The 113242-nt window shown below is 73.9% G+C and carries 99 protein-coding genes and 1 pseudogene (2 of these 100 only partly in view); 52 read left to right on the top strand and 48 right to left on the bottom strand.

Features of this window, described 5'->3' with window-relative positions:
* A protein-coding gene (locus ACFY0I_RS04710) for an AMP-binding protein (RefSeq protein WP_388890108.1) crosses the window boundary here: on the top strand, nt 1-918 show its final stretch. Its footprint begins 1152 nt before the window's first position; the window shows 918 of its 2070 coding nt (coding positions 1153-2070); its start codon lies beyond the left edge, outside the window; its stop codon occupies nt 916-918.
* On the opposite strand, the gene ACFY0I_RS04705 is transcribed toward ACFY0I_RS04710, so the two are convergent.
* Complete coding sequence (locus ACFY0I_RS04705) at nt 873-2723, bottom strand: GNAT family N-acetyltransferase (protein WP_388890106.1); 1851 nt, start codon at nt 2721-2723, stop codon at nt 873-875. The two genes, ACFY0I_RS04710 and ACFY0I_RS04705, sit on opposite strands and share 46 nt — an antisense overlap.
* Before the next feature lie 108 nt (nt 2724-2831).
* Here ACFY0I_RS04705 and ACFY0I_RS04700 point away from each other — a divergent pair, with 108 nt between their 5' ends.
* Complete coding sequence (locus ACFY0I_RS04700) at nt 2832-3254, top strand: DUF350 domain-containing protein (protein WP_281205358.1); 423 nt, start codon at nt 2832-2834, stop codon at nt 3252-3254.
* Between the two features lie 73 nt (nt 3255-3327).
* On the opposite strand, the gene ACFY0I_RS04695 is transcribed toward ACFY0I_RS04700, so the two are convergent.
* The 4 genes from ACFY0I_RS04695 to ACFY0I_RS04680 form a co-directional block, all read right to left on the bottom strand.
* Nucleotides 3328-4548: an acyltransferase gene (locus ACFY0I_RS04695; RefSeq protein WP_388890103.1), complete on the bottom strand. Its 1221-nt coding sequence runs from the start codon at nt 4546-4548 to the stop codon at nt 3328-3330.
* Complete coding sequence (locus ACFY0I_RS04690) at nt 4545-5588, bottom strand: alpha/beta hydrolase (RefSeq protein ID WP_388890101.1); 1044 nt, start codon at nt 5586-5588, stop codon at nt 4545-4547. The genes ACFY0I_RS04695 and ACFY0I_RS04690 overlap by 4 nt, the downstream gene beginning before the upstream one ends.
* A gap of 173 nt (nt 5589-5761) precedes the next feature.
* Nucleotides 5762-6442 carry a response regulator gene (locus ACFY0I_RS04685; protein WP_388890098.1) on the bottom strand — a complete coding sequence of 227 codons (681 nt, stop codon included), beginning with the start codon at nt 6440-6442 and terminating at the stop codon, nt 5762-5764.
* Nucleotides 6439-7830, bottom strand: coding sequence for a sensor histidine kinase (locus ACFY0I_RS04680; protein ID WP_388890095.1), 1392 nt, complete (start codon nt 7828-7830; stop codon nt 6439-6441). Before ACFY0I_RS04680 ends, ACFY0I_RS04685 begins: the two co-directional genes overlap by 4 nt.
* Before the next feature lie 212 nt (nt 7831-8042).
* On the opposite strand from ACFY0I_RS04680, the gene ACFY0I_RS04675 reads away from it, so the two are divergent.
* The gene (locus ACFY0I_RS04675; RefSeq protein WP_388890093.1) at nt 8043-8438 is read left to right on the top strand and encodes a hypothetical protein; all 396 of its coding nucleotides are present in this window, start codon (nt 8043-8045) and stop codon (nt 8436-8438) included.
* Here ACFY0I_RS04675 and ACFY0I_RS04670 read toward each other — a convergent pair.
* The 4 genes from ACFY0I_RS04670 to ACFY0I_RS04655 all read right to left on the bottom strand — a co-directional run bounded on the left by ACFY0I_RS04670 (nt 8392) and on the right by ACFY0I_RS04655 (nt 14014).
* Nucleotides 8392-9540: a trypsin-like peptidase domain-containing protein gene (locus ACFY0I_RS04670; RefSeq protein WP_388890091.1), complete on the bottom strand. Its 1149-nt coding sequence runs from the start codon at nt 9538-9540 to the stop codon at nt 8392-8394. The two genes, ACFY0I_RS04675 and ACFY0I_RS04670, sit on opposite strands and share 47 nt — an antisense overlap.
* Before the next feature lie 568 nt (nt 9541-10108).
* A complete protein-coding gene (locus ACFY0I_RS04665) occupies nt 10109-11617 on the bottom strand; it encodes an FAD-binding oxidoreductase (protein ID WP_388890089.1) in 1509 nt (502 codons plus the stop codon).
* 125 nt (nt 11618-11742) lie between these two features.
* Nucleotides 11743-12402, bottom strand: a complete 660-nt coding sequence (locus ACFY0I_RS04660) for a class I SAM-dependent methyltransferase (RefSeq protein ID WP_388890086.1) — start codon at nt 12400-12402, stop codon at nt 11743-11745.
* Nucleotides 12403-12433: 31 nt separating this feature from the next.
* Nucleotides 12434-14014: an IucA/IucC family protein gene (locus tag ACFY0I_RS04655; RefSeq protein WP_388890674.1), complete on the bottom strand. Its 1581-nt coding sequence runs from the start codon at nt 14012-14014 to the stop codon at nt 12434-12436.
* 149 nt (nt 14015-14163) lie between these two features.
* Here ACFY0I_RS04655 and ACFY0I_RS04650 point away from each other — a divergent pair, with 149 nt between their 5' ends.
* Both ACFY0I_RS04650 and ACFY0I_RS04645 read left to right on the top strand, forming a co-directional pair.
* A complete protein-coding gene (locus ACFY0I_RS04650; protein WP_388890083.1) occupies nt 14164-15708 on the top strand; it encodes an IucA/IucC family protein in 1545 nt (514 codons plus the stop codon).
* Nucleotides 15709-15843: 135 nt separating this feature from the next.
* A complete protein-coding gene (locus ACFY0I_RS04645; protein ID WP_388890081.1) occupies nt 15844-16635 on the top strand; it encodes a GntR family transcriptional regulator in 792 nt (263 codons plus the stop codon).
* Between the two features lie 283 nt (nt 16636-16918).
* On the opposite strand, the pseudogene ACFY0I_RS04640 reads toward ACFY0I_RS04645, so the two are convergent.
* Nucleotides 16919-17200: pseudogene (locus ACFY0I_RS04640) on the bottom strand (MarR family transcriptional regulator); the annotation flags it as partial.
* Nucleotides 17201-17345: 145 nt separating this feature from the next.
* Here ACFY0I_RS04640 and ACFY0I_RS04635 point away from each other — a divergent pair.
* The 3 genes from ACFY0I_RS04635 (at nt 17346) to ACFY0I_RS04625 (ending at nt 21575) form a co-directional block, all read left to right on the top strand.
* Nucleotides 17346-18305: a SigB/SigF/SigG family RNA polymerase sigma factor gene (locus ACFY0I_RS04635; protein WP_388890079.1), complete on the top strand. Its 960-nt coding sequence runs from the start codon at nt 17346-17348 to the stop codon at nt 18303-18305.
* A gap of 415 nt (nt 18306-18720) precedes the next feature.
* Entirely contained in the window at nt 18721-19782 is a 1062-nt protein-coding gene (locus ACFY0I_RS04630; protein ID WP_388890671.1) for a glycine betaine/L-proline ABC transporter ATP-binding protein, read from the top strand.
* Entirely contained in the window at nt 19782-21575 is a 1794-nt protein-coding gene (locus ACFY0I_RS04625) for an ABC transporter permease/substrate binding protein (protein WP_388890076.1), read from the top strand. The genes ACFY0I_RS04630 and ACFY0I_RS04625 overlap by 1 nt, the downstream gene beginning before the upstream one ends.
* A 106-nt stretch (nt 21576-21681) precedes the next feature.
* On the opposite strand, the gene ACFY0I_RS04620 is transcribed toward ACFY0I_RS04625, so the two are convergent.
* Complete coding sequence (locus tag ACFY0I_RS04620) at nt 21682-23853, bottom strand: MMPL family transporter (protein ID WP_388890073.1); 2172 nt, start codon at nt 23851-23853, stop codon at nt 21682-21684.
* A 322-nt stretch (nt 23854-24175) separates the two neighbouring features.
* Here ACFY0I_RS04620 and ACFY0I_RS04615 point away from each other — a divergent pair, with 322 nt between their 5' ends.
* The 3 genes from ACFY0I_RS04615 (at nt 24176) to ACFY0I_RS04605 (ending at nt 26442) form a co-directional block, all read left to right on the top strand.
* The gene (locus tag ACFY0I_RS04615) at nt 24176-25405 is read left to right on the top strand and encodes a sensor histidine kinase (protein ID WP_388890071.1); all 1230 of its coding nucleotides are present in this window, start codon (nt 24176-24178) and stop codon (nt 25403-25405) included.
* Nucleotides 25402-26070, top strand: coding sequence for a response regulator (locus tag ACFY0I_RS04610; protein ID WP_388890069.1), 669 nt, complete (start codon nt 25402-25404; stop codon nt 26068-26070). Before ACFY0I_RS04615 ends, ACFY0I_RS04610 begins: the two co-directional genes overlap by 4 nt.
* Before the next feature lie 141 nt (nt 26071-26211).
* On the top strand, nt 26212-26442 hold the full coding sequence (locus tag ACFY0I_RS04605) for a hypothetical protein (protein ID WP_388890066.1): 231 nt from the start codon (nt 26212-26214) through the stop codon (nt 26440-26442).
* Here the strand turns inward: ACFY0I_RS04605 and ACFY0I_RS04600 are convergent.
* Nucleotides 26414-26731 (bottom strand): hypothetical protein, encoded by a 318-nt coding sequence (locus tag ACFY0I_RS04600; RefSeq protein WP_388890064.1) that lies wholly within the window; start codon nt 26729-26731, stop codon nt 26414-26416. The genes ACFY0I_RS04605 and ACFY0I_RS04600 overlap by 29 nt on opposite strands.
* 132 nt (nt 26732-26863) lie before the next feature.
* Here ACFY0I_RS04600 and ACFY0I_RS04595 point away from each other — a divergent pair, with 132 nt between their 5' ends.
* Nucleotides 26864-27205, top strand: coding sequence for a hypothetical protein (locus ACFY0I_RS04595; protein ID WP_388890062.1), 342 nt, complete (start codon nt 26864-26866; stop codon nt 27203-27205).
* A gap of 71 nt (nt 27206-27276) precedes the next feature.
* On the opposite strand, the gene ACFY0I_RS04590 is transcribed toward ACFY0I_RS04595, so the two are convergent.
* Nucleotides 27277-28014 carry a hypothetical protein gene (locus tag ACFY0I_RS04590; protein WP_388890060.1) on the bottom strand — a complete coding sequence of 246 codons (738 nt, stop codon included), beginning with the start codon at nt 28012-28014 and terminating at the stop codon, nt 27277-27279.
* A gap of 208 nt (nt 28015-28222) precedes the next feature.
* Here ACFY0I_RS04590 and ACFY0I_RS04585 point away from each other — a divergent pair, with 208 nt between their 5' ends.
* A complete protein-coding gene (locus ACFY0I_RS04585) occupies nt 28223-31627 on the top strand; it encodes a CARDB domain-containing protein (RefSeq protein ID WP_388890057.1) in 3405 nt (1134 codons plus the stop codon).
* A 23-nt stretch (nt 31628-31650) separates the two neighbouring features.
* On the opposite strand, the gene ACFY0I_RS04580 is transcribed toward ACFY0I_RS04585, so the two are convergent.
* Nucleotides 31651-32958: an MFS transporter gene (locus ACFY0I_RS04580; RefSeq protein WP_388890055.1), complete on the bottom strand. Its 1308-nt coding sequence runs from the start codon at nt 32956-32958 to the stop codon at nt 31651-31653.
* A 112-nt stretch (nt 32959-33070) separates the two neighbouring features.
* On the opposite strand from ACFY0I_RS04580, the gene ACFY0I_RS04575 reads away from it, so the two are divergent.
* Nucleotides 33071-34141, top strand: a complete 1071-nt coding sequence (locus ACFY0I_RS04575; RefSeq protein WP_388890052.1) for an AI-2E family transporter — start codon at nt 33071-33073, stop codon at nt 34139-34141.
* Between the two features lie 59 nt (nt 34142-34200).
* Complete coding sequence (locus ACFY0I_RS04570) at nt 34201-34443, top strand: DUF6158 family protein (RefSeq protein WP_388890050.1); 243 nt, start codon at nt 34201-34203, stop codon at nt 34441-34443.
* Between the two features lie 133 nt (nt 34444-34576).
* On the opposite strand, the gene ACFY0I_RS04565 is transcribed toward ACFY0I_RS04570, so the two are convergent.
* Nucleotides 34577-35719 (bottom strand): CobW family GTP-binding protein, encoded by a 1143-nt coding sequence (locus ACFY0I_RS04565; protein ID WP_388890048.1) that lies wholly within the window; start codon nt 35717-35719, stop codon nt 34577-34579.
* Nucleotides 35720-35837: 118 nt separating this feature from the next.
* Nucleotides 35838-36002 (bottom strand): 50S ribosomal protein L33, encoded by a 165-nt coding sequence (rpmG, locus tag ACFY0I_RS04560; RefSeq protein WP_388890045.1) that lies wholly within the window; start codon nt 36000-36002, stop codon nt 35838-35840.
* Between the two features lie 119 nt (nt 36003-36121).
* On the opposite strand from rpmG, the gene ACFY0I_RS04555 reads away from it, so the two are divergent.
* Nucleotides 36122-37816, top strand: a complete 1695-nt coding sequence (locus ACFY0I_RS04555; protein WP_388890043.1) for an MFS transporter — start codon at nt 36122-36124, stop codon at nt 37814-37816.
* Nucleotides 37817-37853: 37 nt separating this feature from the next.
* Here the strand turns inward: ACFY0I_RS04555 and ACFY0I_RS04550 are convergent, their stop codons facing one another.
* Complete coding sequence (locus ACFY0I_RS04550) at nt 37854-39272, bottom strand: tetratricopeptide repeat protein (protein WP_388890040.1); 1419 nt, start codon at nt 39270-39272, stop codon at nt 37854-37856.
* 151 nt (nt 39273-39423) lie between these two features.
* Between ACFY0I_RS04550 and ACFY0I_RS04545 the strand changes: the two genes are divergently transcribed.
* The gene (locus tag ACFY0I_RS04545) at nt 39424-40767 is read left to right on the top strand and encodes a M64 family metallopeptidase (RefSeq protein WP_388890038.1); all 1344 of its coding nucleotides are present in this window, start codon (nt 39424-39426) and stop codon (nt 40765-40767) included.
* Between the two features lie 26 nt (nt 40768-40793).
* Here ACFY0I_RS04545 and ACFY0I_RS04540 read toward each other — a convergent pair whose 3' ends face one another.
* Both ACFY0I_RS04540 and ACFY0I_RS04535 read right to left on the bottom strand, forming a co-directional pair.
* The gene (locus tag ACFY0I_RS04540; protein WP_388890035.1) at nt 40794-41948 is read right to left on the bottom strand and encodes a serine hydrolase domain-containing protein; all 1155 of its coding nucleotides are present in this window, start codon (nt 41946-41948) and stop codon (nt 40794-40796) included.
* A 113-nt stretch (nt 41949-42061) separates the two neighbouring features.
* The gene (locus ACFY0I_RS04535) at nt 42062-43759 is read right to left on the bottom strand and encodes a carboxylesterase/lipase family protein (RefSeq protein WP_388890033.1); all 1698 of its coding nucleotides are present in this window, start codon (nt 43757-43759) and stop codon (nt 42062-42064) included.
* A gap of 228 nt (nt 43760-43987) precedes the next feature.
* Between ACFY0I_RS04535 and ACFY0I_RS04530 the strand changes: the two genes are divergently transcribed.
* On the top strand, nt 43988-45301 hold the full coding sequence (locus ACFY0I_RS04530) for a hypothetical protein (RefSeq protein WP_388890031.1): 1314 nt from the start codon (nt 43988-43990) through the stop codon (nt 45299-45301).
* Between the two features lie 78 nt (nt 45302-45379).
* Here the strand turns inward: ACFY0I_RS04530 and ACFY0I_RS04525 are convergent, their stop codons facing one another.
* Genes ACFY0I_RS04525 through ACFY0I_RS04515 form a run of 3 tightly spaced genes read right to left on the bottom strand, consistent with a single transcriptional unit; the run spans nt 45380 to nt 48028 of the window.
* Nucleotides 45380-46408, bottom strand: coding sequence for an NAD(P)/FAD-dependent oxidoreductase (locus ACFY0I_RS04525; RefSeq protein WP_388890028.1), 1029 nt, complete (start codon nt 46406-46408; stop codon nt 45380-45382).
* Nucleotides 46405-46953, bottom strand: coding sequence for an isoprenylcysteine carboxyl methyltransferase family protein (locus tag ACFY0I_RS04520; RefSeq protein WP_388890025.1), 549 nt, complete (start codon nt 46951-46953; stop codon nt 46405-46407). The genes ACFY0I_RS04525 and ACFY0I_RS04520 overlap by 4 nt, the downstream gene beginning before the upstream one ends.
* Nucleotides 46954-46966: 13 nt before the next feature.
* Complete coding sequence (locus ACFY0I_RS04515; RefSeq protein WP_388890022.1) at nt 46967-48028, bottom strand: type III polyketide synthase; 1062 nt, start codon at nt 48026-48028, stop codon at nt 46967-46969.
* A gap of 88 nt (nt 48029-48116) precedes the next feature.
* Here ACFY0I_RS04515 and ACFY0I_RS04510 point away from each other — a divergent pair, with 88 nt between their 5' ends.
* The gene (locus ACFY0I_RS04510) at nt 48117-49049 is read left to right on the top strand and encodes a UbiA family prenyltransferase (RefSeq protein WP_388890019.1); all 933 of its coding nucleotides are present in this window, start codon (nt 48117-48119) and stop codon (nt 49047-49049) included.
* Between the two features lie 34 nt (nt 49050-49083).
* On the opposite strand, the gene ACFY0I_RS04505 is transcribed toward ACFY0I_RS04510, so the two are convergent.
* Complete coding sequence (locus tag ACFY0I_RS04505; RefSeq protein WP_388890017.1) at nt 49084-50121, bottom strand: PHP domain-containing protein; 1038 nt, start codon at nt 50119-50121, stop codon at nt 49084-49086.
* A 119-nt stretch (nt 50122-50240) separates the two neighbouring features.
* Here ACFY0I_RS04505 and ACFY0I_RS04500 point away from each other — a divergent pair, with 119 nt between their 5' ends.
* Nucleotides 50241-51080, top strand: a complete 840-nt coding sequence (locus ACFY0I_RS04500) for a class II glutamine amidotransferase (protein WP_388890014.1) — start codon at nt 50241-50243, stop codon at nt 51078-51080.
* Between the two features lie 40 nt (nt 51081-51120).
* Here the strand turns inward: ACFY0I_RS04500 and ACFY0I_RS04495 are convergent, their stop codons facing one another.
* Together ACFY0I_RS04495 and ACFY0I_RS04490 are read right to left on the bottom strand one after the other, a co-directional pair.
* Complete coding sequence (locus ACFY0I_RS04495) at nt 51121-51909, bottom strand: VOC family protein (protein WP_388890012.1); 789 nt, start codon at nt 51907-51909, stop codon at nt 51121-51123.
* A gap of 95 nt (nt 51910-52004) precedes the next feature.
* Nucleotides 52005-52583, bottom strand: coding sequence for an HPP family protein (locus tag ACFY0I_RS04490; RefSeq protein ID WP_388890009.1), 579 nt, complete (start codon nt 52581-52583; stop codon nt 52005-52007).
* Between the two features lie 289 nt (nt 52584-52872).
* On the opposite strand from ACFY0I_RS04490, the gene ACFY0I_RS04485 reads away from it, so the two are divergent.
* From ACFY0I_RS04485 to ACFY0I_RS04475, 3 genes are all read left to right on the top strand, one after another.
* Nucleotides 52873-53388, top strand: coding sequence for a cupin domain-containing protein (locus ACFY0I_RS04485; RefSeq protein WP_388890006.1), 516 nt, complete (start codon nt 52873-52875; stop codon nt 53386-53388).
* 96 nt (nt 53389-53484) lie between these two features.
* A complete protein-coding gene (locus tag ACFY0I_RS04480) occupies nt 53485-54450 on the top strand; it encodes an isopenicillin N synthase family dioxygenase (protein ID WP_388890003.1) in 966 nt (321 codons plus the stop codon).
* Between the two features lie 121 nt (nt 54451-54571).
* Complete coding sequence (locus ACFY0I_RS04475; protein WP_388890001.1) at nt 54572-55756, top strand: alpha/beta hydrolase family protein; 1185 nt, start codon at nt 54572-54574, stop codon at nt 55754-55756.
* Between the two features lie 17 nt (nt 55757-55773).
* On the opposite strand, the gene ACFY0I_RS04470 is transcribed toward ACFY0I_RS04475, so the two are convergent.
* A complete protein-coding gene (locus tag ACFY0I_RS04470) occupies nt 55774-57060 on the bottom strand; it encodes a sulfite oxidase (protein ID WP_388889999.1) in 1287 nt (428 codons plus the stop codon).
* A gap of 155 nt (nt 57061-57215) precedes the next feature.
* Between ACFY0I_RS04470 and ACFY0I_RS04465 the strand changes: the two genes are divergently transcribed.
* The 10 genes from ACFY0I_RS04465 (at nt 57216) to sigJ (ending at nt 66646) form a co-directional block, all read left to right on the top strand.
* Nucleotides 57216-57749, top strand: a complete 534-nt coding sequence (locus ACFY0I_RS04465) for a GNAT family N-acetyltransferase (protein ID WP_388889996.1) — start codon at nt 57216-57218, stop codon at nt 57747-57749.
* Nucleotides 57750-57910: 161 nt separating this feature from the next.
* On the top strand, nt 57911-58552 hold the full coding sequence (locus ACFY0I_RS04460) for an ankyrin repeat domain-containing protein (RefSeq protein ID WP_388889994.1): 642 nt from the start codon (nt 57911-57913) through the stop codon (nt 58550-58552).
* Complete coding sequence (locus tag ACFY0I_RS04455) at nt 58549-59664, top strand: hypothetical protein (RefSeq protein ID WP_388889992.1); 1116 nt, start codon at nt 58549-58551, stop codon at nt 59662-59664. Before ACFY0I_RS04460 ends, ACFY0I_RS04455 begins: the two co-directional genes overlap by 4 nt.
* A 217-nt stretch (nt 59665-59881) precedes the next feature.
* Nucleotides 59882-61243, top strand: coding sequence for an FAD-dependent oxidoreductase (locus ACFY0I_RS04450; protein ID WP_388889989.1), 1362 nt, complete (start codon nt 59882-59884; stop codon nt 61241-61243).
* Between the two features lie 251 nt (nt 61244-61494).
* On the top strand, nt 61495-62157 hold the full coding sequence (locus ACFY0I_RS04445) for an NADPH-dependent F420 reductase (RefSeq protein ID WP_388889986.1): 663 nt from the start codon (nt 61495-61497) through the stop codon (nt 62155-62157).
* Between the two features lie 244 nt (nt 62158-62401).
* Nucleotides 62402-62605 carry a cold-shock protein gene (locus ACFY0I_RS04440; protein WP_030228921.1) on the top strand — a complete coding sequence of 68 codons (204 nt, stop codon included), beginning with the start codon at nt 62402-62404 and terminating at the stop codon, nt 62603-62605.
* A gap of 163 nt (nt 62606-62768) precedes the next feature.
* A complete protein-coding gene (locus ACFY0I_RS04435) occupies nt 62769-63554 on the top strand; it encodes a hypothetical protein (protein ID WP_388889984.1) in 786 nt (261 codons plus the stop codon).
* Nucleotides 63555-63602: 48 nt separating this feature from the next.
* Complete coding sequence (locus ACFY0I_RS04430; protein WP_388889981.1) at nt 63603-65063, top strand: VWA domain-containing protein; 1461 nt, start codon at nt 63603-63605, stop codon at nt 65061-65063.
* Nucleotides 65064-65095: 32 nt separating this feature from the next.
* Nucleotides 65096-65686, top strand: a complete 591-nt coding sequence (locus ACFY0I_RS04425; protein WP_388889979.1) for a HutD family protein — start codon at nt 65096-65098, stop codon at nt 65684-65686.
* Nucleotides 65687-65827: 141 nt separating this feature from the next.
* Nucleotides 65828-66646: an RNA polymerase sigma factor SigJ gene (gene sigJ / locus ACFY0I_RS04420; RefSeq protein ID WP_388890669.1), complete on the top strand. Its 819-nt coding sequence runs from the start codon at nt 65828-65830 to the stop codon at nt 66644-66646.
* Between the two features lie 18 nt (nt 66647-66664).
* On the opposite strand, the gene ACFY0I_RS04415 is transcribed toward sigJ, so the two are convergent.
* The gene (locus tag ACFY0I_RS04415) at nt 66665-67288 is read right to left on the bottom strand and encodes a YdeI family protein (protein WP_388889977.1); all 624 of its coding nucleotides are present in this window, start codon (nt 67286-67288) and stop codon (nt 66665-66667) included.
* 185 nt (nt 67289-67473) lie between these two features.
* Here ACFY0I_RS04415 and ACFY0I_RS04410 point away from each other — a divergent pair, with 185 nt between their 5' ends.
* Both ACFY0I_RS04410 and ACFY0I_RS04405 read left to right on the top strand, forming a co-directional pair.
* Nucleotides 67474-67713 (top strand): DUF6296 family protein, encoded by a 240-nt coding sequence (locus ACFY0I_RS04410; RefSeq protein WP_388889975.1) that lies wholly within the window; start codon nt 67474-67476, stop codon nt 67711-67713.
* A gap of 65 nt (nt 67714-67778) precedes the next feature.
* Nucleotides 67779-68195 (top strand): MmpS family transport accessory protein, encoded by a 417-nt coding sequence (locus tag ACFY0I_RS04405; protein ID WP_388889973.1) that lies wholly within the window; start codon nt 67779-67781, stop codon nt 68193-68195.
* A 46-nt stretch (nt 68196-68241) separates the two neighbouring features.
* On the opposite strand, the gene cynR is transcribed toward ACFY0I_RS04405, so the two are convergent.
* Nucleotides 68242-69162, bottom strand: a complete 921-nt coding sequence (gene cynR, locus ACFY0I_RS04400; RefSeq protein WP_388889971.1) for a transcriptional regulator CynR — start codon at nt 69160-69162, stop codon at nt 68242-68244.
* 128 nt (nt 69163-69290) lie between these two features.
* Here cynR and ACFY0I_RS04395 point away from each other — a divergent pair, with 128 nt between their 5' ends.
* Entirely contained in the window at nt 69291-69860 is a 570-nt protein-coding gene (locus ACFY0I_RS04395) for a carbonic anhydrase (RefSeq protein WP_388889968.1), read from the top strand.
* A gap of 94 nt (nt 69861-69954) precedes the next feature.
* The gene (gene cynS / locus ACFY0I_RS04390) at nt 69955-70425 is read left to right on the top strand and encodes a cyanase (protein WP_388889966.1); all 471 of its coding nucleotides are present in this window, start codon (nt 69955-69957) and stop codon (nt 70423-70425) included.
* A gap of 33 nt (nt 70426-70458) precedes the next feature.
* On the opposite strand, the gene ACFY0I_RS04385 is transcribed toward cynS, so the two are convergent.
* Nucleotides 70459-71718, bottom strand: a complete 1260-nt coding sequence (locus ACFY0I_RS04385; RefSeq protein WP_388889964.1) for an amidohydrolase — start codon at nt 71716-71718, stop codon at nt 70459-70461.
* A gap of 176 nt (nt 71719-71894) precedes the next feature.
* Between ACFY0I_RS04385 and ACFY0I_RS04380 the strand changes: the two genes are divergently transcribed.
* Nucleotides 71895-72068: a thiazolylpeptide-type bacteriocin gene (locus ACFY0I_RS04380; RefSeq protein ID WP_037917023.1), complete on the top strand. Its 174-nt coding sequence runs from the start codon at nt 71895-71897 to the stop codon at nt 72066-72068.
* 68 nt (nt 72069-72136) lie between these two features.
* Here ACFY0I_RS04380 and ACFY0I_RS04375 read toward each other — a convergent pair whose 3' ends face one another.
* The 11 genes from ACFY0I_RS04375 to ACFY0I_RS04325 form a co-directional block, all read right to left on the bottom strand.
* A complete protein-coding gene (locus ACFY0I_RS04375) occupies nt 72137-74095 on the bottom strand; it encodes a TOMM precursor leader peptide-binding protein (protein WP_388889960.1) in 1959 nt (652 codons plus the stop codon).
* The gene (locus ACFY0I_RS04370) at nt 74092-74847 is read right to left on the bottom strand and encodes an ABC transporter permease (protein ID WP_388889957.1); all 756 of its coding nucleotides are present in this window, start codon (nt 74845-74847) and stop codon (nt 74092-74094) included. The genes ACFY0I_RS04375 and ACFY0I_RS04370 overlap by 4 nt, the downstream gene beginning before the upstream one ends.
* The gene (locus tag ACFY0I_RS04365; protein WP_388889954.1) at nt 74844-75803 is read right to left on the bottom strand and encodes an ABC transporter ATP-binding protein; all 960 of its coding nucleotides are present in this window, start codon (nt 75801-75803) and stop codon (nt 74844-74846) included. The genes ACFY0I_RS04370 and ACFY0I_RS04365 overlap by 4 nt, the downstream gene beginning before the upstream one ends.
* Before the next feature lie 126 nt (nt 75804-75929).
* Nucleotides 75930-77027: a metalloprotease gene (locus ACFY0I_RS04360; protein ID WP_388890667.1), complete on the bottom strand. Its 1098-nt coding sequence runs from the start codon at nt 77025-77027 to the stop codon at nt 75930-75932.
* 26 nt (nt 77028-77053) lie between these two features.
* On the bottom strand, nt 77054-78136 hold the full coding sequence (locus ACFY0I_RS04355; protein WP_388889951.1) for a lantibiotic dehydratase C-terminal domain-containing protein: 1083 nt from the start codon (nt 78134-78136) through the stop codon (nt 77054-77056).
* Entirely contained in the window at nt 78124-80925 is a 2802-nt protein-coding gene (locus ACFY0I_RS04350; protein WP_388889948.1) for a lantibiotic dehydratase, read from the bottom strand. Before ACFY0I_RS04350 ends, ACFY0I_RS04355 begins: the two co-directional genes overlap by 13 nt.
* Nucleotides 80926-80955: 30 nt before the next feature.
* Nucleotides 80956-82515: a SagB family peptide dehydrogenase gene (locus tag ACFY0I_RS04345; RefSeq protein ID WP_388889945.1), complete on the bottom strand. Its 1560-nt coding sequence runs from the start codon at nt 82513-82515 to the stop codon at nt 80956-80958.
* Nucleotides 82516-82555: 40 nt separating this feature from the next.
* Nucleotides 82556-84529 (bottom strand): TOMM precursor leader peptide-binding protein, encoded by a 1974-nt coding sequence (locus ACFY0I_RS04340; RefSeq protein ID WP_388889942.1) that lies wholly within the window; start codon nt 84527-84529, stop codon nt 82556-82558.
* On the bottom strand, nt 84519-86720 hold the full coding sequence (locus tag ACFY0I_RS04335; protein ID WP_388889939.1) for a TOMM precursor leader peptide-binding protein: 2202 nt from the start codon (nt 86718-86720) through the stop codon (nt 84519-84521). Before ACFY0I_RS04335 ends, ACFY0I_RS04340 begins: the two co-directional genes overlap by 11 nt.
* A 106-nt stretch (nt 86721-86826) precedes the next feature.
* Nucleotides 86827-88479 carry a BTAD domain-containing putative transcriptional regulator gene (locus ACFY0I_RS04330; protein ID WP_388889937.1) on the bottom strand — a complete coding sequence of 551 codons (1653 nt, stop codon included), beginning with the start codon at nt 88477-88479 and terminating at the stop codon, nt 86827-86829.
* A 508-nt stretch (nt 88480-88987) separates the two neighbouring features.
* Nucleotides 88988-89608 carry an L-threonylcarbamoyladenylate synthase gene (locus ACFY0I_RS04325; protein ID WP_388889934.1) on the bottom strand — a complete coding sequence of 207 codons (621 nt, stop codon included), beginning with the start codon at nt 89606-89608 and terminating at the stop codon, nt 88988-88990.
* Between the two features lie 293 nt (nt 89609-89901).
* On the opposite strand from ACFY0I_RS04325, the gene ACFY0I_RS04320 reads away from it, so the two are divergent.
* The 7 genes from ACFY0I_RS04320 to ACFY0I_RS04290 all read left to right on the top strand — a co-directional run bounded on the left by ACFY0I_RS04320 (nt 89902) and on the right by ACFY0I_RS04290 (nt 98661).
* Nucleotides 89902-91335 (top strand): Ig-like domain-containing protein, encoded by a 1434-nt coding sequence (locus ACFY0I_RS04320; RefSeq protein WP_388890665.1) that lies wholly within the window; start codon nt 89902-89904, stop codon nt 91333-91335.
* Nucleotides 91336-91452: 117 nt separating this feature from the next.
* Nucleotides 91453-92820, top strand: coding sequence for an MFS transporter (locus ACFY0I_RS04315; RefSeq protein WP_388889932.1), 1368 nt, complete (start codon nt 91453-91455; stop codon nt 92818-92820).
* On the top strand, nt 92817-94052 hold the full coding sequence (locus ACFY0I_RS04310) for an anhydro-N-acetylmuramic acid kinase (protein ID WP_388889931.1): 1236 nt from the start codon (nt 92817-92819) through the stop codon (nt 94050-94052). Before ACFY0I_RS04315 ends, ACFY0I_RS04310 begins: the two co-directional genes overlap by 4 nt.
* Before the next feature lie 115 nt (nt 94053-94167).
* Nucleotides 94168-96252: a SpoIIE family protein phosphatase gene (locus ACFY0I_RS04305; protein WP_388889929.1), complete on the top strand. Its 2085-nt coding sequence runs from the start codon at nt 94168-94170 to the stop codon at nt 96250-96252.
* 85 nt (nt 96253-96337) lie between these two features.
* Nucleotides 96338-96700, top strand: a complete 363-nt coding sequence (locus ACFY0I_RS04300) for a hypothetical protein (protein ID WP_388889926.1) — start codon at nt 96338-96340, stop codon at nt 96698-96700.
* Nucleotides 96701-96849: 149 nt separating this feature from the next.
* Nucleotides 96850-97812 carry an aldo/keto reductase family oxidoreductase gene (locus ACFY0I_RS04295; protein WP_388889924.1) on the top strand — a complete coding sequence of 321 codons (963 nt, stop codon included), beginning with the start codon at nt 96850-96852 and terminating at the stop codon, nt 97810-97812.
* A 57-nt stretch (nt 97813-97869) separates the two neighbouring features.
* Nucleotides 97870-98661 (top strand): class I SAM-dependent methyltransferase, encoded by a 792-nt coding sequence (locus ACFY0I_RS04290; RefSeq protein ID WP_388889921.1) that lies wholly within the window; start codon nt 97870-97872, stop codon nt 98659-98661.
* A gap of 99 nt (nt 98662-98760) precedes the next feature.
* Here ACFY0I_RS04290 and ACFY0I_RS04285 read toward each other — a convergent pair whose 3' ends face one another.
* The 3 genes from ACFY0I_RS04285 to ACFY0I_RS04275 all read right to left on the bottom strand — a co-directional run bounded on the left by ACFY0I_RS04285 (nt 98761) and on the right by ACFY0I_RS04275 (nt 100952).
* Nucleotides 98761-99435 (bottom strand): DUF2278 family protein, encoded by a 675-nt coding sequence (locus tag ACFY0I_RS04285; RefSeq protein WP_388889918.1) that lies wholly within the window; start codon nt 99433-99435, stop codon nt 98761-98763.
* A gap of 89 nt (nt 99436-99524) precedes the next feature.
* Nucleotides 99525-100067, bottom strand: a complete 543-nt coding sequence (locus tag ACFY0I_RS04280; RefSeq protein ID WP_388889916.1) for an FABP family protein — start codon at nt 100065-100067, stop codon at nt 99525-99527.
* 39 nt (nt 100068-100106) lie between these two features.
* A complete protein-coding gene (locus tag ACFY0I_RS04275) occupies nt 100107-100952 on the bottom strand; it encodes a peptidoglycan recognition family protein (protein WP_388889913.1) in 846 nt (281 codons plus the stop codon).
* 317 nt (nt 100953-101269) lie between these two features.
* On the opposite strand from ACFY0I_RS04275, the gene ACFY0I_RS04270 reads away from it, so the two are divergent.
* Nucleotides 101270-102328 (top strand): polyprenyl synthetase family protein, encoded by a 1059-nt coding sequence (locus tag ACFY0I_RS04270; protein WP_388890662.1) that lies wholly within the window; start codon nt 101270-101272, stop codon nt 102326-102328.
* Nucleotides 102329-102400: 72 nt separating this feature from the next.
* Here ACFY0I_RS04270 and ACFY0I_RS04265 read toward each other — a convergent pair whose 3' ends face one another.
* The 3 genes from ACFY0I_RS04265 to ACFY0I_RS04255 form a co-directional block, all read right to left on the bottom strand.
* On the bottom strand, nt 102401-103051 hold the full coding sequence (locus ACFY0I_RS04265; RefSeq protein WP_388889910.1) for an alpha/beta hydrolase family protein: 651 nt from the start codon (nt 103049-103051) through the stop codon (nt 102401-102403).
* A 196-nt stretch (nt 103052-103247) separates the two neighbouring features.
* Nucleotides 103248-104084 (bottom strand): oxaloacetate decarboxylase, encoded by an 837-nt coding sequence (locus ACFY0I_RS04260; protein ID WP_388889908.1) that lies wholly within the window; start codon nt 104082-104084, stop codon nt 103248-103250.
* A 108-nt stretch (nt 104085-104192) separates the two neighbouring features.
* Entirely contained in the window at nt 104193-105056 is an 864-nt protein-coding gene (locus tag ACFY0I_RS04255; protein WP_388889905.1) for a helix-turn-helix domain-containing protein, read from the bottom strand.
* Between the two features lie 53 nt (nt 105057-105109).
* Here ACFY0I_RS04255 and ACFY0I_RS04250 point away from each other — a divergent pair, with 53 nt between their 5' ends.
* A complete protein-coding gene (locus tag ACFY0I_RS04250; RefSeq protein ID WP_388889903.1) occupies nt 105110-106654 on the top strand; it encodes an MFS transporter in 1545 nt (514 codons plus the stop codon).
* 18 nt (nt 106655-106672) lie between these two features.
* On the opposite strand, the gene ACFY0I_RS04245 is transcribed toward ACFY0I_RS04250, so the two are convergent.
* Complete coding sequence (locus tag ACFY0I_RS04245; RefSeq protein WP_388889900.1) at nt 106673-108043, bottom strand: FAD-binding oxidoreductase; 1371 nt, start codon at nt 108041-108043, stop codon at nt 106673-106675.
* Between the two features lie 303 nt (nt 108044-108346).
* Here ACFY0I_RS04245 and ACFY0I_RS04240 point away from each other — a divergent pair, with 303 nt between their 5' ends.
* Both ACFY0I_RS04240 and ACFY0I_RS04235 read left to right on the top strand, forming a co-directional pair.
* A complete protein-coding gene (locus ACFY0I_RS04240) occupies nt 108347-109006 on the top strand; it encodes a DUF4360 domain-containing protein (protein WP_388889897.1) in 660 nt (219 codons plus the stop codon).
* A 354-nt stretch (nt 109007-109360) separates the two neighbouring features.
* On the top strand, nt 109361-109876 hold the full coding sequence (locus ACFY0I_RS04235; RefSeq protein WP_388889894.1) for a DoxX family membrane protein: 516 nt from the start codon (nt 109361-109363) through the stop codon (nt 109874-109876).
* A 65-nt stretch (nt 109877-109941) separates the two neighbouring features.
* On the opposite strand, the gene ACFY0I_RS04230 is transcribed toward ACFY0I_RS04235, so the two are convergent.
* The gene (locus ACFY0I_RS04230) at nt 109942-111513 is read right to left on the bottom strand and encodes an alpha/beta hydrolase (protein WP_388889891.1); all 1572 of its coding nucleotides are present in this window, start codon (nt 111511-111513) and stop codon (nt 109942-109944) included.
* A gap of 380 nt (nt 111514-111893) precedes the next feature.
* Between ACFY0I_RS04230 and ACFY0I_RS04225 the strand changes: the two genes are divergently transcribed.
* The 3 genes from ACFY0I_RS04225 to ACFY0I_RS04215 form a co-directional block, all read left to right on the top strand.
* Complete coding sequence (locus ACFY0I_RS04225) at nt 111894-112427, top strand: hypothetical protein (protein WP_388890659.1); 534 nt, start codon at nt 111894-111896, stop codon at nt 112425-112427.
* A gap of 79 nt (nt 112428-112506) precedes the next feature.
* A complete protein-coding gene (locus ACFY0I_RS04220) occupies nt 112507-113031 on the top strand; it encodes a GNAT family N-acetyltransferase (RefSeq protein WP_388889888.1) in 525 nt (174 codons plus the stop codon).
* A gap of 98 nt (nt 113032-113129) precedes the next feature.
* Nucleotides 113130-113242: the 5' end (the start) of a hypothetical protein gene (locus ACFY0I_RS04215; protein WP_388889886.1), read on the top strand. Its footprint extends 685 nt past the window's final position; 113 of the gene's 798 nt are visible here — the first part of the coding sequence; it begins with the start codon at nt 113130-113132; the stop codon falls past the right edge of the window.

Raw genomic sequence — 113242 nt, 5'->3', positions numbered from 1 at the left:
CCCGGGGGCGGCGACGCCGTCCCCACCGGCGACCTCGGCCGGCTCCGCCCCGACGGCCTGCTGGAGTTCGGGGGCCGGGTCCGCGACCGCTTCGACCTCGACGGCCGGCCCGTCGACCCCCACCCCCTGGAAGCGGCGATCCGCACCCACCCCCGCATCGGCGCGGCCGTCGTGGGCGCCGTCCCCTCCGGCAAGGGGGAGACCCGGCTCGTCGCCTACCTCGCCCCGCCGCACGGCGAAGCCGCCTCGACCCCGGGCACGGCCCTCCCCGAGACGTGGGAACTCCGCGCCCACCTCGCCGAGAAGGTGCCCGCCGGCCTGACCCCGCGCGCCGTGATCCGGCTGCGCACCCTGCCCCGCACCCGCGGCGGCCAGGAGGACCGGGCGCGGGTACCGCAGCCGCCGCTCCTCCTCGCCCCCACGCCGCCCGGGTACGGCGCGCGCCCCGGATCGGCCAAGTACGGCGCCGCGAACACGGGCGAGGGCTCGCCGTCGTGCGCCGTCGGCTGCGGGGCACTCGCCGTCGGGCTCGTCGCGCGCCTCGTCACGAACCTGCTGTGGCCCGGATCGACCGACCTCACCGGCATCCCCTTCCCCTGGGCGGTCCTCTTCGGCCTCCTGCACGCGCTCGAATGCGTGGCCTTCGGCCTGGGCGTGATGTTCCTGTTCAACGGCCGCCGCCGGATGCTCGCCCAACGGCGCGGCCGGCGCATCACCACGGCCGCGCACCTCGCGATCGTGTACCTGCTGGTCTCCTGGTGGCCGCAGGACAACCTCTACCGGCTGGCGGCCAAACAGGACTGGCCCCGCCAGGCCGCCCTCGTCTACGTCTTCAACGTCCCCTTGATGATCGCCGCCGGCGTCCTCGCCTTCTACGTCACCCGCAGACCGACGAGCCCGTTCGACTTCGACGACTGAACCCCGGCCGGTGCGAAGCCCTCTCCGACGGCGAGGGCCCGCGCCCGCACCAGTTCCCCGGCCGCGTCCATCACCCCGGCCTCGCGCGCGGCGACCAGCATCCCGAACCACGGCGTCGGATCGAAGGCCGCCGTGGGGACGGTCGGCACGAACACCGCGCCCAGCTCCGCGCAGGCCCGCGCCAGGCCCGCGCACAGCTCGTCCCACTGCGCCTGCGGCAGCCGGGCCCCGAGCTCCACCCGGTCGACGATCCGTACGAGGTGCCCGGCGCCCCGCAGCACGTCGAGCCGCGCCGCCACCATGAACGCGACCGACGGCCCGGTCAGCCGCAGGTTGGTCTCCGTCGGCGCGAGCCGCCCCCGCTCGTCGGCGACGAAGTCCACGTCGAACCAGCCCCGGTAGCCGCAGCCCGCCAGCTCCCGGCCCACCGCCCGACCGAACGCCAGCAACGGACCCTCCAGCGCGCCCGGCACCACCCCGGGGCCCACCGTCGCACCCCGGTAGGCGCCGTCGGCCACGTCCATCACCGCCCCGCCCACCTCGTGCGGCCGGCCCTCGTCGTCCACGAAACCGTCGTAGGTCAGGTCCCGGGGGCCGGCGTCCGCCGCCGCCGGGCCGGCAACGTACTCCTCCACCAGCAGGGGCCCGCGCGGCAGGCCCCGCAGCACCGCCCGGGCCCCGCCCGCCTCCCGGACCCCGGCTGGCGTCACCACCGTGGTGCCCGAACCGCCGACGCCGTGCTCCGATTTGAGAACGGTGCTCTCGCCCGCCCGGGCCCGCGCCGCCAGCAGCCGCGCCGCGGTCCAGCGGTTCCCCGCCCGCCACTGCCCGGGCAACACGATCCGCGGATGCCCGCCGCCCGCCAGGATCCGGCCGAACAGTTCGTGCGCCGCCGACTTCGACTCGTGGCGCAGCTCCCGCGGCCGCCACGGCAGGCCCGCCAGCTCGCTGAACGCCGCGGTCCGCCCCCACGGCACGAGGGGCAGGCCCCGCCCCGTGACCCGCGCGGCCAGCGCCGGTCGGGCCCGTACGGCGTCCGACAACCCGGGACCCCGCTGCGCCACACCGTCGTACACCTCCACCTCCGGCCCCCACCCCAACTGCCGGCCCACCAACCGGACCCAGCCCGCCGGCACCGCCCGGGGCAGGACCAGGACGGCGGGGGAGGGGCTGTAGAAGGCTGCGAGACAGGCGTAGTGGTGCGCGGCGTGCTGCCGGACGTCCAAGGAGGGGTCCCGGAACTGGGCGTTGAACTCCGCGACGTTGCCCACGTGCACGGCCGGAACCCCGCCCGTCCAGGCCAGCGCCCAGCCGGCGAGCGGCACCGGGGCCACCTCGAAGCGGAACAGACCGTCCGGGGACCTGCCCGAGGGCGCCGCACCCATCGCCCGGTAGAAGCCCACCGCGTGCGGGTCGGCGTCGACGCGCAGCCGGCCGACGCCGAGCGCGGCGGCCCGGCGCACCGCGTCCCGGTACAGCAACCGGCCGATGCCCCGACCGATGGCGTCGGGCTCCACGAACAGCAGCCCGAGCCGCGCCACGCGCCCGCCCGGGGACCCCTCGGGGCCGGCCGGTTCCGCGCACTCCCACGACCCTTCGAGGGAGGCGAGGCCCAGCACCCGCCCGTCGCCCTCGTCCTGCGCCACCACGATCCGCCGGGCCGCCACCTGCGCGCCCGCGATCCGCAACTGCGGGGCGCACGCGGCGAGGAACTCCGCGTCGTACCCCCAGTACGCCTTGGACCGCATCACCAGCGCGGTCAGCTCCGACGCCTCCGCGGGCCGTGCGGCCCTGACCTTTGCCATTTCCTGACCTCCCCATGGTCCGCCGCCGGGCCGTGCGATAGATTCGGCCAGCCCACGGCAGGTACGCCCACCGCCACCCTTCCTACCCACCCGGAGACAGGCTTCTCAATGAGCGACATCATCAACGGACTTGGCCGCACCAGCGCGTTCGGCGCCCTCGGCCTGGTGCTGCTGATCCTCGGCATCGTCCTGGTGGACGTGCTGACGCCCGGGAAGCTCCCGAAGCAGATCTGGGAGGAGCGCAACCGCAACGCGGCCCTCCTGCTCAGCTCCGCGCTCCTCGGCATCGGCGGCATCGTCTTCACCTCGATCTGGACCACGTACGAGGACTTCGGCAAGGGCCTGCTGTCCACCGCGGCCTTCGGCCTGCTCGGCCTGATCCTGATGGCGGTGGCCTTCCTGGTGCTGGACCTGGTCACCCCGGGCAAGCTCGGCGCCATCGTCGTCGACCCGGAGCCGCACCCGGCCGTCTGGGTCACCGCGTGCTGCAACCTCGCCGTCGCCGCCATCGTGGCGGCCTCCATCGCCTGACCCGGCGCCCGGCACGGCACCGACGAGAGCGCCGCTCCCCACCGGGAGCGGCGCTCTCGTCGTACCCGCGGCCCTACGCCAGACCCAGGGCGAACACCGCGAAACCCGCCGCCAGCAGCCCCGCCACGGCCCCGCGCGCCACCGACGAGCGCCGACCGTCCGCGGGCGGCGCCTCGAAACGGCGCGCGTACCGGGCGATGACCACCAGCAGCAGCGCGAACACGGGCATCCACGCGGCCCGCGCCGCGATCCACCCCGCGGTCACGGGCGCCGTCGTCAGCCCGGCCACCTCACCCACCAGGGACGCGGGGATCGCCGCCGCCAGCATCGCGCTCTGGTGCCAGCACAGGATCGTCATCGCGCACAGGTTGACCACGACCACCGGCGCCCACAGCAGCGGCCGCGCCAACAGCCCCGCCAACCGGTCCCGCAGCAGGATCGCGGCCCCCGATTGCGTCGCTGCCAGAGCCAACACCAGCAGTGACGGCGGATGCGAGTTCGTCCGCGCCTCACCCGGCACCCCGACCATCGACGCCGGGTAGTGGAACACCACCAGCAGTACGGCGAACAGCGCGGCCCCACCCACCAGCAGCAGCCACGCCCCGCGCCGCCCGATCCGTCGCTCACCCCACGAGACGCCCAACTGGTACGCGAACAGCCAGCCCGGCAGCACGTTCAGCACCGGCAGCCAGGACGGCACGGCCTCGGCGAACGGCCCGTAGCGCAGGAAGTCCACCCCGGCGACCGAGGCGAGCAGCGGGGCCGCAGCCCACCCACCGAGCCGCCGCGCTGCCCGCACGCAGTACGGGGTCAGCGCCGTGACCACCACGTACACCCCGACGAACCACAGCGGCTGGACCACCAGCGTGGCACCGGTCCGCAGGGTGACCTCCGGCACCCCCGCCGCGTACAACACCGGTGCGGCCAGCGCCCACACCGCCGTCACCCCGAGCACCGGCCGGCCCAACCGGACGATCCGCGCCTTCAGCCAGGCGCCGGTGGACCCCGGCCGACGCCGGAAGGACAACACGGAGGCGTAGCCGCCGACGAGGAAGAAGATGCCGAGCATCTGGAGCACCCAGCTCGCCGGGGCGAGGCTCCCGAAGGCGCCGAGCGGGCCGGCGTTGTGCAGGCCGCCGTCGGCGTCCAGGGTGAAGCCGCCGAGCAGCCAGTGGCCGGTCGGCACCGCGAGCAGGGCGAGGGCCCGCAGGCCGTCGACGGCCCGATCCCGGTGCGACGGCGTCCGCCGGTCGATCCGGTCGGCCGCGTCGCGCACGAGGGTCGTCACGTTCATCGGTACTCTCCCCGCGCGATCGCGGCGAACGCGGCCAGGGAGCGCGTGCCGGGGGCGAAGTAGCCGGTGTGTCCCTCGACGTCGCCCGCGGGGATCCGGCGCGCACCGAACCCGGCGGAGACCGGGTCGGCGCCGTGCCCGATCCCGCCGACCTCCACGTGCGGAATGTCGGCGATCCAGTCGGAGGGCCCGCGGGCGGCCCAGACCCGGGCGCCGGTCCGCAGCGCCCCGACGTGGTCCGCCCGCATCCCCGGCGAGCCGAACACGACGATGTCGCCGGCATCGGTGTGCCGGGCCGCCAGTCCGCAGACCACCGAGCCGTAGCTGTGGCAGAAGAGCACCGGATCGGGGACGCCGACCGCGTCGAGGCCCGCCGTGAACCGCGCCAGCCGGACCGCGCCGGCCTCGGCGAGCCGGCCGGACGCCGCGTCCATGCCGACCCCGACCGGTGTCGTGTAGCCGGTCCACGCGATGACGGCGCCCCGTCCGCCCGCCGCCTCCCGCAGCGCGCGGGCCGTGCCCGCCGGGCCGGTGGCCGGCTTGCGCGGGGCGTCGTGGGACACGGCGTCGTTGTCCGCCCCCGGCACGATCACCGAGACGTGAGCGGCGTGCTCCAGGTCCCCGAACACCTCGGTGACCTGACCCCGCCCCCGCGGGTCGAAGGCCAGGATCTGCCGCCCCGGAGCGGCGAGGGAGGCGTAGCGCGCCTCACCCGTGGCGGTGATGGCCAGCCGGTTGGCCTCGTACCGCAGGGGGAGAGGAGCCCCCTCCAGGTTGCCCACCACCGACGGGTGGGCGCGCAGCAACTCCCGCTCGCGGACCTCGTCCAGTCCGGCGAAGAACCGGGCGACCTCGGCCGGCGTCGCCGTCCACGGATCGGGCAGCGGTCGCCACGCCGTGCCGGCGGCCCGCCACTCGGCGCTGCCCGGCGGCGGCCCGGTGACCAGGGCCTGGCTGTCCCCGGCGGCCCAGCCCGCGGTTCCCGCGACGACGGCCGCGGCCAACACGGCCGCCCCCATGGTCCTTGCGAAGCGGCGCATGCCCCTTCTCCTCTCCTCGTGACGAGGAGGAAGGTAGGAAGGAGGTACCCCGCGGCACGTCCCACCGGGGAGCCAACCCGAAGGTCATACCCCAGTAGGGGGTGGAGGAGACGACGCCCCCAGGACCCCGCCGGCGGACCCGTACGGGAACGGGGGCGAACCGGGTCCTGCCGTCAGGCCGAGTCGCCGGGACGGACCAGACCGGCCTCGTACGCGAAGATGACCGCCTGCGCCCGGTCGCGCAGGTCCAACTTGCCGAGCACCCGGCCGATGTGGGTCTTCACCGTCTGCTCCGCGAGCACCAGATGGGCGGCGATCTCCTGGTTCGACAGCCCCCGGGCGATGAGTTCCAGTACCTCGGTCTCACGCGGCGTCAGCCCGTTCAGCCGCAGCGCCGGATCCTTGCGCGGCGCCGGCCGCTGCCGGACGAAGTCCGCGATGAGCCGCCGGGTCACGGAAGGCGCCAGCAGCGCCTCGCCCGAGGAGACCACCCGGACCGCGGCGATCAGGTCCGCCGGCGGGGCGTCCTTCAGCAGGAACCCGGACGCGCCCGCGCGCAGCGCCTCGTACACGTAGTCGTCGATGTCGAAGGTCGTCAGCATCAGCACCTTCGGCCGGTGCACCACCCCGGGCGGCGGATCGAGCAGCTCTCGGGCCGCCGAGAGCCCGTCGAGCTCGGGCATCCGTACGTCCATCAACACCACGTCGGGGTGCACGGTCCGCGACACCAGCACCCCCTGGCGCCCGTCGGCGGCCTCGCCCACCACGTCGATGTCGGCCTGGGCCGACAGCAGCGCGGCGAACCCCGCGCGCACCATGGCCTGGTCGTCGACGATGATCACGCGGATGGTCAACTGCTGTCCTCGTTCGTCTCGGTGGACCCGTCCCCACCGTTCAGCGGGAGGCGGGCGGCGACCCGGAAGCCCCCGTCGGGCAGCGGCCCGGTGTCCAGGGTCCCGCCGGTCAACCGTACGCGCTCGCGCATCCCCACCAGACCGTGCCCCGTACCCGAACCCTCCAGTTCCACCACGGCGTCCCGCGCCGGGCCGTTGACCACCAGCACCAGCACCTCCCCGGCGTCCCGGGTCACCGACACCCGGGTCCGCGCGCCCGGCGCGTGCCGCACCACGTTCGCCAGGGCCTCCTGCACGATCCGGTACGCCGACAGGTCCACCGCGGGCGGCACCCCGTCAGCCGCGCCGGCCGCGAGCGACAACTCCACCGGCTGCCCCGCCCGTACGATCGCCTCCACCAGCTGCTGGAGCCGGTCCATCCCCGGCTGCGGGGCCCGCTCGCCGTCGCCGGTCGCCCCGTCACCGCGCAGCACCGTCAGCAACCGCCGCATCTCGCCCAGGGATTCACGCGCACTGGCGGCGATGGCCTCGAACTCGGCACGGACCGGCTCCGCCATGCCGGGCAGCCGGTACGGCGCCGAATCGGCCTGCACGGTGATCACCGACATGTGATGGGCCACCACGTCGTGCAACTCCCGTGCGATCCGAGCCCGTTCCTCCAGCAGCGTCCGCCGCGACCGCTCCGCCTCGCTGATGCTCTCCTGCTCGGCGATGCGCTGCTGCGCGTCGCCCAGCCCGCGCAACACCCCGGTCACCGCCAACAGCGCCCCGGCCAGTACGAACAGCAGGGCGGCGGTGTCGGTCACCTTCTCCGGCCGGAAGAAGAGGCCGAGAACCAACCCGGCCGCGCCCGTGGCCAGCCACACCTGGACCAGCGTCCGGATGGACTCGCGCAGTCCCAGGCAGACCATCAGCACCAGGTAGCCGACGATGACCATCGGGGGCCACGGCCAGGGATGCCCCGCCACCCGGTCGGCGCCGATCAGCAGCAGGGCCCCCACGACGTCCGCGAAGAACACCATGCCCCACGCGGCCATCGGCCGGGTCACCGCGAGCAGCAGCGGCACCGTCTGCGCCACGCCCAGCGCCCCGGCCCAGCCGCCGCCCAACCCGTAGTCGTTGATCAGCACGGCGATCGTCACCGGGATCAGCGTCACGACGAAGACGGCGACGACGGCGTACGGCAACATCCGCTGCCAGCGCGCCGGCGCCGCCGCGAACAACGGCTCGCCCGGTCGCGCGGGGGTCCGCAGCAGGACGGAGAACCGCGCCCGCGCGCCGGGCTTCCCCCGATCGGTACGGGAACTCCCGGGGGCACGCCCGCCCCCGACGGCGCGACCCGCCTCGGGGGCGGCGCCGCGGGCACGGAATCGGTCTCTGAGACTCATGATCGGACCACCCTATGCGCCGGGGGCTCGCACGGGCGTGGAGGAGCCCCCCCCGGGCGGGGCCGAGGTACGGACCGCACGGGGTCGCTCCGGGTGAGCGGCGGGGGCGGGTGGCGGGCTGTTTCCCGCGCGGTTCGGCCAACGGACGCGCACTCCGGCGCACGCGAAGGCCCGGACTCGTTCCCCCGGCGGGTCCCGCTCGTTGAGCGGGCATGGAGCTGCTGCCGACCATCGCGGCGCCCGGCGTCGCAGAACGGGCCGACGCCGCGGCCGATGCCGCCTGTCACCTCTACGACGCCGTCCGGCCCTGGGGCGACGGCGGGCCCGGCGGGTGGAGCCGGACCGCCGCCGAGGACGCCGCCGAGACGATCGAGACGACCGCGCACGCGCTCGCCCTCATCCACCCCGGCGCCGAGGTCATCCTCGCGCCGGTGCACGCGGCCCTCGCGGACCTGCGCCGCCGGCTCGCCCTCGCCCCGGCCGACCCGCTGACCGTCGAGGGCGTCCCGGCCACCCCGCGTTCCGTGGGCAATCCGCGCCGGACCCGCCGGGTACGGGCCCTCAGCCCACCCGCGCCCCGGAGACCGCGGCCTGGTACAGCTTCCTGACCTGCGCGCCGAAGTACGAGCTGTAGGAGACGTCGGGCGTGGTCCCGCCGGTCTTCCAACCGCCGATGACCCCGACCACGTCACCGGTTCCCGTCCGCTGGTCGTAGCGCGTCAGGAACGGGCCGCCGCTGGTGCCTCCCGGGTAGCCGGTGCAGCCGATCCGCAGGAAGGACCCGGGGATCTTCGCCTCCTTGCTGGTGAACTTCGTCGTCCGGTTGAAGCACACGCGGGGGCGCGCCGCCGCCGAGGGGTAGCCGATCAGGGTGACCCGGGCGTGCGTGAACGTGGCCCCGGTGACCAGCCGGTTCCCGCCGACCGCGGTCTCCACCGCCGTCCCGCGGGAGTTCGGGCCGACCCGGGCGAAGGCGACGTCGAGGGTGGCGGCCCGGTCGGGCCCCTCGCGCCGGTAGCGCGGGTCGATCCACATCCTCGGCCGTCCGCCCGCGTCGCGCAGCACCGGGAACATGCCGTACGGCTGAGGCTTCGCCTTGGTGTAGCGCGGTACGAAGGCCACCTGACGGGAGTCCGGTCCCAGCAGGCAGTGCGCCGCGCTGAGCACCAGGTTGCGGCCGGGGGAGGAGACCACGCTGGCGGTGCAGAAGTACGCGCCGCCGCCCTTCATGACGAACATCCGCCCGACGGCCGGGCTCCCGTCGAAGTCCTTGCCCACGCCCGCCCGGGCGGACGCGGGGATCGGCGCGGCGACGGGCTTCGGCGTCGGCTTCGCAGCCGGTTGCGCGGGCCGTGGGGCGGGGGCGGGCCGGGAGGGCGCGGGACCGGTGGCGACGGGCGCGGGTTCCGGGACGGAGCCGGGCGCCGGCACGGCCGGGCCGGTCGGGCCGGCAGGGGTGGCGGGCGCGACCGGGGTGGCGGGGGTGGCGGGGGTCGCCGCGTCCGACGGGGTGGCGGGCGCGCCGGGGAGCGCGGGGGCCGGGGTGGTGCCGGTGGCCCCGGGGGTGGCGGGGACGGCTCCCGGCGCCGGGGTGCCCATCGCCGGTGCGGGCGGGGTCGCTTCGTCAGGTTCACCGGGTCCGGCCGTGTCGGACGGGGCCGGCGGCGCGGCGGCCCCGCCCGCCGGGGGCTCCACCGCCGGGGGTTGCACCGCTGGGGCCGGTCCTGTCGGAGCGTCGGCCGCGGGGGCCCCGCCGGTCCGCCCCGGGGTCGATGACGGCGCCGATGGCGGCGTCGATCCCGATTCCGGAGAGGCCGGCCCGTCAACGGGATCCGTCGCCGGGCCGCCTCCCGTCGCGCCCTGGCCCGTCGGAGCCGCGGGCGGCGGATCCTGCCCCGCCGGGGCCTCTCCCGAAGGGCCTGACGGGTGCTGCCCCGCCGGCACTCCGGCCGCCGGGGCGCCGTCCGGCCTCCCCCCGTCCGCCACCGGGGCGCCCGGCCCCCCGTCCCCCGCACCCGCGGGATCCGCTGCGGGCAGACCTGCCCCCCGGGGATCGGCCGATGCGTCGGGGACCGGGTCGGGCATCGGGAGGGCGGAGGCCATCCGTTCCGGCGTCCAGAACGCGGCCGCCTCGCGCGCCGACCAGAGTCCGGCGGCCGCCTCCGCGCTCGCCGTCCCGGCGGCGGGCAGCGGCCCGCCGGGCAGCAGCAGTGCGGCCGTGGCCGCCACCACCGTCAACGTACGTCGCATGCCTGCTCACTCCTGTTCGTGACGGGGGTCAGACGGCCTGGGGAAAACGGAACAACCGGCCGGGGTCGTAGGAGCGCCGTACCTCCTCCAGCCGGGGGAGGTTCGGCCCGTAGTAGGCCTGCCGCCAGGCCGTCAGCTTCGGGTCGGCGTAGTTCTGGTAGGCGCCGCCGCCCGCCCACGGGCGCAGGTCCTGCCAGAGCCCGTCCAGCCAGGCCTGGTGCGCGGCCACCTCGGTGGTCGACGCCGACCCGGGCCATGAGGCGAGGTACTGGGCGAGGAACGCGCTGTCACGGTGGACGAAGGCGGTCGCGTCGGACCGGGTCCGGTTCACGGCCCCGCCGCACACCCCGTCGAACTGGATCACCCCGCGCCCACCGGCCGGCGCGGCCCGCGCGTAGCGCCGAGCGGCGTCCAGCACCGCGGCCACCGCGCCCCCGGGCAGCCCGGGCGCGCGCCAGAAGTCGGAGCGGGCGGCGTAGGAGTCCCGGCCCAGGCGGCCCCGGGGGTCCCGGCCCGGCAGGGTGCCCGGCAGCCGGCACTGCTCGGCCGTGCGGTCCAGGCATCCGGCCATCGCCCGCAGGGTGTCCCCGTGGCTCCGGACGACGATCCAGCTGTCGCGCGGGCCCCGGCCCACCAGGTCGGCGAGCCGGGTCAACTGGCGCTCCAGCTCGGCGCGCCCGTCGAGGCAGACGATCCGTACCGCCGGGGCGGGCACGGGACCGGACTCCAGGGTGAACTCCACCTGGCTCCAGAACGGATCCGGGAGCGCGCCCAGCCAACGCTGCCACCCGTCGAGCACCGTCGCGGATCCGGCGACCGGCCAGTGCAGTTCGGCGAAGGCGCAGTCGCCGACCGGATGGGTGCGGAAGCGGAACTCGGTGACGACCCCGAAGTTCCCGCCGCCGCCCCCGCGCAGCGCCCAGTACAGAGACGGGTCCGCCTGGGCGTCGGTCTCCCGTACGACGCCGTCCGGCGTCACCACCCGGGCCCCGAGGAGCCGGTCGGAGGTGGTGCCGTGGGCGCGGGAGGACAATCCCAGGCCGCCGCCGAGGGTGAGCCCGGCGATCCCGACGGACGGACACAGTCCGGCGGGGATTCCCAGGCCGCGCGCGGCGAGGGTCGCGTTGACCTCGGCGAGCCGGGCGCCCGCACCGATCCGGACCTCATCCCCCGCGAGGGTGATCCGGGCCATCGCCCCCACGTCGATCACCAGCCCGCCGGCCACCGTGGACCACCCCGGGTAGCTGTGGCCGCCGCCGCGCGGCACCACCGGGACGGCGGAGCGGCGGGCGAAGTCCAGGCAGACGGACACGTCACCGGCGTGCGCGGGGTAGGCCACGGCCGCCGGCGCGACGATGTCGTGGCGGGGCTGGAACAGCTGTCGCGCCTCGGTGTAGTCCACGTCACCCGGCAGGACCAGTCGGCCGTCCATCGCCCGGGCGAGAGCCCCGAAGTCGGGCGCCCGGCCGGCCGCCCCGACGGTGGCCAGGACTGCGGCGGCCGCACCCGCGAGGACCCGGCGGCGTTGGAGGCTCATCCCTCCTTCCTGCCACCGACCGGCCGGATCGCGCCGAAGGCGGGCCCGCGAACCCCCCATTGCCGCCCGAACGGCTTATCGCACCAGCGGCCCCCGGCGCGTCGGGTCCGGCGCCGGTCGGTGGATCAACGGGCGGTCGTGGGTTTGCGGAACAGCAGGAAGGCCTGCACCGCGTCCTCAGCGGCGTCGGGTTCCCGCACCAGGCGGGCGACCTCCGTCAGCCCGGCCTCGGTCAGCAGTCCGGCGATCAGGGCGGGTGGGGTCCGGTAGACATCGAGGTCGACCGGCCCGCCGTGGGCGGGTGCCGGCCGGTGGCGTTCGGCCCCCACCTCGAAGGCGATCAGCGCGTAGCCGCCCGGCGCCAACACGCGCGTGAACTCCCCGAAGGTCGCCGCCAGTTCCCCCGGCGGAGTGTGCGCCGTCGCGTACCAGGCGAGCACCCCGCCCAGTACCCCGTCCGCGACGTCCAGCGCGGCCATCGGCCCCACCTCGAACCGCAGCCCCGGATGGTCGCGGCGGGCCACCGCCACCATCGCGGGCGACAGGTCCACTCCGAAGACCCGCACCCCGAGCCAGTCCAGGTACGCCGTCACCCGGCCCGGACCGCAGCCCAGGTCGACGACCGGGCCGCCCCCGGCGTCGCCGCGCACGCATTCGGCGAACGCGCCCAGCATGGCCCGGTCCAGCGGCTTGCCCGCCAGGGCCGCACCGCGCCGCCGGGCGTAGTCGACGGCGACGGCGTCGTAGGACGCCCGTACGGCATGGAGGTACGAGGTCTCTGTCATGCCCCGAACGTAGCCCGGCCGGCCCCGCGACTCACCCCCGATCGGACCCCGGCCCGAGGCCGGTCGGCGGGTACGGAAGCTCCGCCCACTGGTCCCCGGGCACGCCCGGGGAGAGCCGCATCAAGGTCAGCGCCTTCACCGGCAGCGGCCCGGCCCGCAGCGCCTCGGTGTCGGCGGTGGGAGGGACGGCGTCGAGCGCGGCGGCCAGGTCCTCGCCGAAGGCGGCCGCGGATCCCGCCGTCGAGGCGAGGGCACCGGCGACCAGGGAGCCGAAGAGCTTGCGCCGCAGCACCGACTCGTCGTCCGTGATCAGTCGGCCCGACAAGGGAGGCACCGGCAGCCCGTGCCGGGCCAGCCGCTGCGGGCTGATCCGGATGTCGGCGAGGTCCCGGTAGACCAGCCGCAACGGTTCCCCGGCGGGGGAGAGGACCACCAGGAGGTTCTGGCCGTGCCCCTCCAGGGCCACGCCGAGGTCCAGGACCCGCAGGCACACCGACAGCGCGAGCCGGGCGAACGCGGCCCGCCAGGAGGCGGAACGGACCAGCGCGGTCCCCGCCAGCGCCGCCACCGGAACCACCCGCTCACCCGGTCCCGCGTAAGCCTCCGGGGGTTCGCGGAGCACCGCCGCCAGATCCGGGCTGTGCGCGGTGGCCGCGCCCAGGGTGCGGGTGATGTGCAGTCGCCCGTCGAGGCGGGCGCTCAGGGCGTGGGCGAAGGCGGACACCACGGCGGCCGTCTCGATGGAATAGCCCGAGATGTCCCGTACGGAGGAGGTCAGCCGGGTGCTCAGCGCCGTCTTCACGTGGGCGCCGCCGTCGGCCGGGGCGAGGGTGCGCAGCGCCATCAGCGGATGCGCCGCGATGCCGGGGTGCGCCGTGACACCCGCTCCGTTGCTCGCGCCCGCGCGGCCCTCGCCCTTCAGTACGTGCCGCGCCTGCCACGGGTGCACCGGCACCAGGATCCGCCGGCCGTCCCGCAGCTCCCGCGGCCACTCCCCGGTGACCAAGCACTCCTCGGCCCGTACGGGAAGCAGCCCGAGTTCGACCAGCGGCCGGTGTTCCGGGGCGTACGCCAACTGCTCGGCCACCGAGAAGCCGGGCCTGGAACGGCAGTTGGGGTGGTACGGATGTCCGTCCACGACCCGCTGCTCCCACTCCCAGCCGGTCGCCGGTTCCTCCTGCGGACCCGCCGGCTGCCCGGCCCGGGACAGTGCGAGGGAGGCCGTGCTGTCGTCGAGTTCCGCGGCGAAGGCGGCGCCGTGCGGCACGCCCAGCGCCTCGACGAGCCGCGCGGCCCGCCGGTGGACGCGGCCGTCCAGCCGCACCTCGTCCACGTGGGCGGCGGTCGCGTACGGGTCCGCCGGCGGCCCCTCCAGCCGGCGGCCGTCCGCCAGACGCAGGGTCAGCGAGCCGGGGCCGTGCTCGCGGCCCACCACCCACGGCAGCGGCTCGAAGGCCAGCGCCCGCCACAGCCGGGTGAGCACGGCCGCCCGGGCCCCGTCCAAGGAGGCCTCGTACGCGGATCCGAGCCCGGGCCGTACGACGGCCAGCGCGGCGGCGACGGCCTCCTCGGCGGGTGAGACGGGAGTGCCCGTCGGGGTGAACGAGCCCAAAGGGTCCGGTGAGCCGGGCGAGTCGGTCACGTGCCTGCTGCGGTCCAGGGTCCCGTTCCTTTCGGATCGCTTTGCCGGATGATCATGTCATCATCGCCGATACTGAAGATCACGGCCGGCAGCCCCCGTGCGGGTGTTCGGCACACCGGATGGACCGAATGGAACCAGTGGACCTCAACGCCGCCGCCGACGCATACGCCGCCACTCCGCTGCTCAACTGCCTGTTGCGGGAAGTGGCCGACGCAGAGCACGGGGAGGTCCACCGGCTGCGCGGGAGCGGACGGCTGCTGCGCGTGCGCGGCGGGCGCCGGCCCACCGAACCCGAACTGGCCACGGAGAACGGCTGGCATCCGCTCACCCACACGGAGCTGGTCAAGCTCACCTCGGACGAACTGCTCCGGTACACGGGCGTCGCCAACGACGAGCTCCCGGGCGAGATCACCGAGAGCCGGGACGCCGTCGAGGCGATCCTGGCCGCGCGGGCCGACGCCGAGGCGCCGCAGGATCCGTACCTCCTTTCGGAGCAGGCCCTGGTGATGGGGCATCCGCACCACCCCGCTCCCAAGGCCCGCGGCGGGGCGCCCGCCGCGAGCTGGCTGCCGTACGCGCCCGAGGCCCACGCCCGCTTCCCGCTGGTCGTCCTGGGGATCCGCGAGGACCAGGTCGCCGAGGAGGGCGGTCGGGCGGCGGCCGACGCGCTCGACGGGCTCGTCGGGATGCTCGACGGCCCGCGCCCCCCGGCCGGCTACCGGGCGCTGCCCGCGCATCCCTGGCAGCTGGACCTGATCGCGGGCGGCCCCGCGCTGCGCGAGGCCTTCGCCGACGGCCGGTTGCTGCGGCTCGGCCCGACGAGGCTCCCGGTGTGGCCCACCGCCTCGATCCGCACCGTCCACGCACCGGACCCGGCCGCGGACCTGTTCGCGAAGTTCAGCCTCGACGTGCGGATCACCAACGACGTGCGCCGGTTGTGGCGCCACGACCTGCTCGGTCTCCGGCGGGTCGACGCCGCCGTCGAGGCCGGGTTCACCGAACTGCGCACGCGCACGGGCTCGAACGCGGTCTGGCTCCGTGACCTGGGCTACCGCACCGCCGCCTTCGCCTTCGAGGAACTCGCGGTGCTGGTCCGCGACGGCCTCCGCGGGACGGTGGTCCCGGGCGCGACGCCACTGCTGGCCGCCGCCCTCGCCGAGGACTTCCCCTGTGGCCCGTCCGCGGGAGCCGTCGAGCCGGACGCGTGGTGGCGGGCCTATCTGCGCCACGTGGTGCCTCCCGTGCTGGACCTGTTCGCCCGGCACGGGATCGTGCTCGAGGCCCACCTCCAGAACTGTCTCGTCGCCGTGGACGACCGGGGCATGCCGGTGCAGGCCCTCTTCCGCGACGCCGAAGGGGTGAAACTCCCCCAGGACATGCCGCGCGAGGCCGCCTGGCAGCGGCTGGTGTACTGCCTGGTCGTCAACCACCTGGCGGAGATCGCGGGCGTCCTGGCGGAACGTCATCCGGGGTTCGCGAGCGCCGTGTGGCCGGCGGTGCGCGAGGAGTTCCTGCGCTTCGACGCCGCGTACGGGCTCCCCGAGATCGCGGAGCTGCTGACCGCATCCGGTCTTCCGGCCAAGACGAACCTGTTGCTGAGGTGGACCCGGGCCGACGGGGCCGACGCGCGCTACCTGCCGCTGCCCAACCCCCTGCGCGGCTGAGGGGGACGGCCCCGCGGAGTGTGATTCGGCCAAGGTCCCGCCGGTCGGCGGCGTACCCGTACCGAAAGGTATAGACCAATGCTACGTTGGTCGGGCAGACCGCGAACTTCTTGACCACCCGTCAGAGGAGAAGCCATGCCCTCCCCCTCACGGGGCGGCGGCCCGGCCGCCACGCCCAAGTACCAGCGGATCGCCGCAGCGCTGCGCGACGAACTGGACCGCACCGACCCGGCCACCGGCGGCGCGAGGTTGCCCTCCGAGCGGAGCCTCGCCGCCCGCTACGGGGTCAACCGGCAAACCGTCCGCGCCGCCCTCCAGGAGCTGCGCGCCGACGGGCTGATCGTGACCGGCCGCCGGGGAACCCGGGCGGCGGGCGCCGTGCCCCCGGACCGGCGGCGCGAGCCGGCGGCTCCCGCGGTGCGCTCGACGTACGTCCCCGAGCGGCAGGCCCTGCCGGCGGGCCCGCCCACGCGCACCCGGCTCACCCTGGTCACGGTGCCGCCCTCGCTCGCCACGCTGCTCGGCATGAGCGGCGGGCAGCGCACCCTGGTCCACCACCACCGCACGTACGGCCCCGCGGGGGAGACGCTCCAGCACGCCGTCACGTACCTCTGCCCGCGCACCGTCGCCCGTATCCCGGAGCTGGCCGGCTACCTCGACCGGGAGGGCGCGCCCCGGGATGAGGACCTGCGACCGCTGGAGCATTGGCTGGAGTGCGCCGCGGCGCGCGGCCGCTCGGCGGAAACCATCACCATGACCCGCACCAGTCCGCCCGCCGCCACGGCCGGTTCGTGCGGCCTGTCCATACGTCGGACCCTGCACGACCCCACCGGCCGGCTCGTCGCCGTCACGGACCTGGCCTTCCCCACCTGGGACCGGCTCACCTTCCACCGCGACCCGGCGGCCATCGGATTCCGCGTCACCTGAGCCCACCCATCACGTGCCGGGCGGCCGTCATCGGGCCGGTACGGATGCGCGGACGAACGGGGCGCGCCTATTCGGCGGCGCGGTCCGGGGTCGTGACGTGGGCGGCGGGGCCGGCGTCGGGTTCCGCGTGCTCCAGGCCCAGGAAGTCCGGCGACCCCGGCTCGGAGCCGTCAGGTCCGTCAGGTCCGGCGGAGCCGTCCTGGTCGTCCAAGGGGTCGGAGTCCTCGTTGTCGGCGTCTTCCGCGGACGACTCCGGGTGGTCCGGTGCGGAGGGGGCGCCCGTGAGCAGGGCGAGGAGGCCGGCCACCTGGACGCCCGCCTCCGCGGGGTGCTTGAAGACGGCGCCCGGGGAGATCTCGTAGCGGTTGCGCCGACCGTCGCGCACGCGGCGCAGGTACCCGTCCGTCTCCAGGTCGGCCACGATCGTCTGCACCGTCCGCTCGGTCAGTACGCACGTCACGGCGACATCCCTCAACCGAACGGCCGGGTCCCGGGCGATGGTCACCAGAACGCGGGCGTGATTCGTTAGGAATGTCCAGTTTTGTCGGCGCGTCATACTCCCCATGGAGTCATGATGCGCCATTTGATTCACGTGACGCAAGACGCGAAACCGTTTTCCGGTGTTTCTTGACGTACGAGCTGAAGAAGGCCAACATCTACGGCAGTCAAGGTCCCGCGCCGCAAGCCGACAAGCCCAAGGAGCGAACCCCATGCCGGTACCCGCCCCCACCACCCTTCCCACCGACCACGCCATCGACACCCGCGCCACCGCCGTCCCCGGCCCCCGCCGGAGCGCCGAGGCCGCGGCCCGCAGTGCGGGCCTGCCCCGGATCGACGAGCCGCGCGAAGTGGCCCCGTCGGACGCGAGGGAGCTGTCGAAGGCGTTCTTCAAGCGTCTGCGCGAGCTTTCCGAGGGCACGCCGGAGTACCAGTACGTCCGCAACACCCTCATCGAGATGAACGCCTCACTCGTCCAGTACGCCGTGCGCCGCTTCCGCGGCCGGGGTGACGGAGGCGACATCGAGGACATCGTCCAGGTCGGCACCATCGGGCTCATCAAGGCCATCGACCGGTTCGACCCGGCCCGCGAGAACGAGTTCTCCACCCTCGCCATGCCGTACATCACGGGCGAGATCAAGCGGCACTTCCGTGACACCAGCTGGGCCGTCCGCGTCCCGCGCCGGCTCCAGGAGCTGCGCATAGACATCGCCAAGGCGAAGGAGGAGCTGACGGTCCGGCTGGACCGTTCGCCGACCGTCTCCGATCTCGCCGCCCACCTCGACCTCACGGACGAGGAGGTCGTCGAGGGCCTGGTCGCCGCCAACGGCCACACCAGCGGCTCCCTCGACGCCCCGCACACCGAGCACGGCGACGGCCCCACCGAGGGCCACACCCTTGCCGACGTCATGGGCGAGGAGGAGCCGGCGATGGAACTCGTCGAGGACATCCAGACCCTGGCCCCGCTGCTCGAACAGCTCACCGACCGCGAGCGCCGGATGCTGCAGATGCGTTTCGGCGAGGAGCTCACGCAGGCCCAGATCGGCGACGCCCTGGGCATTTCCCAGATGCAGGTCTCCCGACTGCTGACCCGCCTCCTGGCCCACCTGCGGACGTCCATGCTGGAGGACCCGGACACGGCGGCGCACCCCGCCCTCGCCGGCCGCTCCTGATTCCTCGCCGCCGAGCCCCAACCGGGCGGGCGTGAGCCGGACCACCGGCCGCCCGCCCCGGCGGCATGTCCGGGACCGGATCCTCCCGACGCCCGCCCGTGAAGGCACGTCGCGGGCGTGAATCACGTCACCCGCCGCCGAGCGCGTGACCCGATGCCCGCCGCTCCGGGAGTGACCCGCGCCACCCGCCGCCCAAGGCCCCGGGCGTGAGCCGGCTCACCCACCCGCCGCCCGCGGCGTGAGGTGGATCACCTCCGCGTTTGCCCGGAGTTCGCCGGGGCAAACGCGCGGCTGGAGCGGAACCATGTACTCCGGCCGATGGGTCGCGGACGTGGCGCGCGGGCAGATCCCGCACAGCTCCCCGCGCCGCCGGAGCCACCGGCGGGACGGATCCGGTACGACCCGCGAGGTGCATGTGTCCACGCTCCAGGCCGAACACGTCTACAAGGTGTTCGGAAGACACCCCGACGAGACCGCGGCAGCGGTCCGCGCGCTCGACCGCGGCGCCGACCGCGACGAACTGCGCGCCGAGGGGACGACGGCAGCCGTGATCGACGCCACCTTCCGCGTCGAGCCCGGCCAGATATTCGTCGTCATGGGCCTGTCGGGATCCGGCAAGTCCACGCTGCTGCGCATGCTCAACGGACTGCTGGAGCCCACCGCGGGTCGCATCCTCTTCGACGGGGAGGACCTCACGGCCCTCTCCCCGCGTGAGCTGCGCCACGTACGCTCCACCAAGATCAGCATGGTCTTCCAGCACTTCGCGCTGTTCCCGCACCGCGACGTCCTCGCCAACGCGGCCTACGGTCTGGAGGTCCAGGGCGTCCCCCGGGCCGAGCGCGAACGGCGCGCCGCCGAGGCGCTGGCGCTGTGCGGGCTCGGCGGCTGGGAGTCGTCCTGGCCCGACGAGCTGTCCGGCGGCATGCAGCAGCGCGTGGGCCTGGCCCGCGCCCTGGCCACCGACGCCGACCTGCTCCTGATGGACGAGTCGTTCAGCGCCCTCGACCCGCTGATCCGCCGTGACATGCAGGACCAGCTCCTCGAACTCCAGAAGCGCCTGAAGAAGACCATCGTCTTCATCACCCACGACCTGAACGAGGCCATGCGGCTCGGCGACGGCATCGCCGTCATGCGCGACGGCCGGATCGTCCAGCAGGGCACGGCCGAGGACATCCTCACCCGCCCCGCCGATGACTACGTCGCCTCCTTCATCCAGGACGTCGACCGCTCCCGCGTCCTCACCGCCGACGCCGTCATGGACGAGGCCCCCGCCGACGCGGACGCCTGCGACTGTCCCACCGTCACCGCGGGCACCCCGCTCGCCGACGTCTGCGCCGTCAGCGCCCGGGTCCCGCACCCGGTCGCGGTGACCGGCGCGGACGGCTCCGTCGTCGGCACCGTGCCCCAGGACCGCCTCATCGCCTTCATGGGTGACGAACAACGGCCCCCGCTGGCCTGCTCGGAGGTGGCCGCCTGATGCCCCGCCTCAACCTCGGCGCCTGGGTCGACAGCGGAGTCGACTGGCTCCAGAGCCACCTGTCCTGGCTGTTCGACGCGATCAGCTCGCTCGTCACCGGCCTCTACGACGGCATCGACGCCGTCCTGTCCGCACCGGCCCCGCTGCTGTTCGCGGGCATCCTCGCCGTCGCCGCCTGGTGGCTGCGCGGACTCCTGGCCGGCCTGCTCGCCTTCGTCGGGTTCGCGCTCGTCGACTCGCTGGGCCTGTGGGACGACGCCATGTCCACCCTGTCCCTGGTCCTCGTCGCCACGTTGGTCACGCTGGCCTTCGCGGTTCCGCTCGGCATCTGGGCGTCCCGCTCCGACCGGGTGAGCGCCGTCCTGCGGCCCGTCCTGGACTTCATGCAGACCATGCCGGCGATGGTGTACCTGATCCCGGGCATCATCTTCTTCGGCGTCGGTGTCGTCCCCGGCATCATCGCGACGATCATCTTCTCGCTGCCGCCCGGCGTACGGATGACCGAGCTCGGCATCCGCCAGGTCGACGCGGAACTCGTCGAGGCCGCCGACGCCTTCGGCACCACCCCGCGCGACACCCTCGTACGGGTCCAGCTCCCGCTGGCCCTGCCCACGATCATGGCGGGCGTCAACCAGGTCATCATGCTCGGCCTGTCCATGGTCGTCATCGCCGGCATGGTCGGTGGCGGCGGCCTCGGCGGCGCCGTCTACCGGGCCATCGGCAACGTGGACATCGGCCTCGGCTTCGAGGCCGGCCTCTCCATCGTCATCCTGGCCATGTACCTGGACCGGATGACCGGAGCCCTCGGCCGTCAGGTCTCCCCGCTCGGCCGGCGCGCCCTGGCACGGGCCCGGGCCGCCGCGAGCGGAGCCTCGAAGCTGTGGAACCACCGCCCGCAGCCGGCCTACGCGGTCACCGCCGCCGTGGTCCTCGCCCTCGTGGCCGGCGGACTGAGCACCTTCGGCGGCTCCACCGCCGAGGACGGCCCCGAAGGCGCCGCCGACATCGGCAAGGGCCGCAAGGTCTCCCTCGGTTACATCCCCTGGGACGAGGGCATCGCCTCCACCTTCCTGTGGAAGGAACTGCTGGAGCAGCGCGGCTTCAAGGTCGACGCCCGCCAGCTGGAGGCCGGCGCGCTCTACACCGGCCTCGCCGGAGGCCAGATCGACTTCCAGACCGACTCCTGGCTGCCGGTCACCCACGCCTCGTACATGGAGAAGTACGGCAACAAGCTGGAGGACCTCGGCTCCTGGTACGGCCCCACCTCGCTGGAGCTGTCCGTGCCCTCGTACGTGAAGGACGTCCGCTCCCTCGCGGACCTCAAGGGCAAGTCCGCGCAGTTCAAGGGCCGCATCATCGGCATCGAGCCGAGCGCCGGCGCCATGGGCATCCTCAAGGACAAGGTCCTGAAGGAGTACGGGCTGGAGGGCGAGTACCAGGTCGTCGACGGCTCCACCCCCGGCATGCTCGCCGAACTCAAGCGGGCCTACGACAAGAAGGAACCCGTCGTGACCGTGCTCTGGTCCCCGCACTGGGCCTACTCCTCCTACGAGCTGACCAAGCTGGAGGACCCCCAGGGCGTCTGGGGCAAGGGCGACGGCATCCACACCCTGGCCCGCAAGGGCTTCGCCGCCGATGAGCCCGAGATCGCGCGCTGGCTGCGTTCCTTCAAGCTCACCGAGGAGCAGCTCACCGGCCTCGAGGCGAAGATCCAGGAAACCGGCAAGGGCAAGGAACAGCAGGCGGTCCGCGCCTGGCTGACGGACCACCCGGAGATCGCCGCGCTGAAGTGAGCGCGCGGGGCGCCGGCGCGCACGGGACCGTACGGGTCCCCGCGCGCCGGCGCCTCCCGCATCGGGCCGCTGCCCCGGCCTCCCATTCGGATCCCGCCTGATCCGCTCAGGATCCGAACGAGACGCCCTGACCCACCGGGACCCGCTCCACCGGAGCGGCCCCGGCGGGCGGGGCGGCGGCCCGCGGTGTCACCGGCCACCACGTGGACCGGCCCAGCAGCGCGGTCACGGCGGGGACCAGCACGATCGACAGCACGAACGCGGACAGCAGGATCCCCACCGCCGTGGCGAAGCCGATCTGTTGCGTCCCCGGCTGCGGGCTCACCGCCAGGCTCCCGAAGGACGCGGCCAGCACCAGGCCCGCCGTGGCGACGGCCGGAGCGGTGTGCCGCACGGCGCGGGCCACCGCCGCACGGGCGGAGCCGGGCTTGCCCATCTCCTCCCGGATCCGGTCGCCGATCAGGATGTTGTAGTCGGTGCCGAGCGCCACCACGAACAGGAACAGCACCAGCGGCAGGGTGAAGTCCACTCCCGGCCGTCCCAGTCCGTGCTGGAACACCAGCGTCGAGGCCCCCAGGGTCGCGGCGAAACCGAGCCCGACCGCGATCATCAGCACCACCGGCGCGAGCAGGCTCCGCAGCAGCACGAGCAGGATGATCCCGATCAGGACCGCCGCCACCGGGAAGATCACTTTGAGGTCCTCGTCCACCGCCACCGCGATGTCGGCGAAGATGGCGGCCGTGCCCCCGACGTGCACCTCGGTACCCGCCGGCAGGTTCGCCCGTACCGTCTCGCGGACCGGACCCGAGACCAGGTCACGGGCTTCCTGCGTACCCGACCCGGCCGTCAGCGACAGGTCGATGCGGGCGGCGCCCCGGTCCTCGCTCAGCACCGTCGGCGCGACCCGGCCCACGCCGGGCACCTTCGCCAGCGCCCCGGCGAGAGCGGACAGCCGCTCGGCGCTCAAGGGGACCCCGTCCTCGGCGGAGACGAACACGCCCGTCGGATCCGAGACCCCGGCGGGCAGGGACCGGGCGATCTCCCGCGCCGTCTCCACGGCGCCCGTACGCTCGCCGCCCGCGCCGCCCTGCCCGTAGTCCATGCGCATCCCGGTCAACCCCGCCGCGAGCGCCCCGAGCAGCGCCACCGAGGCGAGCGCCAGGGCCAACGGACGCCGTGCCACCAGAGCGCCGAGCCGTCCGGCCGCGCCGGCGGGGGGCTCGTGCCGCAGCGAACGGGAAGGCCAGAACATCCCGCGCCCGGTGACGGCGAGCAGCGCGGGCATCAGCGTCAGACTGCCCAGCAGCATCACCAGTACGGACACCGCGATGGCGGGACCCAGCACCCGGAACTGGCCGAAGGAGGCGATGCCGAGCGTGGCGAACGCGGCCACGATCGTCAGCGCCGCCGAGGTCACGGCCGTACCCACCCGGCCCGCGACCTCCCGCGCGGCGTCGCGGCCCGACTGCTCCGGGTGGGCGCGCAACCGTTCGCGGAAGCGGAACAGCAGGAAGAGGAAGTAGTCGATCCCGATGCCCACGAGCACCACGCTGATCAGCCCCGGGGTGGAAGGGGCCAGCCGGATGCCCGTCAGCATGGACGCGCCGACGACCACTCCCGTCGCCGCGCCGCCGATGACGGCCACCGCCACCAGCGGGAGCAGCGCTGCCGCCGGGCTGCGGAACACCAGCACGTGCAGCAGCACGATCAGCCCCGTCATCACCGCCCCGACGACCGTCGTACGCGTCTTCTCCGCGTCGGCCGTGTCCACGCCGGTGGCCGGCCCGCCGGTGAATCCGGTGCGCAGGCCCACCTCCCGGAAGGCGTCTCGGGTGTGCTCCCGGAAGGCCCGGTAGGTGTCCTGCACCCCCGGATCCGCCGGATTGCCCTCCAACTCCACGGACAGCAGCCGGAAGGCGCGGTCCGGCGCCGTCAGGCGCCCGCCGAACACGGGCACCTGCGAATGGTCCTGCGCCAGCGGCATCGTGTCCTCGGTGACGGGCATCGCGACGCGCTCGCGCGCCAGTTGGTCCGCCACCTCGTCCACGCGCCGCTCGTCGGCGGCGGAGAGCGCGGCCCCGTCACCCCGCGCCACCAGCACCGTCAGCGGGTCGGAGTCGGGACGCACCCCGAAACTCTCCTCGGCGATCTTCAGCGCGGCCGCCGAATCGTAGTGCGCGGGCAGGAAGTCGCCGTTGCCCGTCTGGGTGGCGCGGAAGACGAACGCCTGGCCCATGACGGTCAGTGCGATGCCCAGCACCGCCCACAGGGCTATCACCTTCCACGGATTCCTCGTCGAGCATTCCGTCAGGGCGCGGATCACTTTTCTCCTCCGGTCCGTACGACTGAGCCGGAGCACCCGGCCGGTCCCCCCAAGACCATCAGCGGACGGGGCCGTGGGCGTCCGGGCGCAGGAGGATCTCCCCACCGGGACCAGGGTCGTGCCGACCGCCGCGACCAGGACCGGGGTCCTGGTCGCGGACCCGACCCCGGGCCGGTGGGCGACGCCGCGGCCGGTGCCAGAATGGATCCACGGATTCCGGCCGCGACGGGCCCGGCACCGGCCGGGCGCCCGCGGCCCGTGGGGGAGGACCCGACAGATGAGCACGAGCACCGGCAAGCCGGCGTGGACGCGCAACGACGCCCTGGTGGCGGTGGGCGCCGCAGCCGGCGACCTGCTGGGCTTCTCCGTCACCAGCCAGTTCGACGGCAACCCCCTCGGAATCCCCGCGGCGTTCGCCCTGGTCCTCTCCGGACTGACCCTGATCCTCCGTCACCGTCACCCGGTCCTCGTCCTCACGGCCGTCCTCGCCCTCGGCGTGGTGGTGAACACGGCCGGGCCGGTCTCACCGCACTTCGGCCTCGGCCTGGTCATCGCCCTGTACACGGTGGCCCGCAGCCGCCGGCCCGCCGTGGTGGCCGTGGCGGGCCTGGTGGCCGTCCCGGTGCCCTCGATGGGCCAGGGCGGGATGTTGCTGCCCGGAGGGTGGGGAGTGCTCGCCAACGCGGTCGCCGCCGCCATCGTCATCGGGGCCGCCTTGGTGATGAACCACCGGCAGCGCGAGGCAGAGGCCCACCGCGCACTGCACGCCGAGCGTGCGCTCGCCGAGGAACGTCGGCGCATCGCCCGGGAACTGCACGACATCGTCGCCCATCACATCACCACCATGCAGTTGATGGCCGGCGGTGCGCGGGCCAACCTCGCGCACGACCCCGAGGTCGCCCGCGAGGCCCTGATCACCCTGGAGGGCTCCGGGCGGATGGCCCTGAGCGAGATGCGCCAACTGCTCGACGTCCTGCGGGCCGGTGAGGAACCGGAAGCGGGCCTGCCCGCCCCGCAGCCGGGGGCCGATGACCTGGCCCGGATCGTCACCGAGGCCCGGCTCGCCGGCATGGACACCGAGCTCACCGTCGACGGAACCGTACGCCCGCTGCCGCCGACCGTCGGCCTGACCGTGTTCCGGGTCGTGCAGGAGGGCCTGACCAACGCCCGCAAGCACGCCGGGAACTCCCGGGCCCGGGTACGGCTGACGTACCGCCCCGACGAGGTCACCGTCGAGGTCCGCGACGACGGCAGGGGGCGGGGCGAGGGAGAGGGGAGCGGCCCGGGTACGAGCCGCGGCCCGGGCACCGCGGTCGGCCGGCGCACCGCGCCCTCGCGGGCGCCGGGACGCGGCGGGTACGGTCTGATCGGAATGCGTGAACGCGTCGCCCTGCAGGGCGGCACCCTGGAGGCCGCCCCGCTGGACGAGGGCGGGTTCCGGGTCGCGGCCCGGCTCCCGGTGGCACCCGGAGCGGGCGCCGCCGAAGGAGAGGAACGCCACCGATGATCCGCGTGCTCATCGCCGACGACCAACCGCTGGTGCGGCGGGGCCTGGCCCTGATCCTGGCCCCCGAGCCGGACGTCGAGGTCGTCGGCGAGGCCGAAAACGGCGCCGAGGCCGTCGATCTCGCCCTGCGCCTGGAGCCCGACGTGGTCGTCATGGACATCCGGATGCCGGTCCTCGACGGCGTATGGGCCACCGAACGGCTGGCCGCCGCCCGGCCCGGCTCCCGCGTCCTGGCCCTCAGCACGTTCGACATGGACGAGTACGTGGTCGCCGCGCTGCGCGCCGGGGCCTACGGCTTCCTGCCCAAGGACGTGTCCCCGGAAGAGTTGATCGCAGCCGTCCGCACCGTCCACGCGGGCGAGGCCGTCGTCGCCCCCCGGCTCCTGACCCGGCTGATCTCCACCTACGTACGGGTCCCCGCGCGCGAGCCCCGGGCCGTCCCGGACGCGCCCACCGGCCTCACCCCCCGCGAGCTGGAGATCTGGCGTCTGCTCGCCCGCGGCCTCGACAACGCCGCGATCGCCACCGAACTGGACATCAGCGTCTCCACCGTCAAGAACCACATCACCGGCATCTTCGGCAAGCTGGGCGTCCGCGACCGCGCCCAGGCGGTGATCGCCGCCTACGAGTCGGGACTGGTCGAGGCCGACCGGAGGACCACTTGATCACCATGTGCCCCGGAGGACCCGAATCCGTCCGGGGCCCAAACCGCTGACCAGCGAAAACACTGGATGATTCGCCCGTGCGGAGGAGGGGCCGCGCATGGCACAGTGCCAGGAGCACAACCGTCGTACCAGGGAGCCGCCATGCGTGACCCGCACTCCATGCCGTCGGTCCTCACGGCCGCGCCCGAGCGGCGGACCCGGCCGAGCCCGCTGCCCGACTGCCCGGTGTGCGTCGAGGTGCCGGAGCGGATCTCCTGGCGCCAACGGCCCGGCGAACCCGTCGTCCTGGTCTTCGAGCCCTGCGGACACCGCCATACCTCACCGGCGCCGCCCGTCCTCGCGGTCACCCCGCCCCCGCCGTTCCCGCACTGAGCTCGGCGGCGACCCGCGGCGCGAACTCCCCCTGCCCGAGGACCTCGATCCCCGCCGCCACCGTCCGACCGGCCGGCGGCCCGGCGACCTCGTCGGGGGAGGTCGGGTCGGCGTGTTGCGGATAGTTGGCCTCGTAGGCCCGGATCAGGGACACGAGCAGGTCGAAGGAGGCGTCGTCGAGCCGGGATTCGCCCGAGCCGTAGTGCGCGGCGGACGCCCGGAGGACCGTGGCGATGGCGTCGGCGTGCTCGTCACGGTCGGCCGGGTCGGGAGCGGTGTCGATCGTCATGCCGTGATGGTGGCGCAGCGGTCCGACAATCGGCCCCCGCCGCCGTGGTGCCCCTGGTCCGCGGGGCGTGCCGGGCCCTCGTATCGTGTACGCGAGCCGCTCACCGGCGCGGCAGGAGACGGAGAACCCCTGATGGACGTGCAGCACTTCGAGCGGATCACCGCGTTCATCGAGGCGCGGCTGACGCCGCTGTTCGACGCGGAGACCGGAAGTGAGGGCGGTTTCGCGATGGACGACACCTCCCGGGCCCTGCGCGCCCTGCGCAACAGCGTCCTGGAGGCCTCCGCGGTGAAGGGCCTCATCGAGAAGCGCGAGACGGCCGAGCCGCGGGTCCGTAACGTCATCGACCAGTCGGTGGAACACCACTGGGACGTGCTGCGCGGCATCGCCCGCCAGTGGGAGGACCACGCCGACTTCCGTCGCGAGTTCAAGCGCCACGCCTGGGAGCTCGACGAGGCCCCCGCCCAGGTCTGAGACCGCGATGACGGGACCCCCGGACGCAAGGCGTCCGGGGGTCCCGTCGCGGGGCCGTCACCACGGGGCCGTCACTTGCTGGGGGCGCCGCCGATCAGGTAGTCGACGCGGCGCCGTAGACCGCTCCAGCGCCGGTCGTGCCGGTACGCGCGCCTCATCGTGCGGGCCCGCGCCTTCGGCCGGCGCCGGTAGAAGCGACGGGCCCACGGGGACACCGGGCGGGCCAGCCGCGTCGCCGCGACCAGGGCGATCAGCGGCACCACCGCCCCGAGCACGGCCATCCGGGGTTTGCCCTTGAAGAGCGCCACCACGGCCAACAGGAGGTTGAGCACCACCGTCGACACCAGCGTCATCCGGCTCTGCTTCTCGTCCGGCGTGAGCCCGTCCACGCCGAGCGGCAGGAACCCGCAGAGCAGCAGCGAGGCGAGGGCCGTGGTCAGGATGACCACCTCGATGCTGATCGTGCCCTCCTTGCTCCAGTAGACGTCGCTCAGGTGCAGGATCAGCGCGAATTCGTCCAGGACGAGTCCCGTTCCCATCCCGAAGAGCACGGCGGCGAGCGCCGACCCCCAGCCCGTGCGGCCGCCCCCGATCGCGGTGAACCCGCCGACCGTCATCAGCACCACGCCGGGTACGGCGTGGTGGACGTGCAGACCACCCGGCGTGACGTTGCGGAAGGGGCCCTTGCCGGCCCGGATCATCCGGGTGATGACACGGGTGATCGTGAACGTCAGCACGAAGGCGGACAGCGCCAGCAACAGGGGCAGCTTGCCCGGTTCGAGGATGTTTCGGTACCACCAGTCACCCATGCCGTCACCCTCCCGGGCAGGGTGCGCGCCCGCATCGCGGAAGCCGCCGTTCGGGCGCGCCGTGTGAGGACCGTTGACAAACCGGTGACCTGATAGAAACCTGTGACCCTGATCCACGCAAAGAATCAACTGGATTCCTCAAAATCTTGCGCAGAGGTCGAGATTAATCGGCAGGTCCTCGCCCCACCCTTCTGGAACAGAGGCCCCCATGAGATGGAAACAACACGGCCGCACGCTCGTAGGCGGCCTGCTGCTCGGCGCCCTGACCGCCCTCGGACCGACCCCCGGGGGCGCCGCCGCCGCACCCTCCGCACCCGCCGCGGGCACGGTCAACCTCGCCCTGGGGCGAGCCGCCACCGCGGGCGGATCCCTCGGCGGCTACCCCGCGACCGCCGTCACCGACGGCAGCCAACAGACGTACTGGGAGGGGCCCGCGGGCGCTTTCCCGCAGTGGCTCCAGATCGACCTCGGAGCCACCACCACCGTGGACGAGGTGGTGCTGAAACTGCCCTCCGCCTGGGAACGCCGCACCCAGACGCTGAGCCTCCAGAGCAGCGCCGACGGCGCGACCTTCACCACGCTCGCCGCCTCCGCCCCCAAGGTCTTCGACCCCGCGCAGGCCAACAAGGTGTCCCTCGGCCTCGGCTCGGCGCCCGCCCGCTACCTCCGGGTCAACGTCGCCGCCAACAGCGGCTGGAACGCCGCCCAGATATCCGAGTTCGAGATCTACGGGGCGAGCGACCCCGGTGACCCGGGCGATCCCGGCGACCCGCCCCCGACCGGCACCAACCTGGCCCGGGGCAAGCCCATCGAGGCCACCTCCACCACCCAGTCCTACGTCGCCCCGAACGCCAACGACGACAGCCTGAGCACGTACTGGGAAGCCGCCGGGCAGAGCTCGTCGCTGACCGTCCACCTCGGGGCCAACGCGGACCTCGCCGGCGTGGTCGTACGGCTCAACCCCGACGCGGCCTGGGCGCCGCGGACCCAGAACTTCGAGGTCCTCGGCCGTGAGCAGGCCGGCTCCGCGTTCACCACCCTGCGCGCCCGCGCCGACCACGCCTTCAGCCCCGGGGCGAACGGCAACACGGTGACCGTGCCGGTCAGCGGCCGCTTCGCGGACGTCCAGCTGCGGTTCCACGGCAACACCGGCGCCCCCGGCGCCCAGGTCGCCGAGCTCCAGGTCGTCGGAACGGGCGCCCCCAACCCCGACCTGACCCTCACCGACCTGACCTGGTCACCGTCGGCGCCCTCCGAAACGGACGCCGTCACGGTGAACACGACCGTCCGCAACGCGGGCAACGCCCCTGCCGCCGCGACCACCGTACGGATCAGCCTGGAGGGCGTCGTCGCGGGCAGCGCCCCCGTCGCCGCGCTGGCTGCGGGAGCCTCCGTCACGGTGCCGGTCGCCGTCGGCAAGCGCCCTGTCGGCCGCTACACGGTGTCCGCCGCCGTCGACCCCGAGGACACCGTCGCCGAGTCGGACGACAGCAACAACAGCCGCAGCGGCGCCGGCCCGCTGGTGGTCGGCCAGAGCCCCGGCCCCGACCTGGAGGTCACCGGGATCACCCCCGACCCGGCCACCCCGGCCGTCGGAGCCAAGGTGACGTTCACCGCGGCCGTACACAACCGCGGCACCGCCCCGGCGCCCGCCAGCGTCACCCGGCTCACGGCCGGCGCCGTCACCCTGAACGGGAACACCCCGGTCGTACCCGCCGGCGCCACCGTCACCGTCGCGCTCGACGGCAGCTGGACCGCGACCGGCGGCGGCGCGACCCTGACCGCCACCGCCGACGCGACGGGCGTCGTCGCCGAGACCAACGAGAACAACAACGTCCACTCCCGCTCGATCGTGGCCGGCCGCGGCGCCGCCGTCCCGTACACCGAGTACGAGGCGGAGGCCGCCCGCCACACGGGGACCCTGCTGCGGAGCGACCCCGAGCGGACCTTCGGCCACACCAACTTCGCCACCGAATCCTCCGGTCGCGCCTCCGTCCGGCTCTCCGCGACCGGCCAGTACGTGGAGTTCACCTCCACCAACCAGGCGAACTCCATCGTCGTGCGCAACTCCGTGCCCGACGCCCCGGCCGGCGGCGGAGCCACGGCCGGCCTCAGCCTCTACGTCGACGGCACCTTCGTCCGGAAGATCGACCTGTCGTCCAAGCACAGCTGGCTGTACGGCGCCACCGACAGCCCGGAAGGCCTCACGAACACCCCCCAGGGCGACGCCCGCCGGTTGTTCGACGAGTCCCACGCCCTGCTGGAGCGCAGCTACCCGCCGGGGACGAAGTTCCGGCTCCAGCGGGACGCCGGCGACAACGCCGCCTACCAGATCGTCGACCTGATCGACCTGGAACAGGTCGCCCCGCCGACCGCCAAGCCCGCCGAATGCACCTCCATCACCGCCTACGGGGCCGTCCCCAACGACGGCATCGACGACACGGACGCCCTCCAGCGCGCCGTCACCGACGACCAGAACGGCCGCATCGACTGCGTGTGGATCCCGGCCGGTCAGTGGCGTCAGGAACAGAAGATCCTCACCGACGACCCGCTGAACCGGGGCCAGTTCAACCAGGTCGGCATCCGTGACGTCACCGTCCGCGGCGCCGGAATGTGGCACTCCCAGCTCTACACGCTCACCCCGCCCCACCAGGCCGGCGGCATCAACCACCCGCACGAGGGCAACTTCGGCTTCGACATCGACGAGAACACCCGGATCTCCGACATCGCCATCTTCGGCTCCGGCACCATCCGCGGCGGCGACGGCAACGCCGAGGGCGGTGTGGCCCTCAACGGCCGCTTCGGCAGGAACACCAAGATCACGAACGTGTGGATCGAGCACGCCAACGTGGGCGCCTGGGTCGGTCGTGACTACGACAACATCCCCGAACTCTGGGGACCGGGCGACGGCGTCGAGTTCAGCGGCGTCCGGATCCGCGACACGTACGCGGACGGGGTGAACTTCGCCAACGGAACGAAGAACTCCACCGTCTTCAACTCCTCGTTCCGCAACACCGGCGACGACGCCCTCGCCGTGTGGTCCAGCCGCTACGTGAAGAACACGGCCGTCGACATCGGCCACGACAACCACTTCCGCAACAACACCATCCAGCTGCCCTGGCGCGCCAACGGCATCGCCGTCTACGGCGGGTACGGCAACACGATCGAGAACAACCTGGTCTCCGACACCATGAACTACCCGGGCATCATGCTCGCCACCGACCACGACCCGCTGCCGTTCTCCGGGCAGACCCTGATCGCGAACAACGGCCTCCACCGCACGGGCGGCGCCTTCTGGGGCGAGGCCCAGGAGTTCGGCGCGATCACCCTCTTCGCCTCGGGCCAGGACATCCCCGGGGTGACCATCCGCGACACCGACATCAGCGACTCCACCTACGACGGGATCCAGTTCAAGTCCGGCGGCGGCAGCGTGCCGAACGCCGTGATCGACAAGGTCCGCATCGACCGGTCGAACAACGGAGCCGGCATCCGGGCCCACGGCGGCGCCCGCGGCAGCGCCACCCTCACCGGTGTGACCATCACCGGATCGGCCGACGGCGACGTCCTGGTCGAGCCGGGATCACAGTTCGTGATCCGCGGCTCGGCCGGGTAGCGGACGCCCGCGGGGGACCCGGGTCAGGCCACCGCGCCGCTCGGGTCCTCCCGCCGGGTCGCCCCTTCCCGGGCGGCCCGGCGGCGCAGCGCGTCCTCGTCGGTCTCGGCGTCGTACGAGATCAGCTTGGGCAGCAGCGCCGCCAGCACGGCCACCGACGCCACGCAGGCCAGCCCGCCGCTCCAGAAGGCCGGCCGGGTCCCGGTCCACCCGGCCATGGTGCCCGCCCGGACCTGGCCGAGCTGCGGACCGACGCTGTACGAGAGCACCTCGATCCCGGCGAGCCGTCCCCGCAGCTCCTCGGGGATCGTCTGGTTCCAGATCGTCGCCCGGCCCAGCCCGCTCAGCATGTCGCCCGCTCCGGCCACCGCCAGGCAGGCCAGCACGATCCAGATGCCGGAGAACCAGCCCGCCGCGGCGATCGCCAGCCCCCAGACGGCGGCCCCGAAGACCACGAGGAGCCCGTGCCGGCGCACCCGCGACACCCAGCCGCTGGTCATGCCCAGGAGCAGGGAGCCCACCGCGCCGGCGGCGTACATGAGACCGAGCGCCCACACCGCGTCGAGCTCGTCCGCGAGGAAGGGGAGGATCGCGTTCGGGAAGGCGAAGAACATCGCCGCCAGGTCCACCGCGTACGTGCCGAGCAGCACCGGCCGGCTCCACGCGTACCGCGCGCCCTCCCCGATGGCCCGCAGGGACGGCCGTACGGCGCCCCCCACCGGCGGCGCCGGCCGCAGCCGCAGGCACAGCAGCACCGACACGAGGAAGCCCGCCACCGTCACCGCGTACGCGGGGGCGTATCCGGCCCAGGCGACGACCACACCGGCCAGAGCCGGCCCGGCGATCGCCCCGAACTGGTAGCGGAGCCCGTTGAGCGCGGCGGCCGCGGACAACTGGTCGTGCGGCACGATCCGCGCCATCAGCGAGTCCAGCGCCGGCCGCTGGAGACCGGTCAGCGCCGACACGCCGGCCGCCACCACGTACAGCGGCCACAGCAACGGATCCGGCAGCAGCGCGTTGACCAGCAGGATCAGAGCAAGCAGCCCCAGCCCGGCCTCGGTCAGCAGGATCAGCCGCCGCCGGTCGACCGCGTCGGCCAGCGCGCCCCCGTACAGCCCGCAGACCACCAGCGGAACGAGTTCGACGGCGCCCATGGCCCCGACCGCGAGCGGCGAGTCCGTCAGGTGCTTGATCTGGAGCGGCAGCGCGATCATCGCCATGAACGACCCGAAGAACGTCACGGTGCCTTGGTAGAAGAGCAACCGGAAGTCGCGGCTCGACCGCCAGGGGGCGAGATCGGGCAGCACGGCGCTCAAACGGGAAGTACTCACGACGCGCCATCGTCCGTCTCCCGAGGCGCGTCGGCAACGCATTTTCTCCCCGGACGGGCGAAATCGGGCCTCGGCACGTGCCAGGTTCCGCGCGACGTGGCACCCATGAACCATGCCGACGGTGTCCCCGCTCCTGCGTACGGTCGCGTCCTACGCCTGGCGCCTGCTGGTGGTCGGCGCGGCCGTGTACGCGGTGTTCGCCCTGCTCGGCCGCTTCCACGAGATCGCGGTGGCGCTGTTCCTCGGGCTGATCCTCACCGCCCTGCTCGGGCCCCCCACCCGCGGCCTCACCCGCATCCTGCCGGGCTCCCTCGCCGTCGCGATCACCCTGGTCGGCACCGCGGTGCTGCTCATGGGGGTGCTCGCGCTGGTCGGCGAGGCGGTGGCGGGGGAGAGCACCACCTTGGTCCGCGAGTTCCGCGAAGGCCTCGACAGCATCGAGGAGTGGCTGGAGCGGCCGCCGTTCCGGGTGAACCCCGAGGCGCTCTCCGACATCCAGTCCAAGATCGGCGCGTTCCTGTCCGGTCACCGCTCGACGCTGCTCAGCACCGCCGTCAGCGGGGCGAGCCACCTGGTGCAGGTGCTGACGGTGCTGGCCCTCGCCGCGTTCTCGTCCGTCTTCTTCCTGCACGGCGGGGACCGGCAGTGGTCGTGGTTCTGCGCGCAGCTGCCCGAGGCGGCGCGCGAGCGCGTGGGCGTCGCGGGGCGCGCCGCCTGGCGCACCTTCACCGGGTACACGCACGGGATCGTGCTGGTCGCCGCGACGAACGCGGTGCTCGTCGGGGTGGCGCTGTACTTCCTCGGGGTGCCGCTGGCGGTGCCGCTCGCGCTGCTGGAGTTCTTCGCCGCGTTCATCCCGCTCGTCGGATCGCCGGTGGCGCTGGGCGTCGCCGCGGTGGTCGCCCTGGCGGCGAAGGGGCCGTTCGTCGCGGCCCTGGTGGTCGCGTTGATCGTCGTCATCGGCCAGATCGAGGGCCACCTGTTGCACCCCCTCGTCATGAGCCGGGCGGTGCGGCTGCATCCGTTGGTGGTGGCCGTCTCCGTGGTGGCCGGAGCCATCGCCGCCGGTGTGGTCGGCGCGGTCGTCGCCGTCCCGCTGGTGTCGGTGCTCTGGTCGGTGCGTACGGCTCTGCGCGCCCACGCCGCGCTCAGCCCGGCGCCGGCGGTCGGCAAGGACGGCTGAGCCGGCCCGCGCGCGCGGGCGCGGAGGACTCCCTACCGTAAGACGTGGAGGTGGTCGTGATGGCCGAGCACGGCGGTGGACCCGCGGCGAGCGAGCTGGAGGACGGCAGGCTGCTGAAGGAGCTGGAGACGATCCACCGCACGCGCCACGAGACGCTGCTGCACGGGTCGGACGACGCGCTCGCCACGCACACGCAGCGGCTCAAGGAACTGGAGGACGAGTACGTGCGCCGTCATCCGCGGCGCGCCCCGACCGCCGGCCGCACCCGCTCGGGCGCCCGGGCCAGGGCCGCGGAGGACTGACCGGAAACCGGTACGCCCCGCGAACGCGCGGGACGGCGTTCGACTCCTGCCCGGCGGCGAGCCGCCCGAACCCGGGCCCGCACCGCAAGGATCCGGAAGGGGCCGGAAGGGGCCGGGGCGGAACCGGCGGCGGCTACCCGGCCGGGGCGAGCAGGGAGTCGAAGACGGCCGGCAGCCGCTTCCACCCCTCGCGCCCGGCGCCGAACTCGGAGTCGGTGAGCAGGCAGGAGTCCAGCAGCTCGCGCAGGCCGTCCCGGTCGAGCCCGGGGGACGTGAACACGAGGTGCTGGCAGCAGTCGCCGTGCTCGGGGTGCCAGCCGAGGGCGGCCGCCGCCCGCCGAACGGGAGGAACCAGCTCCCAGGCGGCGTCCGGGAGGGAGGCCAGCCAGGGCCCGCCGTTCTCCATGCAGAGCGCCCCGCCGGTGGCGTCCCAGGACAGCAGGGTGTCGGGTCGGTCGGCGAGCCAGAACCGGCCGCGGCTGCGGGCCGCCGCGGAGGCGAGGTCCTCCAGGGCCGCGTAGAGCCGCTCGGGGTGGAAGGGCCGGTTGCGGTGCCAGACCAGGGTGGCCACCCCGACCTCGTCCGCGTCCTGCGGCAGCAGCGCGCAGGCCGGGTGCTGCGCGGCCGCGGCGGCCTCGGTGTCGAACCCGGCGAAGGCGAGTCGGGTCAGTTCCGGTGACCCGGCCGCCACCCGGCGGGAGGTCGGGTGGAGCTGGGCCAGCAGGGCGTGGTCGGTGGCGTCGGCCGCCGGGTTGTCGACGAGGGCGAGGACGGCCGCGTACTCCAGCTGCCGGGCCCAGGTGTCACCGACGGTCCGTCGGTCGGTGGCCGCGGCGGCCAGACCGGCCTCCACCAGGTCGTCCCCGTTGGTCAGGCAGGGCAGGACCAGCGCCGGGTCGACGGCGGTGACCACGTTGGACAGCTCCAGGTGGCCCCTGCCGTGCACGGCGATCACCTCGGCCATGGCACGGGGCTCGACCGAGTCCCACAGTTCGACCACGGCCAGCGAGGTCGTCCCGCCGGCCGCGAGTCGCAGCAGCTCGGGAACCAGGTCCTCGCGCAGCGCGCAGCAGGCGCAGCCGTTGACCAAGGGGGTCTGCCCGGAGGTCAGCGGACCCGACGCGTCGCGCACGGTGCGCCGTACGAGGCCCCGCGGGGCCTCGGAGAGGTCGTGGTGCAGGGCGACGCTGCCGGCGACGGCGGCCAGCAACCCGTCGACCACGGCAGTGCGGGCTTCGGCGTGCAGGCCGCCGACGATCAGTACGGGCAGGCTCACGCGGTGCTCCCGTACCGGCGGCACGAGCGGGCGGGGTGGACAGCGGACGGCACGAGGTCTCCTTCGGGGTGGTCGGGCAGGGCAGGGGTGGAAGGGCAGCGGTCGGCGGGCCCCGGGGTCAGCGTTCCTCGCGGAAGTCGACGTGTCGGCGGACCACGGGGTCGTACTTGCGCAGGGTCATCCGGTCCGGGTCGTTGCGGCGGTTCTCGCGGGTGACGTAGGTGAAGCCGGTCCCCGCCGTGGAGCGCAGCTTGACGACCGGGCGTATTTCGTTGCGAGCCATGGGACGAGTATATGGCAATGACAGTCGTTTTCAATAAGGAGCCCCGGATGGCCGAGAAATGAGCGGCCTTTGCGTCGAGTGAGACAAATTTGTATCATCCGAGGCGAAGGAGGCTCATCATGGCCAACGAAGAACGGCTGAGGGAGGACGCTCCGGCGCGCTCCCGCGCGGGCGGCCGCACGTCCGGGCCGGGCCCTGGTCCCTCCTCCAGGACCGCCCGCGGCCACACCTCGGCCCGGCACCACACCTCCATGCGTCACCGACTCGTGCACCACACCGAACGGAATCCCATGCGCACCCCCACGCCGGACCCGCGTCGCTGGATCGTCCTCGCGATCCTCTCCGGCAGTCTCCTGCTCATCTCGATGGACACCACGATCCTCAACGTGGCGTTCCCCTCGCTCGTGGCCGACCTCCAGCCCGGCGCCGTCCAGCAGCTGTGGATCATCGACGTCTACGCGCTGGCCCTGTCCGGACTGCTCGTCACCGCGGGCGCCCTCGGCGACCGTTGGGGCCGCAAGCGACTGCTCATGGCGGGCTTCGGCATCTTCTCCGTCGCCTCGCTCATCGCCGTGTTCTCCACCGAGGCCTGGCACGTCATCGCGGCGCGCGCCCTGCTCGGCATAGGCGGCGCGGCCATCATGCCGTCCACCCTGTCGATCCTGCGCAGCGTCTTCACCGACGCCAAGGAGCGCGCCTTCGCCCTTGCCGTCTGGGCCGCCGTGTTCGGTGGCGGCATGGCCTTCGGGCCCGTCGTCGGCGGATTCCTGGTCCAGGACCACGGCTGGCACTCCGCGTTCCTCCTCAACCTCCCCGTCGCCGCGCTCATCGTCGCCGCCGGACTGCGCTACCTGCCCGAATCGCGCGCCCCGCGGGGCGCCGGCCGCTGGGACTGGTGGGGCGTCGGCCAGTCGATCGTCGGCATGCTCGCCCTCGCCGGCGGCATCAAGCAGCTCGGCAAGAGCGGCGTCGCCGACCCGCTGCCCTGGGCGCTGCTGATCCTCGCCGCCGTCGCGCTCACCGTGTTCGTCCGCCGCCAGCTCCGCCTGGAGGACCCCCTGCTCCAGGTCCGGCTGTTCGCCAAGCCGGCCTTCAGCGTCGCCGCGACAGCGATCTTCCTGCCGATGGTGGGCATGGGCGCCATCCTGTTCCTGGTCACCCAGTGGTTCCAGTACGGCCAGGGCTACACCCCGCTGGAGGCCGGGCTGCGCCTGCTGCCCGCGCCCCTCGCGCTGATCTGCGCCTCGATGGTGGCCCCCACGCTCATGCAGCGCTTCCCGATCCGGCACGTGCTCGGCGCCGGACTGCTCGTCCTGGCGGCCGGCATGGCCCTGCCCTGGAGCGTCCAGCAGTTCACCGGCCTCGGCTACCCCGCCTTCGCGGTGGCCCTGACCGTGATGGGGCTGGGCACGGGCATCGCGACCACCGTCGCCTCCGTCACCCTGGTCTCCGCCGCCCCGGCGGACCAGGTGTCCAGCGCCGCCGCGATCGAGGAGACCTGCTACGAACTGGGTTCCGCGATGGGCGTGGCCATCCTCGGCAGCACGGCCGCCGCCCTCTACCGGGGCAACCTGCCCGCCCTCGCCCTCGACGACCCCACCGCGAACGCCGTACGGGACTCAGTCGGCGAAGCGGCACACGTCGCCGAGCGGCTCGGCGGCTCCGTCGGCGAAGCCCTCCTGGACACGGCCTCCCAGGCCTACACCCTGGCCATCACCCCGGCGTTCCTGATGGCCGGAGCGCTGGCCGTCGCCGCGGCCGCCACGACCTGGGCGATGATCCCGCGCGACCTGCGGCCCACCGACAACCACTGACCGCTCCGGCCACCGCCGCCCGCTCCCGTCGCCGCCCTCACCGCGGCGCCGGGAGCGTCGTCGTCGCCGGCGCGTACGGGGCCGTCGGCGGTGCGTACGGCGTCGACGGCGGCCGGAACGCGGGCGCGGCCGGCGCCGGACCCAGCGTGGTCGTCCCCGGAGCCGCCCGATGCCCGAGGCCCGTGCGGTACGCGTCCAGGGCCGCCTCGGTCCGTCCCGTACGCCGCAGCAGATCACCCAACAGGCGACACAGATCGGCGAGGTCCCCGCCCGCCCCGCTGCGCTCCAGCAGGGCGAGCGCCCGTACGTAGTGCTCCTCCGCCTCCTCCGTCAGCCCCCGCTCCTGCGCGATCAGCCCCAGCAGCCGGTGCGCGCCGCCCGCGTGCACGCCACCCGGCCCCGCCACCGGCCCGTCGCTCGGCTCCAACAGGGCCGACACCAGGTCGGTGGCCTCCGCGTACCGGCCCAGCCGCCGCAGCACGTCGGCGAGCTCGACCTCCACCTGCGCCGTGTACAGGGCGGCCCGCTTGGCCGTGAGCATCTCCCGCGCCGTACGCAACTCCCGCTCGGCGAGATCCAGTTGCCCGTGCTGGGCCTGGACGTAACCACGCATCCAATGGCAGTGCGCCAGATCGGTCCGTAGCCGCAGCTGCCGGTAGACCGCCTGGGCCTTCGCGAGCGAGGCGTCCGCGTCGGCCACCCGCCCCTCCGCGAGGAACGTCCGCGCGACCTGCCGGTGCAGGCCCGCCACCAGCGCCGGGTCACCGACCTGCGGGGCCAGCGCCAACGCCAACTCGGCCGCGTGCGCCGCGCGGGCATGGGCGCCCATGTCGATGTAGGGCCCGATGACCGCCGAGTAGAGCAGCAGCAACGCCTCGGGATCCGCGAGTCCCTCCGAGTTCAGCGCGTCGATGGCCGACTCCAGCAGGTAGCAGGCGTACCGCAGTTCGCCCGCCAGCAGGTGTGCGACGGCCCGGCCCCGGATCGGGCGCGCCCGGCGGGGGAGCGGCTGGTCGGCCAGCAGGGCCTCCGCCTCCTCGAACCGGGCGATGGCCTGCGGCAGCCGGCCCGCCTCCAGCGCGCAGTCCCCGAGCCCCATCAGTGCTTCGGCCCGCTCGTCGGACAGGTCCAGGTCCTCCGCGTCGGCGAGCAGCCGCCGGTAGTGGTCCGCGGCCTCGTCCGCGGACCCGGTGGCCAGGGTCCGCTGGGCGTCGGTGAGCGCCAGCCGCAGCTCGGTCGCCAGCCGGGCCGGACGCCCCGTCGTCAACTCCTCGTACGAGGTGCCCAGGCGCCCGGCGAGGAAGCGCAGGGCGGTCTCCGAGGGTCGGACCTTGCCCGCCTCCAGGGTCGACACGTACGCGGGGGTGTAGGAGGGCTCCGCCAACTGCTTCTGGGTCATTCCGCGTTCCGTGCGCAGTCGATGCACCCGGCGGCCGATCTCGGTCGGTTCGTCCATGAAAACCCCCTGCTGTGCGGCGTGTTGTCGTGCGACCACCAGTATTCAGCCGCGGCGGACCATTGCGCACGCCCCGTACGCCACCTAATTTGAGCAACCACTTCAGCACGCTTATCCCGCTGTTTAACTCCCCTTCCTCGCGGAGGACTTCATGAGACCGACCATCCGAACGACCCTGCGCACGACCCTCGCCGCAGCCTGCGCCGGCGCCGTCCTGCTGACCGCCCCGGCGCCGGCCCAGGCCGCGGACCCGCCCCGACCCGGGCGCGTCGAGGTCGAGATACCCGGGCCCGAACACGGCGAAGAAGCCGGATCCGGCCACGTCCTCGTACCGGCGAGCGGACCGGCCCCGGCGGCGCCCCGCCGGTCCGCGCCGCCGGGGACCGGTGACGGTCGGGTCACCAAGGTGATCGACAACGGCCCCACCGCGGACCGGCTCGACGTGGTCGTCGTCGGTGACGGTTACACCGCCGACCAACTCGACGCGTTCCATGCCGACGCCCGGGCCAAATGGGCCGAGGTCGAGGCCGTCGAGCCCTACGCCACCTACCGGACCCTCTTCAACGTATGGACGGTGGACGCCGTGTCCGCCCAATCGGGGGTGTCCGGCGACCCCGACCCCGGCGCCGTCCGCGACACCGCGCTCGGCAGCCACTTCTGGTGCGAGGACATCGAGCGGTTGCTCTGCGTCGACCAGCCGAAGGTGGACGCGTACGTCGCCCGGGCGCCCGAGGCGGACCTCGTCATCGTCCTGGCCAACAGCGCCAAGTACGGCGGGGCCGGCTACAACGAACCCAGCCCCACCCTCGGCTACGAAGGCATCTCCACCGCCTCCGCCGGCCACCCCAAGTCCGGCCAGGTGGCCATCCACGAGACCGGTCACTCCCTCGGGAAGCTCGCCGACGAGTACTTCTACCCGGGCGTCCCCGAGTACGAGCGGTACACGGGCCCCGAGCCCACCGACCCCAACACCTCCACCCTCGACGCCGCCCGCATGAAGGACCAGGGCGCCAAGTGGCACCGCTGGCTCGGCGAGACCTCGCCCGACGGCGGCACCGTCGGCGCCTACGAGGGCGGCGGGTACTACGCCGCCGGACTCCACCGCCCCACCGACAACTCGCTGATGAGGATCCTCGGCAAACCCTTCAACCTGCCCGGCGTCGAAGCGATGATCGCGGGCTTCCACCGCCACGCCAACGTCGTCACCCCGCTCACCCCGACCGGTCGCACCCTGCGCCTCGGCCATGCGGCACGCGCCGCCGTGCCCGACCTGACCACCGCCGACGGCCGCCGGATCGAGATCCGCTGGTACCTCGACGGCCGCGAACTGCGCCGCTTCGCAGGCCGCACCGAGGTCCGCGTCGCCGAGCTGTGGTTGTTCGACCTGCGCGGACACAAGCTGTCGGTGACCGCCCGGGACCGCACGGACTCCGTGCGCGACCCCGCGATCGCCCGGACCCTGAGTTCCACCGCCACCTGGAACGTACGCCTCTGAGGCGTCGGACCGCACCGGCCCGGGCGTCAGACGCCGGCCGCGTACCGCCAGAAGTCGCGCAGCAGGGCGGGCGGGGTCGGCCCGCCCAGTTCGAGCTGGGTCAGCAGGACCGTCACCGTTGCGGTGGACGGGACGACGTGCGCGGCGGTGCCCGTTCCGCCGACCCAGCCGTAGCGCCCGGGCACGTTCCACGGCTCCCGCGGCTCGACGTCGACGGAGCCGCCGAACCCCCAGCCCTGTCCCTCCAGGAACAGTTCGCCGCCCGCCCGTTGGGCCGGCGTCAGCCGGTCGGTCATCATCCGCCGCACCGAGTCGGGCGTCAGCAGTGCCCGCCCGTCCGCGGCCCTTCCCCCGGCGAGCAGCATCCGCCCGAAGGCGCACCAGTCGTCGACGGTGGAGACCAGACCGCCCCCGCCGGAGGGGAACGCCACGGGACGGCTCCACTGCCCGTCGGGGGCGTCGACCAGCTCCGGCGGGCCCCCGTCCGGCCCGCGGCGGTAATAGCCCGTGAACCGGTCCAGCTCGCCGGCGGGCACCATGAACCCGGTGTCGCCCATGTCCAGCGGCGCGAAGATCCGTTCGTCCAGGAACTCCGGCAGCGACCGCCCCGAAACCCGGGCGATCAGTACGCCGAGGATGTCGGAGCAGGTGTGGTAGAGCCAGGCCTCACCCGGTTGGTACAGCAACGGGATCCGGGCCAGCGCGGCCATCCACTCGTCCGGCGGTGCGACGTGCTGGGGCTCGGGCGGACCCTGCTTCAGCTCGCCGAACAGCAGGCCGACCGCCGGCAGCGAGAAGTCCGACGGGAACCCGTACCCCGCCCGGAAGGTCAGCAGGTCCTCCACGGTGATCGCTCGCGAGGCCGGCACCACGTCGTCGACCGGGGACCCCGGGGTGCGCACGACCATCGGCGACGCGAGCTCGGGAAGCCAACGCCGCACCGGGGCGGCCGGCGCCAGCCGGCCCTCCTCGATCAGCATCATGACCGCGGCGGCGGTCACCGGCTTCGTCAGCGACGCGATCCGAAAGAGCGAGTCCCGCGCCATGGGGGTCCCGCCACCGGCCTCGGCGTCACCGACCGCGACGCATTCGGTCCGGCCCTCCCGGGCCACCAGGGCCACCGCACCCGGTGGCCCCCCGTCGCCCATGTGCTCTTCCAGGACCTCACGGAGTCCGGTCATCGGATCACCTTCCATCGAGGAGTTCGGGGATCGCGTCGGCACGGGGTCCACCGGGTCCACCGGGTCCAACGGGTCCACGGGGGGCGTCGGTTCAACCGGTTCCGTCCGTCGGTTCAACCGGTTCCACCGGTTCCGTCCGGCCCATCGGTTGTGCCGATTTCACCGAACGGCGGCAGGGAGTCCCACAGGGAGCAATGGTGTTCGGTCCGCGCGTCCACCGACCGGATGCCGTCCGGCCCCGCCGCCAGGGACAGTACGGGCGCCGGAGCGGGGGAGGGGGTGGTGGCGAGAGGCGGCCACGAGGGCGCGTCGGGCCCGTTCGGCGAACCGGTACGGGCGAAGCGCGTCCAGTACTCCGTCATCCGCTCGGACAGGGCCTGTTGGGGCGGCGCCAGGTCCACGACCCGGAAGAGGTAGGGCAGTTCGAAGCCGTGCGTCGCGCCGAACGGGAACTCCGGGGACTGCGGCAGCGGCACGAAGACCGGTGCGTCGCGGTCGCTGAACCGGTAGCCGTACGTGGGTACATGACGGGCCAGCGCCCGACTGTCCCGCAGTGCGGGGCAGGTGAACGAGGCGTCCGACAGCAGGCCGGCCCAGGCGAGCGCGGCCGTCGGGTACCGATGCGCCGGGTACGCCTCGCCGACGGCCTCGGCCGCCGCGCCGAAGGACGTCACGAGCCGTTCCCGGTAGACCCGTTCGTCGGGGATCGGATGCGACGGCAGTACCTGGGAGAGGAAGAGCCGCATCTCGTCCCGGGAGGTGCCCTGCACCACCGGCACCCGGTGGAACCGCCCGGACTCCAGCGCCCGGCGCGGGGCCATCGGCAACGACCCGTTCCCGTACGACAGGACGGAGAACCGCTCCATCAACTCCGCTGTCGCCAGCCGGGTCGCGTCCAGGCCGCGCAGGCAGTCGAGCGCCTCGGGCGACGGCCGATCGCCGCAGCCCAGCTCCCGCGCCGCCCGGGTACCGGCGGCCACCGTGCGCCGCTCCGGGACGAACGGCTCGTAGGCGGCGGGCGTCGGCAGCAGTGCGTACGGGGGCATGGTGGTCGAGCAGGACCCGCTCTGCGCGATGGCCCGCCCGAACAGCCCGGCCGAGGCGGGGGACACCAGGTGCGCGCAGACGCTGAGGCCGCCCGCCGACACCCCGAACACCGTGACCCGGTCCGGGTCGCCGCCGAAGACGCCCGCGTTCGCCCGGACCCAACGCAGGGCGGCCTGTTGGTCGGCGAGGGCGAAGTTGGGGGCGCCGCCGAGCTCCGGATGTCCGAAGAGGCCGAAGACGCCGAGCCGGTAGTTGACCGTGACCACCACCACGTCGCCCCGGACGACGAGCGGCTCCGGCCGGTACGCGGCCCCCGATCCGTCGCGGAACCCACCGGGGTGGAACCACACCATCACCGGCCGGTCCCGCCCCGGGCCCGCGGGGGTGGTGACGTTCAGGAACAGGCAGTCCTCCGAGCCCGTAGCCACCGCCGGTCCGAGCGGCGGCAGCTGCACGCACGCCGAGCCGGGCGTCCCGGCGTCGAGCACACCCGCCCTGAGCGGCGCGCGCACCGGCAGCCGCCAGCGCAGCGGGCCGGTCGGCGGGGCGGCGTACGGGATTCCCTCGAAGGTGTCGTACGACCCGTGGGAGCGCCCCCGTACGGGCCCCTCGGAGGTGTCGAGGACCGGCCGCTCCGCATCCCGGCTCAGGGCGGCGGACGGGCCGGCCGCGGCCGACACGAGCAGGAGCGCGGCGGCCAACAGCACGGTGGGCAACCTCGACCGAAGGGTTCCCGTCGGTCGGGCGGTTCCGGGCAGCGGCATGGTGGGTCCCCTCCTGAGCGGGTGCCCCGCCCACTGTGCGGGAGCGCCGTCGCCGGGTCGGGGTTACGGGCGGCGTGTCCGGCGGGCGGGTTCGCCCGACCCCCGTTTGCCCGCCCCGAATGGCGCAGTGCGCGGACGTCCGGCTGAATGTAACAAAGCGTGCGCTTCCCATGACGCACGATGACCGGCGCGATGTGTAGACCCGCGCGTCGGCGAACGGAGCTTTCCATGAATGACCCCAGCACCCTCGCGACCACGGCACACGACGACCGCGACGGGCCTCCCCTGACCCCGGACCCGACGACCGCACCGACCGCAGCCGCGTTCGGGCCGCCCGATCCGGTGCCGCCGGCAGGTACGGCGCCGTTCGAGGCGCTGGCGGCGGCCATGGCGCCGCCGCCGGCGGGGGCGGCCGGCCCGCTGCCGACGGCCCAACCGGTGCCCGCGCCCCAGCCGGTACTGACGCCCCAGCCCGCGGCCCCGGCCCCGGTCACCCCGGTGACCCCGGTGACCCCGGCCGTCCCGGTGGCGCCGGTTGTCCCGGTCACCCCGGTCGCGCCGGCCACTGCGATCACGCCGGCCCCCGACCGGGCGGTCCCGGCCGCCGCGGCCACCCCGGCCGAACCCGTCACCCCGGCCGAACCCGTCACCCCGGCCGACCCCGTCACCCCGAGCGGCGAGCCTGCCGAGCCCGATCACGATCCGCACACCGAAGCCATACGGACACTGCTGGAGACCGCGGCCACCTGTCGTCCCGTCGAAGAGGTCATCGCGCTGGTGAACCTCCTCAAGCAGACCGGCCAACTTCCCAACCCCGGACACGAGGCGCTCCGCGCGGCCGCGGTGTCCCGGCCCGTCCACGAGGTCCGGCACATGCTCGCCCTGCTCGGGGAGCCCAGCCACGACGAGGGCGAAGCCGACATCACGCTGCGCGCGGCGGCCGTCGGCCGGTCCATCGAGGACGTGGCGCTGCTGGTCAGCATCCTCGGACCCGACGCCGACCCCCGGACGGACCGTTCACAGGCGGCGGCGCCGCAGCCCCAGTCGGAGCGAGGCTGGGCGCAGCCGGTGAAGCGCGAACGCAATCCGCGCCCCACCTCCCCCCGCCCCGCGCCGGTGCGTACGCCGCAGCGCCCGCAGGGGCCGATGCGGCACCTGCTGCGCTGGCCGGCCGCCGCAGCCCTGCTGCTGTGCGGCGTCGTCCACCTGCCGGGCGACTTGGCGGCCCGGCCCGCCCCGGCACTCGGTGACCTGCTGCCCCTCGCGGTCTCCCTGCTCTGCCTGGGTGTCGGCGCCCTGCTTGCGGTGCGCGACACGGTCATGGTGTGGCGGGCCGCGGCCGTGACCGCACTCGTCGTGGTCACGCTCCACGTGGTCGGGGGCGTCGTGTTCTACGACCCCCTGGAGAGCGCGCTCGGCGGGCCGCACGCCTGGGCCGGCGTGGCAACGGTGCTCTGCGCCGGTGCCGGAGCGATCATCGCCGGGCTGGCGCTGAGGTACCGGCCGGACCGGGCCCGTTCCGAGTCGGGCGCCGGCGCCTGACCGGGAGCACACCGGGCCCCGGCCGCGTTCCGACGCGGCCGGGGCCTCCCGGGTTCCGCCCGCCGGACACCGTCCGGCTCAGCGCGCGAGCAGGTTCACCGCCCCCGTGAAGACCCGGGGCAGGCGGGCCGCCGCCGGGACGATCCGGCCCGCGAGCGGGGCCCGGCGCCGGGCCCACAGCAGTGACCCCGTCAGGGTGCGGTAGCCGAACGAAAGCCGCCGCCAAGCCCGTTCGTACTCCTCGGGCCGGCCGGCCCGCACGCACCGGACGAGCTCCCGGGCCGCCGTCACCGCCAGCGTGAGCCCCTCCCCGGTCAGCGCGTCGACGTATCCGGCGGCGTCGCCCACGAGCAGGACCCGACCCGCCACCCGCGTCCGCGCCCCCTGGCGCAGCGGCCCCGCCCCGCGCACCGGACCGGCCGCCCCGGCCGCCAACCGGTCGGCCAGCAGCGGGAAACGGGCCAGCTGGAGGTCGTACGGCCCCTGCTCCGAGGTCAGCACGGCCACCCCGATCCGGTCGGGCCCGAGCGGGGTGACGTAGGCCTCCGACCCGTGTGACCAGTGCACCTCCACCAAGTCGCTCCACGGCGCCACGGCGTAGTGCCGGCGCAGCCCGTAGCGCGTCGGCGTGCCCGGGACGGCCGGTGCGCTCAGGCCCATGGACCGGCGGACCGGCGAGTGCAGACCGTCCGCCGCGACGAGGTACCGGGCCGCGAGCCCGGCCGCCCGGACCCCGTCGGCATCCTGGTGGACCTCGCCGACGCGCCCCGCCACGGTACGGACGCCGAGCGCCGCCGCCCGGGCCGCGAGGGCCTCCTGGAGATCCGTACGCCGGGTGCCGCGCCCGGGGCCGGACCGGAACAGCCCCTGCGCCCGCAACCCCGTCACGGCGTCGACGTAGCCGATGCCGCGGAACTCGCGCCCGCCCACCGACACGCCCAGCTCCTGGAAGCGGCGTACGGCGCCCGGCATCAATCCCTCCCCGCAGGCCTTGTCGACCGGGGTGGCGCGCGGCTCGACGACGACGGCCTCCAGCCCGGCCAGCGCGGCGTGGATCGCGGTCGCCAGCCCGGCCGGACCACCGCCCGCGACGAGCAGGTCGATCACGGGGCCGCGCCCACGAGCCGCGCCCTCGTACGGGAGTCCGCCAGCGCCGTGTCCTCGCAGCGGATCCGCACCCCCAGCAGCACGGCGTTCGCCGCGGTGAACCCGGCCGCCGTCCACCACGCCGAGTGCACCAGCGGCAGGGCGAGCCCCTCGACCACCACCGCCACGTAGTTGGGGTGGCGCAGCAGTCGGTACGGGCCCGCGGCCACCAGCGGCAGCTCCGGCACCACGATCACCCGGGTGTTCCAGCGCGGGCCGAGGGTGGTGATGCACCACCAGCGCAGTCCCTGCGCGGCGACGGCCACCGCGAGCGCCGTCCAGCCGAGGACGGGCAGGAAGGGCCGGCCGGCCCACCACGGCTCCAGCACGCAGCCCGCCAACAGCGCCGTGTGCAGAGCCACCATGGTCGGATAGTGGCCGCGCCCGTACTCCCGGCCGCCGCGCTCCAGGCTCCACGCGGCGTTGCGACGGGCGGTGACGAGCTCGGCGATCCGCTCGAGCGCCACGAGTGCGAGGAGGATCAGGTACAGGGTGTACGAGGTCATCGGCATCGGTACCTCACCAGCGCAGCAGGACGAGTTCGGAGGCGAAGCCCGGCCCGAAGGCCAGCATCAGGCCGACCGATCCGGGTGCGGGCGGCCCGGCGGCCTGGACGTCGCCGAGGATGTGCAGCACGGACGCGGAGGACAGGTTGCCCACGGCCGCCAGGGACCGGCGGCTCGCCGCGAAGGCGTGCTCCGGCAGGCCGAGCGCCGTGCTGAGGACGTCGAGGATCTTCGGACCGCCGGGGTGGCAGATCCAGGCGTCGACGTCCGACGGTTTGAGGTCGTGTCCGGCCAGGAACGTCTCGATCTCCTCCGCGACGTGCAGCCGGACCAGCTCCGGCAGCTCGCGGCCGAGCACCATGCGGAACCCCCAGTCGCCGATGTCCCAGCCGAGCAGGTGCTCGGTGCCGGGGTAGAGGCGGCTGCGGGAGGCGATCACCGAAGGCCCCGATCCGAATGCGTGCAGGGGGTGTTCGTCACCCACCGCGAGCAGGGCCCCGGCCCCGTCCCCGAAGAGCGCCCCGGCCACCAGGTTGGCCATCGAGGTGTCCCTCGGCTGGAGGGTGAGCGAACACAACTCGGTCGACAGCAGCAGGGCCGCGTCCCCGGGTCGGCCCGTCAGGTGGTCGTGCAGCCGCCCGAGGCCCGCCGCGCCCGCCGCGCAGCCGAGGCCGAAGAGCGGCACCCGCCGTACGTCGGGCCGCAACCCGACGCGGGAGGCGAGGCGGGCCTCCAGGGAGGGCGTCGCGAGCCCGGTCACGGTCGTCGACATGACCAGATCCAGGTCTCCGGCGCCGAGCGTGCTCCGGGTCAGGGCGCGGGCGACGGCCAGGGCTCCGAGGTCCAGGGCGGTGCGGACGAACTGGGCGTTGGTCTCCCCGAAGGAGGGGTCCGGGCCGTAGCGCTCCAGGGGGAGCGCGAGGTGACGGGAGCCGACCCGGACCGATGCGTGCACCCGGCGCAGCAGCGCCGCGTCGGAGCCGGGCGGGAGGAATCCGGTGAGCGCCTCCGTGATCTGCGACTGCCGGTACAGGTGCGGCGGGAACACGCTGCTCACTGCCAGGACACGTGTCATTGGCCCAACATAGGGAAGAACTGACGCCGCATCACGAATGACGCGGGGTGTGCGGGCCCGACGTGCCGTCACGGCGTAGCGTGAAGCGGTGCCCGCCCGAGCCCGACATGCCCGAGCCAGCTCCGCCCTCCACGGGACGACCCGCGCCGCACCCGACGGGGGTCCGCCTCCCGTCGGCGCCGCGCCCGCCCGCCCGGGTTCGCGGCCCGGCGCCTTGCCGGCCGGGCTGCTGAAGGCCTGCCATCCCGCGCCGGCCGCCGCCGTCACCCTGTTCGCCGCCGCGCTGGCGGTGGCCTCCGGCCGCGGGGTCGCGGGCTCCGCCCTCACGGCCGGCGCGGTGGCCGCCGGTCAGCTCTCCGTGGGCTGGTGCAACGACCGGGCCGATCTGCGCCGTGACCTGGCCACCGGCCGCCGGGACAAACCCCTCGTGACGGGCTCCGTGCGGCCCGCCGCGGTGACCGCAGCCGCGCTCACCGCGCTGCTCGTGTGCGTCGCGCTCTCGGCCGCCTGCGGGCCCGCCGCCGCGACGGCGCACCTGCTCGGCGTGGCGGCAGCCTGGGCGTACAACCTGCGCCTCAAGGCCACGGCCGCGTCCTGGTTCCCGTACGCCCTCGCCTTCGGCCTGCTCCCCGCCTTCGTGACGCTCGGCCTGCCCGGCGCGCCCTGGCCGCCGGTGTGGCTGACCTGCGCGGCCGCCCTGCTGGGCGCCGGGGCGCACTTCGCCAACGTCCTGCCCGACATCGCCGACGACCTCGCCACCGGCATCCGCGGGCTGCCGCAGCGGATCGGCGCCCGGTGGTCGGCCGCGGCGGCCGCCTTGCTGGTCGGCGCGTCGACGGTGTGCCTGGTCGCGGGGCCGGCGGGGCGGATCACCGGCTACGGTTTCGGCCTGCTCGCCCTGACCGCCGCGATGCTGCTCGGCACGGTCCGCGCACCCGGCCGGACCCCGTTCCTGGGCACGATGGCGGTCGCGGGCGCCGACGTACTGCTGCTCCTGCTGCACGGCGCGGGGCCGCCGTGAACCCGTCGCCCGCCGGTTTCACCGGCGCGGTCGGCTACGCGGGCGGGCGCCGGGTCCGGGTCCAGGCGAGGACGTCATCCGCCGCCCAGGTGTTGATGACGCGCTCGGTCGAAACCCCGCACTCCGCGGCCCGCTCGCACCCCAGGACCTGCCAGTCGAGTTGGCCCGGAGCGTGCGCGTCGGTGTCGATGGCGAAGAACACCCCGGCCGCCACGGCCTGCCTCAGCAAGCGCCGGGGCGGGTCCAGCCGCTCCGGCCGACTGTTGATCTCCACGGCCGTCCCGGACTCCGCGCACGCCGCGAAGACGGCGCCGGCGTCGAACTCGGACTCCGGGCGGGTCCGGCCGGTCACCAGCCGGCCCGTGCAGTGCCCGAGCACGTCCATCAGCGGATTGCCCACCGCCTTCAGGAGCCGCCGCGTCATGGCGGGCGACTCCATCCGCAGCTTCGAATGCACCGAACCGACGACGAGGTCGAGCTCCTCCAGCAACTCCGGCTCCTGGTCCAGCGAGCCGTCCGCGAGGATGTCGCACTCGATGCCGGTGAGCAGCCGGAACGGAGCCCACCGCGCGTTCAGCTCCGCCACCACCAGCAGTTGTTCGCGCAGCCGCTCCGGGGAGAGCCCCCGGGCGACCGTCAGTCGCGGCGAGTGGTCGGTGAGCACCGCCCACGCGTGCCCCAGCTGCGCGGCGGCCCGCCCCATGGCCTCGATCGGGCTGCCACCGTCCGACCAGTCCGAGTGCAGGTGGCAGTCCCCGCGCAGGGCCGCGCGCAGCGCGGCGGCGGCGGGGGAGGGCGGCGGGCCCTCCGGGAGCGCGGCGGCCTCGTCCTCCAGGGCGCTCAGGTACTGCGGAACGGCGCCGCCGAGCGCCTCCAGGACCACCTGCGCCGTCTTGGGGCCGATCCCTCGGACCGCCTCCAACGAGCCGGCGGCGGCCCGCTCGGCGACCTCGGCCCCGCCCATGCGCACCAGCGCCGCCGAGGCCGTGCGGAACGCCTTGACCCGGTACGTGGGTGCCTGGGCCCGCTCCAGCAGGAAGGCGATCCGGTCCAGCGCGGCCACCGGGTCCATGCGCCCACCTCCTCCCGGGGCCCGTGTCGCAAGGCCCGGGCCCAGTGTCGCAAGGCCGCCGCAGCCCGGCGACCGCGGTCGCGTTACGCTCGGTACTGGCTGTGAAAGGGATGATGCCCATGTGTCGCTGGCTTGCCTATTCCGGCTCGCCCATGCTGCTCGACGCCGTTCTCTACCGTCCTGAGCACTCTCTGATCAATCAGAGCCTGCACGCCCGCATGGGGGTGGAGTCCACCAACGGCGACGGATTCGGCATCGGCTGGTACAGCCCGGACGGCGACGGCACGCCGGCGGTATTCCGTGACATCGGCCCGGCCTGGAACAACCGCAACCTCCAGGAACTGGCCGGGCACGTCCGCTCGCCGCTGTTCTTCGCGCACGTCCGCGCCTCCACCGGTTCGGCGATCCAACAGACCAACTGCCACCCCTTCCGGCACGGACGCTGGCTGTGGATGCACAACGGGGCCATCACCGACTTCCAGCGCCTCCAGCGCGACCTGTGCATGGCCGTCGATCCGGCGCTCTTCCCGTCCATCGAGGGCTCGACGGACTCGGAGGTGATGTTCTACCTCGCCGTCACCTTCGGCCTCGACCAGGACGTCCCGGGCGCGGTGGCCCGCATGGCGGGCCTCGTGGAGCGGCTCGGCAAGGAGCACGGGGTGCCCGACCCGCTCCAGATGACGGTCGCGGTCAGCGACGGCGAACGCGTGTGGGCGTTCCGCTACTCCAGCGAGGGCAAGTCCCGCTCGCTGTTCTACAGCGCCAGGGCCGAGACCGTACGCCAGCTCCACCCGGAGATCGACTTCCTGCGCGACCTGTCCGACGCGTCCCGGCTGGTGGTCTCGGAACCGCTCGGTGACCTGCCCGGCGTGTGGAACGAACTGCCGGAGGCCAGCTACGCCGTCATCCCGTCCGATCCGGGACAGGACTACCTGCCGTTCTTCCCCGAACCGCCGTAACGGGCCGCGCAGGCCCGGCGCGTGCGCGGCACGGCCGCCGTCATTCGACGGTGGTCGTGAGCGTGAACAGCGCTCCGTCCGGGTCGCGGAGGGTGACCGAGCGGTCGTGGCCGGCCGAGGTGACCTCGGAGACGGCGCTCCCGCCCAGGGCGACCGCCGACTCCACGGCCTCCTCCAGCCGCGACACGCGGAAGTGCACGTGCCAGCGGGGCCGGGTGTGCGGGGTGTAGGCGGCCGCCTCCACGGGCCCGCTGTTCAACCGGGCGACCGGCTCGCCGCCCTGCCGCAACACCACCTGGTCCTGCTCGTAACCGACCTCGCAGCAGCCGGCGCGCCCGGTCGCCCACTCCAGCACCTCGCCGTAGAAGAGCGCCGCGTCGAACGCGTTGCGGGTGCGCAGTTCCAACCAGGCGGGCGCCGGGCCCACACCGACGCGCCAGCCGGAGGAGACGGGCCCGTCCCAGACCCCGAAGACCGCGCCCTCCAGATCGGCGACGAGCGCGGCCCGGCCGCCCGAGGGGAAGGAGACCGGGCCGACGGCGACGGTGCCACTGCGCTCGCGGATCCGGCCCGCCGCCACGTCGGCGTCATCGACGGCGAAGTACGGGGTCCAGGCGACCGCCACCCCGAGGTCGGACGCCAGCGCCCCGATGCCGGCCACCGGGACACCGCCCATCACGGCCACCGAGAAGGCGTCGCCGAGCGGGGCCGGACGGAACTTCCAGCCCACGACCGCACCGTAGAAACGCTGGGCGGCGGCCATGTCCCGGGCCATCAGGCTCACCCAACAGGGAGCCCCGAACACGTCCTTCGTCGTCATCTCCACCATGCGTGCCGCCTCTCGTCCGCCACCACCGCCACTGCGCCGTCCCGGACTAGAAGTAGCGCCCGGGCCCCGTCGGCCGGTGCAGGCGCGCCCGCAGGTCACCACCAGTAGGCGGGGTACCTCGGGGCCTTGCGGCGGATGCGGGAGCCCGCGTACCCCGTGAGGACGAGCAGCAGGGTCGAGCCGAGGAGCAGCGGCACGAAGCGGGCGGGCGCCGGGGTCTGGAGCACGGTCACGACGGCGGTGGCGACGGCCGGCGAGTGCGGGGTACGGGCGACCGTCAGCAGCGCCAGGGTCAGTCCGGCCGCCACGGCGGCCGTCCAGGCGCTGCTGCCGGCCGTCGCGAGGGCCGCGTACCCGACTGCGGCGCCCACCATGTGGCCGATGACGACGCCGCGCGGCTGGGCCAGCGGCAGGGTGGGCGCGCTGTGCACGAGGGCCGCGCTGGCGGCCAGCGGGGGTATCAGGACCGGCTCGTGGATCATGGCGCCGATGCCGACGAGGGCCAGCAGGACGGTGGTCGCCGCACTCACGCTGTGGAAGGCGGCGACCGCGCTGGGGCGCGCGGGGGCCTTGGCCGCCATCAGCCGGGAACGGGATCGGGTGGGCCGCTGCGGGTCCGCCACGACCTCGGCGGGGCGTGCGGGACTGACGGTGCCGGTGGTGCTGGGGCTCATGAGGGGGGCAGGTTTCCGGTGCGGGTGGCGGGCGGGACCGCGCTGGGCAGGCAGGGATGGAGAAGGCGGGCGGGCGGGATCCGGCGGCGGTGGTCACCGCCCGCCGGGCTTCGCGCTCCTCGCCGGGTCCGGCCGACGCGATCCGAGGACGACCTTATCGGGCACACGTACGAAGCCCGGGGTGGGGTTGGGACCGTTGCGGAACAAAGCGTCGATCGGTCCCGAACGGCGGCTCGTGTTCGTGTATGACTGCGAGGGCACGCGCAGGGAGCAGGGAAGGACCAGCACGATGACGCACCCCCACCCCGCCGGGGCCCTCACGGACCTCGACGCGGTGATCGCCGATGCCCCGGCCGACGCGACCGGAGCGCTGTGGCGACTGACCGGCACCGGCCGCGGCCTGGACTCGAACCTCGTCCGCATGCGCCCCGGCGCGGTCATCGCGGAACACGCGGAACCGGCCCTCGACGTCCTGCTCATCGTCGTCGGGGGAGGCGGCCGGATCGACATCGCCGAAGGCCCGCTCGCCCTGCGGCCCCACTGCGCGGTGTGGCTGGCGCGGAACGCCCGTCGCTCGCTGACCGCAGGGCCGGACGGGTTGACGTACCTGACCGTCCACACCCGCCGGCCCGGTCTCGGGATCGGCGCCACCGCCGCGGGCGCGGGCGTGCCCGCCGTCCTCCCGGAGCCGGAGGGCGGGGAGACGGCCTGTCTGCTGCACCGGGTCTGCGCCGGCTGTGGCCGCCTCGCCACCGAACCCGGCGCCCGCCACTGCTCCCGTTGCGGTGACGAACTCCCCGACTGACCGCCCCCCGGGTCCGGCCACGCACCCGCGCGGCGGCCCGACCACGCCCTAGGCTTTCCCCGGATGCCCCTCCACCGTCCGGAAGGCAGGTTCCGCATGACCGGGTCCCCCGTTCCCGTGATCGATCTCGGACTGTGGCGGGCGGGCGACGCCGCCACTCGGTCCCGCATCGCCGCCCGCGTCGACGAGGCCCTCCAGGAGGCCGGGTTCCTCCTGATCACCGGCCACGGCGTCGACCCGGCGCTGCCCGCCCGGATCCGGGAGGAGGCCCGCTCCTTCTTCCGGCTGCCGGCCGAGGTCAAGCAGCCGTACGCCGTCAGCGTCGGCGGGCGCGGCTGGCTCGGACCGGGCGCCGAGGCCAACAGCTACGCGGAGGGCGCCGCTTCCCCGCCCGACCTCAAGGAGTCCTGGTCGTGCGCGGCCGAGGAACCGACGGGGAACGCCGCGGTGGACGCCGAGTGGTTCCGGCCGAACGTGTGGCCCGCCCAGACGCCGGAACTCGAACCGTACGCACGCCAGTACCTCGCGCGGATGCGGGCCCTGTGCGACGAGTTGCTGGAACTGCTGGCCGAGGCCCTCGTCCTGCCGGCCGACCGGTTCACCCGGCACACGGGCCACCCCACCTGGGGGTTCAACCTCAACTGGTACCCCGGCACGCAAACCGTCGGGCAGCCGCTGCCCGGTCAGTTCCGGATCGGGGCGCACACCGACTTCGGGACGGTCACCGTCCTGGACCGCGAGCCGGGCGCGGGCGGACTGCAGATCCACACGGACGCCGGCGGCTGGCAGGACGCCCCCTGGGACCCGGCCGCGCTGACCGTCAACATCGGTGATCTGCTCGCCCGTTGGACCGGGGACCGGTGGCGGGCGGGCCGCCACCGGGTGCTGCCGCCACCCGCCCACGCCCCGGCCGAGGAACTCGTCTCGCTCGTCTACTTCTACGAGTGTGACGCCGGCACCCGCGTCGAGTCCCTGCCCGCCCCGATCGGCCGGGTCGCGTACGAGGCGGTCGACTCCCACCGCTACCTGCGGGAGAAACTCGACGCGATCACCCTCGCGTGACTCGGGGTCCGCAGTACGCGTCAGGGATGATCTCCTCTCCACCGCCTACGACTTGAGGCGCGTCACCGGTCGTCCCAGTGGCGGACGACCGGCCGCCGACCACCGGCATAGGTTCGCCAGTATGCCGACACCACGCCGCGCCGCCGCCTCCTCGTTGACCCTCCTCGCCCTCCTCCTGCCGCTGATACCGGCGGCCGCGGGCAGCGCCGTCGCCGCCGGCCCACCCCCGGCGGCCGGATCCGCCACCGCGCAGAATTCCCGTAGCGCTCCCGAACTCCCGCGCCCCACCGGACGGTTCGCCGTCGGTCAGGACACCCTCCACCTCGTCGACGGCTCCCGCACCGACCCCTGGTCGGGGTCCGGGCCGCGCGAGCTCATGGTGACCATGCGCTACCCGGCCCAGCGAGGCACCGGTCGACCGGTGCGCTACCTCACCGAGGAGGAGGCCCGACTGCTGCTCGTCGACCGGGGGTTGGACGGGCTGGTGTCCGCCCGGACCCTCGCCGACACCGAGTCGTACTCCCGCTCCGGGGCCCGCCCCGTCGGCGGCCGGTACCCGCTGATCGTCCTCTCGCCCGGCTTCTCGGTGCACCGCGCCACCCTCACCTCGCTCGCCGAGGACCTGGCCTCGCGCGGCTACGTCGTCGCCGCCGTGGACCACGCCTACGAGAGCGCGGGCACGGACTTCGACGGGGGCCGCGTACTGGAATGCCTGGCCTGCGACAAGACCGGCGGGGACGCCGGCTACAAGACGGTCAGCGACGGCCGCGCGCTGGACGTGTCCTTCCTGCTGGACCGGCTCACCGGACGTGACGCGGCCTGGCACCGCGCCGATCTCATCGACCCCCGGCGCATCGCCATGGCCGGCCACTCCATCGGCGGCGCCGCCGCGGCGGCGACCATGGCGGCCGACGGCCGGGTCCGCGCCGGCGTGGACCTCGACGGAGGCCTGGCGACACCCGTTCCCGAGACCGGGCTCGGGGGCCGTCCCTTCATGCTGATCGGCAAGGCGGACCAGACACCCGGCAGGGACAGCACCTGGGACCGGAACTGGCCCCGGCTCGACGGTTGGAAGCAGTGGATCACCTTCGCCGACTCGGGCCACTTCACCTTCACCGACTTCCCCTACCTCGGCGACGCGTTGGGCGTACCCGACCCCGGGACGCCGCTGACCGGCGCCCGCTCGGTCGAGCTGACCCGGCGCTATGTCGGTGCCTTCTTCGACCAGCACCTGAAGGGCAGGCCCAGGCCCGTCCTCGACGGCCCGGCGGCCGACGCCCCCGAGGTCCGTTTCCACCGGCCCTGACCACCCGGCCGACCGGGTCAGACCACCGTCACGGGGTGGCGCACCACCGCGTCGAACAGGTACCCCTGCGTGTTGTGGGCCGCCGTCGCCGGCTGCGTACGGCCCGTGGCGTCCGTGGCCCGGGCCAGCAGGGCCGTCGGCCCCGCCGCCCGCGGGGTCCACGGCACCGACCAGCGCACCCAACCGCCGCGGCGCGGGGCGTCGTGCAACCGGGCCCGCTGCCAGTGGACGCCGCCGTCCGTGCTCACCTCCACCCGGTGCACGGGCGCGGCGCCCGACCAGGACCGCCCGGTCAGCAGCCGCGTCCGATGCGCCGGAACGCTCGCGCCCAGCTCCAGCTCGAAAGCGCTCTTGAGGGTCTGCCGGGTCAACGGAGCACTGCCCTCCGCGGGCTGGTCCGGTCCGAACAGGCGGTAGAGGTCGGTGTTCCACGGGGTGTAGAGCGGGGTGGCGCTGACCTCGATGTCCCCGACCCACTTGATCGAGGAGATCCCGATCCAGTTCGGCACCACGACCCGCACGGGCGCGCCGTGATCCGCCGGCAGCGGCCGGCCGTTCATCTCGTACGCGAGGATCACGTCGTCCAGCGCCTTCGAGACGGGCAGCGGACGCCGCACCCGCCCCAGGTTCACCCCGTTCGTCACCACCTCGTCGTCCAACCCGCGCGGCAGGACGTCCACCGCGTCCCGGCGTACACCGGCCCGCCGCAGGACGTCGGAGAGCCGCGCGCCCCGCCAGTGCGCGACACCGATCGCGCCGAGCGTCCAGGCCGTGCCACTGACCTGCCGGCCCTGCTGGCTGGTGTAGAAGCTGCGGCCGTTGCCCGCGCACTCGATGAACAGGGTCCGCTCGACCGCCGGGAGCGCCCGCAGCCGCTCGTACGAGAACTCCACCGGCCCGCCGGCGAGGCCGCTGCCCCACACCCGCAACGTCCAGTCGCGGGCCTCCAACCGCGGGGTGGAGGTGTGGTTGCGGACGAAGAAGCGGTCGATCGGAGTGAGCTGCCCGGTACCCCGCAGGGCCGCGAAGTTCGTCTCCGCGTTGGTACCCCGTACGGTGAACAACTCGGGCGGCAGGGCCTTGACGATGCCGGGCGCCAACGCCCCCGCGGCAGTCCCCACGGCCTCGGCGGCGCCGGCCGTGCCCGCTCCCGCCCCGAGTCCGAGCGGCCCGGCGGCAGCCCCGGCGGCGAACAGTTTCAGCAGGTGACGGCGGTCCACTCCGGCGGAGCGGGCGCGTCCGCGCGCCCACTGCCGCAGGCGCGTACGGTCGTACCGGCTCTCGTCCGAGAGGTCGAGGGACATGGGCGGGACACTCCTTCACGACGGGTTGCCCACGCACCGTAGGACCCCGCACGCGCCCCGTGGGCGAACATCCGCGGATGGCCACGAACCCGCAACGCGGCCGCAATGAAGGACCCGATTACCGCTGGTCGGTCGCGTTCGGCAGGATGTGGGGCATGACCGAGATCCGCACCCCCCGCCTCATCCTCCGCCGCTGGAGCGACGACGACCTCGTCCCCCTTTCGGAGATCCACGCCGACCCGGAGGTGATGCGCTGGATCGACGACGGCTCCACGCTCGACCTGGACGGGACCGCCGAAGCCATCGAGCGCTGGGAGGACGAGTGGGACGAGGAGGGCTTCGGCCTGTTCGCCGTCGAGCTGCTCGCCTCCGGCGAACTGATCGGGGCCGTCGGCCTGTCCGTTCCCGAACACCTGCCCAAGGTGATGCCCGCCGTCGAGATCACCTGGCGCCTCGGCCGCTCCTACTGGGGCCAGGGCTACGCCTCCGAGGCCGCCCAGGCCACCCTCGAATTCGCCCTCCAGGACCGCGGCCTCGACCGGGTCATCTGCGTCAACCGCGCGGGCAACGAGGACTCGGAGAACGTGATCCGCAAGCTCGGCATGGCGGACGACGGGACCCTCACCCACCCCGAGTCCGGCGCCCTCCTCTCCCTCCACAGCATCGACCTCACCGAATACGAGGCCTGAGCCCGTCCCGGCGGCGCATCGACCGATCGGATGACCCGGGGGTCCACCGGAGAGCCGGGAGGCCGCCTCCACAGGGCGGACCGCCGGACCGGCGGAGCGGGACCAGCATGGAACCGGGGAACGGGCACGAGCACCTCCCGCCCCGGAGCCGGAAGGACACCATGAACCCGCACGACCGACCGTTGCTGGACGCCGCCGCCCGCGGCGACGGGCCCGCGGTGAGCGCCGCCCTCGCCGCCGGAGCCGCCGTCGACGCGCGGGACGACCACCTGCGCACCGCGCTGCTCCTCGCCGTCACCGGCGACCACCTCGAGGCGGCCCGGCGCCTGCTCGCGGCCGGAGCCGACCCGGACGCCGCCGACGCCCGCGCGGACAGCCCCTGGCTGGTCACCGGAGTCACCGGCAGCGTGCGGATGATGCGACTGCTCCTGACGGCCGACCCCGACCTGAAGCAGCCCAACCGCTTCGGCGGGATCTCCCTCATCCCGGCCGCCGAACGCGGGCACACCGGCTACGTACGGGCCCTGCTGGCGGAGACCGACATCGACGTGGACCACGTCAACCGGCTGGGCTGGACCGCCCTGCTGGAGGCGGTCATCCTCGGTGACGGCGGCCCCCGCCACGAGGAGATCGTCCGACTGCTCCTCACGGCGGGCGCGGACCCCGCCCTGGCCGACCAGGCCGGCGTCACCGCCCACCAGCACGCCGTCCGCCGCGGCTTCGACGGCATGGCCCGCCTCCTCGCCGCCGCCGCGACGGACACCCGGCCGCGCCCGGCGCCGGAGCCGGGGGCCGACCGGTGAAGCGCCCCGCCCGCACACCCCGTACGGTCCTCGCCGCACTCGCCGCCGCCCTGCTGCTCGGCGCCTGCACGGGCGCGGACCCCGGCCGGGCGGCGCCGCCCGCCCCGGTGACGGCCCCGCTCCCGGCGGCGACCCCGACGCCGGACGGCACCCTCCTCGTGGCCGACTTCGGCGCCGGCAGCGTCACCTTCGTGGACCCCGCGCGCGGCCCGGTCGCTTCCGTCGCCGTCGGCACGGCCCCGTACGGCTTGGTCGTCGGCGCGGACGGTCGCGCCTGGGTGGCCACCGCGGAGGGCGTCGCCGTCGTCGACACCCGCGTCCGCACCCGTACGGCGCTGATCCCGTACCGGAGCGACACCGGCCCGGTCACCGACGGCGAGTACCGCGGCGGGGGCATGGGCATCGCGCTCTCCCCCGACGGCGCGCATGTGTACGTCGGCGTCAACGTGCCCGGCACCCGGGGCGTCCTGGAGGTCGTCGACACCGCCGCGGGCCGGGTCACCGCGACCGTCCCCGTCGGGCGGCGGCCCTTCGACGTGGACGTCTCCCGCGACGGCGGCGAGGTCTACGTCACCGGCCACGACTCCTTCGACGTCACCGCCGTCACCGCGGACTCGCTGCGCCCGCGCCGCATCGAGGTCGCCCCGTACGGCACCGAGGGCGGCCTCGGGTCCTGGCTCAAGCCGCACTACACCGCGGTCCGCCCCACCGACGGGATGCTGTTGCTCCCCTTCGAGGGGGAGCGGCTCGCCGTCGTCGATCCCCGCACCGGCCGCACCACCGTCGAGCCGATGACGGCCGACACCCACCAGCACGGCGCGACGGTCACCCCGGACGGCACCCTCCTGGTGGTCGGCACCGGGGCGGTGGACCCCTCCGACGGCCGGGGGCCCTCGCTCACGGTCCGCTCACCGGACGGGACCGAGCGGGTCCACCCGCTCCAGGGCCCGCACGAGGACGTGGCCGTCTCCCGCGACGGGAAGACCGCCTACGTGACCGGCGGCTTCACCCGCGACGGCTACTGGAACGGCATCACGGTCGTCGACCTGGGCACGGGCGGGACCCGACGCCTCGCCGCGGGCGACCGCCCGCTGGGCATCGCCGTGCTGTGAGCGGGCCGACGACGAGGGCGACGGTGACGAGGGCGACGGGGCCGACGGGGGCGGGCCGACGGGGGTGACGGCGACGGGCGTCAGCCCAAAGTCAGACTTTGGTAAGCCATAGGTTCGGCTTATGGGGTCATAAACCGGGGGCGGGTATTGGGTTAGGGTGGCCTTAGTTTAGGGTTTGCCTTGATCAGTCTGATTTTCGGTCGAAGGGAACCCAGTCATGCCTCGCTCCCTGCGGGTAGCAATCGTCGGTGCCGGCCCCGCCGGCATCTACGCCGCCGACGCGCTGCTGAAGTCCGAGGCGGCTGCCGCTCCCGGCGTGTCCATCGACATCTTCGAGCGGATGCCCGCGCCCTTCGGCCTCATCCGCTACGGAGTGGCACCCGATCACCCCCGCATCAAGGGCATCATCACCGCCCTGCACCAGGTGCTCGACAAGCCCCAGGTCCGCCTGTTCGGCAACGTCGACTACCCGAACGACATCTCGCTCGACGAACTGCACGCGTTCTACGACGCGGTGATCTTCTCCACCGGCGCCACCGCCGACCGCGCCCTGAGCATCCCGGGCGTCGAGCTGGAGGGCTCCTACGGCGCGGCGGACTTCGTCTCCTGGTACGACGGCCACCCCGACGTCCCGCGCACCTGGCCGCTGGACGCCGAGAAGGTCGCCGTCCTCGGCGTCGGCAACGTCGCCCTCGACGTGGCCCGCATCCTCGCCAAGACCGCCGACGAGTTGCTGCCCACCGAGATCCCGGCGAACGTCCACGAGGGCCTCAAGGTCAACAAGGCCCTCGAGGTCCACGTCTTCGGCCGCCGCGGCCCGGCGCAGGCCAAGTTCAGCCCGATGGAGCTGCGCGAGCTCGACCACTCGCCCAACATCGAGGTCATCGTCAACCCCGAGGACATCGACTACGACGAGGGCTCGATCACCACCCGCCGGGGCAACAAGCAGGCGGACATGGTCGCCAAGACCCTGGAGAACTGGGCGATCCGCGACATCGGCGACCGCCCGCACAAGCTCTTCCTGCACTTCTTCGAGTCCCCGGCCGAGATCGTGGGCGAGGACGGCAAGGTCGTCGGCCTGCGGACCGAGCGCACCGAGCTCGACGGCACCGGCAACGTCAAGGGCACCGGCGAGTTCACCACGTGGGACGTCCAGTCCGTGTACCGCGCGGTCGGCTACCTCTCCGACGAGCTCCCCAAGCTCCCCTGGGACGTCGAGTCGGGCACGGTCCCGGACGAGGGCGGCCGGGTCATCGAGAACGGCGCGCACCTGGCCTCGACGTACGTCACCGGTTGGATCCGGCGCGGCCCGATCGGCCTCATCGGCCACACCAAGGGCGACGCGAACGAGACCGTCGCGAACCTGCTGGCCGACCACGCGCAGGGCCGCCTGCTCGCCCCGTCCACGCCCGAACCGGCAGCGGTCGAGGCCTTCCTGTCGGAGCGTCAGGTCCGCTTCACCACCTGGGAGGGCTGGTACAAGCTGGACGCCGCCGAGAAGGCGCTCGGCGAGGCCGAAGGCCGCGAGCGCGTGAAGATCGTGGAGCGCGAGGGCATGCTCGACGCGAGCGGGGCGTAACCTCCGCCGGGCCCGAGGGTCCGTGGCGTCACCGTGGGGCCCGCCGATGGCGGGCCCCACGGTCGTCCACGGCCCGTGGAAGTCGGCGAGCCGGTGCAATGACCTCTCCCGTCGGTTTCCTTGAAGGCATGGGCCGAAATTCGCTCGTTCGGGCGATCGGGGGAAAGTCGGGGGTGCCCGGAAGGAATGCGCGGGTCTCCCGGACGGTTCGAACGGACGTCACACAGGACCCCGTACGCACTGGAGAGCTCATGAAGATCGGCATCATCGGCGCCGGCAACATCGGTGGCAATCTCACCCGCCGGCTCACCGCCCTCGGGCACCGTGTCGCCGTCGCGAACTCCCGCGGTCCCGAGACCCTGACCGCCCTGGCCGAGGAGACCGGAGCCACCCCGGTCACCGTCGCCGAGGCGGCCCGCGACGCCGAGGTCGTGGTGGTCACCATCCCCCTCAAGAACGTGCCCGACCTGCCCCCGGGCCTCTTCGCGGGAGCCGCCGACGGCTTCGTCGTCATCGACACCGGCAACTACTACCCGCAGCAGCGCGACGGGCGCATCGCCGCCATCGAGGACGAGGGCCTGACCGAGAGCCGCTGGACCGAAGGGCACCTCGGCCACCCCGTGATCAAGGCCTTCAACGGGACCTACGCCGAGGACATCCTGACGCGGCCCCGGCCCGCCGGGGACCCCGAACGCATCGCCCTCCCCGTCGCCGGGGACGACGAGGGCGCCAAGAAGGCCGTCCGCAACCTGATCGGCGAACTCGGCTTCGACACCGTCGACGCCGGCGGCATCGACGACTCCTGGCGTCAGCAGCCCAACACCCCCGTCTACGGGCTGCGCGCGGGCGCCGACGCCGTCACGGCGGCGCTGGCCGAGGCTTCCCCGGTGCGCACGGACGAATTCCGCGGCTGAACCGGGCGATCCGCAGCCGGACGGAGTACGCCCGGACGTGGTAACTCTCCGCTTTCACCAAGGATCTCTGTGCTACGGTGAAGTCCAGTTGCGGGTGTGGTTCCCAAATATTTCAAGTGCTCCTTCCGGATTGCCCGGGGGGCGCACTTTTTATTTCCGGATGCTTTTCGGACGGGTCAAACATCACGTCGACTCCGGTGTCCGCACAGTGCGGCCCCGGGTACAGCCCCGAAGGAGAATCCATATGGCATCCGGCACCGTGAAGTGGTTCAACGCGGAAAAGGGTTTCGGCTTCATCGAGCAGGACGGCGGCGGCGCCGACGTGTTCGCCCACTACTCGAACATCGCCACCCAGGGCTTCCGTGAGCTTCAGGAAGGCCAGAAGGTCAACTTCGACGTCACGCAGGGCCAGAAGGGCCCGCAGGCCGAGAACATCGTTCCCGCCTGACCTTCGGGACGCGCGACACACGAGGGCCGGGGCCCGCACCATCGGTGCGGGCCCCGGCTCGTCGCGTTCCGTACCGTGACCGAAGCGTCACCACCCGGGTCTGCGCGACGACCCCACCGCCTTGCTACCTTCTCCCGCACCCGGAGCCCGCAGGAGGCAGCACATGCGTGTCGGACCCCGTCTCCTCGCCGCCTCGGCCGTGCTGTTGCCCGTGCTGCTCGTGACCGGCTGCACGGAGCGGGCGGCGGCCCCGCCCGGCGCCGCACCGGTCCCGTCCGGGGGGAGCGCCGGCCCGACCGCGTCACCGTCGCCGTCGGCGGCGACCGACGCCTCCGCACTCCCTTCCGCTTCCGCCTCCGCTTCGACCTCCGCTTCGCCTTCCGCTTCCGTGTCCGTTCCGGTGGGCGCGGCATCGTCGCCGTCGCCCTCGGGCGGCGCGGGCACCGGCCCGGCAGCCGCTCCACCCCCGGTGGCCGCCACCCGGCTGACCCTGTCCGTCGACACCCGGGGCGGCCGGCTGCGGCTCGTGCGGGGCGGCCCGGCGCAGGAGTTCACGCTGACCCTGCGCAACGGCAACTCCCGGGCGTACGAGCACCTGTTGCTCACCTTCCAGATGGAGGCCTTCGGCCCGGCGCCCGGCGACCTCCCCGGCCCCGCCCACTCCCTCGTCCTCGAACACCGGGACCCGGCGACGGGCCGCTGGAGCCCTGCGGAACTGCGCATCGCCAACGACTTCCTGCCGTACCACCTCCACGAGGGCGGCTCGCCCCTCGCCCGGGACGCCGTACGCACCGAGCGCTACCGATTGCGCGCCACCGGCACCGGCCCCACCGGAAGTTCCCCGCTGGAAGTGCGCCTCCTCGACACCGACGCCCCGGCGGGCGCGGACGAGGCACGCGAACGGCCGGCCCGGCTCTCGCTCCCGCACACCACCCGACGGGCCTTCTGAGGCCCGACCGCTACCTTGAGCGGCGCCCCTGCGGGCAGACTGTGCGGCGTGACGACACTGAGCAAAGGCGCCAACCTGCCCGTTGCGGCCCCCTCCGTCCGCGCCGTCCTCGGCTGGTCCGCCGGACCGGGCGTACCGGACGTCGACGCGTCGGCGCTGCTGCTGACCAGCAGCGGGCGCGTCCGTTCCGACGGCGACTTCGTGTTCTACAACCAGCCGAGACACTCCTCGGGTTCCGTCCGCCACCTCGGCAAGCAGCCCGGCGCGGACGCGCTGGAGGTCGACCTGGCGGCCCTGGAGGCCGACGTCGAGCGCATCGCCCTGTGCGCCTCCGCCGACGGTGGCGTGTTCGGGCAGGTGCCCGGGTTGCACCTGCGGCTGCTCGACGCGGCCTCCGGCGCCGAACTGGCCCGCTTCGACATGACCGCCGGGCCCGAGACCGCCTTCGTCAGTGGCGAGCTCTACCGGCGGGCCGGCGCGTGGAAGTTCCGGGCCGTGGGACAGGGCTGGGCGAGCGGACTCGCCGGTCTGGCGACCGACTTCGGGATCACCGTGGACGACGAGCCGCCCGCCGCGATCGCCCCCGCGCCCGCCCCGGTCCACCGGTCCGCGCCGGCTCCCGCGCCGGCCCGGTCCCCGTACGCTCCCACCGCGCCGTACGCTCCCACCGCGCCGTACGCGCCCACCGCGCCCGCCGGACCGCCCACCCAGGCCGGGGGACCGCCCACCGAAGCCGCCGTACGGCTCGTCAAGGGCGAGGAGTGGCTCCCGGTCGACATGCGCAAGCGCCTCTCGCTGCGCAAGCAGCAGGTCGCCGTGAGCCTCAGCAAGGCCGGTGCCACCGGGGTGACCGCCCGGGTGATCCTCGTCCTCGACGCCTCCGGCTCGATGAGCGCCCTCTACTCGCGGGGCACGGTGGCGAACGTCGTCGAGCGCATGGCGGCCGTCGCCGCCCAACTCGACGACGACGGCGAGATGCAGGCGTGGACCTTCGCCACGAACCCGGCCCGACTGCCCGACCTCGCGATCGGCGACCTGCCCGAATGGCTGCGCCTGCACGTACGCGTCGGGCAGATGAGCCTCTTCGGCCGCAAGAAGCCACCGAAGGGGCTCCAGTCGGGCCAGGTCGACATGCGGGCCGTCGGCTTCCAGAACGAGGAGCAGAAGGTCATCGCCGAGGTGCGGGACTACGTGCGCACCCAGTCGCAGTCCGTCCCGACCCTGGTGCTGTTCTTCTCCGACGGCGGTGTGTACCGCAACGACGAGATCGAACGGGAACTGCGCGCCGCCGTCGAGGAACCGGTGTTCTGGCAGTTCGTCGGCCTCGGCCGGGCGGGATTCGGGGTGTTGGAACGTTTCGACACCATGGCCGGCCGCCGCGTCGACAACGTCGGCTTCTTCGCCGTCGACGACATCGACAAGGTCTCCGACCCCGAGCTGTACGACCGGCTGCTGTCCGAGTTCCCGTCATGGCTCCGGGCCGCCCGGCAGGCCGGCATCCTGCGCTGAACGCGCCCCGCCCCGAAAGAAGGAACCCCCTCGTGACCACCCCCGCCGGCCTCAGGATCCTGCGCGCCGCCGACCGCACGGCCGCGCCGTGGAAGAACGGCGGGGGCGTCACCCGCGAGATCGCCGCATGGCCCGAACACGCCGGTACGACCAACTTCGCCTGGCGCGTCAGCCTCGCCGAGGTCGACGCCGACGGAGCCTTCTCCGTCTTCCCCGGCGTCGACCGGACGCTCACCCTCGCCGAGGGCGCGGGCATGGACCTCACCGTCGCGGGCGAGCACCGCCTCGTCGACGAGCGCTACGCACCGCAGCACTTCCCCGGCGACCGGCCGACGGACTGCCGGCTCCTCGACGGTCCCGTCGTGAACTTCAACGTGATGTACCGGCGGGACCGTGCGGAGGTCCGAACCGCCGTCGTACGCGGTGAGTTGGGGCTCACGGTCGCACCCGACGAGACCGTCCTCGTCGTTGCCCTGGACGGCCCGCTGACCGTGGAACCCACGGGCGCGCAGGCCGGCTCGGCCGCCCGACTGGCCCCGTACGACGCCCTCCTGGCCGGCGGCCCCCTCACCGCCCTCGTCCGCACGACGGCCCGCGCGGCCCTGGTGCGGTTGCGGACCTGAGGCGAGCTCGGCAACGGGTCCCAGGGGAACGATCTTGCCGGTCGGAGGGCCGGCGGTGACAATCGCCCGGTGACAGAAACATCAACGGACCAGGACGCCTTCGCCGAGCACCGCAGGCTGCTGTTCGCCACCGCCTACCGAATGCTGGGCAGCGTCGCCGACGCCGAGGACATCGTCCAGGACGCGTGGCTGACGTGGCACAAGGCCGACCGCTCGGACGTCCGCCACCCCCGCGCGTACCTGGTGCGCACCGTGACGAACCTGTCCCTGAACCGGCTGACCTCCGCCCGGGCCACCCGGGAGGAGTACGTCGGCCCCTGGCTCCCCGAACCCCTGCTGACGGAGCCCGACGCCGCGCAGGGGCAGGAACTCGCGGAGAGCGTGTCGACGGCGATGCTCGTCGTCCTGGAGACCCTCGCGCCCGTGGAGCGGGCGGTGTTCGTGCTGCGCGAGGTGTTCGGCTACTCGCACGCCGAGATCGCCGAGGTGTTGGAGCGCCCGGAGCCGACCGTCCGGCAGATCTCCCACCGGGCCCGCAAGCACGTCCAGGCCCGCCGCCCGCGCTACGACACGGATACGGCGGAACGCGCACGCATCACGGAGCGCTTCATGAGCGCCTGCGCCGGCGGCGACCTGAACGTGGTCATGGAGATGCTCGCCCCCGACATCACCGCCTGGTCCGACGGCGGCGGCAAGGTCCGCGCCGCGCTCCGTCCGCTCCACGGGTCCGACCGGGTGGCGCGCTGGCTGCTGGGCGTGCTGGCGAAGCCCACCGTGGCCCCGGTCAGCACCGTCCCGGCTCTGGTCAACGGCGAACTGGGCCTGCTGGCGCTCGCCGGCGACGTCCCGATGGGCGCGGTCACCTTCGACCTGGAGGACGGCAGGATCCGCAACCTGCGCCTCCAGATCAACCCGGACAAGCTCCGCGGCCTCCGGCCGCCGGGCCCCGACCGGGGGTGACCGCCTGTCGGCGCGGGGTCAGGCCGACTCCGCGCCGTCCGTCAGGGCGTGCAGGATCCGGTCGAGGCGGGCGCGCCTCGCCGGCGGCGTGAGGGCCTGGAGCAGCGGCAGGATCAGCTGGTAGCGACCGGTCCGGTCCAGCGCCTCGTACGCCTCCCGGGCCCGGGGCGCGACGTCGAACGCGGCCACCAGGTCCGGCGGCGGCTCCGCCGTCCTCTGGGGTGCGTACGCCGCCTCCCACCTGCCGTCCGCCCGGGCCCGGCTCACCTCGGCCAGACCCGGGTCGCGCATCCGGCCCGCCTCCGTGAGCGCGGCGACCTTGTCCACGTTGACCTTCGACCACAGGCTCCGGGGGCGGCGCGGTACGTACCGCTGGAGGTAGTACCGCTCGTCGAGGGAGCGGCGCTGTCCGGAGATCCAGCCGTAGCAGAGCCCGATGTCGACGAGTTCGTCCTCGGTCACCGACGGGACGCCGGACCGCTTCTTGCCCACCTTGACCCACACGCCCTCCGCGAGCGCCCAGTGCTCCGCGAGCCAGCTCTCGAAGGCCCCCGCGTCCGCGAAGGCGATGATGCCGACCCCGTCGATCCGGTCGATCCCATCGACCCCGCCGCTCTCGTCGTGCCCGTCGCTCTCGTCCATGGCGTCAGCCTAGGTCCGGACACCGCCACGGAAGGAGACCTCCCGCCGTCCTGACCGAGCGGGGGCGGCGTGCGTCCGTTTCCACCGGCGGCCCGCGCAGTCGGCGCCCGCGCGGCCCATCACGCCGTGCGGGGCCGGGGGGCGGCCTCCACCATGGGAGGGCGGGCGGCGACGGGAGAGAGCGGATGAGCGTGCAACGGTACGAGCTGGTGTTCCCCGACGACGAGGGGACGGACCACGACGTGGTGGTCGTGGACCGCACCGAGGCGAAGGGCCCCGGCGGGCACCCGGTCTACGCGGACGCGAGCGGCATCGTGCGCGCCGAGATCAGCGACCGGGGCGAGGTGCGCATGCTGGCCTCGGGGGGCCAGCAGGCGCCGATGCGGCGGGTCGAGGCACGTCTCCTACCGGAGGATCCTGTTTGACTTTACCGGGGCTTTACGATTCCGTACGGGTTGATCTTCGGTTTATCGCAAAGGACCCCGTACCCATGTCCCGTTTCGCCCGTACCTCGCTCCTGGCCGTCACCCTCCTCCTGGGCGCCACCGCCTGCTCCGCCGCGGACGCGGTCGACGCCGTCGACACGGTGGACAAGGTCGTGGACGAGCCCTACGAGGTGACGTACGAGGTCACCGGCAAGGGCGTGGACTCCATCGAGTTCGCCGCGGGCGGCGGGACCGCATCCGCGCCGAAGACGGAGACCGCGTCCGCCCCCGCGCTGCCCTGGACGAAGACGGTCACCCTGCGCGGCATCATGCCGGCGTCGGTGGTGCCGGTCGCCGTGGACGTGACGGGCGGACAGGTCACCTGCAAGATCACCTACAAGGGCAAGGTCATCGCCGAGCAGACCGGTCAGGGCCTCGTGACGGCCGGCGGCTGCGTGGCCGTCTCCCCGATCGTGGGCTGATCCGCGTCGCGAGCGGGCGGCGCGACCGCACGTCGCGACGAACACCTCACGACCCCTGTGCCGCTCCCCGCACCGGGGCGTAGCCGCGCGCCAGGACCACGTCCCGGGTCAGGGCGGTGAAGGCGCGGGCGGCGGCGCTCAGGTAGCCGCCCTCGCGCCGCAACAGGGTGACGGTGCGCGGCGGCAGGGCCGGCGCCAGCGGGACCGGGGTCAGCCGGTGGTCGTCCGTGATCGCGTCCGGTAGGACGGTGGCCAGGCCGGTCCGCCCGATCAGTTCCGTCAGGGCCTGGACGGAATTCGTCTCGACCGCGATCCGCGGCCGGACCCGGTGTGCGGCGAGGTACGCGTCGATGTGCGTCCGGGTGGCGAAGTCCCCGCTGAGCAGGGCCAGTCGTAGCTCGGCCAGCTCCGCGACGGGCAGCGGCTCCGCCGGCCGGTCGGGGGAGGGGCCCGCGACGACGAGACCCAGGGTCTCGGTGTAGAGCGGGGTCCCGGCGAGGCCGGGCGGGTGGGGGCCGTCGAAGGCGATGCCGAGGTCCAGCGAATCGGCCAGCAGGCCGGCCTCGATGCGGTCCTGCGGCATCTCCCGTACGTCCACGGTGACGGCGGGGTGGGCCTCGTGGAGGGCCCCGAGCAGCGGGCCCAGCAGGTATGCGGTGAACGTGGGCGTCAGCGCCAACCGCAGGTGACCGCGGGACAGGTCGGCGACGTCGTGGACGGCCCGCTCGCCGGCCGCGAGGTCCCGCAGCGCGCGGCGCGCGTGCTCGGCGTAGGTCTCGCCCGCGTCGGTCAGGCGCACGGTACGCCCGCCGCGGTCCAGCAATCGCACGCCCACGGCGCTCTCCAACTGCTTGATCTGCTGCGACAGCGTGGGTTGCGAGATCCGCAGCTCCTCGGCGGCGCGGGTGAAGCTGTGGTGCTCGGCGACCGCGAGCAGGTAGCGCAGGTGACGCAGTTCCGGAGCCATGACATCGACTATAGATGGCATCGATGGAATGTATCGATTCTGCGCCTTGGACACTATGAGTGCAGCTCATGCATGGTGGAACACGTCAGCCCCTCACGGGGTGGATCCCAGTGAATCGGGGAGTGACCATGCACGGCCTCATCGAGGGCGTCACGCGCTTTCGGCACGACGTATTTCCCGCCAAGGCGAAACTGTTCGCCGAACTGGCGCACACCCACCGGCCGCCGGCCCTGTTCATCGGTTGTTCCGACGCCCGGGTGGTGCCGGAGCTCATCACCCAGAGCGAGCCGGGTGAGCTCTTCGTCATCCGTACCGCGGGGAACCTCGTCCCCGCCCGCACGCCGTCCCCGGACGGGGTCGCGGCCAGCATCGAGTACGCCGTCTCCGTCCTCGGCGTCACCGACGCGGTGGTGTGCGGGCACTCGGCCTGCGGTGCGATGACCGCCCTCGCCGAACGGCACGACCTCAGCGCCGCACCGGCGGTCGCCGGCTGGCTCCGCCACGCCGACGCCTCCCTGGCCCGCACCACCGGCGGACTCGACTGCCTGGTACGGGAGAACGTGCGCGCCCAGCTCGCGAACCTGGCGACCCACCCCTCGGTGGCCCGCGCCCTCGCGGCCGGCGCCCTCACCCTGCGCGGCTGGGTCTACGACATCCCCACGGGCGCCGTCGAACAACTCGACCCGGTGGCCGGCTGAACCCCGCCCGGCACACCGCGGCGCCCGACCGCACACCCCTCCGGGAACACGCCGGCCCCTCCGGCACGCCGTTCCCCAGCGAAAGGACACCCCCATGCCGCACGCCCAGTTCGACAACGGCGTCCGCAGCCGCCTCGCCGAGGCCGCCGTCGAAGCCAAGATCCGCAAGAACCTGACGTGGCGACAGATCGCGGACGTCACCGACCTGTCCGTGGCCTTCGTCACGGCCGCCGTCCTCGGCCAGCACCCGCTGCCCGCCCCCGCCGCGGAGGCCGTCGCCGAACTCCTCGGCCTCGACGGCGACGCCGCACTGTGGTTGGGGACCATCCCCACGCGCGGCGGGATCCCCGGGGCCCTGCCCACCGATCCGACGATCTACCGCTTCCACGAGATGCTCCAGGTCTACGGAACCACCCTCAAAGCCCTGGTCCACGAGGAGTTCGGGGACGGCATCATCAGCGCCATCAACTTCCGGCTGGACGTCAAGAAGGTCGCCGACCCCGAGGGTGGCGAGCGCGCGGTCATCACCCTGGACGGCAAGTACCTGCCCACCAAGCCCTTCTGAGGCGAGGTCCCACCGCCCCGGGCGCCCGCCGGCTCAGTCCCGCCGGGCCAAGCAGGTCAGCGCGGCCTCCGTCAGCGCGGTGACCCCGGCCGGGAGCGCCGTACGCACGTCAGGGGCGAAGTCCGGGGCGTGGTTGGCGGGCAGCGCCGCCAGCTTGCCCGCCGCGCCCTCCCCGGGCGCCGCCGCCCAGGCCGCCGGACCGATCACGCCGAGCATCCAGTAGGCGAGCCGTACGCCCGGCGCCCCGTGCACCTCCAGCCCGGCGTCACCGAACAGTCCGAAGTCCTCCGTGGCGAGCGACGGCGGCCACATCGCCACCCGGTGCGCACCGAACCGCGCGCCGTGCGCGTCCCGGACCGCCGCCGTCGTCGCCGGATCGGGGTGGGTGACGGGCGACGTGCGCTCGCGGACGATCTCCGGCTCCCGGGGACAGTCCGAGGCGGCGCACTCCGCGCGGACGATCCGCTCGACCGCGGCGGCCGCCCTCGCGAGCGCCGCCTCCCCGGCGGCCCGTACGGTGATGCCCAGTTCGGCCCGGTCGGGCACGATGTTCGCGCGCTCGCCCGCCCGGAACGATCCCACGGTGACGGCCACCTGCTCGGAGGGCGCCGCCTCGCGCGCCACCACCGTCTGGAGCCGTGTCACCAGGTGCGCGGCCGTCACCACCGGGTCCACCGTCAGGTGCGGCGCCCCCGCGTGCCCGCCGCGCCCGTGGACGACGACCCGGAAGGTGACGCTGCCGGCCGTCATCGGCCCGTATCCGTGCGCGACCATGCCCGCCGGCAGCGGCGCCGCGTGCTGCGCCAGGACGGTGTCCGGCCGGCCGGCGCGCTCGTACAGGCCGTCCGCGAGCATCGCCCGCGCACCCTCCAGGGTTTCCTCGGCGGGCTGCCCCACCACGATCAGCGTGCCCTCCCAGGGCGGGGCGTCCGGTCCGGCCAGCAGCGAGGCCGTCCCCGCCGCCGCGGCCAGATGCAGGTCGTGCCCGCAGGCGTGCGCCACCGGGCCCTCGCTCGCGTACGGCAGCCCGGTGGTCTCCCGTACCGGCAGCGCGTCCAGCTCCGCGCGCACCATCACCGTCGGGCCCGTACCCCGGCGCAGCACCCCGGCCACGCCGTGGCCGCCGATCCCGCGCACGGTCTCGTACCCGTCGGCCTCCAGCCGGCCGGCGAACCGGTCGGCCGTGCGGGCCTCCTCGCCGGACAGCTCGGGGTTGCGGTGCAGGTCCAGGTAGAAGGCCGTCAGCGGCCTGAGGAGCGCGGGCAGTCCGGCGTACGCGGAGGTGACGGTCATGCCGCCATCCTCGGGCACCCGCTCCGGCGGCGGACGTCAGGGCGCTGACACTTCATGTCAGCGGTGTGACAGGGAGGGGAGGGGCGACTTGACGGCCGGACGGGCTTTCTTGGAGAAGCGCCGCAGAACGAAGGCAACGGTCGCCCACCCGGTGACCACCAACCCAAGGAGTCCCCATGCAGAAGTCGCCTCTGGCCTCGCTCGCCGACGAGATCCTGGAGCTCGAGTCGGAGACCTTCGAGATCTCGGACTACTCGGACGCCAGCGAGGTCGTGCTCGCCGGTTCCACGAGCTGCAGCTCCACCTCGACCTGTTCCTCGACCACCAGCACCACCTCCTGCAGCGCCTGACCCCAGCGCCACAGCGATGCCCCGGACCCCGCACAGGCGGGGGCCGGGGCATCCGGCGTACCTCCCGGTCAGGGGAAGGGGTGCGGCACCAGGCGGATCTCCTCCCGCGTCAGATCGGTGTCCCGCAGGCCCGCCCGCCGGGCGGCCGTCCGCAGCCTGGGCATGTACGGGGCCCGCTGGCGCGACCAGCCGAAGTCGATCGGTAGCAGCCCCGGAACGACCGCGCACACCGTCCGCAGCCCCATCGCGCGTTGCTCCGGGGTCGTCTGGTCGACGACGATCACATCGTGGCCGGCGCCGGTCAACTCCCGCACACACAGCAGGAGATCGTCGCGCAGATCCCCGCTCGTGGGCCGAACGCCCGCCTCCCACTCCCGGTAGAGCTCCGCCATCGACGCGACGGCCGTCGGCTCGCGGTACGCCCGCACGTGCGGGGCCATCGCGGGCAGCCCGTACAGCTGGGCGTGGTCCTTGAGGTGCTTCACCAGGGCGAAGTCCCGGCTCATCGCCTCCAGTTCGCCCTGCCGTTCGGCCACCTGCCCGGGCAGGTGCGGAATGTAGGTCAGCACCTCCGAGAGGGCCGCCTCCACCGCCGTCGCCGGGTCGAGCGCCGCGCCCGCACCGAAGGAGTACAGCCCCGGCCCGCCGTCGCGCCGCACCGCGAGGCCCGTCACCACGGGCACCGCCAGGTCGATGCGGTTGTCGAAGGCGTGGACGTCGTACCCCTGCAGGGCCGCCCGGTCCACCATCGTCCGCACCGCCGGGCCCGGCACGGAGGCCAGGTCGATCTCGGTCAGACGCTGCCCGCCGTACCAGGCGAGCAGGAAGGCGTCCCGTTCGATCAGCTCCAACAGGGCCCCGAGCAGGGCCTCTTCGAGGCAACTGCCGATCGCGCAGCCGTTGGAGCACTCGAAGACGAAGTTGTCGGAGGCGAGCCCGGCGCTGTAGTAGGCGAGCCGGGCCGGCACCAGCACCGGCCGGTCGTCGCGCAGGGAGTGCCCGTACACCCAGGGGATCGGTCGATCGGGGTCGAAGGGCGACACCAGCGGGTCGTCCCGGTAGGTCTCCTGCGAGTAGAAGCCGCACGCGGCCGGATCCAGTGCCCGGTCGCCCAGCTCCGCGTACGAGGCGGTGAGCACCGAGGCGCCGGTGCGCCGGTGGGTGCCCGCGTACCGCTCCAACCCTTCGAGGAAGGCCAGGTCGCGGCTGGCCGCGAAGCTGTTCGCCTGACCGCTCCAGGTGACGTCCGTCAGCCCGGCGTAGCCGCGCATGAAGACGCTCCCGGCGACCGGCGCGGTCGTCGGCGAGGTCACGTTGATCCAGGTCCCGCCACCGAGCACCCCCGTCACCGGATTGGCCAGCGCCGCCCGCGGCATCGGGTACGAGGACGCCTTCCGCAGCCGCTGCGCGCCCGGGTCGGGCTTGGGCCGGGAGGCGGGTGTGAAGGCAACGGGCCCGTCGACGCCGCCGGGCCCGCAGTCGGGGCAGAGCGGATCGGCGGCGAGGGGGTACGTCCGCACCTGGAGGGTCTCCAGGTCCAGCCGGGAGACCTGGGGCAGGGCCCGGTCGGCGGCCGACGGTCCGGGCGCGACGGCGCGGGCCCCGGGGCCGCGGACGGCGGCGTGCAGAGCCGCCGTGGCGTCCAGCGCGTAGGGGGACAGCCGCGGCCAGTCCGCGGCGACGGCGGTGACCGGTCCGCTGCCCGTCTCCAGGGCGTCCCGCTCGCTCCGGCTGCGCAGCCGCTGCCAGCGCATGGCCAGGCACTGCCCGCAGGCGGGCGCGGAGCCGTCTCCGCCCCAGGGGCCGATCAGCACGGCCCGCGCGGTGAGGTGGACGCCGGCGCCCGGTCGCACCGCCGCGAAGGGGTCGGCGGTGCGCGGGCCGAGGGCGTCGTGCACGCCGAGGGTGACCACGAGCGGCCCCCGGCCGGAGCCGGCCAGGGCCCCTTCCAGGTGGCGCCGGGCGCTCTCCATGGGGGTGTTGTCGGGGGCTTCGGTCCGAGGAGGTCTCACGTCTGCCGCCGTCATGACGAGTTGCTCCAACGGAACGTCTTGAGACCGATGCCGCCGAACAGCAGGGCGAAGCCGAGCAGCGCGGCGCAGCCGATGCCGATGGCCGACATCGAGCCCGACCCGGTGAGCGCCCCGGTGGCCGCGTCGTTGAGGTAGCGCAGCGGCAACACCCGGGAGACGCCCTGCAGCCAGGACGGCATCATGTCGAGGGGCAGGAAGGACCCCGACAGGAACGCCATGGGCACCATCATGCAGTTGGCGATCGCGGCGACGGCCTCGGGAGTGTTGGCGTACGTCCCGACGATCACCCCGATGGCCATGAAGGCCGTGATGCCCAGGACCAGAGCGGGCAGCACCAGCGGCCAACGCCCGTCCAGCTCCAGCCCGAAGCCGGGCAGCATCGCGACCGCAACGAACACCATCGCCTGCACGACGCCGACCACCAGGGCCAGTACGTAGCGCGAGGCAAGGACGGTCGTCAGCGGCGTGGGCGTGAGCCGGATCAGGCGCAGCAGGTCATCGCGCCGCCACTGCATCAGGGTGAAGGCGATGCCGAAGACGGCGGCGTTGGCGACGCCCCACGACATCACGCCGGGCGCGATGTACGAGATGTACGGGCGGCCGCTCTCCTCCACGTCCTGGCCGCTGAAGATCAGGCCGAAGACGACGAGGAAGATGAGGGGGAAGGCGAAGGTGAAGAAGAGGGTCGCCTTGTCCCGGACCTGGGCCCGGTAACCGGCGGCGGTCAGTGCCGTGTATGCGCTCATGCCCGGTGCTCCGTGGTGTGTGCGGTGGTCAGGCCTGTGGCGTGGCCGGTGAGTTCCAGGTAGACGTCCTCCAGGGTCGCGGTCCGGGTCATCACCCCGTCGAGGCCGGTCAGTGCGTCGACCGCCTGGAGGACCCGGCCGGGTGCCGAGGTCTCCAGCACCATCGAGCCGCCCTGCTCGGTGACCCGGTCCACGCCGGGCAGCGCGGCGGCCGCGTCCGGCGCGATCCGGCCCGCCGGAACGAGCAGCCGGGCCGGCGCTCCGGCGGCGCTGACCAGCTGGTGCGGGGAGTCGAGGGCCGCGATGCGACCGCCGACCAGGATCGCCACCCGGTCGCACAGGGCCTCGGCCTCGTCGAGGTGGTGGGTGGTGTAGACGATGGTGCGGCCCTCGCCCTTGAGAGCGCGCAGCACCTCCCAGAGGTCGCGTCGGGCCTGCGGGTCGAGCGCGGCCGTCGGTTCGTCGAGGAAGATCAGCTCGGGGTCGTGGACCAGCGCCGAGGCGATGGCGAGCCGCTGGCGCTGGCCGCCCGAGAGGTTCTCCACCATGACGTCGCGCTGCTCGGTCAGCCCGACCGATTCCAGCGTGCGGTCGGCGGCGGCCGCGTCCTTGCGGTAGAGCCCGGCGACGGTGGCGAGGTGCTCGCGCGCCGACTGTCGGACGAAGAACGCCGAGGCCTGAGTCTGGACGCCGATGCGCGGCAGCAGGGCCGTGTTGCGGGGCCACGGGCTGTGGCCGAGGACCTGGACCGTGCCGGAGTCGGCCTGGCGCAGACCCTCGATGATCTCGATCAGGGTCGTCTTGCCCGCGCCGTTGGGACCGAGCAGGCCGAAGAACTCGCCGCGGCGCACGTCGAGGGAGATCCCGTCCACGGCCTGCCGGTCGCCGTAGCGCTTGCGGACCTCGTGGACGGAGACGGCGGTGGATTCGGGCGGTGGGGTGTGGTGAGTCGTCATGGGCGGTGCGGTTCCCTCGGTGTCGGGACGTGTGTCGGGCGGGAGGTCGTGGTGGTGGACGGGTGGCGGACGGGGGATGGGAGGTGGGGGACGGAGGCGGGGGACGGGGGACGGGTCCGCCCGGGGTCAGGGCCCCGTGCGGCCGATGGCCAGCAGCACGGCGGTCACCAGTGCCCCGACCAGGAGCAGGACGAGCAGGGCCGAGCCGACCCCGTAGCCGAGGTAGAGCCGGCGGGCCCGCGCGGGGTACGCGGCCGCCGCCGCCCGGTCGCGCAGCCGTAGCCGCAGGTAGGCCGAACTGGCGGGGGCGAGCCGGGTCACGCGCAGCGCGTGCCCGAGGATCGCGTACCCGTCGAGCGGCGGCAGCGGTACCAGGTTGACCAGGGCCTGCGCACTGCCGAGCAGCATCAGGGCGCCCAGCACCCGACCGGTCGGGTCGCCCTGCGGGAGGGCCGTCCACCAGGCGAAGAAGGGCAGCAGGAACAGCAGGTTGGCGAAGGCGCCCGCGCCGGCGACGGCCAGCTGGTCGCGACGGCGCCGCAGGTAACGGTAGTTGTCCACGGTGCAGTACATGATCGCGACGGGCAGCCGCCAGCGCAGCCCGATCTCGCCGACGGTGCCCCCGACGTGACGGGCGGCGACCCCGTGTGCGAATTCGTGCAGGGCGGTACTGAGCCACAGCAGCGTGGCCACCGCCACGAGCGGCACCGGCCGGCTCAGCAGCCACCACAGGTCGCCGAGGAGGGCGCCGACGGAGGCCGCGAGGGCTCCCACCATGGCCAGGCACACCAACAGCAGGACGCCCAGCACGGCCGGCCGCAGCACCGGCCGCAGGAACGCGTGCAGCCGGGCCGTCGTCGCGTCGGCGTCCGCGACCAGCCGCAGGGTCCCCTTCAGCAGGGTCCCGGTGCGCTGCGGGCCCGGCCCGGCGGCCGGCTGCGGGGCCGGACCACCGGCGAGCAGCCGGCGGCTGCCGAGCAGTCCGAGCAGCTGCTTCCAGTTGCCCTCGCCGAGCCGCCGCCCGAAGGCCTCGCCGTAGGCGTCGCCGATCTCCGCCAGGCTGCGGGACCCGTCCAGGCGCGAGACCAGGAAGTACTCCTTCGGTCCGATCTCGAACGAGGACCCGGACTCGGGGTCCTTGACCAGGTGCACGACCGCGGCGCCGTTCAGCAGCGGCGGCGACAGCAGGATTCCGGACCGCAGCGCCGGCCGGTGCTCCAGCATCCCGGAGGGAGCGGGCGGGGGGGAGGTCACGACCCGACCACCCCGGTCGCCGCACCCCCGGCGGAGCCCGTCGCGACGGCTCCGCCCTCGCGCAGGACCCGGCCCAGCAGGTGCGCCAGGTAGGCCTCGTCACGGATGGTCACGTGCAACCGGTTGTTGGTCATGTGCATGTACGGGGACAGCAGCAGCGGCAGCGCCACCGCCGGGTCGGTCACCTTCTCGTCCCGGCTGCCGTCCCAGGACCGGAACACCAGCTCGCCCGAGACGGCGAGGGCCTCGGCCCGCCGGCGCAACTCCCGGCAGTGCTCGGCCCACCCCGCGAGGAACCCGGGCAGCCGGCCGGTCTCGCCGGAGCCCACGGCCTCCAGGACGGCGGCGAAACGGCGCCCGAGCCCGGGACCGGTCTGCGCGTAGGTGCGGTCGTACTCCGCCGACCCGATGAACCCGGTGCCGGGGAAGGCCTGGTGCCAGAACTGGTAGTAGCGGTCGAGATAGCCGCCCAGCTCCTCCCGGTCGGGCAGGAACACCCCGGCCATCACCATCATCAGCTGGGCAGAGGTCCCCAACAGGACCGTGCGCACGTGCAGGTTCATCGTGCTCAGCGCCTCCATGACCAGGTCGCTGGAGTGCGCGAAGTGCCACTCGGCCAGCTCGACGCCGGCCGGGCCGCCGTACTTGCCGTACTCCGGCTCGTAGGGCTCCTCGCTGAAGGAGTTGTTGGGCCGCAGGTTCATCCGGCCGTCGGCGCCCATGAACGCGGCGCGGTCGCCCTCGGGGAACTCGATGTCGAACAGGGTGTTGTAGAACTCGTTGAGGAAGCCCGAATCCACCTCGTAGAGCGCCGGTCGGGCTTTGAGGAACACCGACACCGCCTCCTGCGCGCGGCGGCGGACCTCCGGCTCCGCCTCAGGACTCACCGGCCGCAGCCGCAGTCGCACGTGCGGTCCCTCCAGCCAGTAGTTGATGAAGAAGTGCCCGGCCAGCAGCCCGTCCTCGGTGAGCGAGGCGATCAGCGGGCGCACGCAGTTGACCAGCAGCGGCTGCGGGTTGGCGGCGTAGAAGACGTGCAGGGCCTGCCACGCACCGCGCGTCGGGGTCATCTCTGACATCGGGGACCGTCCTCCGGGCTCGGGGTGATTGCGTTCGTGGTCGTCGTGAAGGTCTCCACGGCGAGTTCGGCGACGTGCGCTCCGCGCGCCGAACGGGTGTGCAGGCCCCCGGGATCCGGGAGCATCTCGCGGAACACGACCCGGTGACCGGGCTCCCGCAGGAGCGGCTCGAAGGCGGCCAGCGACAGCAGGCTCGCGAAGTCCACGTACTGCGGCTTCGCGCCGAGCGCGGACGGACCGGCCGACACCGTCGCGAAGACGCGCTCCGGCAGCCCGTGCGCGCGCCGCCAGCGCTGCCACTCCAGGAAGTGCGCCGCCTCCTGCGCGCCGTGCGCCGGCAACGCGCCGGCCGTCGTGCTCCAACTGCGCCGGCTCAGCACCAGGTCCCCGTGCACGACCCGGGGCCGCCCGCTCACCCCGCCGTGCGACGCGGCCTCGGGCACGCCCGCCCAGACGTCGAGCGGGGACATCGACGACGGAGACAGGAGCAGCAGGGTGCGCGGTACGGCGGGCAGGGCCAGCGGCACCAGGTAGCCCAGGTAGACCGGGATCACCTCCACCCCGAGCCGTCGCGAGCGCAGCACGACCCGGCCCGTGGCCGGTACGTGCTCCGCGTACAGGTCGTCGAGCCGCAGCAGTCGGTCCTCGGGCAGGGTGCCGCTCTCGCCCGGGCAGACGATCTCGTAGTCGGTGAGGCGCCCGTGCAGGTTCAAGTTGGTGGTGACCGGCCCCCCGGTGACCTCCGCGAACACCGCACCGGGCGGGGTGACGTCGGCGGCGGTGGCGCGCAGCCGCCCGTCGAGTGCGGGCCGGTCGCCCTGCTCCTCGTACACGTGGGTGAACCGGCTGAAGGGGAAGGAGAGCCCGCCGTAGGAGCGGTTCAGTACGGTCAGGCGTTCACCCGTGCCCGGGTCGTGGGCGAACTGGAGGTGGTGGCAGCGCGGCGCGAACCCCGTTGCCACCGAATCCAGTTCACCGGCCACCGCCGCCATGTCCGCTTCCGTCAGCCGGAGTTCGTTCCCGTCGTGTTCCTGGTACGCCGCCCAGTGCTCCCGCATCCGGCCGACGAACGTCCGCCGGGCCGCGTCCAGCGCCCGGATGCCCGGCAGCCCCAGCCAGTTCTCCTCCGGCACGTACTCGCCCTGCGCGTCGAAGGGGGTGCGCCGTGCCGAGAACGACAGGTACTGGTCGAAGAAGTCCTCGTGGAAGTCGTGGACCAACCCCAACAGGTCCTCGCAGCGACCGCCCTGCCCGTAACGGGCGGTGAAGAACCCCTCGAAGGTGATCCGCTGCGCGAGCGTCAGGTCGAACGCGGGCAGGATCCGTTCCACCGAACGCAGCGCGCCACCATCCCCGGCCCGCGCCCACGCGGGTCGCGGCGCGCTCAGGTCCCGGCCCGCGCTGACGTCCTCGTAGACCAGGGTCTGGGGCAGCGGGGTGTCCGGGGCCGCGCCCAGCTCCTCCTGCGCCCGGCGCAGTCCCGCGCGCAGCGCCGGCAGGAGTGCCGCGCGCTCGTCCCGGTCGGCCCGCGGATAGCGCTCCAGCACCCGGGCGGGCTCGTCCAGCAGCTCCGCGAGGTCGTCGGCCCAGGGCCGCTCGAGCCCCCTCAGCGACCGCTGGAAGGCACGCAGCGGATCGCCGCCGTGCACCTCGGTGTCCAGGCAGGGCACCCGGACCATGCCGAGTTGCAGCAGGGCCCCCACGTACGCCTCGCACTCCGCGGGCTGCGCGTCGTGCTCGCGCGCCAGCCAGTCGGCGAGCTCCTGGTGGCGCAGGTCGCCGCCGCCGGGCTGCTGCGCCCGCTCGGCGAACAGGGTTAGCAGTCGGTCCAGGGTGCCGCTGCGGCGCAGGAAGAACAGCCGGTCCTTGACGGCGTCGAAGGTGACCGCGGCCGCGTCGTCCCCGGCCGTGACCTGACGGCGCACGTACCGGATCCGGTCGTCCTCGCGGCCCCAGCCCGAGGCCGGCCGCAGCGGCAGGTCCCGCCGGCGCACCGGGTCGGCGAGGATCAGCTCGGCGAGCCGAGCCAGCACGACCACGTTGAGCCGTACGTGGCTCTCCCAGCGGTCCTCGACCCGGATCCCGTCCGTCCGGTCCTCCTCCGCCTGTTCCCCGTCCGTGAAGCGGCCCGTCGCCACGCCGGTGAAGGTGCTGAAGGGGCTGGTCTTGCAGGCGGTGCGGTAGAGGTACGAGAGCACCGACCGTTCCGCCTTGCGCGCCCGGCCGCCCGGCACCCGACCCTCGGTGGTGGCCGCCGCGTAGGCGTCGAGCTGCCCCTCCAGGACCGGTGAGGCGAGCAGCAGACCGTGCCGCAACCGCTCGTCGCCGAGCAGTTCGCGCAGCGCCTCCCGGCCCCGCCCCAGGTCGGACGCCAGCAGCGGTTCGCCCTCGGCCAGCAGCTTCTCCAGTTCCCGCAGCCGGTTCAGCCAGCCGGCCAACCGCTCGCCGACGGCTTCCGCGTCGGATCCGCCCAGGGCCGCCACCGTGCGCAGCGCGGCGTCCGGATCGGCGGGCAGCCGGCCGTTGTGGATCTGCCGGCGCAACTTCAGCAGGTCCCGGCGCAGGGCGGCGCCCGCCCCGCCGGGCTCCGGGTCGGTCGCGCCGACCGCCCGGTGCAGCGCCTCGCTCAGGCACTGCGCGTCCACGCGCAACACCTCCTCGGCCGCGAGGACGTCGGCCGCCCAGCGGCCGGTGTCCGGGCAGCGCAACGCATCGGCGGCGGACAGGGGAAGGCCGGCCACGCGCAGCATGAAACGGTCGCCGGCGTGCCATTGCGTAGTGGTGTTCATCCTGGTCTTCCTGCTTCTCTCGTCGCCCGCTCAGGCGATCTCGTGGCGGAAGTCGGCGGGCTGCGGCCGTTCGTGACCGAGCAGCATGATCAGCAGCGGGGCCTCGTCGGTCTCCATCAGCCCCAACTGCTCGCGGTAGGCGATGTTGTCGAAGCCGAGCGCCACGCCGGCGCCGAGACCCTGGGCGGAGGCCGTGGTGTAGAAGGTCTGGGCGACCGCTCCGACGGCGGCCCCCACCAGCCGGTAGCCGCGGTCACCGACGGCGTCGAGGACCGCGGTCGTGCGCACGGTGGGCACGAGCACCGCTCCCGCCTGCTCCAGGTTGTAGTTGGACAGGAAGTAGTTGCTCTGCAGGAAGGGGCCCGGCGCTCCCGGAACCACCAGCCGCAGCGTGTGCGCCCGCGGGTCGTAGGCGTAGCTGCCCGGCGCGATCCCCTCGACGTGGTTGACGAACACGTACAAGGAGGTGAGCCGCGGCCCGTCGGGCCCCTCGGCCTCGCTGCCCACCGCGGTCGCGGCGCAGTCCGCGAGGGTGGCCGCCAACCGGTCCGCCTCGAGCGGCCTGGTCGCGTCGAACCGGCCGAAGCTGCTGCGGCGGGCCCGCAGCGCGTCCGCCACCGGCAGCCCTGCCGCGGCCGGCGCGGGCAGCGCCACCGGGTCCGTGCCCCGGGGCGGGTACGCGGCCGCCGCGTCCAGGGCGCCCGGCGCCGGACGGTCGGCGGCCCGCCCGAGGGTCGCCGCGTGGATCCGTTGGAGGGTCTCGAAACCGAGCACCTCCCGGGAGCGCTCCGCGTCCCGGTGAAGCACCCGGGGCCGCTCGGCCGGAACGGTCGCTCCCGCGCCCCCGAGGGCCGGCGCCGCGCCCTCCCACTCCAGCGGGACCACCGCGAAGACCCCCTCCTCCTCGGGGTCCACACCCAGCAGCCGGGCCAGCCGCTCCTCGTCGAACCAGAGCGCGGGCGCGATCCGCAGCCCGTGCTCCCGCGCCCACAGCCGCCAGGTCTGCACCACCGTGCCGATGTCCATGCTCACGGCGTGGAAGGAGAAGCTGTTGTACTTGAACGCGTTCTGCCAGTACTTGACGCTCAGCACCAGGTACTGCGACGCGCCCTCCGCGCCCCCGCCGAGCGCCTCCCGGACGTCACCGGTCACATCGCCGGTCAGTAGCCGGCGCAGCCCGTGCTGGTGCGGCGCGTAGTGGTACACCCCCGGCGTCAGCGGCCCGCCCGGACCGGCCGCCCAGTACACCCCGACCGGGTAGAGCCCGCCCCCGGAGGAGGTGCCCCGCGACCAGTTCGCCTGCGTGTAGTGGGGGAGCGCCGCCAGGTCGGTGTTGGCCTGCACGCCGAGCCGGCGCCCGCTCAGCCCGTACGAGTCCTGAAGCATCCCGGACAGCAGCGGAAGGCTGAACCCGCCGGCCGGTACGGCACCCGCCGCGCGCGCGGGCTCCGGCAGCGGCAGGGTCTCCGCGTCCGGATAGAACTTGGCCTTGCGGGGGCGGTCGGCCCAGTCGGGTACGAAGTCGACGGGCTCCATGGGAATCCGGCCCCGGTGCATGATGGCGCTGGCGTAGTCATGGGCGTAGCCCACAAGTCCTCCTCGGTTCATGTCGGACACGACGGCTGCCGGGTCAGGGGAAGGGGTGCGGGGCGGGGTTCAGGTCGGCGGGCTCCAGATCCCGCTCGCGCAGTCCCGCCTCGCGCAGCGCGGTCCGCAACCGCGGCATGCCGAGCGCCCGCTGCCGCGACCAGCCGAAGTCGATCGGCAACAGCCCGGGGACCAGCACGCTCACCGTGTGCAGCCCCAACGCCCGCTGCTCCGGCAGCGTCTGGTCGACCACGACCACGTCGAACCCCGCGGCGGCGACGGCCTCCACGCACCGGTCCAGGTCCTCCCGGACGTCGGACGCCACGCCCCCGGGAGCGGCCAGGGCCGACACGGACCGCAGCGGGTCACCGGTCCCGCCGCGCAGCAGGAAGTCCGCGTGCGCGCCCATCTCCGGCACCCCGTAGACCAGCGGGTGGTCGTGCAACGCCGTCACCAGGTCGAAGTCGGCGGCCATGGCCCGCAGCCGGGCCTCGTCCCGCTCGGTGCGCCCGGCCAGGTTCACGGCGTCCGTCGCGATCTCGCACAGCGCCGAATCCAGCGCCGACTCCGGATCCAGCCCGGCGCCGGCGCCGAAGCACATCCGCCCCGGCCCGCCGTCGAACCGTTCCGCGACGGCGGTCACCACCGGGATCGGGAAGCTGATCCGGGTGTCGAAGAACCGCGCCCGGTACCCGTACAGCGCGAGCCGGTCGACCATGGCCCGGGTCGACGCCCGGGAGCTGGTCGCGGGGTCGATCTCGGGCAGCGGCTGCCGTCCGTACCAGGCGAGCAGGAAGGCATCGCGTTCGACGACCTCCATCAGCCCGAAGTAGCAGGCCTCGGCCGTACTCCCGCCCGAGGCACACCCGTTGGAGCTCTCCTGCACGAAGCGGTTCTCCAGCCCCGGCGCGTGGTAGTACGTCAGCACCTCCGGTACCAGGCGCGGCTCCCGGTCGCGCAGCGACCACCCCCACACCCACGGGATCGTCCGGTCCGGGTCGAAGGGGCGCACCCTCGGGTTGTCCCGGTGGAACGCGTCGCTGTAGAGCCCCACCAGGCGCGGATCGACCGCCGACGCCCCGAACTCCCGCAGGGTTCCGCTCACGCTGGTCGTACGGGACCGCGCGCGCATGCCCGCGTACCGCTCCAGCCCCTCCAGCACCCCGACGCGCGCACTGCGGTCGAAGGTGTCCGTGTGGCCGCCCCAGAACGTCTCGCGCAGGTACTCGCCCGAGCGCATCGAGAAGCACCCGATGGTCGCCGAGGTGGAGGTCGAGGAGACGTCCTGCACCAGCGAGGGTCCCAGGGCCCCGCACAGCGGGTTCGCGAACGCCGCGACCTCGAGGTCGTACGCCTCCACGGGCCGGGTACGGAACGCCCCCGGCCGGTACTTGGGCGCGGGCGCCGGCGTCAACTCGGCGGGCGCGTCCACGGTGGGCGCGCCGCACCCCGGGCACTCCGGGTCGGGCACCAGCGGGTAGCGCCGGACGGCGCCGACCCGCAGGTCCAGCAGCCGCACCTCGGGGAACACCCCGCGGCCGGGACCCGAGGAGCCGCCGGGGGCGTCCCGGTCGGCCGCGACCAGCGCGACCAGTGCGGCCAGCGCGTCGGCGGCGAAGGCGTGCGCGTAAGGCCACTCGCCCGCCGGCCGGGTTCCCCCGCCCAACTCCAGGGCGTCGCGCAGCGCGACCGATCGGACGGCCTGCCAACGCCGCTCCAGGCAGCGTGCGCACCCGGGGCCGCCCGCCGCCGGCGCGAGCGGGCCGACCACGGCCTGGTGGCCGTACAGACTCACCGGCACGCCGTCGTCGCCGGATCCGGCGCCCGTCTCCGGTTCCGGGGCCGGGGCGGCGAAGGCGTTCCGCAGGCCGAGCACCGACAGGGCGACCGGCGGACCGTCCAGGGTCGACAGGGACCGCTCCAGCAGGGCCGCGAACCGCCGCGCGGCGCCCGCCCCGAGCCCGTCGGCGACCGAGGCCCCGACCCGCACCAGCGGGCGGCGGCCGTTACGCGTCATCGCCCGGCTCCCGCACCGCCGCGAGCAGCACCCGCACGGTGTGGACGCCCGCGCCCGCGAGCTCCCGCGACCCCGTCACCGCGACGTACGCGTCGAGCCCGGCCGCGGCGAGCCGCTCCAGCACCCCGTCCCACGAGCGCGCCGGTTCCGCGTCCAGGGGGCCGGCCGGCCCCGACACCGTCAGCGCCCGCGCGTCGAGGTCGTGCACCAGCGGGTCCCCGGTGTCGGCCCGGAGGCCGCCGCGGGTGTCGTCCGCCTCGTACTGGGCCACGCCCAGCAGCTCCCGCAGGGCGGCGACTGCCGCCGTGCGCCGGTCCAGGCCCTCACCGAGCGCCCAGCGCCCGCCCGACCGGGCCAGCAGCACCTCGACCCCGCTGCGCGCCCCCTCTCCGAGGTCCAGCAGTTCCAGTTCCATCCCCAGCCGGTCCGCCGACCGTACGAGGAAGCCGAGTTCCGCGTCCTCGCCGGCCGGCTCCGGCAGCGGCACCAGGGTCGCCGCGGCGCCCCGTACGGCCCGCAGCAGCGCGGCGTGGCCCAGCGCCGACAGCAGGCCCGCCGCCGCGGCGTCGGCGGGGGAGGGGCCCGCGCCCGCCCCGGCCCGGGTCCGCTCGAAGAGCCGCTCCGCGTTGTGCGGCCCGAACGGCCGCACGGCGCCCGCCGGAACCAGTACGGTCTCCTTCGTCAGCAGCGAGAACGCCCGCTGGAGCGCCCCGGCGGCGCCGGGGATCCCGCTGGACGTGGAGAGCGCCGAGGGAGCCACGGTCGGCCCGTCCCCGCCGTCGGTGACGAGGTCCCGCGCGGGTACCACGTGCTCGACGTAGACCAGGGCCGCCGCGTCCAGGGCGCGCATCCGGGCCCCGGCCACGTGGTGGATGTCGAAGGCGGCCACCGAGCGCGGCCCGGCGTGCCCGATGCCCAGTTCCACGACCCCGAGCTTGAGCGGGATCTGCGTCAGTTCCTCGTCCGCGTACCGGGTGAACACTCCGGCGAGCGGCTGCACCAGGGCGGAACGCCGGTTCAGTTCTGCGACGAGGTCGTCCGCGTCGCGGGCCGTCTCCAGCGTCGGCAGCGCCGGCGTGTCGGTGGTCCCGGCAGCGGCGAGGTCGATGGGCGCGGCCGGTTCCTCGTCGGCGCAGAACGGGCAGCGGGGGTGCGGGAACAGGGGCTCGGCCGCCACGTCCAGCGAGGCCGTGTCCTGGACGAGGAGCCGCCCGGCGGTCTCGGCGGGCAGCGCGCCCGACGTCGCGCGGAACACCTCGTAGCCGAGCAGGTTGCCGATCATCGCGGCCAGCGGCCGTCCCGGCACCGGACCGGCCGGCGGCGCCGCGTCCGGCAGCGCGAGGGAGCTCCACAGGTCGGCCGCCCCCGTACCGCCGCGTGCCGCGCCGAGGCGCAGCGCAGCGCAGGCCCAGCAGCCGGCGGTGCCCCGCGTCATCAGCGGCCCGACGACGCAGTCGTCCCCGTACGACCAGGCCGGGAGCAGGGCGCGCCCCTCGGGTATGCCGGCGCGCAGCAGCGGGAGGAGCCGGGCCGGAGCGGCCGTGCCGCCGGTCACCACGACGAAGTCGTAGCCCTCCAACCGGTCCCAGTCGAGCGGGCCCCGCGCTTCGGGCAGGGTGTGGACGCGCACCGGGGCGCCGTCGGCGCGGGCCTCCTCGGCCTCGGCGAGGATCTCGGACGGCTCCAGTGCGGGAAGCAGGCCGATCTCGGCGCAGCCGTTGCGGACCAGGCTCAGGGCGCACCAGCGGGCGACCGGGTCCTCGCCGAGGACGGCGACGCGGGTGCCGCGGAAGCGCAGGAAGCGGGCCTCGGCGTCGTCGGCGTAGTGATCGGCGTAGGCGATCTGCGGGGCGAACCGGCGCGCGACGTCCGGGTCCGGGGCGGCGGCCCGCGCCACGGGCTCCGGCTGCGCGACCGATCTGGCGAAGTCCCGCTCGTACAGGGTCTTGACGAGGTCACCGACCATCGCGCGCTGGGGGTCGCCCAGCCCCTGACAGAGCTCGGCGACGGAGTGCTCGCCGGTCAGGTGCGGGACGATCAGCGTGGCGAAGCGGTACGCCGCCTTGGCGTTGAGGCGGAACCCGCCGTCGGAGTTGTGGAACAGGACCCCCTCGGGGGTCTGCGTGAAGAGCACGTCCCGACGGATCCGGGGGCGGGACGTGGCGACGGCTTCGTAGCTGGCTTGAGACATGGAACACCTCTGTTCGCGGTCTGGTGGGACGGTGGTGCGAGGTGGGAAATGCCGTTGAAGGGTGTGCGGGAGCGACGCCCGGCGTGGAGAAGGGCGTGGAGGACGGTCAGCGGGCCGCGGGTACCACGGCCGCGCCGTCGCGTTCCCGGGCCAACCACCGCGCGTAGACCCGAAGGAAGGCATGGATCCGGTACGGCTGGCCGGGCGGGCCGTCCTCCAGCAGCCCGGCTTCCACCAACTGTTCGAGCACGGAGCCGGATCCGGCGTCGCACGCGCCGGGGCCGGGGTCGAGGGTGCCGAACCGCAGGAAGGTTTCCCGGAGTTCGGGCGCCAGAGTGCTGAGGGCCTGACCGAGGACCTCCGGGACGGAGAGCCGGGGATCCTCGGCGAGCGCCAGCCGCTCGGGGGTGTCCTGCGACAGCCAGGCGGCGCAGTCCGCGACGGACAGCCCGGGCCGGGTGAGCAGCCGCCCCGCGGCGATGCGCAGGGCCAGCGGGAAGTACCCGCAGACGGAGGCCAGTTCACGGGTGGCCTGTTCCTCGGCGGCGATCCGTTCCGCCCCGACCAGGCCGGCGAGCAGCCCGTGCGCTTCGGACGGGCCGAGGACATCGAGCCGGTGGACCGCCCCGCCGTGTGTGGCGACGACCGCCGCGAGCCCGCGCCTGCTGGTCACGAGGACGGCAGCGTCACCGGAAGCGGGCAGTAGCGGCAGCACCTGACCCGCGCCGGTGGCGTTGTCCAGGATCAGCAACCGGCGCCCTTCGCCGGGCTCGGGCAGCAGCGCACGGGCCTCCTGGGCCGTGACACCGTTTCCCTCGGGCCCGCCCAGGTCGATGCTGAACACCCCGCCGGGGAAGGCGTCCTGGACCTGGTGCGCGCACTGGTGGGCCAGCGCCGACTTGCCGATCCCGGGAGCGCCGGAGACGACGAGCAGCCGGGGTCCGTCGGCGTCGGTCAGGCGCAGCGCCATCGTCCGCAGGTCCGTCGCCCGCCCGGCGAAGCCGGGGACCGGCGGGATCCCGCCGGTCACGGGGGGACGTACGGGGGGCAGCGCGGGCGGCGTCGCCGGCGAAGGAGCCTGCTCCTCCGCGCGCGGCGGCCCCAGTTCCTCGGAGCGCAGGATGGCCAGTTCCAGGCGACGCAGGCCCGGCCCGGGGTCGACCCCGAGCTCGTCGCGGAGCCGGTCGCGCACCGTGCGGTACTCGGCCAACGCCTCCGCCTGCCGGCCGGTGCGGTACAGGGCCTCGATGAGTTGCTCGGTGAACCGTTCCCGTACGGGGTGCCTGCGGCCGCTCTCGTAGAGGTCGACGAGCACCTGATGGCAGTTCCCGGCGGCGAGTTCCAGGTCGCATATCCGCTCCAGCACGCGCAGCCGCTCCTGTTCCAGCGCGGGCACCGCGTCCCGTTGGAGCATGCGCGAGGCCACGTTGGCCAACGGCTGGCCCTGCCAGAGCGAGAGGGACTCCCTGAGCCGGTACAACTCCTCGTCGGTGCCGGCTGCGGCCCGGGCCTTCGCGGCCAGTAAGCGGAAGAGCACGAGGTCGAGGGTCCCGGTGTCGTTGCGCATGCGGTAACCACCGGGCACGGCCTCGATGGTGGTCGCGGATATGCCGTATTTCGCGAATAGCCTCCGCAACCGCAGCACACAAGTCTGGAGGGCCGCTCGCGCCGTGGCGGGCGGTTCCTCGTCCCATACCGCGCGCAGCAGGTAGTCGGTGGAAACGACCGTACCGGGATGAAGGAGGAGTGCGGCCAACAAACTGGTCGGCTTGGACGGTTTGAGGACTACTGTCTCGGGGCCGTGCGCAATGCTCAGGGGCCCCAATAGCTGGAACCGCATGATGGTCCCCCGTGTCGGGTCGCGTAGGTGTCTGTGGAGCGTGGCGGGGGATGGTGGTCGCTGAGCCCCGCCCCTGACACACTCCGGAAATAGTCCGGACCATCGCATGGGGTTGCTCGCCGCCCCCCGTTGGACGGTGAATGACTGGAACCCTACATAACGGATCTTGTGAAAGTCGAGTCGTGGGCCGGCTCAATTCGAACCCCGCATACGGACTTCCCCCCTCGGTAACCCCGGCGCCTCACCGAGTTACTGTCGACGCACCAAGACTGTTCATACATAAACGAGTTCCGATGGCTGGATCGCTCGAGTTTCAATGGAGCAATTTGCCCCTGCCATAGTCCTCCGTGACCGGATTCAAGCGCTCCGCCCAGCGGATTCCGGCCCCCGAACCGGAATCCGCCCTGATGGGGACGGGAGGTGGCGGTTACTCGAATCGCGTCGTGTCGCCCGCGCCATGGCGAACGATCTCGGCCTCGCCGCTCGAAAAATCGATCACGGTGGTGGGGCGGATGCCGCAATCGCCCGAGTCGAGCACCGCGTCCACTTCGTGGTCGAGTCGCTCCTTGATCTCCCAGCCCTGCGTCATCGGCTCTTCCTCGTCGGGCAGCAGCAGCGTGCTGGACACCAACGGCTCGTCGAGTTCCGCGAGCAGGGTTTGCGTCACGAGGTGATCGGGGATCCGGACCCCGACGGTCTTCTTCTTCGGGTGCAGCAGCTGCCGCGGCACCTCGGAGGTCGCACGGAGGATGAAGGTGTAGGGGCCGGGCGTGGCCGCCTTGATGGCGCGGAAGACGTCGTTGTCCATGTGCGCGAACTGCCCCAGCTGCGCGAAGTTCTGGCACATGAGGGTGAAGTGGTGTCGGTCGTCGAGATCACGGATGGACCGGATCCGACCGAGGGCCTCCCGGTTGCCGAGCCGGCATCCGAGAGCGAAACAGGAGTCGGTCGGGTACGCGATGAGCGCCCCGGAACGGATGCTGTCGGCCACGCTGCTGATGGTGCGCCGCTGAGGATTCTCGGGGTGCACGTCGAAGTACTTCGCCATCCGCCGAGCCTACGGGACCGGAACCTTGCGTTCGGCCGCCCGCCGGTTGGGCCCGGAAGGCGGCTCCCGGCGGGCCCGGTGGGCGACTCCCGGCCGCCCCGAAGGGCACCCGGCCGTGCCCCGGCGCGCCCTGCGCCGGCGCGAATCCGCCGTTCCCGCAAGGGGAAGTGCTCCGTCCGGGTTCACTTCGCGAACCCGTTCGGCCCCAGGACCGAGTTTGTGATCATCGTTTTGGCTCCCGATCGTTTTGATGCTGCCATCCGGAGTACGAGATCAGGGAGGCCTGCGTGGCGATGCCGCGGACGAAGCGGACGAGGGCCTGGAGCGTCGTGGCCGCGGTGACGGGCGCCGTGCTGGTCGTGGCCGCCGCCCCCGGCCGGGGCCCCGGAGCGGGCACCCCGCAATGGGGGGCCGGTGCGCCCCCGGAAGCGGCCGTGACCCTACTGGTCTCACGCGCGCTCGACGTGGGCCGCGGCGCCGGGACCGGCGCCGTGCGGTGCGCCGCCGGGACGTTCCGGGCGGGCCTGTGCGGCGCCTGGCGGGAACAGCGGGTGGTGGCGACCGCCCGGGGCGAGGGGGCCGTACTGCGCGGCCCGTACGCGGTCGCGGGGGACGTCCTGCCGACCGACGCCGACGGCCCGCTGGAGATCGCCGCGGAGGCCTCGGGGCGGGTCACCGACGTCACGGTCCACGACGCCCACGGCCGTCACCTGGCCGGCGAACTGGAACCCGGCACCGGGCGCTGGCGCAACACCGAGCCGCTGCGGGCGGGCGAGCGCTACACCGTGCGCGTCGGCGCCCAGAACGGATCCGGCGTCCCGGTCGCCGCGACCATGACGTTCAGGACCGCGCCGCCCGCCTCCGCCGCCGACGGCCGCCTCACCGCGGACCTCGGGCCCCGGCCCGGCACGTACGGCGCGGGCGAGATCGTCACGGCCGAACTCAGCCGACCCGTTCCCGCGAACGACACGCGGGCCCGCACCCGACTGGAGCAGGCCCTCCAGGTGACGTCGCAGCCGCACGTCGAGGGCGCCTGGCACTGGGTCGACGACTCGACGCTCCACTTCCGTCCCCGCACCTACTGGCCGGCCCACACCGTGGTCCGCGTCCGCAGCGGACTCGACGGGGTCGAACTCGGCGACCAGGGGTACGGGGGACCGTCCGAGCCCATCGAGTTCACCGTCGGCGACCGGATCGAGGCGATCACCGATTCCGCCTCGCACGAGATGACCGTACGCCGCAACGGACGGGTCATCAGGACGATCCCGGTCACCACCGGCAAGGCCGGCTTCCGGACCCGCAGCGGCATCAAGGTCGTCCTGGGCAAGGAGCGCAAGGTCCGCATGCGCGGGGACTCCGTCGGGATCGGGCGCGGCACCAAGGAGTTCTACGACCTGCCCGTCCACTACGCGACACGGGTGACCTGGAGCGGCGAGTACGTCCACGCCGCGCCCTGGTCCGTGGAGGCGCAGGGGGAGGAGAACGTCAGTCACGGCTGTACGGGCATGAGCACCGAGGACGCCGCGTGGTTCTTCGACACCGTGCGCGAGGGCGACATCGTCGAGGTCGTCAACAGCGGCGGCGACGCGATGCCCCCCTTCAGCAACGGCATCGGCGACTGGAACCTGGACTGGCGCACCTGGCTGTCGGGCAGCGCCCTCGCGGCCGGCCCGGCCGGCGCGCCCGCCGACCCGCTGCGGGCCTCCCGGCTGCACCCGACGACATGACGAGGTGACAAGGTGACGAGGTGACGACGCGGGGTCCCCTTCCGCCGGCCGGGGCCGATGTGCTGAACCACACGGCCCCGAGGCATCCCCGCGCCGCGCACCGGGCACCCACCACCGGTGACCCCTCTCCAACTGCGCGGCCCCGCACCGCCGGCCGTCACCCACCCGCGCCGCGCCCTGCTCGCGGGCGCGGCGGGCAACTTCGTCGAGTGGTACGAGTTCGGCGTCTACGGCTGCTTCGCCACGGTCATCGCCGCCCGGTTCTTCACTCCGGACACCGCGACGGGCCCGGCCGGCGCCGGCCCGCTGCTGGCCACCTACGCCTCCTTCGCGGTGGCCTTCTTCTTCCGGCCCGTCGGAGCCCTGCTGTTCGGCCGGCTCGGGGACCGCGTCGGCCGTCGCCCGACCCTCATCCTCGTCATCTGCCTCATGACCGCCGCCACCACCCTGATCGGCCTGCTGCCCACCCGGGCCGCGGTCGGTGAAGCGGCGCCCTGGCTGCTCACCCTGCTGCGCGCCCTGCAAGGCCTGTCCGCGGGCGGGGAGTTCGGCGGCGCGGTCGCCCTGATGACCGAGAGCGCACCCCCCGGGCAGCGCGGCCGCCACGGCGCGTGGCAGTCCTTCACCGTCGCCCTCGGCCTGCTCGCGGGCGCCGGCACGGCCGCCTCGGCCGCCGGCCTGCTCTCGCCGGAGGCCCTGTACGACTGGGGCTGGCGGATCCCGTTCCTGCTGGCCCTGCCGCTCGGCGCGGTCGCGCTGTGGCTGCGCACCGGCCTGACGGAACCCGCCGGCGCGCACCGGCCCGAAGGATCCCCCGAAGCCCCGCCGGACCGGCCGGCGCCGAGCCCCGGGGCGGTCGGCCCCGCCCCGACCGTCCCTGCCCCGACCGTTCCCGGTACGGCCCGCGCCATCGCGCTCGGCATCGGGCGGATCATGGGGTGGTCGGCCGCCGGGTACACCTTCCTCGTCGTGCTCCCCTCCTACCTCCAGGCCACCCTCGGCGCGTCCTTCCAGGAGGCCCTGATCGCCACCACCGTCGCCAACCTCGGCTTCGCCGCCGCGATCCTGCCCGCGGGCATCCTCAGCGACCGCGTCGGCCGCCGGCCCGTCATGCTGTGCGGCGCCCTGTGCGTCACGTTGCTCGCCCTGCCGCTCCTGCACCTCCTCCAGGACCCCGGCGCCGCGGCGCCGGCCAAGGCGGCCGGCCTCCTCGGAGCGGGCGCCGCGGTCGGACTGCTCGCCGGACCCGGGCCGGCGATGCTCGCGGAGATGTTCCCCGCGTCCGTGCGCTGCACCGGGCTCGGGCTGGCCTACGCCCTCGCCAACGCCGTGTTCTCCGGCTGCGCCGGCCTCGTCGTCACGGCCCTGATCGCGGCGACGGGTGACACCGACGTCCCCGCGTACTACGCCGCCGGTGCCTGCGCCCTCAGCGCCGTCGCCCTGGCGAGCCTGCGCCGCGACGACCACCTGCGACCCCTGCGATGAGGGTCGTCGGCCTGATGTCGGGCACCTCCCACGACGCGATCGACGCCGCCGCCGCGGACCTCACGTTCGTCGACGGCGGCGAGACCCTGCGCCTGGTTCCGCTCGGCATGGTCAGTGCCCCGTACGAGGACTCCCTGCGCACCGCGCTCACCGCGGCCCTGCCGCCCGCGCCCACCACCCTCGCCGACGTGTGCGTGCTCGACACCCGCATCGGCCAGGCCTTCGCCGCGCTCGCCGTCCGGGCCGACCGCGAACTGTGTTCGGGCGCAGCGGAGTTGATCGCCTCACACGGGCAGACCGTCTACCACTGGGCATCCGACGGCGTCGTCCACGGCACGCTCCAGATCGGCCGTCCCGCCTGGATCGCCGAGGCCACCGGCTGCCCCGTCGTCGCCGACTTCCGCCCCGGCGACGTCGCGGCGGGCGGCCAGGGCGCGCCCCTGGTCGGCCTCGTCGACCTGATGCTGCTGCGCGGTCGCCCCGGCGTGCCCGCGGCCCTGAACATCGGCGGCATCGCCAACGTCACCGCCCTGCCGGCCGCCGGCGCGCCCTTGGCCTTCGACACCGGCCCGGGCAACGCCCTGATGGACGCCGCCGTACGCCAACTCCGCCCGGACGGACCGGGATACGACGAGGGCGGCGCCCTGGCCGCCGCCGGACGGGTCCACGCACCGCTCCTGCGCCGCCTGCTGGCGGAGCCGTACTACGCGCTGCCCGCGCCCAGGACGACCGGCAAGGAGTTGTTCCACCCGGGATACCTGGACGGGGCCCTGGCCGTTTGCGACGGCCTCGCCCCGCAGGACGTCCTCGCCACCCTCACCCGTCTGACCGCGCGGACCGTGGCGGACGCGCTGCGACCGCTCGGCGTCACCGAGGTGTTCGCCTCGGGCGGCGGCACCCGCAACCCGGCCCTGATGTCCGCACTGCGAGAGGAACTGCCGCCCGGTACGGCTCTGCTGGATTCCGAACTGCTCGGTCTGCCCGCCGGGGCGAAGGAGGCGTACGCCTTCGCCGTCCTCGGCTTCCTGGCCTACCACGGGCTGCCGGGCAACGCCCCCGGCTGCACGGGTGCCCGCGGTCCGCGGATCCTCGGCACCCTCACCCCGGGCCGGCGCCCACTGGACCTGCCGGCGCGGCCGTCCCGCCCGCCGCTCTCCCTCGTGGTGGCGCGGCCGGTCGCCCCCGTGGAACAGGGCCCTCGTACGGACCGGAAGGGGCGCATCGTCCGCTGAAGGGCGCCGCACCGACCTCGAACGCGCGTACGCCTGCGCGGACGCCTCGCCTCGCTTTAATCGGCCGCCGTCCGCATAGTGAGTGGAGGAACCGGCAGGTGGAAGGGGGCGTCTCGTGCCAGCGGTGCGGCCGGGGGGCGAGCGGGCGCAGGGGCCCTTCCCGTCCGAGCCCGGGACCCTGCTCGAACACGTGTCCGTCGCCGTCTTCGGCATCGACGAGGACGGGCGCGTCTGCCACTGGGGACCCGGCGCCCGTGACCTCTTCGGCCACGAGGCCGACGAGGTGCTCAACCGTCCCGCCGGCCTGCTCCTGGCCGGGGGCCCCGAGGAAGCCGCCCGCCTGACCGGGCGGGCCAGGACGGAGGGCTACTGGCGGGGGCGGCTCACGGCCCGACACCGCGACGGGACGGACTTCGCGTGCGGATTCCGGGTCTTCCCGCTGACCGGCGCCGCCGGCCGCTCGGAAGTCCTCGGCCTGGCGAGCCGCAGCGAGGAGCTCGACCGGGTCAAGACGAACCTGGCCTTCCTCGACGCCCTCTTCATGACCTGCCCCGTCGGCCTGGTCATGCTCGACGAGGACCTCCGCTACGTCCACCTCAACCAGGCGCTCGCCGACATGGACGGCCTGCCCGTTGCGGAGCACCTCGGGCGCGGCGTCGACGAGGTCATGCTCGTGTCCGACGCCGCCGAGTTCCGCCGGATGCTCCACGGGGTGGCCGACGACGGCGTGCCCGTCATCGGCGCGCTGACGGGTCTGCGCCCCCTGGGCCGTCCGGACCAGGACCAGGTCCGCTCGATGAGCTTCTTCCCCCTGACCGGGGCGGTCGGCACCCGCCCCGGCCTCGGCGGCCTGATCATGGACGTCACCGACCGGGAGCGGGCCATCCTGGAAGCCGCCGCCGGCCGCCGCCGACTCGCCCTGCTGGACCGCGCCTCCACCCGGATCGGCACCACTCTGGACGTCGGCCGCACCGCCGGAGAACTCGTCGAGGTGGCGATGCCCGAATTCTGCGACGGAGCCGTCGTCGAGATCGTGGAATGGATGGACGAGACCGAGCGCTTCGACCCCGCCCGCCCGCTGCTCACCCGGCGCATCGCCTTCGGGACGATCCTGCCGCCGCCCGCCGACGAACTCGTCGGCGGAGTGGAGCGGGTGCGCTACCCGCCCGGCTCCGCCATCCACGACATGCTGCGCACCGGCCGGCCCGTCTCCTCCGCCGTCGACGCGGCGTTCCTGGCCCGCACCGTCATCATCGAGGACCGCGCCCGCCTCATCGCCGACAGCGGCGTCGCCTGCATCCTCGTCGCCCCGCTCATCGCCCGCGGCACCGTCCAGGGGATCGCCCTGTTCGGACGCTCCGCGCACCGGCCCGCCTTCACCGAGGACGACCTCGCCCTGGCGGGGGAGCTGGCGTCCCGCGCCGCGATCTGTCTGGACAACGCCCGCCTCTACAGCAGGGTCCAGGACATCTCCCTCACCCTCCAGCGCGCCCTGCTGCCCAGCGCGCAGGCCACCAGCCCCTACGCGGACGTGGCCCACCGCTATCTTCCCGGCGGCCGTATGACGGAGGTCGGCGGTGACTGGTACGACGTGATCGAACTGCCCGACCACCGGATCGCCCTCGTGGTCGGCGACGTGATGGGCCACGGGGTTCCGGCGGCCGCGGCCATGGGCCGGCTCCGGATCACCACCAAGGCCCTGGCCCGGCACGAGGTCGAACCGGCGGCCATGCTGGGCGAGCTCGACGCGCTCGCCCGGGAAGCGGGCATCGAACTGGCGACCTGCCTCTACCTCGTCTACGACGCCACGAACGGCCGGGCCCGGATCGCCAGCGCCGGCCACCCGCCGCTCCTGGTCCGCCACCCCGACGGCACGGTACGGACCTTCGGGGAGGTGCTCGGCGTCCCGCTCGGGGTCGGCGGTTTCCCCTTCCGCACGGCGGAGATCGAACTGCCCGAGCACGCCGTCCTCGCCCTGTACACCGACGGGCTCATCGAGGCGCGCGGTCGCGACATCGAGGCCGGGCTCGACGCGCTGCGCGCCGAACTCGGCCGCCCGGCCGGTCCGGCGGAACCGCTGGACGCGGTCGCCGACCGCGTCCTGGCGAGCCTCCTGCCCGAGCCGCCGGCGGACGACACCGTCCTCGTCCTGGCCCGGGTCCACCGCACTCCCCGGAGGCCTCCGGAACCCTCCCGGTGACGCGCGCTCGCGCGGCGCCGCCACGGGGTCCAGGGTGGAAGGGGGAGAACCGCACGCACCGGCCCAGGTGAGCGAGGGAAGACCCATGACGGCGACGACGCGTGAGAGCACACCGGTGGAGATCGAGGGCGGCGGTGTCGAGCTGCGGACCCGGGAGATCGGGGGCGGCCTGTCCGTCGCCTTCGTCCGGTTCCCCGAGGGAACCGACATGGCTCCCGCCCTCAAGGGCATGCCGGACGGGATGTGCCCCTGCCCGCACTGGGGATACCTCCTCAAGGGCCGGCTGAAGATGGTGACGAAGGACGGCGACGAGGTGTACGAGGCGGGGCAGGCCTTCTACTGGCCCGCCGGGCACGTCCCGGTGGCCCTGGAGGACTGCGAGTACGTCGACTTCTCCCCGACGCGGGAGTTCGCCGAGGTCGTGGACCACATCAAGGGCCAGGGCTGACGCGATCGCGGGACGCCGACAGCACGAGGCCCCGGGGCTTCGCGGCCCCGGGGCCTCGTACGGTCACTTCGCTTGACCGGTCCTTCAACGATTCCCGGGCCGGGACGTCACGGCCCGGGGTGCGGCGCCGCACGGCTTAGGGTGGGCGCGTGACGATCGAGCCGAACGTGCGAACGAGTGAGTACCGGGTGTTGTACGGGTGCATGGGGCTGGGCGGGAGCTGGGACCCGGAGCCGTACGGGCCCTTGGACATCGACGCCGCCGAGGCGGCGATATCGGCGGCGCTCGACAGTGGCATCACCGTGTTCGACCACGCCGACATCTACCGGCACGGCAAGGCCGAGGCCGTGTTCGGCGAGGTGCTCGCCCGGACTCCGGGGCTCCGCGAACGCGTCACCCTGCAGACCAAGTGCGGCATCCGTCTCTCGGACGAGAACGGCCCCGGCCGCTACGACCTGCGCGCGGGGAGCATCACCCGACGGGTGGAGGAGAGCCTCACCCGGCTGCGGACCGACGTCATCGACGTCCTGCTCCTGCACCGCCCCGACCCGCTCGCCGACCCCGAGGAGATCGCCGGGGCGCTGACGTCCCTGCACCGGCAGGGCCTCGTACGGGCCTTCGGCGTCTCCAACATGGGCGCGCCGCAGATCGCGCGGCTCCAGGCGCGGCTCGACGTACCGCTCGTGGCCAACCAACTGGAGATGAGCCTGCACAGCCGCGACTGGGTCGAGGCCGGAGTCCTGCTCAACACCGGCGGGGCCACCGCCAACGGCTTCCCGTTCGGCACGCTCGAACACTGCCTCGACCACGGCATCCGCCTCCAGGCCTGGGGAGCCCTCGCCCAGGGCCGCTTCACCGGCCGTCAGGAGACCCCCGCCGAACGGGCCACCGCCGACCTCCTGGTCGACCTCGCCCGGCGCAAGGGCACCACACCCGAAACCGTCCTGCTGTGGTGGTTGACGCGCCATCCCGCAGGCATCGCACCCGTCGTCGGAAGCGCCCGCCCCGAGCGCATCCGCGCCTGCCGCGACGCGGCCCTGCGCGAACCCGACCTCACCCACGAGGAGTGGTACGCCCTGTGGACCACCGCCCGCGGGGTACCGCTGCCGTAGGGAGTACCACCGTGTCGTAACACCGCCGCGCGGTGTCCCCGGGCCGATAGTGGGCCTGTGAGCGAGAGCGCGGAGGGACCCGGCCCGGCCGGCGAAACGGGCGGCGCGGCCTGGTCCGGGAGCGAGGGCGCGCAGGCCTACGCGGCGATGGAGGCGGCCACGAACCGGCTCCTCGGCTACCCGTTCGTGTTCGGGACGCTGTCCCGCCGGATCGGCGCCGGCTCCGTCCTCGTGGACTACGGCTGCGGCCCGGGCAAGGTGGCCGACCGCGCCGCCCGCAGGCTCGGCGCCTACGTCATCGGTGTGGACATCTCCCCGCAGATACTGGCACTGGCCCGCGACGGCGCCCGGGCCGTCGCGGAGTTCCACCTCGTCGAGGACGGACGGGTCACCACGCTGGCGAACGGCTGCGCCGACGCGGTCATGTGCAATCACGTCCTGGCCTCGCTGCCCACCCGGGAGGCGGTGCTCGACGTCCTCACGGAGATCCGCCGCCTCCTGCGCCCCGGCGGCCTCTTCGTGCTCCTGAGCACCGACCCCGCGCACAGCGGCACCGCGTACGCGTCCCTGCGCATCGGCGAACCGGGCGAGCGGTACGGGCCCGGGGACCGGCTGACCGTACGGCTGCTGCGCACCGACGGCACCTGGGAGGAGCGGAACAACCATGCCTGGCCCGTGGACCTGCTCCCGGGCCTGCTGGAGCACGCCGGGTTCGGGGACATCGCCCAGCACCGCCCCACCGTGGACGAGGCCCTGACCGTCGCGGACCCCGACCTCGTCCGCAGCCGCTCGTGGCAGGCCGAACGGGTCGCGCCGCCCCTCGTCGTCACGACCGGCCGGGCCGTCTGACCGCACCGTTGCGCCCGACGGCCCGGGACCGCCCCGTTCCGCCCAAGGCTCCGCCGGCAGCGACTGAGGGGCCCCACCCGCACGAGCCACCGGGGCACCTCAGGTCGGTGGTGCCACCGGGTGGCCGTCGTCGTCCGTCGGATCGAGCTGACTGGAGAACCTGCTCAGGAACACGTCGTACCAGCCGTCCGGCCGCCGGGTGAGAGTGGCACCGTCCTGCCAGATCCCGTTGTCGTCCCACCACCGGCTGCCGTACGGATCGCCCTGGTTCTGGTGGATGTTGTGCATCCCCGGGCCGTGGTGGGCGAAGGGCTCGCCGAAGACGAGGATCGGCCGTCCGGGCACCAACATGGGTTCCAGCGCGCCGGCGGCGTCGAGGTTGGAGCCCGAGACCCACGGCCGTGGCGGGCTCCACCGGTCGACGACCGTCCGGAGCCAGGCGGGCGGGTTGCGCGGCAGGAGACAGCCGCGCCGGTCGGCGAGCGCCGGATGCCGCAGGTAGTCGAGGGCGCCCGAACCGGAGCTCATGGAGAGGTCGTGGTACCCGGGAGCCAGGGAGGGCACCGGGTCGAGGACCGACGGCGCCAGCACGAGCGTCTTCCACCGCACGCCGGTGGCGGACTGCTTGCTGTCCACGTCGACGGCGCACCGGTACCGCCCGCCGGGCGCGTCGACCTCCAGATTGACGTGGAACCAGGCGCCCTGGTCGTCGGGCCGGTCGCGGAAGTGCCGGTGCAGGGTCCCTGACAGCACGCCGTAGGAGTCGAATGGCATGCCGACCAGTCAACCATCGGCCCGGGCCCCGCGCCCGGCCCCCGCGCCCGGACGCGGGGTGTGCCCCGGCGCGGGGTGAGCGACCGCCGTCAGGACGGGCGGCGGCGCAGACGCGTCGTCAGGTGGTGCTGGAGCGGCTGCCCGACGGCCGCCATGTCGTGGAGCACCGTCAGCTCCCCGTCGCCGAGGGTGTAGTGGCGTCGGGTGGCGGTGACCTCCTTGGCCTTCGGGGTCAGCGCCACCCCGTCCGTCCGGATCTCGATCTCGGACCCGTCCACCTGCCCGACGTACGTTTCGACGATCCCCGTGGGGTGGGCCAGGACGACCTCCAGCGACGCGTCGGGCAACACCCGCCACCACCCGGCCTCACGGCCGGCCGGCCGCACCGGGGCGCCGGATCCGTCGATGAGCCAGGCGCGCGCCTCGTACCGCAGGAAGGGGCGCCCGTCGTGGCTGAAGGTGATCTCCTGCTCGTAGCGGAAGTCCGCGTCGAGGGTCGGGTACTGGCCTTCGCCCCGGCCGTGCCAGCGCCCCAGCAGTCCGAGCACCGGGCCCAGCTGCGGATGCGGGGCGGGGCCCTCGCCGAGGACGTGGCTGTCGGGGTACGGATTGTCCTGCACCGGCTCGAACATGTTCACCTTCGTCTGTCTGGAGGTCGCGCGCGCCGCAGCCTAGCGCGGCGTGCGCCCGGCCCCGCCCGCGCCCCGGCCCGCGGAGCCGCGTCCCGTCCAACGGGCGAGCTCCCCTTCCAGCGAGCCGGGCGGAAGGTACTCCGCCGGGCCGGTCCACGCGTCGCGGCCCTCGTACACGGGGAAGCCGGGGAACCCGGGCTGTTGCACGGGTTCGCCCAGGCGGACTCCGAGCCGCACGGCCACGTCCTTGCGCAGGCGGGGAAGGAGCGCGTAAAGGCGGTCGCCGGGGCAGGCGGTGTCGTTGAAGTCCCGGTGGCCGTGGATCTCGGTCGGCGCGATGCCGTACCGGTCGCAGATGTGCGTGCACAGGGAGACGAGGGCCTCGAACTGCTGGGCGGGGGGTTCCTCGCTGGTGTAGGTGCCCTCGTTCTCGATGCCGACGGACACGTCGTTGCGGCCGACGCAGTGCGCCGAACGCACCTGCCGCCGGCCCGAATCCAGCTCGGCGAGACTGTGGTGGCGGCCCTCGGTGACGAAGGCGCCGCGGCTGATGGTGAAGTGCTGGCCGGTGTCGATCCAGCCCTGGATGTCCATGTGGTAGTTCTGGATCGCCCGGGCGAGGGCGAACGCCCGCTGCTGCGAGTAGTCCTCGACGTTCCGGGTCGCCGTGTGGTGGACCACGATCTGCTTCGGCGGCGCGGCCAGGATCACCACGGACTCGGACGGCTGCCGGGCCCCCCACGCCGCGCAGCCGAAGACCGTCGGCCCCCCGGCGGCGTGGGCGTGACCGGCGGTGGGCCACCCGGCCGCCGCCCCGAGCCCGAGCGCACCGGCCAGGACCATCCGACGGCTTGGGCCGGGCGAAGCGAGGGCGCGAGCGCGCATGGGGGAGCTCCTTGTGACGAGGACGGGGGCGCCACGGGCCGCGGCGCCCACCGCCCAACGAGCAAGAGATCACCCGGCAACGACCTCACCGCCGGACGGGGGAGGCACTGCCCCCGTTCGGACGCCCACGCGAACGTATGATCATCCCCGTCGGACCCGGCCCGGGCCGCCCGGAACCCGCCCAGGAGACCCCGCACATGACCGGCAGCGCAGACCAGCACGCCCCGTCGGACCCTTCGCCCGAGCCGTTCCCGTCGGACCGATCGGATGAGCCCGCGCCCGCGCCACCCGCGGACCGGCCGTCCCCGTCCGACCGGATGCGCGGCCGGCTGGCCGGGTACGAACAGCACTTCGCCCGGCTCTTCGCGGACTACTTCGACGGACTCGAACGCACCCTCGACGCGCCCCCGCACAGCGCCTTCGCACCCGAATGCCTGACCCTGCTCCGTGACCTGTCCCTGCGGGGCGGCAAGCGCCTGCGCGTGGCCCTGATCCACGAGGCGGCCCGCCTGGTCACCACCGAGCCCGTCCCGGGCCTGGACGACGCCGCGCTGAGCATCGAACTCCTGCAGACCCACGGCCTGATCCACGACGACATCATCGACAACAGCCCCACCCGACGCTCCGGCCCCTCCACCCACCACGCCTATCGCGCCCGCTTCCCCGAACACCCCCAGGTGGCCCTCGGTCTGGCCGTCCTCGCCGGAGACCTCGCCGCGTTCCTCTCCCAGCAGGTCCTCCTCGACTCCGCCGCGCCCCTCCCGCTGCGCCACGCCATGTTGCAGGTCCAGACCCGGGCGGCCACGGCCACCCTCCTGGGCCAGATCGCCGACCTGGAACGGGACTTCACCGCGCTCCCCGACGAGGAGACCCTGCACGAGGTCGCCGAGTACAAGTCGGCCCGCTACTCCATCCTCGCCCCGCTCCAGCTGGGCCTGCTGGCCGGCGGCACGGACCCGCGGCCGTTCGACGTGGAGCTGCGCCGCTACGCGCGCCTGGTCGGGATCTGCGGGCAGATGCGCGACGACCACCTGGACCTCTTCGGCGACGCCCGTACCCTGGGCAAGCCCCCGGGAAACGACCTGCGCGAGGGTCGGCGCAGCTACGCGGTCACCGCCGTACTCGCCGCCGCGGGCGGTCGGGACCTGGCCGTGGTCGAGGCGGCGCTCGGCGACCCGGAGTGCTCGGCCGACACCGTGGAGGCCGTGCGGGACATCGGCCGCCGCTGCGGCGCCGAGGAGAGCCTGCGCGCCGGCGTCGAACGGCACGCCGTACGGGCCGCCGCCGAGGCGGCGCGCTGGCGCCCCCGCTGGCGGGAGGAGGCGGTGTCCTTCTTCGAGGCGCTGCCGCTCCAGGTGCTGGCCGGGGTCGGATGACCCCTGGCTCGACAGGACCTGGCGCCACATCGGGCAACGTTCGCCCTGTCGACGACGGCGCGTCACGTCACCTCAGGACGTGAAGACGAACTCCTTGGTCGCTCGCGCGAGGTCCGTGAGGAACTGAGCACGGTCGAAGCCCTCGTCCTCGACCGTGCCCGGCGGAGGGGTGTTCATGAAGCTGAAGTGACCAGCCCCCGGCACGACGCGAAGGTCGACCCGGGCCGGCGCACTCTTCAAGTGGACGGCCTGCTCGACGGGCGTGACGGTGTCCAACTCCCCCGCGAAGACGAGCATCGGCGCCGTCACCGCGTCCAATGCACCCGGAGCTGCGAACCAGCCGGTAGCGGGGGTGTACAGGACGAGACGGTCGACGCGTGGCTCGCGTGGAACATCCAGCGGCCTGCCGTCCCGCCCCCAGGGCGTCGCACCGGCGAGACAGAGACCAGCCCAACCACCGATCGAGTGGCCGACCACCACGACAGACGCGTCCGGCGACCCCCACCGGTGAAGTGCCTCGACGAGCCCGGCCGGGCGCGCGAGCAGCTCAGCCGTGGTCGCCTCCCGAGCGGCGAAGCGCTCGAAGCGGGGCGCGATGACCTGGCAGCCACCGGCTGCCAGGTGGTCCAGGACGGGCCGATATCGCTCCGGATCGCCGCCGGCTCCAGCAGCGAAGAGCACGACACGCTCATGGTTCGTGGGACCAAGTGTCAGTGCCTGCATCTCGCTCCTTCGCCACAAGGCTGTTCCTCGACGACGGCCTGCGGGTCACGCCGTGCTCCGTTCCGGCACCAGATCAGCGCGCCCCGGATCGCGGCAACCGAGTCGCGCGTCGCGTCAGCTGCGGCAAAGGTGCTGCGGCACGGCGCCAGGCTCGGTGAACCACCGCCGAGCCCCCGCCCATCGCTTCCGTGTCGGATCAGGGCGCCAGGTTGCGGGCCAACAGCTCGGTGGAGCGGGCGACGCCGATCGAGTCCGGTGTCGGTTCCGGCAACAGGCCGTCGCGGGACAGCAGTTCACCGAGGGCCTCGTCCATCGCCCGGTGGGCTGCGAACAGGCAGGGGGTGCTGTAGACGGCGGCGGCCACACCGAGGCCGGCCAGTTCGGTGAGGGAGAGCCGGGGCGACCGGCCGCCCTCGATCTGATTGAAGAGCAGCGGCGTGTCCCCGACCGCCTCGTGGATCAACTTCAGCTGCGCGGTGCTCCGTACGCCGTCCACGAGCACCATGTCCGCACCCGTGGACGCGAGATGACGGGCCCGCAGCAGCATCTCGGCTTCTTCCGTGGCATCGGTACGGGCCACCACGAACAGGTCGCCGCGCGCGTCCAGGACCCGGCGGAGCTTGGCCAGGTACTGCGGCAGGGGCAGGATCTGCTTGCCGTCCGCGTGCCCGCAGCGGCGCGGGCGCTGCTGGTCCTCCAGGACGACGCCCGAGGCGCCCGCCCGCTCCAGGCGCCGCACGACGTGGGCGGCGACCTCCGGATCGCCGTACCCGTCGTCGATGTCCACCAGCAGGTGGTGGCGGGGGAAGGCGGACCGCAGTCGTTCCGTGAACGCCACCATGTCCGGCCAGGCGATGAAGCCGACGTCCGGCAGCCCGTAGTGGGACGCCGCGAAGCCGAAGCCGGAAACGAACAGGGCGTCGTGGTGGCCGGCCGCCACGGAGGCCGAGTACATGTCGTACACCCCGATGAGCGGGGTCGTACCCGGCCCTGCGAGGGACTCCCGCAGCGCGCTTGCGTAGTGCCGGACCACTTGTGCCTCCTCGTGTGCGGGGCCCTGATCGGCCCCGGTCCGGGGATCCTCGCGGGGAGGTCCGGCGCAGGAACGATCCGGCCGCGCGTGTCCGCGCGCCGTTCACCCCTACGGGAGTGCGGCGCCCGCCGGCGCCAGCTCCCGGAGCCGTTCGAGGCGCCCGCGGCTCTCCTCGTCCAGCGGGACGTACGCCACCAGCCGCGGACCCGCCCCAGGGCCCAGCCACAGGTCGGTGTGGCGCAGCCGCAGCGGGCCCACCAGCGGGTTGCGGATGTACTTCGTCTTGCCGCCCTGCGCGACCACCTCGTGGCGCGCCCACACCTCGCGGAACTCCGCCGACGCCCCTTCGAGCCGGGCCAGCAGCGCCTTCCAGGCCGGCTCGGCCAGGTGCTCGGCCATCGACGCGCGGAACCTGGCCGCCATCAGCCGACTCGCCTCGGGCATGTCCACGGTGCAGGCCCGCCAATCGGGATTCGTGAACGCCAGCCACAGGCAGTTGCGGTCCTCCGGGGGCATCCGGTCCAGATCGCACAGCAACCGCCCGTACGTGGCGTTGTACGCGAGGATGTCGTAGCGGCTGTTCTGTACGCAGGCCGGGATCGGCCCCAACTGGTCCAACATCACCCGCAGTTCGGGCGTCACGCTACGGCAGGGAGTATGCGGGTCCGGATCGACGCTGCCGGCCAGCGAGAACAGGTGCGCCCGCTCGCTGCGGTCCAGCAGCAGGGCGCGCGCGAGGGCGTCCAGCACCTGCGGGGACACCTGGATCTCACGGGCCTGCTCCATCCACGTGTACCAGGTGACGCCCACCGCCGACAGTTGCGCGACTTCCTCGCGCCGCAATCCCGGAGTGCGCCGCCGCCGGCCGCGTACGAGGCCGACCTGCTCGGGAGCGATCCGCTCCCGGCGGCTGCGGAGGAACTCCGCCAGCTCGCGCCGGCGCACATCGGATTCTGGGGCCACCGTGGTCATGGTCCCAGGGTGCCGCAGCCCGCAGCCGGTTGCCAGGTACTCCTGATACCAGGATGAGGAGGCTCTGGTACCAGGCTGAGCGCCGGAGGATCGTCATCCCCGTGAACGAAGCCACCGTACGCCCGCCCTCCGCACCTCCGGCCGCAGCCACCACCTCCGGTACCACGACCGCACCCGCCCCGTCCGCCCCCTCCGATCCGTCCGACCCCTCCGACCCGTCGACACTGCGCCCGCTGGGACTGTTCACCGTGCTCCTGGGTGCGGCCCTCCCGCTGATCGACTTCTTCATCGTCAACGTGGCCCTGCCCGCCATCGACGCCGACCTCGCCGCCGGACCGGCCCTGCTGGAACTCGTCGTCGGCGGCTACGGCGTCGCCTACGCCGTCCTGCTGGTCCTGGGCGGGCGCCTCGGCGACACCGCCGGCCGGCGCCGGCTCTTCCTCCTGGGCATGGCCGCCTTCGGGATCACCTCCCTGGCCTGCGGACTCGCCCCGACCGCCTGGACACTCGTCGCCGCACGGGTGGCTCAGGGGGCCGCGGCCGCGCTCATGCTGCCGCAGGTCCTCGCCACCATCCAGGCCACCACCCGGGGCCCGCGCCGGGCCCGGGCGATGAGCCTGTACGGGGCCACCGCCGGACTGTCCATGGTCGCCGGGCAGATCCTCGGCGGCGTCCTCGTGGCCGCCGACCTGGCCGGAACGGGTTGGCGGGCCGTGTTCCTGGTCAACATCCCCGTCGTGCTCCTCGGCCTGCTGCTCGCGGTCCGCGCCGTTCCCGAGACCCGCTCGCACCGCCCCGCCGCCATCGACGTCCCCGGCACCCTGCTGCTCGCCCTGTCACTGGTGTCCCTGCTGCTCCCGCTCACCGAGGGCCGGGCCGCCGGCTGGCCGCTGTGGACCGTGCTGTCCCTCGCGGTGTTCCCGTTCGCGGCCACGGCCTTCTATCTGGCCGAGCGCCGCGCCGACCGGCTCGGCCGGACCCCGCTCGTCCCGCCGAGCCTGCTGCGACTGGACTCGCTGCGCCGCGGCCTGGTGATCGTGATGCCGTTCTCGATCGGCTTCAGCGGGTTCATGTTCGTGATGGCGGTCGCCCTGCAACAGGGCCTGGCCATGGGCCCCGTACGGGCCGGCCTCGCGCTCGTACCGATGGCCCTGACCTTCTTCGCGGCCTCGCTCGCCGGACCCCGGCTCATCGGACGCTTCGGCAGCCGGGTCATCACCGCCGGCGGCGTCCTCCAAGCGTTCGGCATCGGCCTGTTGCTCCTCGTGCTCCGGCAGGACTGGCCGACCGTCGGGCTCGCGGCACTCGCCCCGGCCGTTGCCGTCGCCGGCCTGGGCCAGGGCCTCCAACTGCCCGTCATGATGCGGATGGTGCTGTCCGACGTACCGGCCGACCGGGCCGGGGTGGGCGGCGGCGTCATGATCACCACCCAGCAGTCGGCCCTGGCCCTGGGCGTCGCGACCCTGGGCAGTCTCTTCCTCGCGCTGACCGCCTCCCTGGGGATGCGCGACGCCCTCCTGATCACCCTGCTCGTCCAACTGGGCCTGATCGTCCTCACCGCCCTGCTCAGCCTGCGCCTGCCGCGCCTGATGAACTGAGCCGGCGCAGCCCGACCGTCACGGGGCGATGTTCTGGTTGAGGTGGAAGAGGTTCCCCGGGTCGTAGCGGCGCTTGACCTCGACCAACCGGTCGTAGTTTCCCTTGTAGTTGATCCGGATCCGGTCCTGGTCGTCCTCGGCCATGAAGTTGATGTATCCGCCCTCCTGCGAATGCGGGGCCGTGGCCGCGTAGTAGTCGCGGACCCATGCGGTGTTGGCCTCGTTGTCCGCGGCGTCGGGCCACATGCCCGCGATGACCGTCGCGAAGGAGGCGTCCCGGTAGGCGAAGGCGGTGGCGTCGGGCGCCACCCGGTGACAGGCACCGTTGATGGGATAGATGTGCACGGTCGAGTTCACCGCCGGCACGAGCGGCCCGTACCGCAGGTGGGCCTCGATCGCCTCGTCGGTCAGCTCGGTGACGAAGTTCGCCTTCCAGTAGTGCTGGAGTCCGGGCGGTACGAGCGCGTCGAAGGCGGAGTTGAGCGCCGGGTACGGCATCGGGCCGACGTGCTCGGCGACCACGGGGGCGATCTCGTGGAAGGGCCGCAGGGCCACCTCGCCCTCGTCGATCGGCCCCGCCCAACAGGCCACGATCAGCAGGAACGGGTCACCGTGCCGGTCCTGCGGGATGAAGGGCAACGGCGGGGCGATCTGGAAGGCCGGGAACGCCCCCAACTGCTCCGGCGCGTCGGCGATCAGCTCGCGGAACGCCCGCAGGACGTCGCCGGCGTCCTTCAGCTCGAAGAGCATCGGGCCGCCGTAGACGTCCCGGACGGGTGCGAGCCGGAACTCGAACGACGTCACCGCCCCGAAGTTCCCGCTGCCGCCGCGCAGGGCCCAGAACAGGTCCGGGTGCTGCTCCTCGTCGGCGACGAGGAGCTCGCCGTCGGCGGTCACCACGTCCGCGGACACCAGGTTGTCGCAGCTCAGACCGAGTCCGCGGGCGAGGTGGCCGATTCCGCCGCCCAGGGTCAGCCCGCCGACGCCGGTGGTGGAGATGATCCCTCCGGTCGTGGCCAGGCCGAAGGCGTGCGTCGCCGCGTTGAAGTCGCCCCAGGTCGCTCCGCCCTCCGCCCGTGCGGTGCGGCGTACGGGGTCCACCCGGACCCCGCGCATCCCGGACAGGTCGGCGACCACGCCGTCGTCGCAGGTGCCGAAGCCGGGCACACTGTGCGCGCCGCCGCGGACCGCCAGGTCCAGGTCGTTCTCGCGGGCGAAACCGACCGTCGCCATGACGTCGCCGGCGTTGACGCAGCGCACGACGGCGGCCGGCCGCCTGTCGATCATGGCGTTGTGCACCTTGCGCGCCTCGTCGTAGGCCTCGTCCTGCGGCGTGACGACCCCGCCGCGGACCCGTTCGCGAAGGTGGTCGATCGAGAGCTTGCCCATGGCTGCTGCTCCTCGTGGCCTGCCCCCGCGCGGCGCGCGGGGGGAAACCGCCTCGGTGGCAGCGCGGCGGCACAGTGGGACCGCCCCCCGGAGGACACCGCTGCCGCCTGCCACCGCAGCGAGCCCTATTTTCACGCTACGCCGATGGGCCGGAGCATCAACCCGAACCCATGGGGCCGCCGCCGGGCAGGCCCCCGGCCGGATCGTTTCGTCATCGGTGCGGCCGGCCCATCAGGGTGAGGCCCGCGCGCGTTCTCCGGCGCCCGGACCGCCCCCGGCGCCCGGTCCGCCCACCATGGCCCCGTGACCACATCGCTCCGCGTAGCGCTCAGCGCCGCCGCCGTGACCGGAACCCTGCTCAGCCTCGGCCTCGCTCCCGCGGCCGGCGCCTCCTCGCGCATCGCGCCCCCGGACCGGGTGACGGTGGACGTCGACACCGTCAACGGCTCGGGCTGCCGCCCCGGCAGCGCCGCCGTGGCCGTCGCCGACGACAACTCCGCCTTCACCGTCACGTACAGCGAGTACGTCGCCTCCGCGGGCGGCAACAGCACCGCGACCGACGGCCGCAAGAACTGTCTCCTCTCCCTCAACGTCCACGTCCCGCAGGGCTACACCTACGCGGTCGCCCAGGTCGACTACCGGGGCTTCGGCAGCCTGCAGCGCGGCGCGACCGGCACGCAGAAGGCCAGCTACTACTTCCAGGGCATGAAGCAGACCGAGTACCGCACGCACACGTTCCGCGGCGCGCTCAACGACAACTGGCAGGCCACCGACACCACCGGCATCGAGGCGCTCGTCTTCGCCCCGTGCGGCGAACTGCGCAACTTCAACATCAACACGGAACTGCGCGCCGCGGTCGGGACCTCGGACGCGAGCAAGGTGAGCTACATGGCCCTCGACTCCACCGACGGCACCATCAACAGCGTCTACCACTTCCAGTGGAAGAAGTGCCCGGCCCGCTGAACCCGCCGGCGGCCCGCCCGGTGCCCGTGCACCGGGCGGGCCGTTCCCGTTCCTGTTTCACAGCAGGGCGGTCGCGAGCAGCCGCCGCCCGGGGCGGGCCCGGTTGCCTTCGGAATTCGACCGTGGGGACACGGAGGTATCCCCGGGTCGGGGACGGGCGCCCGTCACGAGGGCAGGGCCCCGAAGCGCGCGGTCGGCGACACGGCCGTGCGCCCGTGCGCGCTGCTCCATCCGGACCCGTGACCTCCGGCGGGCCGTATGGCGGATCAACGCCCGGATCCGGGGGAGGCGACGCCCGGGGGGATACGCATGTCCGGTACGGCTTCGTGAACGGTACTCACCCGGAGGTTCCCCATGACCTGCATCAACCGACGAGACCTGGCCCTGCTGGCGCTGCGGACGGGCACCGGCGCGGTGCTGATGGCGCACGGGACGCAGAAGCTGTTCGGCTGGTTCGGCGGCGCCGGACTGGACGGCACGGCGGCCGGGATGGAACGCATGGGCTTCACGCCGGGCCGGCAGAGCGCCGTCGCCGCCGCGTTGGGCGAGGCCGGGGGCGGCGCCCTGTTGGTGCTCGGCCTGGCCACCCCGGCGGCGGGAGCGGCCGCCGCGGGCGCCATGGCCGGCGCGGTGGCCGTGCACGCGCCCGCCGGGTTCTTCGCCCAGGAGGGCGGCTACGAATACCCCGCCTTCCTGGGGTTCACGGCAGCCGCCGTAGGTCTCGCCGGGGCCGGCCGCTACTCCGTCGACCACGCCACCGGCCACACCTTCGACCGGCCCTGGACGCTGGCCCTCGCTTTCGCGGGCAGCGCCCTCGCGGCCGCGGCGGTGCTCACGAAGCGGGCCCGGGAGCGCCAGGACGCCGCATAGCGGGACCCGCGGGACGGGCTCGGCGCGCCGGGTGGTGCGCCGAGCGTCCCACGGGTCGGGGAGGGCTACTTGCAGACGGTCCCGTCCGCCGGAGCGGTGCCGTCCACCAGGAAGGTGTCGATCGCCTTGGTGGCACAGGTGTTGTTGCCGTACGTGCCGTGGCCCTCGCCCTCCACCGTCACGTTCACGCCGACGCCCTTGCCGAGCGCGTCGGCCATCCGCTTCGCGCCCTCCACCGGGGTCGCCGGGTCACCGGCGTTGCCGATGACCAGGATCGGCGCCGCGCCGGCCGCGTCCACCACCGGCTTGTCCGTCGTGCCGCGCACCGGCCACTGGGAGCAGCCGAGCAGGCCCTCGACCATGTCCGGCCCGAAGACGGGCGACGCCGCGACGAACGTCGCCTCCTGGGCCTTCGCCTCCTCGACGGTGTGGCGACGGTTGGTGTCGGCGCAGTTGATCGCCATGTTCGCGGCGTGCATGTTGCTGTAACGGCCGTCCTCGCCGCGACCGTTGTAGCCGTCCGCGATGGCCAGCAGGAGGTTGCCCGTACCGCTCTTCATCGCCTCGCCGAGGCCCTGGACGAGGTACTCCCAGCCCTCCTCGTCGTAGAGGGTGGCGACGATGCCGGTCAGGGCGTGCTCAGAGGTCAGCTTGCGGCCGCCCTCCGTCGGGGCGGGCTTCGTCTTCAGCTTTTCCAACAGGGCGACGATCCGCTTGTTGCCCTCGGCGTCGCTCGGCCCGGTCGGACAGTTGGCCGTGTACTTGTCCCGGCAGTACTTCATGGCGTGGTTCAGGGCCAGTTGGAAGCCCTTGGTCTGACCCAGGGCTCCCTGCACCTCGTCGGCGGTGGGGTCGACGACGGCATCCAGCACGGTGCGGCCGACGTTGCCCGGGAACAGGTGGGCGTAGACGCCGCCCAGTTGGGTGCCGTAGGAGATGCCGAAGTAGTTGAGCTTCTGGTCTCCGAGCACCTGCCGCAGCAGGTCCATGTCGCGGGCCGCGTTGACCGTGCCCACGTGGGGGAGGACCTTCGCGGAGTTCTGCTTGCAGGCCTCCGTGAACTTCCGGACGTCCTCCAGCGGGTCCGCGCTCTCGACGGCCTGGTCCAGCGCCTTGTCGTCCAGGCAGGTGATTGCGGCGCTGTTGCCCACACCACGCGGGTCGAAGCTGACGAGGTCGTAGACCGCGTTGAGCTTCTTGTAATCGGTGGCGGCGTCCGGCAGCGTCTGCACGCCCGAGCCGCCGGGCCCGCCGAAGTTGTAGACCAGCGAGCCGACGCGCTTGCCGGTGTCCGTGGCCTTCTTGCGGATCAGCGCGACGTCCAGGGTCTCGCCGTCCGGCTTGGCGTAGTCGAGGGGCGCCTTCATCGTGGCGCACTCCCAGCCGCTGCCGGGAGCCTTGCCGCCACCCTGGGCGGCGGACGGCGCCGCGCACTTCTGCCAATCGGGCTTCTGCCCGGTCAGCGACGCGGGCAGGACGGCCGGCTTGGCCTCGGCACCGGCCGAGGGCGAGGCCGACGGCTTCGGGTCGGCCTTGACTTTCGCCTCCCCGCCGCAGGCCGCGAGCGCGGGCACGGCCAGCAGGGCGGCGGCGGCGAGGGCCGCCACCCGGGCGGGGCGACGTATGAGGTGGGCCATGGTGGTGCTCCTGCGCGAAGGGTCCTGGTGAGGTAAGCAGACGATAAACGCTGCGAGCCGATCTCCGGACCACCGAACGGCCCAGTCCGGTGCGCGGGGGACCCACCGGCCGGTCGAAGGGCGTGGTGACGTACGCGGTGACGTCCCGTTGACAGTGCGCCCGGCCGCGTGCGACAAAGACATTGAGGCCGTGTTCGGCCGAAGTGCCCTCCATCGCCCTGACCGTCTTCGCCTCGATGTGACGTTCACCTCGCGACCCGCCCGCCCCCGCGCTGTGCTCCGCAGCGAGGCCGCTCGGCGCGAAGCCGCCGTCCCCGGTCGCGAAGACTCAAAAACCCGGCACACCACCGCATATGTGAACGGACGGCCCACCCTTGACGATGATTCCCGGATCCCGCGTACCCGGTCGGACCTGGACCGTCCGGCTGATCGGTCACGGCGACCACAGCGTCTCCGTCACCTGCAGCGTCGAGGCCTGCCGGATGCCGCCCCGGTCGAAGGACACCGGCGCCATGCGACGCTTCGCCGCCGAACACGCCCGCGCGCACGCCCGCCTCGCGACGGTGCGCCCCAACGCCGCGTGCGCCTGCGGAGCCGCCGAATGCGCCTTCCACGAGGGCAGCCGGGCCTCCTGCGCGGGCACCCCGCTGCTCGTCCTCGTCCACAACCCGGTCGTGGGCCAGGTCTGGACGCTCGCGGAGGTCTGCCAGTCCTGCGCTCCCCTGATCGGCAACCTCTCCGTCCTCGGCCGCGCCCAACGCCCCGCCGCCGCCGGAGCTCCGGCGGCGGTCCCCGCCGTCGCCCAGCAGACCCGTACGGCGGTCCCCGGCGGCTTCTCCTCTCCGCAGGCCGCCCCCGAAGCCTCGCCCGCCCGTCGGCGGCCCCAACGCGGCGGTCCCCGGCGCGCACGCTGACGTACCGGAGGACCTGCCCGCGCCCGCGCCGGAGGCCCGTCGCGACCAGGCAGGATGACCGGCTGTTATCGTGCGGGGCATGCCCGAACTGATCGCACCCACCGCCGGGCTGCACTCCTCCTGGCTCGCCGCACGCGCCGAATGGGGCGCCGACGCCCACATGGACGGAGCCGGCCTCGGCTCCGACGACGACGTCGAGACCCCCGAGGGTTTCGCCGCGTGGGTGGAGCGGTTGCGCGGCTACTCCGACCGCACGGTTGCGGTCGAACAGGGCCGCGTGCACGCCACGTACTGGTGGATCGTCGAGGACGACACCTACCTCGGCGCGATCGACCTGCGGCACTACCTGAACGCCTTCCTCCTCGACGCGGGCGGCCACATCGGCTACAGCGTGCGCCCCTCGGCACGCGGCCGTGGGGTGGCCGGCCGGGCCCTGACCGCCGTACTGCACGAGGCTCGGGTGCTCGGCATGGACCGGGTCCTGCTGACCTGCGACCCCGACAACATCGCCTCGATCCGGACCATCGAGCGGGCGGGCGGCGAACTGGAAGACGTACGCGAGACCCTCATCGGGCCCAAACGGCGGTACTGGATCGACCTTTAGGGTCCCAGGGACGTGCCGGTGCCTTTCCGCGGATCAACGTGATGAGGCTGTGACCTGCGGCTGTTCTGTTCGGCCGGAGAGATCGCTACGGTGCCACCGTGGCGCAGAACGATGAGATACCGCCGGGCCCGAAGGCGCCCGACGAGGACAAGTGGAACGCGTTGCTCGCGGAGTACGAACGGAGCGGCGCGCGGCCCGAACCCGAAGCTCC

This window comes from Streptomyces sp. NPDC001568, assembly GCF_042893755.1.
In the GTDB taxonomy this organism is placed as follows: domain Bacteria; phylum Actinomycetota; class Actinomycetes; order Streptomycetales; family Streptomycetaceae; genus Streptomyces.
This window is presented reverse-complemented; position numbering and strand designations above follow the sequence as displayed.

Excerpts from the sequence above, each read along its gene's own strand:
- ACFY0I_RS04705 (WP_388890106.1), bottom strand. The coding sequence starts at position 2,723 with ATGGCAAAGGTCAGGGCCGCACGGCCCGCGGAGGCGTCGGAGCTGACC.
- ACFY0I_RS04700 (WP_281205358.1), top strand. The coding sequence starts at position 2,832 with ATGAGCGACATCATCAACGGACTTGGCCGCACCAGCGCGTTCGGCGCC.
- ACFY0I_RS04695 (WP_388890103.1), bottom strand. The coding sequence starts at position 4,548 with ATGAACGTGACGACCCTCGTGCGCGACGCGGCCGACCGGATCGACCGG.
- ACFY0I_RS04690 (WP_388890101.1), bottom strand. The coding sequence starts at position 5,588 with ATGCGCCGCTTCGCAAGGACCATGGGGGCGGCCGTGTTGGCCGCGGCC.
- ACFY0I_RS04680 (WP_388890095.1), bottom strand. The coding sequence starts at position 7,830 with ATGAGTCTCAGAGACCGATTCCGTGCCCGCGGCGCCGCCCCCGAGGCG.
- ACFY0I_RS04675 (WP_388890093.1), top strand. The coding sequence starts at position 8,043 with ATGGAGCTGCTGCCGACCATCGCGGCGCCCGGCGTCGCAGAACGGGCC.
- ACFY0I_RS04665 (WP_388890089.1), bottom strand. The coding sequence starts at position 11,617 with ATGAGCCTCCAACGCCGCCGGGTCCTCGCGGGTGCGGCCGCCGCAGTC.
- ACFY0I_RS04660 (WP_388890086.1), bottom strand. The coding sequence starts at position 12,402 with ATGACAGAGACCTCGTACCTCCATGCCGTACGGGCGTCCTACGACGCC.
- ACFY0I_RS04650 (WP_388890083.1), top strand. The coding sequence starts at position 14,164 with ATGGACCGAATGGAACCAGTGGACCTCAACGCCGCCGCCGACGCATAC.
- ACFY0I_RS04645 (WP_388890081.1), top strand. The coding sequence starts at position 15,844 with ATGCCCTCCCCCTCACGGGGCGGCGGCCCGGCCGCCACGCCCAAGTAC.
- ACFY0I_RS04635 (WP_388890079.1), top strand. The coding sequence starts at position 17,346 with ATGCCGGTACCCGCCCCCACCACCCTTCCCACCGACCACGCCATCGAC.
- ACFY0I_RS04625 (WP_388890076.1), top strand. The coding sequence starts at position 19,782 with ATGCCCCGCCTCAACCTCGGCGCCTGGGTCGACAGCGGAGTCGACTGG.
- ACFY0I_RS04615 (WP_388890071.1), top strand. The coding sequence starts at position 24,176 with ATGAGCACGAGCACCGGCAAGCCGGCGTGGACGCGCAACGACGCCCTG.
- ACFY0I_RS04610 (WP_388890069.1), top strand. The coding sequence starts at position 25,402 with ATGATCCGCGTGCTCATCGCCGACGACCAACCGCTGGTGCGGCGGGGC.
- ACFY0I_RS04605 (WP_388890066.1), top strand. The coding sequence starts at position 26,212 with ATGCGTGACCCGCACTCCATGCCGTCGGTCCTCACGGCCGCGCCCGAG.
- ACFY0I_RS04600 (WP_388890064.1), bottom strand. The coding sequence starts at position 26,731 with ATGACGATCGACACCGCTCCCGACCCGGCCGACCGTGACGAGCACGCC.
- ACFY0I_RS04595 (WP_388890062.1), top strand. The coding sequence starts at position 26,864 with ATGGACGTGCAGCACTTCGAGCGGATCACCGCGTTCATCGAGGCGCGG.
- ACFY0I_RS04590 (WP_388890060.1), bottom strand. The coding sequence starts at position 28,014 with ATGGGTGACTGGTGGTACCGAAACATCCTCGAACCGGGCAAGCTGCCC.
- ACFY0I_RS04585 (WP_388890057.1), top strand. The coding sequence starts at position 28,223 with ATGAGATGGAAACAACACGGCCGCACGCTCGTAGGCGGCCTGCTGCTC.
- ACFY0I_RS04575 (WP_388890052.1), top strand. The coding sequence starts at position 33,071 with ATGCCGACGGTGTCCCCGCTCCTGCGTACGGTCGCGTCCTACGCCTGG.
- ACFY0I_RS04570 (WP_388890050.1), top strand. The coding sequence starts at position 34,201 with ATGGCCGAGCACGGCGGTGGACCCGCGGCGAGCGAGCTGGAGGACGGC.
- rpmG (WP_388890045.1), bottom strand. The coding sequence starts at position 36,002 with ATGGCTCGCAACGAAATACGCCCGGTCGTCAAGCTGCGCTCCACGGCG.
- ACFY0I_RS04555 (WP_388890043.1), top strand. The coding sequence starts at position 36,122 with ATGGCCAACGAAGAACGGCTGAGGGAGGACGCTCCGGCGCGCTCCCGC.
- ACFY0I_RS04550 (WP_388890040.1), bottom strand. The coding sequence starts at position 39,272 with ATGGACGAACCGACCGAGATCGGCCGCCGGGTGCATCGACTGCGCACG.
- ACFY0I_RS04545 (WP_388890038.1), top strand. The coding sequence starts at position 39,424 with ATGAGACCGACCATCCGAACGACCCTGCGCACGACCCTCGCCGCAGCC.
- ACFY0I_RS04540 (WP_388890035.1), bottom strand. The coding sequence starts at position 41,948 with ATGACCGGACTCCGTGAGGTCCTGGAAGAGCACATGGGCGACGGGGGG.
- ACFY0I_RS04535 (WP_388890033.1), bottom strand. The coding sequence starts at position 43,759 with ATGCCGCTGCCCGGAACCGCCCGACCGACGGGAACCCTTCGGTCGAGG.
- ACFY0I_RS04530 (WP_388890031.1), top strand. The coding sequence starts at position 43,988 with ATGAATGACCCCAGCACCCTCGCGACCACGGCACACGACGACCGCGAC.
- ACFY0I_RS04520 (WP_388890025.1), bottom strand. The coding sequence starts at position 46,953 with ATGACCTCGTACACCCTGTACCTGATCCTCCTCGCACTCGTGGCGCTC.
- ACFY0I_RS04515 (WP_388890022.1), bottom strand. The coding sequence starts at position 48,028 with ATGACACGTGTCCTGGCAGTGAGCAGCGTGTTCCCGCCGCACCTGTAC.
- ACFY0I_RS04505 (WP_388890017.1), bottom strand. The coding sequence starts at position 50,121 with ATGGACCCGGTGGCCGCGCTGGACCGGATCGCCTTCCTGCTGGAGCGG.
- ACFY0I_RS04500 (WP_388890014.1), top strand. The coding sequence starts at position 50,241 with ATGTGTCGCTGGCTTGCCTATTCCGGCTCGCCCATGCTGCTCGACGCC.
- ACFY0I_RS04495 (WP_388890012.1), bottom strand. The coding sequence starts at position 51,909 with ATGGTGGAGATGACGACGAAGGACGTGTTCGGGGCTCCCTGTTGGGTG.
- ACFY0I_RS04490 (WP_388890009.1), bottom strand. The coding sequence starts at position 52,583 with ATGAGCCCCAGCACCACCGGCACCGTCAGTCCCGCACGCCCCGCCGAG.
- ACFY0I_RS04485 (WP_388890006.1), top strand. The coding sequence starts at position 52,873 with ATGACGCACCCCCACCCCGCCGGGGCCCTCACGGACCTCGACGCGGTG.
- ACFY0I_RS04480 (WP_388890003.1), top strand. The coding sequence starts at position 53,485 with ATGACCGGGTCCCCCGTTCCCGTGATCGATCTCGGACTGTGGCGGGCG.
- ACFY0I_RS04475 (WP_388890001.1), top strand. The coding sequence starts at position 54,572 with ATGCCGACACCACGCCGCGCCGCCGCCTCCTCGTTGACCCTCCTCGCC.
- ACFY0I_RS04470 (WP_388889999.1), bottom strand. The coding sequence starts at position 57,060 with ATGTCCCTCGACCTCTCGGACGAGAGCCGGTACGACCGTACGCGCCTG.
- ACFY0I_RS04465 (WP_388889996.1), top strand. The coding sequence starts at position 57,216 with ATGACCGAGATCCGCACCCCCCGCCTCATCCTCCGCCGCTGGAGCGAC.
- ACFY0I_RS04460 (WP_388889994.1), top strand. The coding sequence starts at position 57,911 with ATGAACCCGCACGACCGACCGTTGCTGGACGCCGCCGCCCGCGGCGAC.
- ACFY0I_RS04450 (WP_388889989.1), top strand. The coding sequence starts at position 59,882 with ATGCCTCGCTCCCTGCGGGTAGCAATCGTCGGTGCCGGCCCCGCCGGC.
- ACFY0I_RS04445 (WP_388889986.1), top strand. The coding sequence starts at position 61,495 with ATGAAGATCGGCATCATCGGCGCCGGCAACATCGGTGGCAATCTCACC.
- ACFY0I_RS04440 (WP_030228921.1), top strand. The coding sequence starts at position 62,402 with ATGGCATCCGGCACCGTGAAGTGGTTCAACGCGGAAAAGGGTTTCGGC.
- ACFY0I_RS04435 (WP_388889984.1), top strand. The coding sequence starts at position 62,769 with ATGCGTGTCGGACCCCGTCTCCTCGCCGCCTCGGCCGTGCTGTTGCCC.
- sigJ (WP_388890669.1), top strand. The coding sequence starts at position 65,828 with ATGCTGGGCAGCGTCGCCGACGCCGAGGACATCGTCCAGGACGCGTGG.
- ACFY0I_RS04415 (WP_388889977.1), bottom strand. The coding sequence starts at position 67,288 with ATGGACGAGAGCGACGGGCACGACGAGAGCGGCGGGGTCGATGGGATC.
- ACFY0I_RS04410 (WP_388889975.1), top strand. The coding sequence starts at position 67,474 with ATGAGCGTGCAACGGTACGAGCTGGTGTTCCCCGACGACGAGGGGACG.
- ACFY0I_RS04405 (WP_388889973.1), top strand. The coding sequence starts at position 67,779 with ATGTCCCGTTTCGCCCGTACCTCGCTCCTGGCCGTCACCCTCCTCCTG.
- cynR (WP_388889971.1), bottom strand. The coding sequence starts at position 69,162 with ATGGCTCCGGAACTGCGTCACCTGCGCTACCTGCTCGCGGTCGCCGAG.
- ACFY0I_RS04395 (WP_388889968.1), top strand. The coding sequence starts at position 69,291 with ATGCACGGCCTCATCGAGGGCGTCACGCGCTTTCGGCACGACGTATTT.
- cynS (WP_388889966.1), top strand. The coding sequence starts at position 69,955 with ATGCCGCACGCCCAGTTCGACAACGGCGTCCGCAGCCGCCTCGCCGAG.
- ACFY0I_RS04385 (WP_388889964.1), bottom strand. The coding sequence starts at position 71,718 with ATGACCGTCACCTCCGCGTACGCCGGACTGCCCGCGCTCCTCAGGCCG.
- ACFY0I_RS04380 (WP_037917023.1), top strand. The coding sequence starts at position 71,895 with ATGCAGAAGTCGCCTCTGGCCTCGCTCGCCGACGAGATCCTGGAGCTC.
- ACFY0I_RS04375 (WP_388889960.1), bottom strand. The coding sequence starts at position 74,095 with ATGACGGCGGCAGACGTGAGACCTCCTCGGACCGAAGCCCCCGACAAC.
- ACFY0I_RS04370 (WP_388889957.1), bottom strand. The coding sequence starts at position 74,847 with ATGAGCGCATACACGGCACTGACCGCCGCCGGTTACCGGGCCCAGGTC.
- ACFY0I_RS04365 (WP_388889954.1), bottom strand. The coding sequence starts at position 75,803 with ATGACGACTCACCACACCCCACCGCCCGAATCCACCGCCGTCTCCGTC.
- ACFY0I_RS04360 (WP_388890667.1), bottom strand. The coding sequence starts at position 77,027 with ATGCTGGAGCACCGGCCGGCGCTGCGGTCCGGAATCCTGCTGTCGCCG.
- ACFY0I_RS04355 (WP_388889951.1), bottom strand. The coding sequence starts at position 78,136 with ATGTCAGAGATGACCCCGACGCGCGGTGCGTGGCAGGCCCTGCACGTC.
- ACFY0I_RS04350 (WP_388889948.1), bottom strand. The coding sequence starts at position 80,925 with ATGAACACCACTACGCAATGGCACGCCGGCGACCGTTTCATGCTGCGC.
- ACFY0I_RS04340 (WP_388889942.1), bottom strand. The coding sequence starts at position 84,529 with ATGACGCGTAACGGCCGCCGCCCGCTGGTGCGGGTCGGGGCCTCGGTC.
- ACFY0I_RS04335 (WP_388889939.1), bottom strand. The coding sequence starts at position 86,720 with ATGTCTCAAGCCAGCTACGAAGCCGTCGCCACGTCCCGCCCCCGGATC.
- ACFY0I_RS04325 (WP_388889934.1), bottom strand. The coding sequence starts at position 89,608 with ATGGCGAAGTACTTCGACGTGCACCCCGAGAATCCTCAGCGGCGCACC.
- ACFY0I_RS04320 (WP_388890665.1), top strand. The coding sequence starts at position 89,902 with ATGCCGCGGACGAAGCGGACGAGGGCCTGGAGCGTCGTGGCCGCGGTG.
- ACFY0I_RS04310 (WP_388889931.1), top strand. The coding sequence starts at position 92,817 with ATGAGGGTCGTCGGCCTGATGTCGGGCACCTCCCACGACGCGATCGAC.
- ACFY0I_RS04300 (WP_388889926.1), top strand. The coding sequence starts at position 96,338 with ATGACGGCGACGACGCGTGAGAGCACACCGGTGGAGATCGAGGGCGGC.
- ACFY0I_RS04285 (WP_388889918.1), bottom strand. The coding sequence starts at position 99,435 with ATGCCATTCGACTCCTACGGCGTGCTGTCAGGGACCCTGCACCGGCAC.
- ACFY0I_RS04280 (WP_388889916.1), bottom strand. The coding sequence starts at position 100,067 with ATGTTCGAGCCGGTGCAGGACAATCCGTACCCCGACAGCCACGTCCTC.
- ACFY0I_RS04275 (WP_388889913.1), bottom strand. The coding sequence starts at position 100,952 with ATGCGCGCTCGCGCCCTCGCTTCGCCCGGCCCAAGCCGTCGGATGGTC.
- ACFY0I_RS04270 (WP_388890662.1), top strand. The coding sequence starts at position 101,270 with ATGCGCGGCCGGCTGGCCGGGTACGAACAGCACTTCGCCCGGCTCTTC.
- ACFY0I_RS04265 (WP_388889910.1), bottom strand. The coding sequence starts at position 103,051 with ATGCAGGCACTGACACTTGGTCCCACGAACCATGAGCGTGTCGTGCTC.
- ACFY0I_RS04255 (WP_388889905.1), bottom strand. The coding sequence starts at position 105,056 with ATGACCACGGTGGCCCCAGAATCCGATGTGCGCCGGCGCGAGCTGGCG.
- ACFY0I_RS04250 (WP_388889903.1), top strand. The coding sequence starts at position 105,110 with ATGAGGAGGCTCTGGTACCAGGCTGAGCGCCGGAGGATCGTCATCCCC.
- ACFY0I_RS04245 (WP_388889900.1), bottom strand. The coding sequence starts at position 108,043 with ATGGGCAAGCTCTCGATCGACCACCTTCGCGAACGGGTCCGCGGCGGG.
- ACFY0I_RS04235 (WP_388889894.1), top strand. The coding sequence starts at position 109,361 with ATGACCTGCATCAACCGACGAGACCTGGCCCTGCTGGCGCTGCGGACG.
- ACFY0I_RS04230 (WP_388889891.1), bottom strand. The coding sequence starts at position 111,513 with ATGGCCCACCTCATACGTCGCCCCGCCCGGGTGGCGGCCCTCGCCGCC.
- ACFY0I_RS04225 (WP_388890659.1), top strand. The coding sequence starts at position 111,894 with ATGATTCCCGGATCCCGCGTACCCGGTCGGACCTGGACCGTCCGGCTG.
- ACFY0I_RS04220 (WP_388889888.1), top strand. The coding sequence starts at position 112,507 with ATGCCCGAACTGATCGCACCCACCGCCGGGCTGCACTCCTCCTGGCTC.